Annotated in this window: 106 protein-coding genes and 2 pseudogenes (1 of these 108 running past the window's edge); 52 read left to right on the forward strand and 56 right to left on the reverse strand. The window is 72.8% G+C overall.

Annotated elements, in window-relative coordinates; genetic code table 11:
• Positions 1 to 83: 83 nt before the first annotated feature.
• Both KBX63_RS02715 and KBX63_RS02720 read right to left on the reverse strand, forming a co-directional pair.
• Positions 84 to 1,595 carry a PA14 domain-containing protein gene (locus KBX63_RS02715; RefSeq protein WP_247661610.1) on the reverse strand — a complete coding sequence of 504 codons (1,512 nt, stop codon included), beginning with the start codon at positions 1,593 to 1,595 and terminating at the stop codon, positions 84 to 86.
• A 250-nt stretch (positions 1,596 to 1,845) separates the two neighbouring features.
• On the reverse strand, positions 1,846 to 2,688 hold the full coding sequence (locus tag KBX63_RS02720) for a copper resistance protein CopC (protein ID WP_210907674.1): 843 nt from the start codon (positions 2,686 to 2,688) through the stop codon (positions 1,846 to 1,848).
• Positions 2,689 to 2,790: 102 nt separating this feature from the next.
• On the opposite strand from KBX63_RS02720, the gene KBX63_RS02725 reads away from it, so the two are divergent.
• The 3 genes from KBX63_RS02725 (at position 2,791) to KBX63_RS02735 (ending at position 5,445) form a co-directional block, all read left to right on the forward strand.
• Complete coding sequence (locus KBX63_RS02725; protein ID WP_210907676.1) at positions 2,791 to 3,264, forward strand: hypothetical protein; 474 nt, start codon at positions 2,791 to 2,793, stop codon at positions 3,262 to 3,264.
• A 5-nt stretch (positions 3,265 to 3,269) separates the two neighbouring features.
• Entirely contained in the window at positions 3,270 to 4,610 is a 1,341-nt protein-coding gene (locus KBX63_RS02730) for a hypothetical protein (RefSeq protein WP_210907678.1), read from the forward strand.
• Between the two features lie 61 nt (positions 4,611 to 4,671).
• Positions 4,672 to 5,445 carry a nucleotidyltransferase domain-containing protein gene (locus KBX63_RS02735; protein ID WP_210907680.1) on the forward strand — a complete coding sequence of 258 codons (774 nt, stop codon included), beginning with the start codon at positions 4,672 to 4,674 and terminating at the stop codon, positions 5,443 to 5,445.
• Here the strand turns inward: KBX63_RS02735 and KBX63_RS02740 are convergent.
• From KBX63_RS02740 to KBX63_RS02755, 4 genes are all read right to left on the reverse strand, one after another.
• Positions 5,442 to 5,687 (reverse strand): hypothetical protein, encoded by a 246-nt coding sequence (locus KBX63_RS02740; protein WP_210908510.1) that lies wholly within the window; start codon positions 5,685 to 5,687, stop codon positions 5,442 to 5,444. The two genes, KBX63_RS02735 and KBX63_RS02740, sit on opposite strands and share 4 nt — an antisense overlap.
• Positions 5,662 to 5,928, reverse strand: coding sequence for an FAD-dependent oxidoreductase (locus KBX63_RS02745; RefSeq protein WP_210907682.1), 267 nt, complete (start codon positions 5,926 to 5,928; stop codon positions 5,662 to 5,664). Before KBX63_RS02745 ends, KBX63_RS02740 begins: the two co-directional genes overlap by 26 nt.
• Before the next feature lie 132 nt (positions 5,929 to 6,060).
• A complete protein-coding gene (locus KBX63_RS02750; protein WP_210907683.1) occupies positions 6,061 to 7,635 on the reverse strand; it encodes a hypothetical protein in 1,575 nt (524 codons plus the stop codon).
• A gap of 229 nt (positions 7,636 to 7,864) precedes the next feature.
• Positions 7,865 to 9,475, reverse strand: a complete 1,611-nt coding sequence (locus KBX63_RS02755; RefSeq protein ID WP_247661611.1) for a bifunctional NAD(P)/FAD-dependent oxidoreductase/class I SAM-dependent methyltransferase — start codon at positions 9,473 to 9,475, stop codon at positions 7,865 to 7,867.
• Between the two features lie 38 nt (positions 9,476 to 9,513).
• On the opposite strand from KBX63_RS02755, the gene KBX63_RS02760 reads away from it, so the two are divergent.
• A complete protein-coding gene (locus tag KBX63_RS02760) occupies positions 9,514 to 10,107 on the forward strand; it encodes a helix-turn-helix domain-containing protein (RefSeq protein WP_210907687.1) in 594 nt (197 codons plus the stop codon).
• 675 nt (positions 10,108 to 10,782) lie between these two features.
• Here KBX63_RS02760 and KBX63_RS02765 read toward each other — a convergent pair.
• Positions 10,783 to 12,105: an FAD-dependent oxidoreductase gene (locus tag KBX63_RS02765; RefSeq protein WP_307871584.1), complete on the reverse strand. Its 1,323-nt coding sequence runs from the start codon at positions 12,103 to 12,105 to the stop codon at positions 10,783 to 10,785.
• 717 nt (positions 12,106 to 12,822) lie between these two features.
• Between KBX63_RS02765 and KBX63_RS02770 the strand changes: the two genes are divergently transcribed.
• Together KBX63_RS02770 and KBX63_RS02775 are read left to right on the forward strand one after the other, a co-directional pair.
• Positions 12,823 to 13,764: a transposase gene (locus tag KBX63_RS02770; RefSeq protein WP_210907691.1), complete on the forward strand. Its 942-nt coding sequence runs from the start codon at positions 12,823 to 12,825 to the stop codon at positions 13,762 to 13,764.
• Between the two features lie 86 nt (positions 13,765 to 13,850).
• Positions 13,851 to 14,891 carry an IS110 family transposase gene (locus tag KBX63_RS02775; protein WP_210907693.1) on the forward strand — a complete coding sequence of 347 codons (1,041 nt, stop codon included), beginning with the start codon at positions 13,851 to 13,853 and terminating at the stop codon, positions 14,889 to 14,891.
• 543 nt (positions 14,892 to 15,434) lie between these two features.
• Here KBX63_RS02775 and KBX63_RS02780 read toward each other — a convergent pair.
• The 6 genes from KBX63_RS02780 to KBX63_RS02805 all read right to left on the reverse strand — a co-directional run bounded on the left by KBX63_RS02780 (position 15,435) and on the right by KBX63_RS02805 (position 20,532).
• Positions 15,435 to 15,779 carry a hypothetical protein gene (locus tag KBX63_RS02780; RefSeq protein WP_210907695.1) on the reverse strand — a complete coding sequence of 115 codons (345 nt, stop codon included), beginning with the start codon at positions 15,777 to 15,779 and terminating at the stop codon, positions 15,435 to 15,437.
• 41 nt (positions 15,780 to 15,820) lie between these two features.
• Complete coding sequence (locus tag KBX63_RS02785) at positions 15,821 to 16,417, reverse strand: GNAT family N-acetyltransferase (RefSeq protein ID WP_210907697.1); 597 nt, start codon at positions 16,415 to 16,417, stop codon at positions 15,821 to 15,823.
• A 3-nt stretch (positions 16,418 to 16,420) separates the two neighbouring features.
• Complete coding sequence (locus KBX63_RS02790) at positions 16,421 to 16,798, reverse strand: hypothetical protein (RefSeq protein ID WP_210907698.1); 378 nt, start codon at positions 16,796 to 16,798, stop codon at positions 16,421 to 16,423.
• 89 nt (positions 16,799 to 16,887) lie between these two features.
• The gene (locus KBX63_RS02795; RefSeq protein WP_210907700.1) at positions 16,888 to 17,826 is read right to left on the reverse strand and encodes a phosphotransferase family protein; all 939 of its coding nucleotides are present in this window, start codon (positions 17,824 to 17,826) and stop codon (positions 16,888 to 16,890) included.
• 25 nt (positions 17,827 to 17,851) lie between these two features.
• Complete coding sequence (locus KBX63_RS02800) at positions 17,852 to 19,600, reverse strand: sulfatase-like hydrolase/transferase (RefSeq protein ID WP_210907702.1); 1,749 nt, start codon at positions 19,598 to 19,600, stop codon at positions 17,852 to 17,854.
• Positions 19,600 to 20,532: a CDP-alcohol phosphatidyltransferase family protein gene (locus KBX63_RS02805; RefSeq protein ID WP_210907704.1), complete on the reverse strand. Its 933-nt coding sequence runs from the start codon at positions 20,530 to 20,532 to the stop codon at positions 19,600 to 19,602. The genes KBX63_RS02800 and KBX63_RS02805 overlap by 1 nt, the downstream gene beginning before the upstream one ends.
• Positions 20,533 to 20,649: 117 nt before the next feature.
• Between KBX63_RS02805 and KBX63_RS02810 the strand changes: the two genes are divergently transcribed.
• From KBX63_RS02810 to KBX63_RS02840, 7 genes are all read left to right on the forward strand, one after another.
• The gene (locus KBX63_RS02810; RefSeq protein ID WP_210907706.1) at positions 20,650 to 21,633 is read left to right on the forward strand and encodes a zinc-binding alcohol dehydrogenase; all 984 of its coding nucleotides are present in this window, start codon (positions 20,650 to 20,652) and stop codon (positions 21,631 to 21,633) included.
• A gap of 2 nt (positions 21,634 to 21,635) precedes the next feature.
• Positions 21,636 to 22,034: a 6-carboxytetrahydropterin synthase gene (locus KBX63_RS02815; protein WP_210907708.1), complete on the forward strand. Its 399-nt coding sequence runs from the start codon at positions 21,636 to 21,638 to the stop codon at positions 22,032 to 22,034.
• Positions 22,034 to 23,110: a glycosyltransferase family 4 protein gene (locus tag KBX63_RS02820; RefSeq protein WP_307871613.1), complete on the forward strand. Its 1,077-nt coding sequence runs from the start codon at positions 22,034 to 22,036 to the stop codon at positions 23,108 to 23,110. Before KBX63_RS02815 ends, KBX63_RS02820 begins: the two co-directional genes overlap by 1 nt.
• Complete coding sequence (locus KBX63_RS02825; RefSeq protein ID WP_210907710.1) at positions 23,107 to 23,931, forward strand: class I SAM-dependent methyltransferase; 825 nt, start codon at positions 23,107 to 23,109, stop codon at positions 23,929 to 23,931. Before KBX63_RS02820 ends, KBX63_RS02825 begins: the two co-directional genes overlap by 4 nt.
• A gap of 64 nt (positions 23,932 to 23,995) precedes the next feature.
• Complete coding sequence (locus tag KBX63_RS02830) at positions 23,996 to 24,934, forward strand: lysylphosphatidylglycerol synthase transmembrane domain-containing protein (RefSeq protein WP_210908513.1); 939 nt, start codon at positions 23,996 to 23,998, stop codon at positions 24,932 to 24,934.
• Between the two features lie 58 nt (positions 24,935 to 24,992).
• Positions 24,993 to 25,694: a GTP cyclohydrolase II gene (gene ribA, locus KBX63_RS02835; protein WP_210907718.1), complete on the forward strand. Its 702-nt coding sequence runs from the start codon at positions 24,993 to 24,995 to the stop codon at positions 25,692 to 25,694.
• Positions 25,691 to 26,398 carry a dihydrofolate reductase family protein gene (locus tag KBX63_RS02840; protein ID WP_210907719.1) on the forward strand — a complete coding sequence of 236 codons (708 nt, stop codon included), beginning with the start codon at positions 25,691 to 25,693 and terminating at the stop codon, positions 26,396 to 26,398. Before ribA ends, KBX63_RS02840 begins: the two co-directional genes overlap by 4 nt.
• Here the strand turns inward: KBX63_RS02840 and KBX63_RS02845 are convergent.
• Both KBX63_RS02845 and KBX63_RS02850 read right to left on the reverse strand, forming a co-directional pair.
• Positions 26,365 to 26,859: a hypothetical protein gene (locus KBX63_RS02845; RefSeq protein ID WP_210907721.1), complete on the reverse strand. Its 495-nt coding sequence runs from the start codon at positions 26,857 to 26,859 to the stop codon at positions 26,365 to 26,367. The two genes, KBX63_RS02840 and KBX63_RS02845, sit on opposite strands and share 34 nt — an antisense overlap.
• Entirely contained in the window at positions 26,852 to 28,225 is a 1,374-nt protein-coding gene (locus KBX63_RS02850; protein ID WP_210907723.1) for a molybdopterin-dependent oxidoreductase, read from the reverse strand. The genes KBX63_RS02845 and KBX63_RS02850 overlap by 8 nt, the downstream gene beginning before the upstream one ends.
• A gap of 237 nt (positions 28,226 to 28,462) precedes the next feature.
• Between KBX63_RS02850 and KBX63_RS02855 the strand changes: the two genes are divergently transcribed.
• Positions 28,463 to 29,527, forward strand: coding sequence for an NAD-dependent epimerase/dehydratase family protein (locus KBX63_RS02855; RefSeq protein WP_210907725.1), 1,065 nt, complete (start codon positions 28,463 to 28,465; stop codon positions 29,525 to 29,527).
• Between the two features lie 174 nt (positions 29,528 to 29,701).
• Here the strand turns inward: KBX63_RS02855 and KBX63_RS02860 are convergent, their stop codons facing one another.
• Complete coding sequence (locus KBX63_RS02860; RefSeq protein ID WP_210907727.1) at positions 29,702 to 31,195, reverse strand: hypothetical protein; 1,494 nt, start codon at positions 31,193 to 31,195, stop codon at positions 29,702 to 29,704.
• Between the two features lie 145 nt (positions 31,196 to 31,340).
• Here KBX63_RS02860 and KBX63_RS02865 point away from each other — a divergent pair, with 145 nt between their 5' ends.
• Genes KBX63_RS02865 through KBX63_RS02875 form a run of 3 tightly spaced genes read left to right on the forward strand, consistent with a single transcriptional unit; the run spans position 31,341 to position 33,405 of the window.
• Positions 31,341 to 32,015: a glycosyltransferase family 2 protein gene (locus KBX63_RS02865; RefSeq protein WP_210907729.1), complete on the forward strand. Its 675-nt coding sequence runs from the start codon at positions 31,341 to 31,343 to the stop codon at positions 32,013 to 32,015.
• Complete coding sequence (locus tag KBX63_RS02870; RefSeq protein WP_210907730.1) at positions 32,012 to 32,692, forward strand: DUF2064 domain-containing protein; 681 nt, start codon at positions 32,012 to 32,014, stop codon at positions 32,690 to 32,692. The genes KBX63_RS02865 and KBX63_RS02870 overlap by 4 nt, the downstream gene beginning before the upstream one ends.
• A complete protein-coding gene (locus tag KBX63_RS02875) occupies positions 32,689 to 33,405 on the forward strand; it encodes a class I SAM-dependent methyltransferase (protein WP_374102179.1) in 717 nt (238 codons plus the stop codon). Before KBX63_RS02870 ends, KBX63_RS02875 begins: the two co-directional genes overlap by 4 nt.
• Before the next feature lie 27 nt (positions 33,406 to 33,432).
• Here the strand turns inward: KBX63_RS02875 and KBX63_RS02880 are convergent, their stop codons facing one another.
• The 3 genes from KBX63_RS02880 to KBX63_RS02890 all read right to left on the reverse strand — a co-directional run bounded on the left by KBX63_RS02880 (position 33,433) and on the right by KBX63_RS02890 (position 35,648).
• Complete coding sequence (locus KBX63_RS02880) at positions 33,433 to 34,446, reverse strand: sensor histidine kinase KdpD (protein WP_210907732.1); 1,014 nt, start codon at positions 34,444 to 34,446, stop codon at positions 33,433 to 33,435.
• Positions 34,439 to 35,131 (reverse strand): response regulator transcription factor, encoded by a 693-nt coding sequence (locus tag KBX63_RS02885; protein ID WP_210907734.1) that lies wholly within the window; start codon positions 35,129 to 35,131, stop codon positions 34,439 to 34,441. Before KBX63_RS02885 ends, KBX63_RS02880 begins: the two co-directional genes overlap by 8 nt.
• Positions 35,132 to 35,402: 271 nt before the next feature.
• Entirely contained in the window at positions 35,403 to 35,648 is a 246-nt protein-coding gene (locus KBX63_RS02890) for a hypothetical protein (protein ID WP_210907736.1), read from the reverse strand.
• Positions 35,649 to 35,861: 213 nt separating this feature from the next.
• On the opposite strand from KBX63_RS02890, the gene KBX63_RS02895 reads away from it, so the two are divergent.
• The 3 genes from KBX63_RS02895 to KBX63_RS02905 all read left to right on the forward strand — a co-directional run bounded on the left by KBX63_RS02895 (position 35,862) and on the right by KBX63_RS02905 (position 40,827).
• Positions 35,862 to 37,079: a helix-turn-helix domain-containing protein gene (locus KBX63_RS02895; protein ID WP_210907738.1), complete on the forward strand. Its 1,218-nt coding sequence runs from the start codon at positions 35,862 to 35,864 to the stop codon at positions 37,077 to 37,079.
• A gap of 9 nt (positions 37,080 to 37,088) precedes the next feature.
• Positions 37,089 to 37,622, forward strand: coding sequence for a GNAT family N-acetyltransferase (locus KBX63_RS02900; RefSeq protein ID WP_210907740.1), 534 nt, complete (start codon positions 37,089 to 37,091; stop codon positions 37,620 to 37,622).
• Positions 37,623 to 37,950: 328 nt separating this feature from the next.
• On the forward strand, positions 37,951 to 40,827 hold the full coding sequence (locus KBX63_RS02905; RefSeq protein ID WP_210907742.1) for an Hsp70 family protein: 2,877 nt from the start codon (positions 37,951 to 37,953) through the stop codon (positions 40,825 to 40,827).
• Between the two features lie 27 nt (positions 40,828 to 40,854).
• Here the strand turns inward: KBX63_RS02905 and KBX63_RS02910 are convergent, their stop codons facing one another.
• On the reverse strand, positions 40,855 to 41,286 hold the full coding sequence (locus tag KBX63_RS02910) for a Rieske (2Fe-2S) protein (protein WP_307871585.1): 432 nt from the start codon (positions 41,284 to 41,286) through the stop codon (positions 40,855 to 40,857).
• Between the two features lie 212 nt (positions 41,287 to 41,498).
• Between KBX63_RS02910 and KBX63_RS02915 the strand changes: the two genes are divergently transcribed.
• Positions 41,499 to 42,071 carry a nucleosidase gene (locus KBX63_RS02915; RefSeq protein WP_210907746.1) on the forward strand — a complete coding sequence of 191 codons (573 nt, stop codon included), beginning with the start codon at positions 41,499 to 41,501 and terminating at the stop codon, positions 42,069 to 42,071.
• Positions 42,072 to 42,081: 10 nt separating this feature from the next.
• Here KBX63_RS02915 and KBX63_RS02920 read toward each other — a convergent pair whose 3' ends face one another.
• Positions 42,082 to 43,260, reverse strand: a complete 1,179-nt coding sequence (locus tag KBX63_RS02920; protein WP_210907748.1) for a low temperature requirement protein A — start codon at positions 43,258 to 43,260, stop codon at positions 42,082 to 42,084.
• Positions 43,261 to 43,437: 177 nt separating this feature from the next.
• On the opposite strand from KBX63_RS02920, the gene KBX63_RS02925 reads away from it, so the two are divergent.
• The 3 genes from KBX63_RS02925 to KBX63_RS02935 all read left to right on the forward strand — a co-directional run bounded on the left by KBX63_RS02925 (position 43,438) and on the right by KBX63_RS02935 (position 46,045).
• The gene (locus KBX63_RS02925) at positions 43,438 to 44,307 is read left to right on the forward strand and encodes a S1 family peptidase (protein WP_210907750.1); all 870 of its coding nucleotides are present in this window, start codon (positions 43,438 to 43,440) and stop codon (positions 44,305 to 44,307) included.
• 86 nt (positions 44,308 to 44,393) lie between these two features.
• A complete protein-coding gene (locus KBX63_RS02930; RefSeq protein ID WP_210907752.1) occupies positions 44,394 to 45,431 on the forward strand; it encodes a sugar kinase in 1,038 nt (345 codons plus the stop codon).
• On the forward strand, positions 45,428 to 46,045 hold the full coding sequence (locus KBX63_RS02935) for a bifunctional 4-hydroxy-2-oxoglutarate aldolase/2-dehydro-3-deoxy-phosphogluconate aldolase (protein ID WP_210907754.1): 618 nt from the start codon (positions 45,428 to 45,430) through the stop codon (positions 46,043 to 46,045). The genes KBX63_RS02930 and KBX63_RS02935 overlap by 4 nt, the downstream gene beginning before the upstream one ends.
• 18 nt (positions 46,046 to 46,063) lie before the next feature.
• On the opposite strand, the gene KBX63_RS02940 is transcribed toward KBX63_RS02935, so the two are convergent.
• Genes KBX63_RS02940 through KBX63_RS02960 form a run of 5 tightly spaced genes read right to left on the reverse strand, consistent with a single transcriptional unit; the run spans position 46,064 to position 51,506 of the window.
• Entirely contained in the window at positions 46,064 to 46,636 is a 573-nt protein-coding gene (locus KBX63_RS02940; protein WP_210907756.1) for a GNAT family N-acetyltransferase, read from the reverse strand.
• Positions 46,626 to 48,680 (reverse strand): penicillin acylase family protein, encoded by a 2,055-nt coding sequence (locus KBX63_RS02945; RefSeq protein WP_210907765.1) that lies wholly within the window; start codon positions 48,678 to 48,680, stop codon positions 46,626 to 46,628. The genes KBX63_RS02940 and KBX63_RS02945 overlap by 11 nt, the downstream gene beginning before the upstream one ends.
• On the reverse strand, positions 48,677 to 49,501 hold the full coding sequence (locus tag KBX63_RS02950) for an ABC transporter ATP-binding protein (RefSeq protein ID WP_210907767.1): 825 nt from the start codon (positions 49,499 to 49,501) through the stop codon (positions 48,677 to 48,679). Before KBX63_RS02950 ends, KBX63_RS02945 begins: the two co-directional genes overlap by 4 nt.
• A gap of 29 nt (positions 49,502 to 49,530) precedes the next feature.
• A complete protein-coding gene (locus tag KBX63_RS02955) occupies positions 49,531 to 50,559 on the reverse strand; it encodes an iron chelate uptake ABC transporter family permease subunit (protein WP_210907769.1) in 1,029 nt (342 codons plus the stop codon).
• Positions 50,556 to 51,506: an iron chelate uptake ABC transporter family permease subunit gene (locus KBX63_RS02960; protein WP_210908516.1), complete on the reverse strand. Its 951-nt coding sequence runs from the start codon at positions 51,504 to 51,506 to the stop codon at positions 50,556 to 50,558. Before KBX63_RS02960 ends, KBX63_RS02955 begins: the two co-directional genes overlap by 4 nt.
• 246 nt (positions 51,507 to 51,752) lie before the next feature.
• Here KBX63_RS02960 and KBX63_RS02965 point away from each other — a divergent pair, with 246 nt between their 5' ends.
• From KBX63_RS02965 to KBX63_RS02995, 7 genes are all read left to right on the forward strand, one after another.
• Positions 51,753 to 52,784 (forward strand): ABC transporter substrate-binding protein, encoded by a 1,032-nt coding sequence (locus tag KBX63_RS02965; RefSeq protein WP_210907771.1) that lies wholly within the window; start codon positions 51,753 to 51,755, stop codon positions 52,782 to 52,784.
• 4 nt (positions 52,785 to 52,788) lie between these two features.
• Positions 52,789 to 53,646 carry a siderophore-interacting protein gene (locus tag KBX63_RS02970; RefSeq protein ID WP_210907773.1) on the forward strand — a complete coding sequence of 286 codons (858 nt, stop codon included), beginning with the start codon at positions 52,789 to 52,791 and terminating at the stop codon, positions 53,644 to 53,646.
• A 95-nt stretch (positions 53,647 to 53,741) separates the two neighbouring features.
• Positions 53,742 to 55,280 (forward strand): aspartate aminotransferase family protein, encoded by a 1,539-nt coding sequence (locus tag KBX63_RS02975; protein WP_307871587.1) that lies wholly within the window; start codon positions 53,742 to 53,744, stop codon positions 55,278 to 55,280.
• Positions 55,281 to 55,309: 29 nt separating this feature from the next.
• Positions 55,310 to 56,599 (forward strand): lysine N(6)-hydroxylase/L-ornithine N(5)-oxygenase family protein, encoded by a 1,290-nt coding sequence (locus tag KBX63_RS02980; RefSeq protein WP_210907775.1) that lies wholly within the window; start codon positions 55,310 to 55,312, stop codon positions 56,597 to 56,599.
• Complete coding sequence (locus tag KBX63_RS02985) at positions 56,596 to 57,204, forward strand: GNAT family N-acetyltransferase (RefSeq protein WP_307871588.1); 609 nt, start codon at positions 56,596 to 56,598, stop codon at positions 57,202 to 57,204. Before KBX63_RS02980 ends, KBX63_RS02985 begins: the two co-directional genes overlap by 4 nt.
• Positions 57,201 to 59,048, forward strand: a complete 1,848-nt coding sequence (locus tag KBX63_RS02990) for an IucA/IucC family siderophore biosynthesis protein (protein ID WP_210907784.1) — start codon at positions 57,201 to 57,203, stop codon at positions 59,046 to 59,048. Before KBX63_RS02985 ends, KBX63_RS02990 begins: the two co-directional genes overlap by 4 nt.
• Positions 59,049 to 59,177: 129 nt before the next feature.
• Positions 59,178 to 59,678: a DUF1772 domain-containing protein gene (locus KBX63_RS02995; protein ID WP_210907786.1), complete on the forward strand. Its 501-nt coding sequence runs from the start codon at positions 59,178 to 59,180 to the stop codon at positions 59,676 to 59,678.
• 27 nt (positions 59,679 to 59,705) lie between these two features.
• Here KBX63_RS02995 and KBX63_RS03000 read toward each other — a convergent pair whose 3' ends face one another.
• Positions 59,706 to 60,179, reverse strand: coding sequence for a MarR family winged helix-turn-helix transcriptional regulator (locus tag KBX63_RS03000; RefSeq protein WP_210907788.1), 474 nt, complete (start codon positions 60,177 to 60,179; stop codon positions 59,706 to 59,708).
• 136 nt (positions 60,180 to 60,315) lie between these two features.
• On the opposite strand from KBX63_RS03000, the gene KBX63_RS03005 reads away from it, so the two are divergent.
• Positions 60,316 to 60,876, forward strand: a complete 561-nt coding sequence (locus KBX63_RS03005; protein ID WP_210907790.1) for an NADPH-dependent FMN reductase — start codon at positions 60,316 to 60,318, stop codon at positions 60,874 to 60,876.
• Positions 60,877 to 60,925: 49 nt separating this feature from the next.
• Here KBX63_RS03005 and KBX63_RS03010 read toward each other — a convergent pair whose 3' ends face one another.
• Positions 60,926 to 61,843, reverse strand: coding sequence for an RNA polymerase sigma-70 factor (locus tag KBX63_RS03010; RefSeq protein ID WP_210907792.1), 918 nt, complete (start codon positions 61,841 to 61,843; stop codon positions 60,926 to 60,928).
• Positions 61,840 to 63,045 (reverse strand): NAD(P)/FAD-dependent oxidoreductase, encoded by a 1,206-nt coding sequence (locus KBX63_RS03015; protein ID WP_210907794.1) that lies wholly within the window; start codon positions 63,043 to 63,045, stop codon positions 61,840 to 61,842. Before KBX63_RS03015 ends, KBX63_RS03010 begins: the two co-directional genes overlap by 4 nt.
• A 123-nt stretch (positions 63,046 to 63,168) precedes the next feature.
• Between KBX63_RS03015 and KBX63_RS03020 the strand changes: the two genes are divergently transcribed.
• The gene (locus KBX63_RS03020) at positions 63,169 to 64,455 is read left to right on the forward strand and encodes an MFS transporter (RefSeq protein ID WP_210907796.1); all 1,287 of its coding nucleotides are present in this window, start codon (positions 63,169 to 63,171) and stop codon (positions 64,453 to 64,455) included.
• 114 nt (positions 64,456 to 64,569) lie between these two features.
• Here the strand turns inward: KBX63_RS03020 and KBX63_RS03025 are convergent, their stop codons facing one another.
• Positions 64,570 to 65,055, reverse strand: a complete 486-nt coding sequence (locus tag KBX63_RS03025; RefSeq protein ID WP_210907797.1) for a GNAT family N-acetyltransferase — start codon at positions 65,053 to 65,055, stop codon at positions 64,570 to 64,572.
• A 9-nt stretch (positions 65,056 to 65,064) separates the two neighbouring features.
• Complete coding sequence (locus KBX63_RS35895; RefSeq protein ID WP_256442936.1) at positions 65,065 to 65,199, reverse strand: hypothetical protein; 135 nt, start codon at positions 65,197 to 65,199, stop codon at positions 65,065 to 65,067.
• A gap of 96 nt (positions 65,200 to 65,295) precedes the next feature.
• On the opposite strand from KBX63_RS35895, the gene KBX63_RS03030 reads away from it, so the two are divergent.
• Positions 65,296 to 66,408: an RNA-guided endonuclease TnpB family protein gene (locus tag KBX63_RS03030; protein ID WP_210907799.1), complete on the forward strand. Its 1,113-nt coding sequence runs from the start codon at positions 65,296 to 65,298 to the stop codon at positions 66,406 to 66,408.
• On the opposite strand, the gene KBX63_RS03035 is transcribed toward KBX63_RS03030, so the two are convergent.
• Together KBX63_RS03035 and KBX63_RS03040 are read right to left on the reverse strand one after the other, a co-directional pair.
• Positions 66,362 to 67,429: an aminoglycoside phosphotransferase family protein gene (locus tag KBX63_RS03035; protein ID WP_307871589.1), complete on the reverse strand. Its 1,068-nt coding sequence runs from the start codon at positions 67,427 to 67,429 to the stop codon at positions 66,362 to 66,364. The genes KBX63_RS03030 and KBX63_RS03035 overlap by 47 nt on opposite strands.
• Positions 67,430 to 67,431: 2 nt before the next feature.
• Positions 67,432 to 68,505 (reverse strand): LacI family DNA-binding transcriptional regulator, encoded by a 1,074-nt coding sequence (locus KBX63_RS03040; protein ID WP_247661613.1) that lies wholly within the window; start codon positions 68,503 to 68,505, stop codon positions 67,432 to 67,434.
• A 93-nt stretch (positions 68,506 to 68,598) separates the two neighbouring features.
• Between KBX63_RS03040 and KBX63_RS03045 the strand changes: the two genes are divergently transcribed.
• The 9 genes from KBX63_RS03045 to KBX63_RS03085 all read left to right on the forward strand — a co-directional run bounded on the left by KBX63_RS03045 (position 68,599) and on the right by KBX63_RS03085 (position 76,899).
• Positions 68,599 to 68,943 (forward strand): cupin domain-containing protein, encoded by a 345-nt coding sequence (locus tag KBX63_RS03045; protein ID WP_210907801.1) that lies wholly within the window; start codon positions 68,599 to 68,601, stop codon positions 68,941 to 68,943.
• The gene (locus tag KBX63_RS03050) at positions 68,936 to 69,652 is read left to right on the forward strand and encodes a cupin domain-containing protein (protein ID WP_210907803.1); all 717 of its coding nucleotides are present in this window, start codon (positions 68,936 to 68,938) and stop codon (positions 69,650 to 69,652) included. The genes KBX63_RS03045 and KBX63_RS03050 overlap by 8 nt, the downstream gene beginning before the upstream one ends.
• Before the next feature lie 178 nt (positions 69,653 to 69,830).
• Positions 69,831 to 70,787 (forward strand): ABC transporter permease, encoded by a 957-nt coding sequence (locus KBX63_RS03055; RefSeq protein WP_210907805.1) that lies wholly within the window; start codon positions 69,831 to 69,833, stop codon positions 70,785 to 70,787.
• A gap of 23 nt (positions 70,788 to 70,810) precedes the next feature.
• A complete protein-coding gene (locus tag KBX63_RS03060) occupies positions 70,811 to 71,815 on the forward strand; it encodes an ABC transporter substrate-binding protein (protein WP_210907807.1) in 1,005 nt (334 codons plus the stop codon).
• Positions 71,816 to 71,858: 43 nt separating this feature from the next.
• The gene (locus tag KBX63_RS03065) at positions 71,859 to 72,614 is read left to right on the forward strand and encodes an ABC transporter ATP-binding protein (protein WP_247661659.1); all 756 of its coding nucleotides are present in this window, start codon (positions 71,859 to 71,861) and stop codon (positions 72,612 to 72,614) included.
• A gap of 38 nt (positions 72,615 to 72,652) precedes the next feature.
• Positions 72,653 to 73,804, forward strand: coding sequence for a Gfo/Idh/MocA family protein (locus KBX63_RS03070; protein WP_210907811.1), 1,152 nt, complete (start codon positions 72,653 to 72,655; stop codon positions 73,802 to 73,804).
• Positions 73,801 to 74,952 (forward strand): dihydrodipicolinate synthase family protein, encoded by a 1,152-nt coding sequence (locus tag KBX63_RS03075; protein ID WP_210907818.1) that lies wholly within the window; start codon positions 73,801 to 73,803, stop codon positions 74,950 to 74,952. The genes KBX63_RS03070 and KBX63_RS03075 overlap by 4 nt, the downstream gene beginning before the upstream one ends.
• Positions 74,949 to 75,752, forward strand: a complete 804-nt coding sequence (locus KBX63_RS03080; RefSeq protein ID WP_210907820.1) for a sugar phosphate isomerase/epimerase — start codon at positions 74,949 to 74,951, stop codon at positions 75,750 to 75,752. The genes KBX63_RS03075 and KBX63_RS03080 overlap by 4 nt, the downstream gene beginning before the upstream one ends.
• Complete coding sequence (locus KBX63_RS03085) at positions 75,745 to 76,899, forward strand: hypothetical protein (RefSeq protein WP_210907822.1); 1,155 nt, start codon at positions 75,745 to 75,747, stop codon at positions 76,897 to 76,899. Before KBX63_RS03080 ends, KBX63_RS03085 begins: the two co-directional genes overlap by 8 nt.
• 229 nt (positions 76,900 to 77,128) lie before the next feature.
• Here the strand turns inward: KBX63_RS03085 and KBX63_RS03090 are convergent, their stop codons facing one another.
• Both KBX63_RS03090 and KBX63_RS03095 read right to left on the reverse strand, forming a co-directional pair.
• On the reverse strand, positions 77,129 to 80,593 hold the full coding sequence (locus KBX63_RS03090; RefSeq protein ID WP_210907834.1) for a ThuA domain-containing protein: 3,465 nt from the start codon (positions 80,591 to 80,593) through the stop codon (positions 77,129 to 77,131).
• A gap of 142 nt (positions 80,594 to 80,735) precedes the next feature.
• Complete coding sequence (locus KBX63_RS03095) at positions 80,736 to 82,295, reverse strand: NAD(P)/FAD-dependent oxidoreductase (RefSeq protein WP_210907836.1); 1,560 nt, start codon at positions 82,293 to 82,295, stop codon at positions 80,736 to 80,738.
• A 188-nt stretch (positions 82,296 to 82,483) separates the two neighbouring features.
• On the opposite strand from KBX63_RS03095, the gene KBX63_RS03100 reads away from it, so the two are divergent.
• From KBX63_RS03100 to KBX63_RS03110, 3 genes are all read left to right on the forward strand, one after another.
• Positions 82,484 to 83,719: a hypothetical protein gene (locus KBX63_RS03100; RefSeq protein ID WP_247661614.1), complete on the forward strand. Its 1,236-nt coding sequence runs from the start codon at positions 82,484 to 82,486 to the stop codon at positions 83,717 to 83,719.
• 112 nt (positions 83,720 to 83,831) lie between these two features.
• Positions 83,832 to 84,404: a GNAT family N-acetyltransferase gene (locus KBX63_RS03105; RefSeq protein ID WP_210907838.1), complete on the forward strand. Its 573-nt coding sequence runs from the start codon at positions 83,832 to 83,834 to the stop codon at positions 84,402 to 84,404.
• Between the two features lie 41 nt (positions 84,405 to 84,445).
• Entirely contained in the window at positions 84,446 to 84,859 is a 414-nt protein-coding gene (locus KBX63_RS03110; RefSeq protein WP_210907840.1) for a type II toxin-antitoxin system Phd/YefM family antitoxin, read from the forward strand.
• A 76-nt stretch (positions 84,860 to 84,935) separates the two neighbouring features.
• Here KBX63_RS03110 and KBX63_RS03115 read toward each other — a convergent pair whose 3' ends face one another.
• The 7 genes from KBX63_RS03115 to KBX63_RS03145 form a co-directional block, all read right to left on the reverse strand.
• Entirely contained in the window at positions 84,936 to 86,003 is a 1,068-nt protein-coding gene (locus tag KBX63_RS03115; protein WP_210907842.1) for an ABC transporter ATP-binding protein, read from the reverse strand.
• Positions 86,000 to 86,740, reverse strand: coding sequence for an ABC transporter permease (locus tag KBX63_RS03120; protein ID WP_210908522.1), 741 nt, complete (start codon positions 86,738 to 86,740; stop codon positions 86,000 to 86,002). Before KBX63_RS03120 ends, KBX63_RS03115 begins: the two co-directional genes overlap by 4 nt.
• A gap of 71 nt (positions 86,741 to 86,811) precedes the next feature.
• On the reverse strand, positions 86,812 to 87,606 hold the full coding sequence (gene modA, locus KBX63_RS03125) for a molybdate ABC transporter substrate-binding protein (RefSeq protein WP_210907844.1): 795 nt from the start codon (positions 87,604 to 87,606) through the stop codon (positions 86,812 to 86,814).
• On the reverse strand, positions 87,603 to 88,028 hold the full coding sequence (locus KBX63_RS03130) for a molybdopterin-binding protein (protein WP_210907846.1): 426 nt from the start codon (positions 88,026 to 88,028) through the stop codon (positions 87,603 to 87,605). Before KBX63_RS03130 ends, modA begins: the two co-directional genes overlap by 4 nt.
• A gap of 178 nt (positions 88,029 to 88,206) precedes the next feature.
• Positions 88,207 to 88,599, reverse strand: coding sequence for an SCO5389 family protein (locus KBX63_RS03135; RefSeq protein ID WP_210907848.1), 393 nt, complete (start codon positions 88,597 to 88,599; stop codon positions 88,207 to 88,209).
• A gap of 140 nt (positions 88,600 to 88,739) precedes the next feature.
• Entirely contained in the window at positions 88,740 to 89,231 is a 492-nt protein-coding gene (gene smpB / locus KBX63_RS03140; protein ID WP_210907856.1) for an SsrA-binding protein SmpB, read from the reverse strand.
• Between the two features lie 25 nt (positions 89,232 to 89,256).
• Positions 89,257 to 91,452, reverse strand: a complete 2,196-nt coding sequence (locus tag KBX63_RS03145) for a hypothetical protein (protein WP_307871590.1) — start codon at positions 91,450 to 91,452, stop codon at positions 89,257 to 89,259.
• A gap of 202 nt (positions 91,453 to 91,654) precedes the next feature.
• Here KBX63_RS03145 and KBX63_RS03150 point away from each other — a divergent pair.
• From KBX63_RS03150 to KBX63_RS03165, 4 genes and pseudogenes are all read left to right on the forward strand, one after another.
• A pseudogene (locus KBX63_RS03150) lies at positions 91,655 to 91,996 on the forward strand (response regulator); the annotation flags it as partial.
• A gap of 97 nt (positions 91,997 to 92,093) precedes the next feature.
• Positions 92,094 to 92,639: an ATP-binding protein gene (locus KBX63_RS03155; protein WP_247661615.1), complete on the forward strand. Its 546-nt coding sequence runs from the start codon at positions 92,094 to 92,096 to the stop codon at positions 92,637 to 92,639.
• Between the two features lie 82 nt (positions 92,640 to 92,721).
• A complete protein-coding gene (locus KBX63_RS03160) occupies positions 92,722 to 93,003 on the forward strand; it encodes a hypothetical protein (protein ID WP_210907860.1) in 282 nt (93 codons plus the stop codon).
• A gap of 147 nt (positions 93,004 to 93,150) precedes the next feature.
• Positions 93,151 to 95,085 carry an ABC transporter ATP-binding protein gene (locus tag KBX63_RS03165; RefSeq protein ID WP_210908525.1) on the forward strand — a complete coding sequence of 645 codons (1,935 nt, stop codon included), beginning with the start codon at positions 93,151 to 93,153 and terminating at the stop codon, positions 95,083 to 95,085.
• A 43-nt stretch (positions 95,086 to 95,128) separates the two neighbouring features.
• Here KBX63_RS03165 and KBX63_RS03170 read toward each other — a convergent pair whose 3' ends face one another.
• The 6 genes from KBX63_RS03170 to KBX63_RS03195 form a co-directional block, all read right to left on the reverse strand.
• Entirely contained in the window at positions 95,129 to 95,641 is a 513-nt protein-coding gene (locus KBX63_RS03170) for an NUDIX domain-containing protein (protein WP_210907861.1), read from the reverse strand.
• A 151-nt stretch (positions 95,642 to 95,792) separates the two neighbouring features.
• On the reverse strand, positions 95,793 to 96,434 hold the full coding sequence (locus KBX63_RS03175; RefSeq protein ID WP_210907863.1) for an SRPBCC family protein: 642 nt from the start codon (positions 96,432 to 96,434) through the stop codon (positions 95,793 to 95,795).
• Positions 96,431 to 96,799: a helix-turn-helix transcriptional regulator gene (locus tag KBX63_RS03180; RefSeq protein WP_210907865.1), complete on the reverse strand. Its 369-nt coding sequence runs from the start codon at positions 96,797 to 96,799 to the stop codon at positions 96,431 to 96,433. The genes KBX63_RS03175 and KBX63_RS03180 overlap by 4 nt, the downstream gene beginning before the upstream one ends.
• Before the next feature lie 28 nt (positions 96,800 to 96,827).
• A complete protein-coding gene (locus KBX63_RS03185) occupies positions 96,828 to 98,927 on the reverse strand; it encodes a xanthine dehydrogenase family protein molybdopterin-binding subunit (RefSeq protein WP_210907867.1) in 2,100 nt (699 codons plus the stop codon).
• On the reverse strand, positions 98,924 to 99,919 hold the full coding sequence (locus KBX63_RS03190) for a xanthine dehydrogenase family protein subunit M (RefSeq protein ID WP_210907881.1): 996 nt from the start codon (positions 99,917 to 99,919) through the stop codon (positions 98,924 to 98,926). The genes KBX63_RS03185 and KBX63_RS03190 overlap by 4 nt, the downstream gene beginning before the upstream one ends.
• A complete protein-coding gene (locus KBX63_RS03195; protein WP_374102180.1) occupies positions 99,916 to 100,467 on the reverse strand; it encodes a 2Fe-2S iron-sulfur cluster-binding protein in 552 nt (183 codons plus the stop codon). Before KBX63_RS03195 ends, KBX63_RS03190 begins: the two co-directional genes overlap by 4 nt.
• Before the next feature lie 72 nt (positions 100,468 to 100,539).
• On the opposite strand from KBX63_RS03195, the gene KBX63_RS03200 reads away from it, so the two are divergent.
• Complete coding sequence (locus tag KBX63_RS03200) at positions 100,540 to 101,118, forward strand: nucleotidyltransferase family protein (protein ID WP_307871591.1); 579 nt, start codon at positions 100,540 to 100,542, stop codon at positions 101,116 to 101,118.
• A 29-nt stretch (positions 101,119 to 101,147) separates the two neighbouring features.
• On the opposite strand, the gene KBX63_RS03205 is transcribed toward KBX63_RS03200, so the two are convergent.
• The gene (locus KBX63_RS03205) at positions 101,148 to 101,819 is read right to left on the reverse strand and encodes a TMEM175 family protein (protein ID WP_210907883.1); all 672 of its coding nucleotides are present in this window, start codon (positions 101,817 to 101,819) and stop codon (positions 101,148 to 101,150) included.
• Positions 101,820 to 102,035: 216 nt separating this feature from the next.
• Positions 102,036 to 102,345 (reverse strand): annotated as a pseudogene (locus KBX63_RS03210) (family 1 glycosylhydrolase); the annotation flags it as partial.
• 277 nt (positions 102,346 to 102,622) lie between these two features.
• Between KBX63_RS03210 and KBX63_RS03215 the strand changes: the two are divergent.
• A complete protein-coding gene (locus tag KBX63_RS03215) occupies positions 102,623 to 105,256 on the forward strand; it encodes a discoidin domain-containing protein (RefSeq protein ID WP_210907885.1) in 2,634 nt (877 codons plus the stop codon).
• A 92-nt stretch (positions 105,257 to 105,348) separates the two neighbouring features.
• Here the strand turns inward: KBX63_RS03215 and KBX63_RS03220 are convergent, their stop codons facing one another.
• From KBX63_RS03220 to KBX63_RS03245, 6 genes are all read right to left on the reverse strand, one after another.
• Positions 105,349 to 105,927: a C39 family peptidase gene (locus tag KBX63_RS03220; RefSeq protein ID WP_247661616.1), complete on the reverse strand. Its 579-nt coding sequence runs from the start codon at positions 105,925 to 105,927 to the stop codon at positions 105,349 to 105,351.
• 368 nt (positions 105,928 to 106,295) lie between these two features.
• Entirely contained in the window at positions 106,296 to 107,351 is a 1,056-nt protein-coding gene (locus KBX63_RS03225) for an NlpC/P60 family protein (RefSeq protein WP_210907894.1), read from the reverse strand.
• 36 nt (positions 107,352 to 107,387) lie between these two features.
• The gene (locus KBX63_RS03230) at positions 107,388 to 107,876 is read right to left on the reverse strand and encodes a poly-gamma-glutamate biosynthesis protein PgsC/CapC (protein ID WP_210907895.1); all 489 of its coding nucleotides are present in this window, start codon (positions 107,874 to 107,876) and stop codon (positions 107,388 to 107,390) included.
• Positions 107,873 to 109,114, reverse strand: a complete 1,242-nt coding sequence (gene pgsB, locus KBX63_RS03235; RefSeq protein WP_210907897.1) for a poly-gamma-glutamate synthase PgsB — start codon at positions 109,112 to 109,114, stop codon at positions 107,873 to 107,875. The genes KBX63_RS03230 and pgsB overlap by 4 nt, the downstream gene beginning before the upstream one ends.
• Position 109,115: 1 nt before the next feature.
• A complete protein-coding gene (locus tag KBX63_RS03240) occupies positions 109,116 to 111,413 on the reverse strand; it encodes a HAMP domain-containing protein (protein WP_210907901.1) in 2,298 nt (765 codons plus the stop codon).
• Positions 111,414 to 111,537: 124 nt separating this feature from the next.
• Positions 111,538 to 111,989, reverse strand: the 3' end of a protein-coding gene (locus KBX63_RS03245) for a gamma-glutamyltransferase family protein (protein WP_210907903.1). Its footprint extends 1,792 nt past the window's final position; only the last 452 of its 2,244 coding nucleotides appear in the window; its start codon lies off the right edge, out of view; the stop codon is at positions 111,538 to 111,540.

Here is a 111,989-nt window from a genome sequence, read left to right on the forward strand (position 1 = left end):
TGATCGGCTGCCTTCACCACTGCCTCAGCAACCGCATCACCTTCAACGAAACCGTCGCCTTCCCCAACGCTGCCAACCAGCAACTACCTTCCGCTGCTTGACAGCAGTTCCGCATCGGATGTCTTCTCCACGTTGGCCCGCTGGAGGCCGCCGTAGGTCACGTCGCCGATGACGAACTGGCCGGCATACCGGCCGCTGGTCAGGTACAGCGGGGTGCTGGGTGAGTTGGAGATCTCGTTCTGCGGCATCCAGAGCACCGGCGGGGTGACCGGGTTGGCGTCGAACGGGCCGGCCGGGTTCATGTAGTGGTTGAAGAACCGGCCCTGCTTGACGTGCACCAGCTTGGACGAGGGCAGCCAGCCGCCCTGGTTGTCGGTGACGAAGATGCCGCCCTCCGGGCCCCAGCCGATGCCGTGCGGGGTCCGCAGACCTCCGGCGACGTAGCTGACCGCGCCGGTGTCCTTGTTGACCTTGAGGGTGGTGCCCCGGTTCACGGCCGGTTGCGGGTTGGTGGTCGCGCCACCCGAGTTGATCGAGACCGACAGGTTCAGGTAGAAGAACCCGTCCTGGTAGAGCAGGCCGAACGCGAACTCGTGGAAGTTCCCGCCGTACGGCCAGGTGGCGACCGTCTGGAGCTGGTCGGCCACCTCGTCGCCGGTGGTGTCCACCAGCCGGGTCAGCCGCTGCTTCTCCGAGACGTAGACCACCCCGTCGACGACCTTGAGCCCCATCGGCTCCTTGAGGCCGCCGGCGATCTTCTTGGTGGCCACGTTGCCCGGCCCGGTCGTGCCGCCGGTGTTGTTGAGGATCCACACCTCGCCGTCCTGGGAGGTGCCGGACTGGTCGCTGCCGCCCCAGGTGGAGATGACCAGGCGGCCGTCGGCCAGCCAGTCCATCCCGGTGACCTTCGGCTGGAAGCCGGTGGGTCGCAGGTTGGTCAGCGTGTAGCCGGGGTGCACACCGGTCAGCGGCAGGCCGTCGCCGGGGGAGTCGGTTACCCCCTCGCACTCCTTGCGACCCGGTGCGGTCACCCGGACCACTCCGGCGTCGGTGCTTAACGCCGAGTTCGGCACGACCACGAAGGACGACGAGCCGGGCGTCTTCCACTCCAGGGTGATCTGCTGGCCGCCCTCGCGCTCGAAGTGGTCGATGCGCAGCGGGTGCAGCCCGGCGGTGAGGGTGACCGTGCCCTCCTTGGGCGGGGTCGCGCCGTGCAGGCCGTCGTGGTTGATGACCACGGAGTTGTCGATCGACAGCTTGGACCCGTCGTCGCTGCTCAGCCGGAACGTGTAGCTGCCGGCCTGGGTGGTGGTGATGTTGCCGAGCACCTGCGAGACGAAGTAGTTGTCGAAGCCGAAGTCTGCGGTCGACGACCAGTTGATCGTGGACATCAGCTTGTCCACGTTCGGGGTCTGCGCGGGCTTGAGCGTGCAGATCTCGGAGAGCGGCACCTGCACGTCGAAGACGCGCAACGTGACGCCCGGTTCCTGCTCGGGGGCGGCGCCGGCCGGGTCGGCCCAGAAGCCGGCGGCGAGGACGAGTGCGAGCGCACCCAGGACAGGACTGCGGAATCGGCGCAGCAGCCGTGTGCCCATCGTTCCTCCAAAGGGATAGGAGTGCCGACGGCCGGCGCGGAGCAGTGGTGGGGTGGTGGCCGCCGGCCCGGTTCCGAAACGTCCTCGACGCCGACGAGTGATGATTCGGAAACACGGGGTTGATGGGCGAGACATTAAGTTGCTCGATTGACCTGTCCATGCCTTCGCGTCGATACATCAAACGTTCCCGATGTCCGTACGAAAGTTCGTGACAGTACGCCCGGGAATGCCCGCTGCCAAGGTGTCCGGCCTACCGCCGCCCGCGCCGGGCGGGACCACCGGCCCGGTTGCCGGGCTTGCGGGCCGGGGTACCCGATCTGCGGGGCGGCCCGGCGGCCCGGCGGGTCGGGGCGGCCGTGCCACGTGCGGCGGGCCGGCGGCGCGCCGCCACCAGCACGACGGCGGCCACCACCACGACGATCAGGGCCGGTACCAGCCAGGGCGGCAATCCGCGGCCTCGCTGGTCCTCTGCGGCGCCGGCCGGCTCGCTCGCCAGGGCGCCGGACGCGCCCGCGTCGGCGCTCGCGCCGGGACTCGCCGACGGCGTGCCCTCGATCAGGGCGAGCAGAGTGGGCGTCGGCCCGTCCGTGGGCGGCGACCAACCGGCCGGCGCCGCCGTGCTGCGCCCCTGATAGTCGAAGGTGACGGTGCCCCGCACCGCCTCACCGTCGGAGGCGACGGAGAGATAACTGGCCGTGTACCGGCCCTTCGCCGGCCAGTGCGCGACGGACACCATAGCCGGGAAGCCGGTGTGGTACAGCCGCGGCTCGAAGACGCCGTTGACCATGAAGTACTCCTGGACCGGCTTGTCCAGCCGCTTCGGCTCGCCGTACGACCAGCCGCTGTCCACCCGGGACCCGGTCGGCCCGGTGACGGTGAAGTGGGCGTTGGAGGCCGGCTTCTCGGTGAAGTACAACCCGAGCTGTGTCAGCGGCTCGCGGACCACGGTGCCGGTCAGCGGGGTGGAGGTCGCCAACTGGCCGTGCGCGGACGCCGGAGCGGCGGGCAGCAGCAGTGACACGACCAGGGTCACGGCCAGCGCCGCCGCTACTCGGCTCAGGAGGTGACGGGCAGTGACGAACCTCGATCGCATCCGTTCATCATGGTCATTTCCCCGCCACCGAACAAGACGTAGAGTTCTCCTCCCCGACGATCAGTTCGACACCCGTCCCCCCGCGTCGTTCGGAGTCCGCCCGTGTTCGTCCGTGCCCCCGGTTCCCGCGTTCCCGCCGTCCTCGCCACCGGCCTCGTCACCGCCCTGCTCGCCACCGCTTGCGGGCAGGACAGCGACCCGTCCGTGGCCACCCCCTCGACGCCGCCGACGGCCGCCGCGCCGCCGAGCGCCACCACGGCACCGACCCCGTCGGGCAGTGCCACACCCAGCGCCAGCGCCAGCACGCCTGCGGTGGACCGGCAGATCACCGTGACAATCGCGAAGCGGCGGGTCGACCCGCCCACCGCACGGGTCACCGTGGGTAAGGGCGAGCTGGTCCGGATCACGGTCACCTCCGACGTCTCCGACGAGTTGCACGTGCACGGCTACGACCTGGGCGCCCGGCTGCCCGCCGGCACGCCCGGGTCGGTGGAGTTCCGCGCCGACAAGACCGGGCTGTTCGAGGTGGAGACGCACGAGTCCGAGCTGGTGCTGTTCCAGCTCGTCGTCCGCTGAGCACCATGACCGGCGCCCCGGCGCTGCTGGCGCACGGCGTCGGCGGTCGCCAGGACCTGCCGATCACGCTGCCGCAGCTCGTCCTCGCCGCGGCCCTCACCCTGGTCGTCACGTTCCTCGCTCTGGGCCTGCTCTGGCGCGAGCCGCGGCTCGACCGGGACGCGACCGGCGGACGGCCGGTGCCCGAGCCGCTGGCCCGGCTCGTCGACGCGCCCGCGTTCCGGTGGGGACTGCGCGGGCTGGGCCTGCTCGCCGCCGGCTGGTTCTGCCTGGGCCTGCTGGGCGGGCCGGACACCCCGGACAACCCGACGGCTGGGACGTTCTACGTGCTGCTCTGGGTCGGGCTGGTGCCCGTGTCGTTGCTGCTCGGCCCCGTCTGGCGGGCGGTCAACCCGTTGCGTACCGTGCATCTGCTCGCCGTGCTGGTGGTGCGCCGGGACCCGGAGCGCGGCCTCCGCGAGCTGCCGGCCGGCCTGGGGCTCTGGCCGGCGGCCGTGGCCCTGTTCGGGTTCGTCTGGCTGGAGCTGGTCGCACCCGACCGGGCCACGCTGCCGGTCATCACCGCCTGGCTCGCCGGGTACGCCGTGGTCATGCTGGCCGGGGCGGCGCTGTTCGGCGCGGGCTGGTTCGACCGGGCCGACCCGTTCGAGGTGTACAGCGCGCTGGTCGGCCACCTCGCCCCGGTCGGCCGCGCAGCGGACGGCGTGCTGGTGTGGCGCAACCCGCTCGACGGGATCGCCGGGCTGCGGCCCCGCCCCGGGCTGGTCGCCGTGGTGATCGTGCTGCTCGGCTCCACCATGTTCGACAGCCTCTCCAACGCGCCGGCCTGGCTGCGCTTTATTCAGGAGAACGGCCTGCCCCCGGTGGTCACCGGCAGCGCCGGGCTGACCCTGGTCATCGCCGCCGTCGCCGCGGCGTACCTCGCCGCCACCGGTGCGGCGACCCGGATCGGCCGCGCCGGACCCGGCGACGCCCGCGGGCTGCCCGGCGAACTCGCCCACTCGATCGTGCCGATCGCGGCGGGCTACCTGGTGGCCCACTACTACTCGCTGCTGATCCTGGAGGGTCAGCGGACCGTCGCGCTGCTCTCCGATCCCCTGGACACCGGCGCGAACCGGCTCGGCACCGCCGGCTGGGAACCGCACACCGGCCTGGTCACCCCGTCCGGGGTGGCCACCCTCCAGATCACCGTCATCATCCTGGGGCACCTGCTTGGCACGCTGCTCGCCCACGACCGCGCCCTGTACCTGTTCCCCCGGGCCCGGGCCGTGGCCGGCCAGCTTCCCCTGCTGGCGCTGATGGTCGCCTACACCGTCGCCGGCCTGCTGCTGCTCTACGCCGGGTAGGGCCGCCGCCGACCGGGCGACCCCGTTCCGGGCCGGTGCGACCCGGGGGCGAGGATGAGGCGTGGATTCGGATCTTCGGCGCTACCTCGACGAGCTGGTCGACGCCGCGCGCGACGTGCTCGGCGACGACCTGGTGGGCGCGTACGCGGCCGGCTCGGTGGGGCTCGGCGCGTACCAGGCAGGCCGCAGCGATGTGGACGTGGCGCTGCTCTGCGCCGGGCCGCTGACCGAAGCGGACAAGCGGGCGCTGGTGGCGCGGCTGCGGCACGAGGCGCTGCCCTGCCCGGCGCGCGGGCTGGAGCTGGTGGCCTACCGGCGGGAGGTCGCCGCCGCCGGCAGCCCCGAGCCCGGCTTCGAGGTGGAGCTGAACACCGGGTCCGGGATGCCGTTCCGCTGCACCCTCGACCCGGACGACCGGCCGACGGCCGACGGCCGGTTCTGGTACGGGCTGGATCGCAGCATCCTGCACCAGAGCGGCCTGCCGCTGCTCGGGCCGCCAGCGGGGGAGGCCTTCGCCGACCTGACGTCGGCCGACTTGCGCCGCCTGCTGATCGAGGCGCTGTCCTGGTGGCTGGCCCTGCCGACGCCGCCGGACGACCGACCCGCCCCCGGCGCGGAGGACGCGGTGCTCGGTGCCTGCCGGTCCCTGGTGCGTCACCGCGACGGCGTCTGGTTGTCCAAGGTCGCCGCCGGGCAGCGCCTGATCGACGCCGGCGACCCGGCCGAGGTGATCGGCCGGGCGGTCGCCGCGCGGCGCGGTGGGTCCCCGCCCACCGGCACGCAGGCGCGCGCCTTCCAGCACCGGGTCCGCGCCGAGATCGCCGGCCGGCCCTAGCGGACCGGGCGGGACTGGAGCGACGCGACCACCGCCTTCCACGTCCCCTCGGTCTGGCGCAGGGTGCGGGCCCGGGGAATCGCGGCGACCGGCAGGTGGACCACCTGAACGTCGTACCCCGCGTGGCGCGCCTCGGTTTCGGTGACACCGACCCGGCCCAGCTCCGGGGTGGTGAAGACGGTGTACGGGACGAGTCGACCGGCGATGCTGCTCCTCTCACCCGCCAGGTTCGCCCGGATGATCCGGTAGTCGTCGAGCGAGGCGGCCGAGCGCGGCCGCCCCGCGTACCTGGCGTGCCGCCCGCGCGCTCGTCACCAGCGCCTTGGTCGGGATGCAGGCGACGTTGATGCAGCTGCCGCCGATCATGCCGCGTTCGACCATCGCCACCCGCCGGCCGGACCGGGCGACGTCCATGCTCAACGTCTTGCCGGCCTTGCCGCCGCCCACGACGAGCAGGTCGAACTCCTCCGGTTGGTCGGTCACCGGGTGCTCCTCTCGGCCGCCGGGCCGGGTGCCGCCGCCCGTGCGCGGCGGCCAGACCAGCTGTCAGCTTCGACGAACCATCGGCCCCGTTCCGAGCAGAACCGCCAACTCCGCGCCGGGCCCGCCTCGAGCTCAGGTCCGGGCGGCGCCGTTCTCGCTGACCGGCTGCCCGAAGGGCAGGAACGGCACGGGCGTCGGTTCGCCGGTGCCGCCGGGTCGCGGCAAGGTCGGGTCGGCCTCGCCGGTGTGCCCCTCCGCGGCGGCCGTACGGTCGGCAGTCGCCGACGGTTCGTCCGCGCGGGTGCCGGGCTGGTCGTTGCCGGGCTGGTCGTTGCCGGGCTGGTCGTTGCCGGGCCGGTCGACGCCCGGCCGCTCGGCGCTCGGTCGCTCCACACTGGCCCGCTCCGTGCCGGGCCGCTCGGCGCTGGAGCGGGTGCCCACCATCGGGTACTCGGCGGTCTCCGTGCCACCCGCGGCGGCGGCCATGACGGCGGCGGCGGCCAGGTCGGCCACCCGCTTCGCCTCCCGCTGCACCCGGGCGCGGACGTCCTTGGCGTGCCGCTCGGCGGAGTCTCCGGCCCGTCGGGCCTCGTCCAGCCGAGCGCTCTCGGCCGTGAGGTCCCGACGGACCTCGCCCAGCCGCTGCTGCACCCGGGACAGCTCGTTCTCCAGCGTCTCGCCCTCCTGGCGCACCTCGGCGAGCTGCTGCTGGGCGGTCTCCAGCTCGGCGTGCAGCTGGGCCGACTCCTGCCGGTGCTCCTCGATCTCCTGCTGGAGGGCGGCGAGCTGGTCCTGGTGGGTGGCGGCCTGCTCGTCGGCCCGGTTGCGCAGCTCGGTCACGTGCTGCTGCGCCTCGGCCAGCAGCGCGGCGATCTGCTGCTCGGTGGCGCTGCGCTGCTCGGCCAGCTCCCGCTCCGCGGCCGCCTGCTGCTCGGCGATCTCCTGTTCGGCGGCGCTCCGCCGGTCGTTGACGTCGCGCTCGATCCCGGCCTGCCACTGGGCCAGCTCCTGCTGGCTCTTGGCCCGGGCCGCCTGGAGCTCCTGCTGGATCTGGCTACGGGCCGACTTCATCAGCGCGTCGGCGGCGACCCGGGTCTGGTTGAGCTGCTGCGCGCTCTGTTCGGTGATCCGCTTCGCCTCGTTCTGCGCGCGCTCGTGCGCGGCCTCACCGTCGGCGCGCAGCTGCTCGGCGTGCTCCCGGATCGCGGTCAGCTCGGCCTCGGCCGCGCTGCGCCGCTCCTCGTGCGCCTGCTCCTGCTCGGCGCGCCGGGCCGCCAGCTCCTCCGCCAGGTCCTGGCGCGCCTGCGCGGCCCGCTCGCGGCTGTCGGCGAGGATCCGCTCGGCCTCGGCGCGCAGCTCGTTGGCCAGATCGGTGGCGGAATCGCTGATCATGGCGGCCTGCTTCTCCGCGAGGGCCAGGATCTCGCCGACCATCGGGCCCAGATCCTGGAACGAGGCGCGGTCCACGTGCACCGGCTGCTCGTGCAGCTCGGCCAGCTCGGCGCGCAGCCGCTGCACCTCGGCGGTCAGCTCACGGACCCGGACGGCGGAGCGTCCGTGCTCCCCACTCAGCATCGCGACCTGACCGTCGAGCTGCTCCAGGTGCCGGTCGACCTGGCGTTTGTCGTAGCCGCGCAGCGTGAGCTCGAAGCTCGGCCGCGAGGCCGCGTCGTCGCGTACCGCGAGCGGCTCAGCGCCGATGGACATGCACCATCCTCCGTACGATCGGGGCGCCAGGGCCGGCGGTCTACCGCCCCGCGGGCCGTGAGTGTGGCGCAACGCTACCGCCGAGGCGGCGCCATGCGAAGGCCCGCCCCACCACCGCTTTCCCCGCCCACCCTTCGTCGGTCAATCATGGAGTCGTGGTGCCCGAAAGACCCCGATCCGCCACTCTTGTGACCCACCACGACTCCATGATCGACCCGGTTGGGTGGGTTCAGCGCCGGCGGGCGACCAGCACCGCGTCGTGCAGGGTGATCTCGCGGCCGTCGGGGTCGGTGCCCGTGCGGGGGCGGGCCTCGGCGGTGAGCACCTCCCAGTCGGCCGGGTCCAGCGAGGCGGCCACGTCCTCGGCGGTGTACATCATGTCCGGTAGGTGCATCCGGTGCGCCGACGTCCACAGGTCCGACGGGTGGTGCCCGACGATCAGCAGGGTGCCGCCCGGCGCCACCGCGGCGGCCAGCCGGGCGAACAGCTCCTGCCGCTGTGCCGGTGGCAGGTGCATGAACTGCGCGGACACCAGGTCGTACGCGTCCTCGGCGGGCGGCTTCTCGCGCAGGTCGGCGTGCGTCCACTCGATGCGGTCGCCGACGCCGGCGGTCTCGGCGTGCCCCGCGGCCCGGCTCAGAGCGGTGGTGGAGATGTCCACCGCCGTCACCCGCCAGCCCCGTTCGGCCAGCCACACCGCGTCGGCGCCCTCGCCGCTGCCCACGTCCAGCGCCCGGCCCGGAGCCAGATCGGCGGCCTCGGTGACGAGCTGCGGGTTCGGCCGGCCGCTCCACACCGCCGGCCGGGACCGGTAGCGCTCCTCCCATGCCGGCTGCTCGAAGGCCGTGGCCCGCAACTGCCGATACGCGGTCACCGCGTCGCGGGTCTCCTCGGCGATCAGGTCGGCGTTGATCGCCGCCCCGGCGGTGAGGCCGGCCGCGGCGGCCGCGATCACCTGGCCGCGGACGTCGGCCACGTTGCCGGCCACCCACACACCCGGGACGCTCGTCGCCCCGGTGGCATCGGCGGGGATCTGAGTGCCGATCACGTACCCGCCCATCGTCACCTCCTCCGGAGCCAGACCCAGCCCCACCAGCATGCCGGCGCGGGGGGCGGTCCGAGTGGCGACCACCACCGCGTCGAGCGCCACCACCCGGCCGGAGGCGAGCCGTACGCCGGTCAGCGCGTCTCCGGTGACCTCCAGCCCGGCCACCGGGCCGGGCACCACGGCGATGCTCCGGGCGGCGAGCCGCTCGGCCGTCTCCTCGTCCGGGGCCGGCGCGTCGTGAAGCAGGAGCAGCACGTCCGAGCTCCACTGCCGCCACATCTCGGCCTGGTGCACGGCCAGCGGGCCGGTGGCCAGCACCCCGATCCGCCGGTCCTGGACCTCCCAGCCGTGGCAGTACGGGCAGTGCAGCACGTCGCGGCCCCACCGCTGCGCCACCCCGGGCACGTCGGGCAGCTCGTCGGTGAGGCCGGTGGCCACCAGCAGCCGACGGGCCCGCACCTCGCGCCCGTCGTCGAGGCTGAGGCGGAACCCGTCGTCGTCCCGGATCGCCGCCTCTACCCGCCCGGCCAGGAACCGCCCGCCGTACCCGGCGACCTCGGCGCGCCCGGCCGCGACCAGCTCGGCCGGCGGCGTCCCCTCCCGCGCCAGGTAGTTGTGCACGTGGTCGGCCGGTGCGTTGCGCGGCTCACCGGAGTCGATCACCAGCACCGACCGTCGGGTCCGGCTCAGCGCCAGCGCTCCGCTGAGCCCCGCCGCGCCACCGCCCACCACCACCACGTCATATGTCTCGTCCACCGGAATCTCCCCTTGGTTGTCGGCTGAGCCCACCATCCGTCGCCGCCGGCCAGGTGGCAACTATCCTTGCCGTTATGGCAAACGACGACAGCACGGCGTTGGCCGCCGTCGGCCCACGGCTGCGCGCCCTGCGCCACCAGCGCGGGACCACGCTGGCCCAGCTCGCCGACCTGACCGGCATCTCGGTGAGCACCCTGTCCCGGCTGGAATCCGGTAGCCGCCGGCCTACCCTGGAGCTGCTGCTCCCGCTGGCCCGGGCCTACCAGGTGCCGCTCGACGAACTGGTGGACGCCCCGGCCACCGGCGACCCACGGGTACGCCCCAAGCCGATCGTCCAGCACGGCGTGACGTTCCTGCCGCTGACCCGCCGACCGGGCGGCGTGCAGGCGTTCAAGCAGATACTCCCGCCCAACACGCCCACCGGGGAGCACACCCAGCAAACCCACGAGGGGTACGAGTGGATCTACGTGCTCTCCGGCCAGCTGCGCCTGCTGCTCGGCGAGCACGACCTGACGCTGACCGCGGGCGAGGTGGCCGAGTTCGACACGCGCACGCCACACCGGGTGATCAACCCCGGTCCCGGCACCACCGAGGTCCTCAACCTCTTCGGGCCGCAGGGGGAGCGGCTGCACGTCCGCGCCCGGCCCGCCGGATCCGACAAGGGGTAGTCGTCGCTCTACTGCCGGTCGTACGTCGCCAGCCGGTTCTGTGCCCAGGTGACGGAGTCGCATCGACGGTCACGGCAGTGCGGGCACGTGCCGTGGTCCCGGTGCTGAGCGACGATCCACTCGGCCGCGCGGGGTATCCAGACCTTCCGGTTGACCTCCACCGGGCCGGTCACCATCGCTGCGGTCCGTTCGTGCGGTGCGCCTTGAGTGCGTCGCGCGCCCTTGGTCTGAGCACGAGCCCGTCGAGACCCCGAGTATGTCGTGCCCACCGTGTTCTGCTGGCCTCGACGCTTCGGCCCTGAGCGGTCACGACGGCGCGGCGCTAGAGACGATGCCGGGTCCCGGCGACCGCGTTGTGCACCTGGGCCGGTCCGAACGGTCGCGCACTGCTGGCCAACGTCGGCGACGACGCTTGCCCTTGTATTTGTACAGCAAGGTAGGCATCCATCCGTGGATACACAGCTGCTTATGCATCGACTCTGCTGAATCTCATCAGCATGATCGAACGCACGCACATCGGCACGACCGGGTGCCGACTTGATCCGTTGTGGTGACAGTGCGTAGCGGTCGGTCGACGGCAGATGAGGGGAGCTGACCTTGCACGCCGCAGAGGCACTATGTCGGGGTCTGACCGCAGCCAGCGGTCAGACAGCTGCACCGGTTTTGGGACGGTGGTCAGTACTCGGTATCTGAGTGGAACCGGGTCAGCCGTAAGCCGGCGAGCTGCTCGGCCTCGACGGTGTCCACGATCTCCGAGGCGACAAGCCGCCCGACGGTCGGGGCCAGCGTGATGCCGGAATGCATCACCGCGACGTAGGCCCCATCCACGCCCGGGACGGGACCCACAATCGGCAGCTCGTCGGTTGGCATGGGTCGCGTTCCGAGCCGCACACTGACCAGGTGGACGTCCTCGGCGTCGAAGGTGGCGATGAGGCGGTGCAGCATTTGCTCGCCTGCTCGCTGCAGGTCCTCGTGGCTGATTTCACCGTTGTAGCCGGCGGCGACCAACAGATGACCGTCGGTTGCCTCGCGAACCTCCAGATGCGGGGTGGTGACCAGCGTACGAACCAGGCCGGGCGGTCCGGTGAAGCGCATCAGGAGGGCCGGGGAGGGCGCGATGGGGAGGTCGAACCCGAGCGGCGCACACAGCATGGGCGCGTCGACACCGGCGGTTACGACGACGGTGTCGGCGGCCAGAGGACCGGTGGACGCCTGCACCCCCACGACCCGGCCGTCGCGCACGGTCAGCGCGGTGACGGCGGAGTTGGCTATCAGCTTCGCACCATGGTCCTTTGACGCGCTCACCAGCGCCTGCGTCACGGCGACCGGGTCAACGGCTCCGTGGCCCCTGAGGTGCAGGGCGCGCATCGGCGGTTCCCGCAGACGCGGCTCCAACTGCCTGACCTCCGTGGCGTCGAGGAGGCGCTCGTCCGGTCCGAGAGGTGCGTCATCGGCAGGCAGGTTCTCACCCCACATCAAGGAACCTCGCCAACGCACCCGAACACCCGGTACCTCTTCCTCCAGGCGCCGGTAGTCCTGCAGAACTCGGCGTCGCAGGGGCGTACTGGGGTCTGGTACGTCTCCAATGCGCGGACCGCCGATCCAGGCGAAAGAGTCCGCAGTCACTCCCGAAGCAGGCACTGACTTGTCCAGCAGGACGACCTCGGCTCCAGCCCGTGCCGCCTCGAACGCCACTGCTGCGCCGACGATCCCGGCTCCCACAACCACCACTCGTGTCAACGCCCTCGAGCCCCTCGCTTCGTAGCAAGTCAAATATCGGATCTCGTGCGCCGGCTGACAGAACACCGGCTCACGCTGCGACCGTACCCAGACGCGCGGCATCCGCTCATCGGCCACGAACCGGGTGCCGACTTGATCCGTTGTGGTGACAGTGCGTAGCGGTCGGTCGGCGGCATGTCCGTGCGCCGGAGTGCCGCTAAGCTCTTGCCCTCCTCGCCCAAGGTGCGGTGGCTCCGGATGACCGCGCCCTTGCCGCATCGGGAGAGGGTGGCAGCCCGTTCGAGCCGGGCCGAGTCCGGGGACGCCCTGCAACTTTCCGGGCGTCCCAAGCTCTATCCGAGCGGACAGCGGCAAAAGAGGATGCCGACTGCAACGGTGCGAGATTCGGCCACGAGCTTGTTGCACGTTGCCACGGTGGGCATGCTGTTGCGGTGTTTCGTCGTCTGGATAAGGAAGCTCTGCTGGTCACGCCGGGGCCGGACGCAGACGTGTTCCGGGTGCCTTTGCAACCGTTCTCGTTCGTGTCCGCGATTCGGTGGTGCGGCCACCGGCAGGAACTCATCCTGATGGGTGCTCCAACTGGTCGTCGTGTGCCCGACGTGGGGGCCAATGAGCGGGGTGATCTACGCCTGTTCCGGTGCGACCCGCGTCACGGGGTCTGGCAGCAGGTCCACCAGGGCTACGCGCACGATCCGGTGTGCCTGCCTGGCGGCGGTTACGTGGTTCATCGTGGCGCCGGTCTGACCCTGCTTGACGGGCAGGGTGCGGTGGTGCGCGAGGTGAAGGTCGGGCGGTTCGGGTGGGGTCCGCCGTCGCTCTCGGTCAGCCCTGCCGGGGACGTGGTGGCGTGGGTGCGGTGGAGAGGCGATGACAGGAGGCTGTGCGTCGAGGGCGTGGAACCGGGACGGTCGACTCAGTTCCGCACGAGCGTGTCCCGGTACGCCTGGCTCGACTCGCAGACTCTGATCTACGTCCATGGTGCCCGCCCTCGCCTGCTCGATGTCGCGTCCGGTACCACTCGCAGGTTCGGCCCCGGGTTGCGGGACCACCGACGCCCACTCCATCGCGCTGGTCGGCACCCGCATGGCCGGACTGCGCCCTGTCGTCAACGATGAGCAGCTCGCCATGCTGCGGATCCTGGTCGACCGCCGCCGTTCGCTCGGCGAGGACCACACCCGGATGGTGTCCCAGCTGCACCAATTGTTGCTGGAGCTCATTCCGGGTGGGGCAAAGAAGAGTCTGTCCGCCGCCCAGGCCAAAGCACTGCTGGCCACGGTTCGGCCCCGTGACGTGGTCGGCAAGGCCCGACGTCGGGTCGCCGCGGAGCTGATCGGTGACCTCGAACGGATCTACCGGCGTTCCAAGGAAGCCGACAAGGAACTGAAAGAACTCGTAGCTTCCACCGGGACCACGTTGATGGACCTGCACGGCATCGGACCCTCCGGCGCCGCCCGGCTGCTGGTCGAAGTCGGTGACATCACCCGGTTTCCGAACCGGGCCCACTTCGCCTCCTGGAACGGCACCGCCCCCATCGACGCGTCCTCCGGCGAGCAGGTACGACACCGCCTCTCCCGCGCCGGGAACCGGCAGATCAACCGGGTACTGCACATCATGGCCACCGTCCAGCTACGCAACCCCACCGAAGGACGCGCCTACTTCGACCGCAAGAAAGCCGACGGCAAGACATCGATGGAAGCGATGCGCGCGCTGAAACGGCGCCTGTCCGACATCGTCTACCGACAGATGGTCGACGACGCCACGACGGCCACGGTGACGGCGACGGGCCCGGGAGGACAACGGGAGACGACTACTGACTCCAGCGTGACCAGCTCACATCCCCATGCCGGCTCTTCGGAGAAGTCACTTCCCGGACCCGCCGCCACCCAGCTTAGAACCCCACTCCCGACGATGGCTTGATGGCATGAAGGAGCGGGGCCTCGCTCCTCGTGGGTCCCGGGCGGGATGCTCGGGGTGCTCACGTCTCACGACGAAGGAGGCCCCTCATGCAGGCAGAGTACGACGGCCGGCAGATCGTGGGTATCGATCTGCACCGGCGCCGTTCGGTGATCGTGCGGATGATCAAGAGCGGCGAGAAGCTCGAGACAGTGCGCATTGACAATGACCCGGTCGCGCTGGGGTTGGAGATCGCCAAGGCCGGTCCCGACCCGGAGGTGGTCCTGGAGGCCACCTATGGCTGGTACTGGGCGGTGGATGTGCTGACCGCGGCCGGTGCCCGGGTGCATTTGGCGCATCCGTTGGGGGTGAAGGGGTTTGCCTACCGGCGGGTGAAGAACGACGCCCGGGACGCCGCCGACCTGGCGGATCTGCTGCGGATGGGCAGGTTGCCGGAGGCGTATGTGGCCCCGCCGGCGGTGCGCGAGTTGCGGGAGCTGGTGCGGTATCGGGCCAAGCTGGTCGCCTGGCGCGGCGGCCTGAAGGCATCGGTGCATGCGGTGTTGGCCAAACAGGGCGTGCACATCGCTGTCTCGGATCTGTTCGGGGTTGGTGGGCGGGAACTGCTAGCCCGGGCACCGCTGGACGGCGCCTACCGCGGGCGGGTGTCCTCGCTGTGCCGGCTGATCGAGGCGGTCGATTTCGAGATCGACGCGGTCGCCGGGCCGATCCGGGCCAGGCTAGCCGGGCACCGTGGTTATACCGCGATCCAGGCCATCCCCGGTGTCGGCCCGGTGCTGGGGGCGGTGTTCGTCGCCGAGATTGGCGAGGTCGACCGGTTCCCCGGCCCGGCGCAGTTGACCTCGTGGGCCGGGCTGACCCCGCGGCACCGCGAGTCCGACCTTGTCGTGCACCGGGGACGGATCACCAAACAAGGCTCCACGCTGGTGCGGTGGGCCGCGGTCGAGGCAGCCCACAGTGTCCCGCACCGCGCCGGCTGGCTGGTCTCCCGACGGGCGGCCATCGCCGAGCGCCGTGGACGCAACATCGCCACCGTCGCGGTGGCCCGCAAGCTGCTCACCCTCGTCTACTACGGCCTGCGTGACGGGCACATCCGCGCCCTCGCACCGGCCACCAGGGCGGCGGCGTGAGCAGGTTCGGACGTGACCGGACGCGTGGTCGTTCTGTGTCTGGCCCCCGTCGGCCGACGGCGAGGCCGCCCGCTTGATTGACCCCGTCCGGTCACGGTCGCACACCACCATGCCCCCGAACCCTCGCGGGGCGAATGGATGACCGGCAGCCGAACCCCTCGGCCCGCCTTCCGACATCCGTCGGAACCTGGTGACGCGACCACCCACAACGCCTTCCGGCATCACCAGCATGGCGCGCACGGCGCCGGCGTCAAGGCCAAGCCCCTGCGGGGTGGGCCTACGGCCCAGCCGTTGACCCCGGCACCGCACACACGCCTGCCCGAAGCCCATTGCCGGAACCGGAAAAATCAACGTCAGAGGGTCAAAACCCGAGCCTTGACCGGCCCCGCTCCTTCATGGATGACACAGAGGGGAGCCACGACCGAGGATTAGACCCCACCATGCCTCGTCACGGAGCATGGCGCGCGGTCAGCGGCATGACAGTGCGTCGGTCCGCCGACGAACTGTCATAAGGGCAATACCTGCTTGGGCCGCAGCTTCGCATCAATCTCCGGACGCCGCCTCTATGCGATCGGCCTCTGCTTGGAGACCGCGCGCCACGTCGTTCCAGTCCGGACCGAATGCAATCAGGTCGGCGGCCGCCACCCGCAGCAACTCCGCATCATCCGGACGCTGAAGACAGGCCAACCGGAATGCCAGGTTCCGCGCCCATGGCGGCAGCCCCATCCAATCTTGCTGGAGCATCGTCCGCAACATATTGACGATGTCTTCGGCGGAAGAGAATGTCAGTTCCTCGACGAATTCCTGCTGGAGATTTTCCAGCAAATCGCCACGCTCTTCAGCCGTAGGAGCCGCCAGGCGTCGAGCCAGGCCGAGTAGTTCACTCATCGAAGCCCCCTTTTCCGTTGGACTGCTGAGGCAAGCCGACATCAGGCGAGTTGCTCGTCGCCTCGGATGCGGGCGTGCAGGTGCATGTCGTGCCGGCCGTCGGAGTGGACGGCGTCGCTGCGCTTGGTGCCCTCCAGGAGGAAACCGGCTTTGGCGGCGACCCGGCAGGAGGCATTGTTGCGGGTCGAGTGATCCAAATGCAGACGGTGGAAACCGGCCTCGCCCAGTGCCCAGACGCTCAAGGCCGTCAGCGCGCGGGAGGCCACACCTGCTCCACGGGCGGCCGGGAGCACCCAGTATGCGCACCCCGCGACACCGTCATCGAGGTTCATTCCGCCCATGGCGATGCGCCCCAGCACCTCACTGCCGCCGCGGGTCACCGCCCAACTCGCGCCCGTCTCCTGCGCCCAGGCCTGGCGATACTGATCGAACCACTCACGGACCTGGTCTTCAGATGCAGGTTGGCGAGTGTGCCAGTGCTGGATCTCGGGGTCCTGGTAAGCAGCGAGGAAAACTGCTGCGTCGAAAGGCTCCCAGGGTCGCAAGAGCAGGCCACCCGGGGCGGAAAACATCGGTTGCGGGCCGGCGGCGAGGGTTCCGGCGGGGATGGCAGGCGGCGTCGAAAGGGTTGCCCTCACGCCTTATCCTCTCCCGGCGGTGATGACCTGTGTCAAGTTCCCAGCCAACTGCGCATCGGCATCTCGCTGCATGGCAACCTCAACGCCATCCGTCATGATCGGTGTACTCATCTCGGCCAGATCCGCGCGTCCACGCTCAACCGAGAACGCCGCACGAGCAGTGCGCGCCGCGCGATCGCCTCCCGCAAACCGCGCCTGCTGGGCCGCCACCCCTGAGCGTCTCTTCGACCATGGCGCGGCAGCTTCGCATCGGCCTTTGTGCACATCCCCCAGTCGAACAGCTCCAGCCTGGTAGCTGTCGAAGGTGAGGTCGCCGCCGGCCGCGAGGTTGCCTTCATTCTTGTCGTTGATGATGGTTGCGTCGCCCTCGATCATCACCACTTCGAAACTCTGGCCTGGAGCGACCGGATCGATCGGGCAGATGAATGGGGAGGGGCGTTTGTCCGGATGGTTGTATCGGAATCGAGGTGTCAGCCGAGTAGGGCCGCGGTAACGTCGGCCCGGTTGAGCGCCGCCACACACCAGGCGAAGTGGCCGTCCTGGCCGGTGGGGTCATAGGCGTTGGCCGAAATCAGGGAGTACGCGGCCCGATAGACGAGCATGGTGGCATGGTCGTAGCCCATCCGCTCCTCCATCCGGTCGAGGAGTTCCTGTTCGACCTGCGGAGCCTCGTGCCCATACATGTCGAAGATCGCTGCGGCCACCGCTGCGTCGAAAGCCGGATCACCCTCGGTCGTCAGGAAGCCCCAGTCCAGCACCGCGCACGGCTCGCCCGGAGCGTCGACGAGGATGTTCGCCGGAACCAGGTCGCCGTGGATCACGGCTCGCCGGCCGCTGTCGATCTCGAGTAGACGGTCCCGAAATGCAGCTGCCTTGGCCTCGAAGCCGTCGACAGCCTGACTCAACACAGGCCGGAAACGGTCGACCTGGCGTCCCACGAGCCGCGCGAGTGCCAGCGGAAAGTCGTCCCCGGCTGCCAACAGAGGAGTGGGCTCACCGAGCACCGCCAGCTCACGGGCCGCCGGGAGCTCACCGCTGGCGGCAAGCTCGGCGACAACATCGACAACCACTCTGTACGCGTCCTCGCGCCGCACCGCGCCAGCCGCGAGGGCGTCCGACAACGTGGCGCCGGTCAACCGCCGCTCGATCGTGACCACCCGCCCCTCGACGGCTTCCACCTGCAGGATCCTTGGTACGCGGAACGCAAGCGACTTCGAGTTCAGGGCGTTGTAGAACGTCGCCATCCGGCGCGAGAACTCGACAGAACCGGAAAACCAGAGCTTCGCCACGTGGGACGCGTCGATCTCGTAGACCGCGCCCTCCATCCCCTCACCCAGCAGCTGAGGATCGGCCGTACCGATCCACCGCTTGAGTGTCCGGGCTGCCTCGATGTCCGGCGTACCGCTCACGGGATCCTCCTCCGCATGCTCTGCGTCAGCGGGGCGCGGCGATCGGCGGTGTCGACGGCCCGAAGGTGGTCAGGAACCGGTCCCGGAAGGTGTCCATCGGCCACACCGGGCCCCGCGGACCGGGCCGTAGGCCGTCCTGCCAACCCCAGTCCGCCACCCGGTCCAGCACCGCAGGGTCGTGGGCGACGATGCTGATCGGCACGTCCCGGCTGGCGCCCTCGCCGGTGACCACCGGGGAGGGCTGGTGGTCGCCGAGGAAGACCAGCACCAGGTCGTCGTCCCCGTAGGTCTGCACGTAGGAGATCAGGGTCTCCAGCGAGTACGCGATGGCCTGCCGGTACCCGCCGCGGATCTGGCCGGCGTCCCGGTCGTCGGCGTCGCCGCTGTCCTCGCCGACTGCGGAGCCGTGGTAGATCGAGCCGTCGCCCACCTCGTTCCACCCGATCATTCGGGGCACCGCCGTCCACGGTGAATGGCTCGAGATCAGCGGGATCTCCGCCATCACCGGTCGGTCGGCGCTGGCGCGCACCTGCTGCTGGAAGAACGACAACGTGTACTGGTCGGGCATCGGGGCGTAGCTGAACTTCGGTCCCCGGTAGCCGAGCGCCTCCGCGTCGTAGTAGCGGTCGTAGTCGAAGAATCCCTGCTCCGGCCACGGTTGGGTGGCCGCCGGCAGCACCCCGACGGTCTGCCAGCCGGCCCGGCGGAACGCGCCGTTGAGGGTGAGCCGGTCGCTGGCCAGCAGGCTGCGGTGCCGCTGCTCGTTGTCCGTCCACAGGCCGGACAGCAGCGTGTCGTGCGCCAACCAACTGCCGCCGCCGAAGGTGGGGGAGGTGAGGAAGCCGCTGCGAGCCTGGTACCCGGCCGCGCGCAGCCGCTCGGTGCCGGCGTCCAGCACCGCGTTGACCTGCGGCGCCAGCTCCGGGTCCTCCACCGCGTCGCGGCCGTAGCTCTCCACGAACGCGAGGATGACGTCCTTGCCCCGCAGCCCGGTCAGCAGTTGGTCGCCCGGGGTGTCGTGGAACGGGTCGGCGTTGATCTGGGCATCGAACCTCTCGCGGTCGTGCAGCCGGGCGTCCACCTGGGTGGCGTGCGCGCCGACCAGCGCGGTGGTGCCGGCGTCGGCCACCGGCACGCCCGGTACGACCCGCACGCCGACGACGGCGCAGGCCACCCACGCGACGGTCAGCGCGGCCACCGCCCGGGTCGCCACCCGTTCGTGCCGGACCAGCAGCGACGCCAGCCGGCGCAGCGCCAGCGTGAGCACCAGCAGCAGCGCGCCGACCAGCAGCAGGATGCCGACCGCCGCGCCGAACGCGCCGACCCGACCGGCCGAATCGCGGACGAAACCGAACGCGTCGTCCAGCAGCAGCCAGTCCAGCACCAGGTCGAACGGCCGGTCGAGGGCCGTCCGGAAGCCCAGGTCGGCGAGCTTCACGATGGCGAGCACGCCGAGCAGCGGCCCGACCACGGCCACCACCACCCGCCGGGGCCGCGCCGGCAGGGCCAGCAGCAGCGCGGCGACGAGCAGCCCCTCCAGCGGGATGCGCAGGAAGGCGCCCGGCGTGAGGAGGCCGAGCCGGTCCGGGCCGACCAGCACGGCGAACACCAGCAGCACGGCCAACGCGCTGCCCACCCCGCCCGCCACCCGCCGCGCCGGGCCGCGCCCGGTCGCGGCCGACACCACGGGAGTACGCGCCGACGCCTCGTCCGCAACCGCCCGGCGCGAGCCGAACCGGTTGACCAGCCGGCGTACCCGGGCGGGAAGGGTCATCACATCCTCCAGTCGGAGTGGACCGTAGAGCCCGAGCCCGCGGCCATCGCCGGCGTCGGAGCGGGCACCGGCAGCAGGGGCGGGAGCGCCACCGTCGACCGGACGACCACCGGCAGCAGGGGCGGCAGAGCCACCGGTCCGGCCACCGGGGCGGGCACCGGCGGCACGGTCCGCGCCGGCACGGCAGACGGTACCGACGCGGTCCGCGTCGGCATGACAGGCGCCGCCGGCGTTGGCGTGGCAGCCGGCACGTGGGCCGGCCGGGTCGCCGGCCGGCGTCGCCACAACCACGTCACGTCCCGGCCGAACGACTCGACCAGCAGAGCCAACGCCACCACCAGCACCAGCGTGGTCCACGGCTGGGGCAGCACCCCCGCCGCGGCCACCGCCAGCAGCACCCCCTGCGCGGCGGCCACCACCTTGCGCCAGTAGCGCGGCGGCAGCGACCCGCCCAGCCAGGGCAGCACCGCGCTCGCCGCGACGAACGCGTACCGCATCACGCCGATGGCCAGCACCCACCCGCCGGCGGCCGGCGCGACGTGCACGCTCAGTACCAGGATCAGGAACGCGTCGACCTCCATGTCGAAGCGGGCGCCCAGCGCGCTCACCGTGCCGGTACGCCGCGCCACCTGCCCGTCCACCGCGTCCAGCAGCAACGCCACCGCGCTCACGGTGACCAGCAAGCCCACCGGCGCCGGCCGGCCGAACGAGTTGGCCACCAGCGCGGTGACCGCGCCGACCAGGACGGCCCGGGCCAGCGTCACCCGGTCGGCGGGACCGAGGCGGATCGCACCGGCCTGGTGCAGGCCCCGGCTCAACGCGAGGCAGGTGACCACCGCGTAGCCGGTCCCGACCAGCCAGCCCGCGCCGCCCAGCCCCACCGTGGCGGCCAGCGCCGCCAACACGACCAGTTGCGCGCTCAGCCCGATCATCGGACCACTTCGAACCGTGGGCACCGTACCTCCGTGTTTATGATCGACGACCCCGACAGGGAACACGGAAAACGAGGCCGTTCGGTTCGGCCGGGAGCAAAGGTGAGGTGCGCGACGGTGATCCGCGAGGCGTACGCCTGCTGGGTGCGCGAGCCCGGCGCGGCGGAGATCCGGCCGGTGTCGTTGCCCGTACCGGGCCCCGACGAGGTGCTGGTCCGGGCACGCTACTCCGGGGTCAGCCGGGGTACCGAGACGCTGGTCTTCGCTGGCCGGGTGCCCGCCGACCAGCACGCCGCGATGCGCGCGCCCTTTCAGGAGGGCGACTTCCCGGGCCCGGTGAAGTACGGCTACCTCAGCGTCGGCGTCGTCGAGCAGGGCCCACCGGAGCTGCTCGGGCGCACGGTCTTCTGCCTGCACCCGCACCAGAGCGCGTACGTCGTGCCGGCCACCGCCGTGGTGCCGGTGCCGGACGACGTGCCGCCCGCCCGCGCGGTGCTCGCCGGCACGGTGGAGACCGCCGTGAACGCGCTCTGGGACGCCGCGCCGCTGGTCGGCGACCGGGTCAGCGTGGTCGGTGCGGGGATGGTGGGCTGCTGCGTCGCCGCGCTGCTCGCCCGGTTCCCCGGCGTGCAGGTCGAGCTGGTCGACACCGACGCCCGCCGGGCCGGGATCGCCGGCGCGCTCGGTGTCGGGTTCGCCCAACCGGCCGACGCGGCCGGCGACCGAGACCTGGTCGTACACGCCAGCGCCACCGCCGACGGTCTGCAACGCTCGCTGGACCTGCTCGCGCCGGAGGGCACGGTGATCGAGCTGAGCTGGTACGGCGACCGCCCGGTGCAGGTGTCGCTCGGTGGGGCGTTCCACTCCGGACGGCTGACCGTGCGCAGCAGCCAGGTCGGCATGGTGGCGCCCGCACGGCGGGGGCGGCGCAGCTACACCGACCGGCTGGCGCTCGCCCTGGACCTGCTCGACGACCCGGCCTTCGACGCGCTGATCACCGGCGCGTCCCGGTTCGCGGAGCTGCCCGACGTTCTCGCTCGACTGAGCACGGGTGACCTTGCCGCGCTCTGCCATCTCATCACCTACGACGACGGGGAGTGACCGTGTTCAGCGTGACCGTTCGGGATCACATGATGATCGCCCACAGTTTCCGGGGCGAGGTGTTCGGCCCGGCCCAGCGCCTGCACGGGGCGACCTTCGTGGTGGACGCGACGTTCCGCCGGCCGGACCTGGACGCCGACGGCATCGTGGTCGACATCGGTCTGGCCACCGAGCAGCTGCGGGCCGTGCTCGGCGAGCTGACCTACCGCAATCTCGACGACGAGGCCGCGTTCGCCGGGGTGAACACCACCACCGAGGTGCTGGCCCGTACCGTCGCCGACCGGCTGGCCGAGCGGGCGCACGCCGGTGAGCTGGGCGCCGGGGCGCGTGAACTGGCCGGCATCACCGTCACCCTGCACGAGTCGCACATCGCCTGGGCCAGCTACGAGCGGTCGCTGTGATCGGGGCGGGCCGGGCGACACCGGTCGACCGGCCCGCTTCTCCCGGCCGTGCCGTGCACGTCGTCCTGCCCGGCGACATCGACGACCCGGCCACACCCAGCGGCGGCAACTCCTACGACCGGCGGATCTGCCGGGGGCTCGGCGAGCTGGGCTGGTCGGTGCGCGAACATCCGGTGCCCGGCGCCTGGCCGTACCCCGACGCGGCCGACCGGGTGGAGCTTGCCCGGCTGCTGGCCGCCGCGCCGGACGACGCCGTGGTGCTGCTCGACGGCCTGATCGCCTCGACCGTTCCGGACCTGCTCGCCCCGCACGCCCGGAGGCTGCGCCTGGTCGTCCTGGTGCACCTGCCGCTGGACGACGAGGCCGAGGCCCACGCGCTGGCCACGGCCCGGGCCGTCGTCACCACCAGCAAGTGGACGCGCGGACGGCTGCTGGCCCGCCACCCGCTGCCGGTCGACCGGGTCCGGGCCGCGCCGCCGGGGGTGACGCCCGCCGCGCCGGTGCCCGGCTCGGTCGCCGGCGACCGGCTGCTATGCGTGGCGGCCGTCACCCGCCACAAGGGGCACGACGTGCTGGTGGACGCGCTGTCCACGCTCGCCGGGCTGCCGTGGACGCTGGTCTGCGCCGGCACGCTGGCCCGGGAGCCGGAGCTGGTGCACCGGCTCCGTGAGCGGCTCGCCGCAGCGGGCATCGCCGACCGGGTCCGGCTGGCCGGCCCGTTGACCGGCGCCGCGCTGGACGCCGCCTACGCCGCCGCCGACCTGCTGGTGCTGCCGTCGCGGGGCGAGACGTACGGGATGGTCGTCACCGAGGCGCTGGCCCGGGGTCTGCCGGTGCTGGGGACCGAGGTGGGCGGCCTGCCGGAGGCGCTCGGCCGGGCGCCCGGCGGTGAGCGGCCCGGGCTGTTGGTCCCGCCGGACGACCCGGCCGCGCTGGCCGGCGCGCTGACGCGCTGGCTGGGCGACGACGCCCTGCGTACCCGGCTGCGGCGTGCCGCCCTGGCCCGGCGGGACACCCTGACCGACTGGCCGGTGACGACCGCGCTGCTGGCCGCCGTGCTTGAGGAGGTGGCATGACCGTCGAGGAGACCCTGCCGTTCGCCGACTGGCTGCGGCTGCGCGAGCCCGCCGACGCGGCGGCCCGCGCCGCGGACCTGGTGGACGTGGTCCGCCCCCGGCTGGCCGGCGAGGCGCCGATCCTGATCCACGACCTGGGCAGCGGCACCGGCTCGATGAGCCGTTGGCTGGCGGCCCGGCTGCCCGGCCCGCAGCACTGGGTGCTGCACGACCGGGACGCCGACCTGTTGACCCGGGCTGCCGAGGGCATGGCCGGTGTCACCGCCGCCGACGGCGCAGCGGTCACGGTCAGCACCCGGTGTGGCGACCTCACCCGGCTCACCGCCGCCGACCTGGCCGACGGTGCCCTGGTCACCGCGTCCGCGTTGCTGGACATGCTGACCGCCGAGGAGGTCGAGCGGGTGGTCGCCGCCTGCGCCGACGCCGGCCGGCCCACGCTCTTCGCGATCTCGGTCACCGGGCGGGTCCGGCTCACCCCGGCCGACCCGCTGGACCCGACGGTCGAGGCCGCGTTCAACGACCACCAGCGGCGCACCGTCGACGGCCGGCGGATGCTCGGCCCGGACGCCGTCGCCGCGACCGTCGCCGCGTTCGCCCGCCGGGGCGTCCCGGTCCGGGAGCGGCCCAGCCCGTGGCGACTCGGCCCGGACCAGGCCGACCTGACCGCCGAGTGGTTCCGGGGCTGGCTGGGCGCGGCGTGTGAGGAGCGCCCGGACCTGGCCGGCCCGGCCCAGGCGTACGCCCAGCGCCGGCTGGTCGACGCCGCCGCCGGCCGGCTCACCGTGCATGTCGAGCACCGGGACCTCCTGGCCGGCGAATGAACCGCTCGCGCCCTGGATACGTGCACTAGGTCAAGTGGACGATCTTCAGGGAGGACCGGTGCCGATGTTCTGGGCCTGGGCACGAGTGGCCGGCGGGGTGGGCCTGCTCGCCGTCCTCCTGTGGCAGGTGGGCGGCGGCCCGTTCCTCGCCGGGGTGCGGCTGATCGACGCGCCGGCGTTGGCCGCTGCGCTGCTCATCGGTGTGCTCACGACGGTCTGCGCGGCCTGGCGGTGGAGCCTGGTCGCCGGCGGCCTGGGCGTGCGGCTGCCCCTGGCGACCGCGGTGGCGCACTGCTACCGGGCGGTGTTCCTCAACGCCACCCTGCCCGGCGGGGTGCTCGGCGACGTGCACCGGGCGGTACGCCACGGCCGGGACGCCGGAGACGTCAGCCGGGGGATCCGCGCGGTGGTCTGGGAGCGTACCGCCGGCCAGGTGGTCCTGGTGGGCGTCGCGCTGGTGGTGCTCGCCGCGTTCCCGTCCCCGGTGCGGCCGTACCTGCCGGCCGCCGCGGGGTTGCTGGTCGCGGGTGGGCTGGCCGCCGTGCTGCTGGCGCGGGTCCTGCCGCAGACCGGCCGGTCGCGCTGGGCGCGGGCCCTGCGCACCGCCGTGGCGGACGTCCGGGCCGGGTTGCTGGCCCGGCGGACCTGGTTCGGCGTGCTGGTCGCCTCCGCCGTGATGGTCGCCGGTCACCTGACCACCTTCCTGGTGGCGGCGCGTACTGCCGGCTCAGATGCCCCGCTGTCCCGGCTGCTGCCGCTCACCCTGCTCGCCCTGCTAGCCATGGGCCTGCCGTTGAACATCGCCGGCTTCGGCCCGCGCGAGGGCGTGGCCGCGTGGGCGTTCGGCGCGGCCGGGCTCAGCGCCGCCGAGGGCGTCGCCACCGCTACCGTCTACGGTGCACTGGTGCTGGTTGCCAGTCTGCCCGGCGCCGCCGTGCTGCTCGCCCGGCGGGCCCGGATTCCCGCCGTCGCCCGGGAAGCCGCCTCCGGCGGCGGCTGTTGAGCCGGTTGTGAGACGGTACGCGTCGCCGGACGGCGGTGGCGCCGGACAAAGGAGTCCCATGCCCGAAGCATTGCCGGTCGCCACGGTCCGTACGCAGGTCACGGTGCCGCTGACGTTTCCCGACGGCTACGCCACGAGCACCCGGGTGTTCACGTTCAAGGGCCTGGTGGACGGCCGGGAACATCTCGCCCTCGGCCTCGGCGACTGGGCCGGCGCGCTGGACCGGCTCGCCGCCGGCGGTGAGCCGCCACTGGTCCGCCCGCACAGCGAGTGCCTGACCGGCGACGTGTTCGGCAGCCAGCGCTGCGACTGCGGGCCGCAGTTGCGCGAGGCCGTGCAGCGGATCGCCGAGACCGGCGGCTTCCTGCTCTACCTGCGCCAGGAGGGCCGGGGCATCGGCCTGTACGCCAAGCTCGACGCGTACGCCCTCCAGGACGCCGGGCTGGACACGTACCAGGCCAACGTCGCGCTCGGCCGGGGCGAGGACGAGCGGGACTACACCGCCGCCGCGCAGATGCTGACCACCCTGGGCGTGCCCCGGATCCGGCTGCTCAGCAACAATCCGGACAAGGCCGAGCAGCTGACCCGCCTGGGTGTGGCGGTCGTCGAGCGGGTGCCCACGGGCATCTACCTGTCCCCGGCCAACGCCGACTACCTCGCGGCGAAGGCGGCCAAGGCTGCGGAGACCGAGGCAGCGGAGGCGGTGCCGTCGCCGCCCGTGCCGGCTCGCCGTACCCCCGATCGGCCCGTCTCCCGGTGAGCCGCCGGCCGGCGCTGGCGCGGCCGTACGTGCTGCTGAGCTGCGCCACCTCGATCGACGGGTACATCGACGACGCCTCCGACCAGCGGCTGCTGCTGTCCAACGCGGACGATCTGGACCGGGTCGACGCGGTCCGGGCCAGCTGCGACGCGATCCTGGTCGGCGCCGGCACCGTCCGCCGCGATGATCCCCGGCTGCTGGTGCGTTCGGCCCGACGACGGGCCGAACGGGTGGCGCGCGGGCGTCCCGCCTCGCCCATCAAGGTCACCCTGACCGCCCGGGGTGACCTCGACCCGACGGCCCGGTTCTTCACCGCCGGCGACGCGGCCCGGCTCGTCTACTGCGCCACGGACGTGCTGGAGAAGACCGAGGAACGGCTCGGCCGGCTGGCCACCGTGGTGGACGCGGGTGAGCCGGTCGACCCGGGCTGGCTGCTGGCCGACCTGGCTGCCCGCGACGTGCGGCGGTTGATGGTGGAGGGTGGTGGGACGGTGCACGCCCAGTTCCTCAGCGCCGGCCTCGCCGACGAACTGCACCTGGTGGTCGCACCGTTCTTCGTCGGCGACGGCCGGGCGCCCCGGTTCGTCGGCGAGGGTCACTTCCCCTGGCACCCCGGCCGCCGGGCCCGACTGGCCGAGACCCGCCAGATCGGCGACGTGGTCCTGCTCCGCTACGCCCTCTCCGACCGCTTCCCGGACGACTGACGCCCGCGCGGGAGGGCGCGCAGGGCGTAGGTGAGGGCGCTGAGGAGGAACAGGGCCGCGCTGAGCAGGAGCCACCGCACCAGGTACGGCCGCTGGTCCTGGCCGGTGGCGGCGAGGTGGGTGGTTTCGCCCAGACGCAGGATGCCGGGGGAGTAGACGACGAACAGCAGTGCCGCGCCGAGCGTCGGCACCCGCAGGTGGTTGAGCAGGGCGACCCGGTTGCCCGCCCGGGGCCGCACCAGCGCGCGCAGCACGCGGTCGGCGGTCGCGTACGCCGGGAAGAGCACCAGGTCGTGGGCGATGACCGCGCCGAGGAACCAGAGCAGCATCCGGCCGGCGGTCGCCTCCCCGGCCACCCGCAGCGCCACCCAGCCGGCGAGCACGATGGCGGCCGTCACCACGATCAGGTGCCGAGGTCCGGCGCCATAGCCGGCGCGTAGCCGGGCCATCAGGTCAGTCATCGGCGCGGCCCTGGAAGGCGATCTCGGCGACCCATTTCGTGCAGTGCACCCCGGGCAGGGCCGGCACGATGACCCGTGCCGGATAGCCGTGGTCGGGGGAGAGGTCGACGCCGTTGACCCGCAGCGCGAGCAGCGAGTCCGGGTCGAGGACCTGGTTGGGCGCGAGCACCGCCGTCCGGAACAGCCCCGCCTGCTCCAACGACGACACCCGTGCGGCGGCCGGGTCGGCGACCCCGGCCAGGGCGGCGAGGTCACGCAGCCGTACGCCGGTCCAGGTCTGCCGGGTCGACCAGCCCTCCACACAGGAGATGGGCAGCGCGGCGGTGTGCTGCGCCATGGCCAGCAGCCCGGGCCGGTCCAGGGTCACCGTCCGGCCGCCGCCGCGCAGCATCAGTCGCCAGCCGGGGCCGGTCTGCTCGGGGCGTACGCCAGCGGCGGCGATCGTGCGGTTGACCGGGAATCCGTTCGGCCCGGGACCGGGCTGGCGGCCCCGGGGCAGCAGCAGCGCGGTGCGGCGCAGCGGGCCGTCCAGGCTCTGCCCGACGGTCAGCGCGGCCAGTAGCAGCGCGCCACCGCCGACCAGCCCGACCGCGCCGCGCCGGCTGACCGTCGCCGGCCCGGGCCGCGCGGCGACCAGGTCGTCCGGGTCGGGCGGTTCCGGCCGGGTCTCGGCGCGCGGGGTACGCAGCTCGGCGCCGAGCGGGCGGGACCGCAGCGCGCTGATCAGCCGGGGCAGCTTGAGCACGACGTGCGCCACGAACGCGCCGGTGAAGATCCAGGCGCCGAAGTAGTGGGCGGTGTAGAAGTCGAAGCCGAAAAGGTAGGAGTACTGGATGTTCAGCAGGCCGGTGGCGATCTGAAACAGGATCCCGCCGACCAGCAGCAGCAGGGTGACCCGTTCCAGCACCTGGGCCAACGAGCGGGCGGGCGGCCAGTTGAACAGCTTCGGGATCACCGACCAGAGCTTGCCCAGCACCACCGGGATGAGCACGATCCCGAGCGTCACGTGCAGGCCCTGGGTGACCCGGAACAGCCAGGAGGGCCGGGTCGGCCAGTCGAAGGTGGGCAGCCGCAACCAGCCCACGTCGCTCGGGAACGCCTGGTCGAACCGGGGGCCGTAGGCGGCGTAGTCGAGCAGCCCGGTGACGATCACCAGGGGGAGCGCGACCAGCAGCACCGACCCGTACACGGCGGTGAGCCAGGGGCCGCGCAGCGGGCTGCGCCAGCTCCGGTCGGCCGCGTCCACACCGGGTGGCCGGTGCCGGTCCAGGGCCCGCCAGAACCGGCGGGGCGCGCCGTAGCCCTCCGCGTCCGGCGCGGGCGCATCGGTCCCACCGGTGCTCGGACCGGGCCTGTTGGTCGACACCGCCGCTCCTCCTCGCCGTCGTGCGCCGCCCGCGCCACCGACCGGCGGGCGCCGGGCCGCCGCGGGTCGGCAGCGGGTGCACTGCGGGCAGGCTAGACCGCGCGGGTACGCCCCGGCCGGGTTTGCCGCATTACCGAACGCTTACCGGGGCGTCCGCGCCCGCCGAGCTGTTGCGAACTCCTTACGGGTCGCCCGAACCGACCCGCCCGGCACCGGTCCGCCCTAGCGTGACCGGGTATGCGGGTACTGGTCACCGGCGCGGCCGGGTTCATCGGGTCGCAGGTCGTCGACCTGCTCATCGAGCAGGGGCACGAGGTGGTGGCGCTGGACGCGCTGCTGCCGCAGGCGCACGGCGGAGAGTTGCCCGCCTGGTCGCGTCGGCACGACGTGGTGCGCGGCGACGTCCGCGACGGCCCGCTGCTGGACCGGCTGCTGGTCGGGGTGGACGCGGTCTGCCACCAGGCGGCGATGGTCGGGCACGGCCTGGACCCGTCCGATGCCCCCGACTACGTCACGCACAACGACTACGGCACGGCGGTGCTGCTGGCGGCGCTGCACCGGGCCGGGATCGGCCGGCTGGTGCTGGCCAGTTCGATGGTGGTCTACGGAGAGGGGCGCTACACCTGCCCCGGCCACGGCACGGTGCGTCCGGCGCCCCGGCGGGCCGAGGACGTCGCGGCGGGCCGGTACGACCCGACCTGCCCGCACTGCGTCCTCGGGCTCGACCCGGTGCTGGTGCCCGAGGACGCTCCGCTGGAGCCGCGCAGCACGTACGCGGCGAGCAAGCTCGCCCAGGAGCACCTGGCCGCGGCGTGGGCCCGGCAGACCGACGGCACGGTCTGGGCGCTGCGCTACCACAACGTCTACGGTCCCCGGATGCCCCGCGACACCCCGTACGCCGGGGTGGCGTCGATCTTCCGGTCCGCACTGGCCGCCGGCGAGGCCCCCCGCGTCCTGGAGGATGGCCGGCAGCGGCGCGACTTCGTGCACGTGACCGACATGGCACGGGCCAACCTGCTGGCCCTGACCAGCACCGTGCCGCCGGCCACGCTGGTTCCGGTGAACGTCTGCTCGGGCGAGCCGCACACCGTCGGAGAGTTGGCGGCCACCCTGGCCGAGGCGATGGGCGGACCGGCCCCGCAGGTGGTCGGGGGCGCCCGCGTGGCCGACGTGCGACACGTGGTGGCCGATCCGCGCCGGGCCGCCGAACTGCTCGGCTACACCGCCCGGGTCGGCTTCGCCGAGGGGGTCGCCGGCTTCGCCACGGACCCGCTGCGCGAACCTGCCGCGCTGGTGGGCTGACCGGCCGTCGCCGACGCCGCCCGCTCTGACCGGCCCGGGCGGCGGTATCGGCAGTGAGCGTTATGACTCTGAGGTATATGTATGACTGAGAGTCATAACGCTCAACCGAGACAGGTCGTCGGCGGCCGTGCGCAGCACCACCCGCTGACGGCGGCCGGGCCGCGCCGCTTGGGGCTAGGAAACCGTCCAGACCAGGTGGTTCACCGCCAGCGCGGTGACCGCCTGCCCGGCCAGCCACCAGCGCCGTGAGCCGGCCGGCAGTCGGGCGGTGGCGACCAGCAGCCAGACGATGAACGGCAGCCAGATCCGCTCCACCTCGGCCTTGCTCAGCCCGGACAGGTCCGCGCCGACCACCGCCGCCACGGCGGCCAGCGGCAGCACCACGGTCGGCCCGGCCGCACGTACCGCCGCTGCCGCCGGCGTGGCCAGCCGGCCGGCGGCCCGCCAGCAGTTCGCCGCCGCGCCCGGACCGAAGCGCGGGCCACCCGGCGCCGGCCCGGCCAGCGGCGCGGGCGCACGAGCCGGCAGTACCCCGCGCAGCACCGGCCACTGCGACCGGGCGGCCAGCAGCACCCGGTGCAGCGCCGGCCCGAGCGCCGGCCCGGCGCTGAGCAGCAGGGCGGCCAGGTTGGCCCACACCCAGTAGCCGTACGGGCGGTCGGCGGCCCAGCCCTGGTAGTACCGCTCGACCACCAGCCGATACCCCTCCCACCACTCGAAACCCGCCGCCACGAAGATCGCCGTCACGGCTGTCACCCCGGCGCAGGCGGCGAGCAGCGCTCCCCAACGGTGGGTGCGGCGCAGTGCCAGCACGGCCAGTGCGAGCACCCCGACCAGCAGGAACCCGTACGACAGGTGCAGCGCGAAGCCGAGCAGCGCGCCGCCGGCCGCGGCCGTGGCCCGGCCGCGGACCGCCAGCAGGGCCAGGCCGGCCGCCACCACGGCGGCGAAGATGCCGTCGGCGGAGGCGCCCACCCAGACCGCTCCCGGCAGCAGCACCAGGAACGGGATCACCGCGCGGGCCGCGTCGGCGGCGCCCAGCGCCCGCAGGGTCACCGGCACCGACACCGCCACCGTGGCCCCGACCAGCACGCAGGCCAGCGCGGCGGCGGTGCCGCCACCCAGGCCGACCCGGTCCAGCAAGACGAAGATCAGCAGTGCGCCGGGGGGATGCCCGGCGGTGTGGGTGGACCAGGAGTCCGGCTGGAAGTCCAGGATCCGGCCGGTGAACCCGGCCAGCATCGCCGGGATGTCGGTGACTCGCGGGACCTCGTGCAGGTACTCCGCCTGCGGGGTGAGTCGCCGGGTCAGCCCCGCCGACCAGCCGTCCACCAGGGCCAACGACAGCGTCCACGCGACCGCCGCCAGCCACGCGGAGACCAGCAGGACGGACCACCGCGCGGTGCGGGCCCATCGCGTCCCCCAGCCCACCACCGCGACCGCGACCAGCAGCGCGGCCGGGCTGCCCCAGCCGAGGTGCGGCCGCCAGGTCGCGTAGAGCGGGGCGGCGTCGGCGTGCAGGCCGGCGCCGCGCGCGTTGAGCAGCGCTCCCACCACCACCGCCACGGCGAGCAGCGCCAACTCCACACCCAGCACCAGCGCGTCCGCCCGACAGCGGCGGGTCGGGGTCCGGCCGGGGGTGGCGGCGGGAGCGGTGGTCGAGGTCATGACCACCGGACGGTACGGCGACAGTCGGCCTTCCGTCGGCGGAACCGCCGCCCCGTCACCGGACGGTAAGAAATGCCCAGGTGGTAAGCGTTCGGTAAGCACATTCCGGCCTCCGCTGGCCGCGTGCCGCCCTAGCGTCGGCGGTATGCCGACTCAGATCGACGTGGTGCTGCCCTGCCTGGACGAGGCGGCCGCCCTGCCCGGCGTGCTCACCGCGCTGCCGCCCGGCTACCGGGCCATCGTGGTGGACAACGGCTCCCGGGACGGCTCGCCCGAGGTGGCCGCCCGGCACGGTGCCCGGGTGGTCCACGAGCCCCGGCGCGGCTACGGCGCTGCGGTGCACGCGGGCCTGGAGGCCGCCGACAGCGAGCTGGTCTGCGTCCTCGATGCCGACGGCTCCTTCGACCCGGGTGAGCTGCCGGCCATGGTCGCGCCGGTGGCGGCCGGGACGGCGGATCTCAGTGTGGGCCGGCGGCGACCGGTCGGCGCCGGGGTGTGGCCGTGGCACGCCCGTGCCGGTACCGCGCTGGTCGCGGCGCTGCTGCGCCGTCGGGGCGTACCCCTGCGGGACCTCAGCCCGATCCGGGTGGCCCGCCGCGACGCGCTGCTCGCCCTCGGCGTCGCCGACCGGGCCTTCGGCTATCCCCTCGAACTGCTGATCCGGGCGGCCGCCGCCGGCTGGCGGATCCAGGAGCTGGACGTGACCTACGCGCCCCGGGCCGCCGGCACCCGGTCCAAGGTGTCCGGCTCGGTGCGGGGCACCCTGCGCGCCACCCGCGACTTCGCCGGCGTGCTGCGCACCATGGACGGCCCCCGGTGACCGTCCTGCTGGTCGTCGCCAAGGCGCCGGTGCCCGGGGCGGTGAAGACCCGGCTCTGCCCTCCGGCCACCGCCGTGCAGGCTGCCCGGATCGCCGCCGCCGCGCTGCGCGACACCCTCGACGCCGTCCGCGCCACCCCCGGGGTGACTCCGGTGCTGGCCTGCGCGGGCCGGCTGACCGAGGCGGACGACGCTGCCGCGCTGACCGCCGCGCTGGCCGGCTGGCTGGTGCTGGACCAGCGCGGCGCCGGGCTCGGCGAACGGCTCGCCAACGCGTACGCCGAGGTGGCGGCGGCGTACCCGGGCCGGCCGGTGCTCCAGATCGGGATGGACACTCCGCAGCTGACTCCGGCTCGGCTGACCGACGCGGTACGCCGGCTGCGCGCCGCCGACGCGGTGCTCGGGCGGGCGCGCGACGGCGGCTGGTGGTCGCTGGGGCTGCGCGATCCCCGGTACGCGGACGTGCTGCACGAAGTCCCGATGTCGACACCCGACACCGGCCACGACACCTGGGCGGCGCTGACCGGGCGGGGGCTGCGCGTCGCGCCGCTGCCGGTGCTGCGCGACGTCGACGAGTGGCCCGACGCCCTCGCGGTGGCGATGGAGGTGCCCGAGGGTCGGTTCGCGCGGCAGGTCGCGGCGGTCCGGCTCGCCCTGGTGCCGGGGGACCGGCGGTGAACCCGGTCGACACGGCAGTCCAGGTCAGCGGGCCCGGGGGAGCGCTGCTCCACGATGCCTTCGGCGCCGCACTCGCCGACCGGTCGGCCGGCGGTCGGTGGCTGGTGCAGGGTGACGGTGTCCGTAGCCGGCTGCCGGTGGACCGCTGGCACGGCCCGGCCGAGCCGGCGGTGGCCGGGGTGGTCGCCCGGTGTGCCGGGCCGACGCTCGACCTCGGCTGCGGGCCGGGTCGGCTCACCGTGGCGCTGGCCCGGGCCGGGCTGACGGCGGTCGGTGTGGACGTCTCCCCGACGGCGGTGCGGCTGACCCGCGCCCGGGGTGCGGTCGCCCTGCTCGGCAACCTGTTCGATCCGCTGCCCGGTGAGGGCCGGTGGGAGCACGCGGTGCTGCTCGACGGCAACATCGGCATCGGCGGTGATCCGATCGCGCTGCTACGTCGGTGCGGTGCGCTGCTCGCGCCCGGCGGCACGGTGCTGGTCGAGCTGGAGCCGCCCGGCGCCGGGCTGTGGCAGGGCCAGGCCCGGGTGGCCGCCGCGCACCGGGCCGGCCGGCTGCTGCTCGGCCCGGCGTTCCGCTGGGCACGGCTCGACACACACGCCGTCCACCCGGTCGCCCGAGCCGCCGGCCTGACCGTGCGGGAGCTGTTCCGCCGGAGCCGACGCTGGTTCGGCGAGCTGACCGCCGACCACCCGCTGGTATCCGACCGCACCTGACCGCCCGGGCCGGCCGGTCGACGCAGGTCAGGCCGCCGGGAGGCGGACCACGAAGCGGCAGCCGCCGACGACGTTCTGCACGTCCACCCGGCCGCCGTGCGCCTCGACCAGCCCTCGGACGATCGCCAGCCCCAGCCCGCCGGAGCCCTCCCCGCCCGAGCGGGGCGTACGGGCCGGCTCGCCCCGGAACGCCACGTCGAACAGTCGGGGCAGGTCACCCTCGGGGATGCCGCCGCAGGTGTCGGCGACCGCCAGCCAGGCGGCGTCGCGCTCGCTCCCGGCGTCCACCCGGACGGTGCCGTCGCTCGGCGTGTAGTGCACCGCGTTGAGCAGCAGATTGCCCACCACCCGGGCCAGCTCAGGCTCGCTGGCCAGCACGGTCGGCCAGCCTGACTCGGCGGCCACCAGCTTGATCCGGCGGGCCTCGGCCAGGGGCGCGGTGCCGGCCAGCGCGTCGGAGACCACCTCGCCGAGCGGCACCGCGGACAGTGTCAGCCGCAGCGCCCCGGCGTTGATCCGGGACAGCTCGAAGAGGTCGTCGACGAGGCGGGTCATCCGGTCGGTCTGCGCACGGATCCTCCGGTGGTACTCGGCCACCGTCGCCGGGTCGTCGACCACCCGGTCCTCCAGCGCCTCGGCCATCGCCCGCAGCCCGGCCAGCGGCGTCCGCAGGTCGTGCGACACCCAGGCGACCAGGTCCCGGCGACCCTTCTCGACCCGGCGCTCCCGCTCCCGGGCCTGGTCCGCCCATACCGCGGCCACGGCCAGCCGGCGACCGAAGTACCAGCCCACGCCGAGGCTCACCACCGCGGCCGCGGCCACCGTGAGCAGCACGACCTGGAGGTCGTGCGGGGACAGGAACATCGCCTGGGCGACCACCACCACTCCGGCCACCACGGCGGCCACGGTGATCGTGAGCAGGACGCACACGTGCACCGTGATCGACCGGTCGCGCAGCAGCCGCAGGGTCAGCGCGCCGACCAGGCCGACGCCGAGCGCCGCGGCGAGCGCCGCGCCGAAGATCAGCGCCAGGTCACGCATCGGCCGGCTCGTACCGGTAGCCGACGCCCCAGACCGTGACGATCCGCCGGGGCTCGGCCGGGTCGTCCTCGATCTTCTCCCGCAGCCGCCGCACGTGCACGGTCACCGTGGACTGGTCGCCGAAGTTCCAGCCCCACACCCGCTCCAGCAGCTCGGTGCGGCGGAACGCCCGCCTCGGCTGGCGCATCAGGTGCGCCAGCAGGTCGAACTCGCGCAGCGTCAGCGCCAGTTCGCGGCCGTGCAGGCGGGCGACCCGGGGCCCGGTGGCCACCTCCAGCCCCGCGTCGACCAGCAGCTCCGCCGCAGGCCCGGCCGGCTCCCCGGCCCGGCGCAGCACCGAACCGACGCGCAGCACCAGCTCGCGCGGCGAGAACGGCTTGCCCAGGTAGTCGTCGGCGCCCAGTTGCAGGCCGAGCACCCGATCCGCCTCGTCGCCGCGCGCGGTCAGCATGATGATCGGTACGCCGTCCGGCCGCTCCCGCAGCCGCCGGCACACCTGCAACCCGTCCAAACCGGGCAGCATCAGATCCAGCACCACCAGGTGCGGCGCGTGGTCCCGCACGGCGTGCAGGGCGGCCAGCCCGTCGCCGACGTGGCTCACGTCGTACCCGGCGTGCTCCAGGTAGCGGCAGACCACGTCGCTGACGGTCCGATCGTCGTCGACCACGAGCACCCGCTGCGCCACCGGCCACCTCCCCGGCCAGCCTAGCCAGTGCCACCGGCGGGCCGAACCAGCAGATCTTGCGGTTCCCTTACGTCCAGTCGACCATCATGCGGCGCGGAATCCTGGCCGAGGCGACTCAGGTGGTACACGTCGTGCGCGATCAGCTCGGCCAGAGCCGATGCCCGGGGCCAACACCGGGCACGAGTCCCGCAGCGCGGGCATCGACCGTAACTCTGCTGGTGGTCGGCGAGGGTTTGCCACCATCCGGCGACCTGCGTCGGCTTGGGCACGCTCACCGGGCACCGTCCAGGTTTGCGCGGATCGCCGCCACGAGCACCTTCGCCTCGAAGCACCAACCCCGGGCGCACTCACCCTCAGCGCCGCACACGTGGCCATGCACCAGCACCATCCCGTCGGTGGCGTCGCGGTATACGGCCACCGCCCACACGAGTTCGTCACGTGCGGTCGGGTTGGGCTGAATCTCGATGTCCAGGAGGAGGAGGCGGGTGCCGCGGGGCACATCCAGTTCCACGATCATGTTTGACGCCTCGGAGGTAGTGGCGGCCCCGGTTGCCGGCGATTCGATTTCCCGGAGGTTTCGGCGGATCCGCATGCGAACAGGTGCGTGACGGCCGGCATGGAGGGGGTCCTGCCAGCAACGTCGGCCAACATGTTCAGAGTTGCCGATACCCTGGGCAAACGGCAGCCGTGAGCAGTGGGCCCACACAGCAGCGCACACGCTGGGAGTGAAGTGGACGGTTTCGGTGACATACTCAGGCGGCACCGCAAGACCGGCAAGTTGTCACTGCGCGCCATGGCCGACCGGGTTGCCTACGACTTTGGCTATCTCGGGCAGATCGAGCGCGGCGACCGGCCAGTTACCGGTGCCGTGGTCGCCGCCTACGACGGTGCCCTGGACGCTGGTGGTGCGTTGGTTCAGGCGTACCAGCAGGAGCGGACAGGCGACGTCGATGTGCGCAGACGCACAGTCATTCAAGCCATGGGGGCCCTCGCCGCAGCCCCAGCAGTCTCCCCGCTGATCGCTCTGGAGGCGCTGCGCCACGGCTTGGGTGCGGCAGTGGACGTCGACCATGACGAGTGGGAGCACATCGTCGCGGGCTATGGGCTCGGCTACTACCAGCAGCCCACTGACGCGCTGATGGACAAGCTCGGCACGGATCTGACCATCCTGCAACATCAGATCGCCGCCGACACGGGTGCCCGCCGACCCCACCTACTTCGCGCCGCGGGCTGCCTGTCCGTGATCGTCGCCCTCGGCCTGGTCGCGTCCGGGCAGACACTGATGTCCCGCCGCTGGTGGTTGACCGCGCAGCAGGCGGCCGACGAGTCTGGTGATCCGGACGTGCGGGTGCTGGTGCGGGCGTGGGATGTCGTCAATGGCTGCTACGACGGCCGCCCTCCGGCCGAGGTGGTGGCGTTGTCGGATCAGGTGCTGCCGCTGTTGCACGGGCAGGCCACCTCAGCGTCGTGTGGGTTGCTGGCTGGGCGGGCGCAGGCCCTGTCCCTCGCCGGGCTCCACGCCGAGGCCATGGCGACGGTGCGGCAACTCTCCGACCTCGCCGAGCAGCTGCCCGGGGCGGTGGTCGGTGACGTGGAGTCCCTGTGGGGGTGGCCGGAGCATCGGCTGCGGCACACCGAGTCGTGGGTTTACACGCACGCCGGCCGGCTCGCCGACGCGGAGGCTGCGCAGGAGCGGGCGTTGGAGCTGTATCCGCTGTCGCAGGTTCGGCTGCGGGCGCAGGTGCAGCTACACCAGGCGGCGTGCCTCGTCCGGGGCGGACATATACCCGACGGGCTCAGACTGGCAGCGGACCTGCTGGACGACCTGCCGGTGGAACAGCAGAACGCGCTGCTGCGATCCGTGGCGCGGCAGGTTGCGGACGTGGTTCCCACAGCGGAACGGCGCCGTCCTGTGTACGGGGAGCTCGTGGAGCGGGTGACCGCCTAGCATCCGGGGATGCCCGTCACCTACACCGTTCGCACCGGGTCCTCAGCCGCACCCCTGTTCCCTCCGCTGGTCGAGCTGTACGCGGTCGTTTACGCAGAACCCCCGTACGAGGAGGGGCCGGAGCAGGTGAGCCGGTTCGCGAATGGACTGCCCACTGAGGCGGCCCGGCCCGGGTTCACCCTCGTTGCCGCAGAGGACGACGGCGCGCTGATCGGGGCGGCGTACGGGTGGACGATGCTCGCCGGCAGGTGGTGGTCACAGGCCGACCAGGATCCACCCGCCGACGTGCTGGTCGCGGACAAACTCGCCGTGATGGAGTGGATCGTCGCTCCCGACCGCCGCCGCGAAGGCGTCGGCTCCGGGCTGATGGCCCGGCTGCTCGACGGGCGACACGAGCGGTACGCCACCCTGGCATCCGATCCACGGGCCGCCGCGCGCCGAATGTACGCGCGGGCCGGGTGGCGCCAGGTCGCTCGCTCCACGATGCCGGACGGGACACCCATGGACCTGCTGCTATTCGACTGGCCAGCCGCGCGAGTTTAGGTCAAATGACCGCTGACCGTCCTGCACAGAGTGCTGATCGACGCGACCGCCTTCCTGGCCGTACGGACGGTCGGATGCCAGTGATTGCGGTCATCAAATGATTGGAGAAAGGTTTCCTTGATGCGCAAGCGGCGACGGTTCGTGGATTCGGACGCGTTCTCGGTGCGCGGCGGTTATCCGGGTCGTGCAGGATGTCCGCTGTACGGCCCTCTGAGCGCTCGCGAGGACGTCGGTTCGGCCCGAGCCTGACCGAGTGATCAGCGGGGCGGCAGCGGCTGCGTACGATGCGGGGCTGAGTTCCCCTCGTCGTGGCGGAGGTATCGGGCAGATGGCAGGCCAGCACGAGGGCTTCGCCCTCGGCGTCGACCTCGGTACGTCCAACACGGTCGCGGTGCTGCGCTGGCCGGACGGGCGGACCCGTCCGCTGCTGATGGACGGTCAGCCGGTCAGCCCGTCCGCCGTGTACGCCGACCCGGACGGCACGCTGCACGCCGGTTGGGACGCCCGGCGGTTGGCGCAGGCCGACCCGGCCCGATTCGAGGCGAACCCGAAGCGTCGGGTGGACGAGCCGGGCGTGCTGCTCGGCGACCACTCGTACCCCCCGGCCGAGCTGCTCGCCGCGGTGCTGGCGGCGGTCGCGCGGGCCGCGGTGGGCACCGTCGGCTTTCTACCCCCGGCCGTGGTCACCTGTCCGGCGGCCTGGGATGCGACGCGGCGGCAGGTGCTCGCCGACGCGCTGGTGCGGGCCGGCTGGCCGCAGGCGGCCGAGCACACCCTCGCCGGGCCGACGCCGCCGGGCACCCGGCTGCTGCGTGAGCCGGTGGCCGCCGCCCGCTACTACACGCAGGTGCTGCACCGGCCGGTGCCGGTCGGCGGCGCGATCGCGGTGTTCGACTTCGGTGGCGGGACGCTCGACGTCGCGGTGCTGCGCAACGAGGGTGCCGACCCGTGGGGTGATTCCGGCTTCAGCGTGGTCGCCGACGGTGGTCTGCCCGACCTCGGTGGCCTGGACCTCGACGCGGCGCTGGTGCAGCGGGTCGGTGAGCTGGTCGGCGACCCCGCGCGGTGGGCCCGGCTGATTCACCCGGCGGATGCGGCGCAGCGCCGCGACCAGGTCCGGCTGTGGGACGAGGTCCGGGGCGCGAAGGAGACGCTGTCCCGGTCCACCGTGGCGCCGGTCGCCGTGCCCGGGGTGGCCGACGCGGTGCGGCTGACCCGGGCCGATGTCGAGCGGGTGGCAACGCCGCTGCTGCGCCGCGCGGTCGACCGGGCCCGGGAGGTGATCGCCGCCGCCGGGCTCAGCCCCGACCAGCTCGCCGGGTTGTTCCTGGTCGGTGGCTCGTCGCGGATCCCCTTGGTGGCCCGGATGCTGCACGCCGAGCTGGGCGTGGCCCCGACGGTGCTGGACCAGCCGGAGTTGCCGGTGGCTGAAGGGGCGCTGACCGACCTGCCGTTGCGCCGACAGCTGTCCGTGCCGGCGTACGCCGGGCCACCGCTCGCCCCGCCCGAGGCACCTGCGCCGCCGGCACCAGCCTCGCCGGCAGGACCGGCGTTCGCGCCAGCCGAACCGGCGCACGCGCCTGCGTCGCCGGCAGGACCGGCGTTCGCGCTGACCTCGTCCGCCGCGGCCAGTTCGACTGCGCCGACCATCCCGGCCGGGGCCGGTTCGACCGCGCCGACCGTGCCGTCGCAACACGGGCCGGTGTCGACCCTGCCGGCGGGGCCGTCCGGGCCGGCCTGGCCGGGCACGCCGACGCCGACCATGCCGGAGCCGGCGGGCGTACCGGCCACCCTGGTCGGCGGCTCCGGTGCAACCCCGCCGCCGACCCCCACCGCCGCCCTCGGGACGCGCTGGCGGCGGGCCCGGTGGGTGGTGCTCGGCGCGGTGCTCGCCCTGGCCGGGGTGGCCACCGCGTCGACGCTCTATTTCACCCGCGACCAATACCCGGACCTGGAGTTCCGACCACTGCATGAGCTGTCCCGGCCGCATGCCGGCGCCGAGCGGCCGAGCGGTATGTGGACGGCGGTGCTCGAGGACCGGGCCTACCTCGGGTACCCGCTGCCGGACGACCGGCTGGAGGTGGTCGCCGTCGACACCGACACCGGCGACCAGCTGTGGCGCGAGCCGACCGACATCACCGCCGACGACTGGACGGGGCTGGTGGCCGTCCCGGGGGCGGTCGCGGTCATCGCCGACGCGCCGGGCGACAGCACCCCCCGCCAGCTGGCCGTCCTCGATGGTAGCTCGGGCGCGCAGAGCTGGAACCGCGCCATCCGTGGCGACGACAGCGTGTACTTCGCCGACGGCGTTGCGGTGCTCGTGGACCGGGCCGGCGGCCGACTGGTTGGCCTGCGCCTGAGCGACGGCCACCAGACGTGGACCCAAGCCAACCCCTCCGACCAGTACGGCGGCGGCCGCACCGTCGTCCGGCCGGTGGGCACCGATGAGGCGGCCGGTGGGCCGGCCTTCCTCGACGGCACGCCCCGCAACCCGTGGACGAGCAAGGGGCGGCGACTCGTGCAGATCGGTGCGGACCGGTCGGCACGGTTGCTCGACATGGCCGACGGCTCGGTACTGCGCCAGTGGGGCAACGTCGCCGATCTCGACGACCTGGTGGTGGCGCACGAGGACCGGCTCTACGTGGCGGCCAACGAGGGTGGGTACCAGCTGTTGGCGTACGACCTGAACTCCGACGCCACGCCCGTGGTCCTCTACCGGGCCGGGAACGATCAGCGCCGACCGGAGGAGCTGGTGGCCTGCGGTGAGCGGCGGGCGTGCCTGCTGGAGGTGCCGAACAGCGAGGCCGAGCGCACCGAGGTCGTGGCGGCGACCGAGGGTGAGGGCCCGGTTCGGTGGCCGGCGCCGGGCGCGACCGGCCTGGTCCCGCTCGGCACCCAGCTGCTCGCCGAGCGGGAGAGCCCGGAGTCGACGGTCACCCTCTTCGACGCCGACGGCAAGCAGGTGCTGCGGGACCGCCGCGGCGTGGCGGTCCGCCTCGACGAGGGCAACCTGCTGGTCTTCGCCAAGGCGCCCAGCACTGTGGCGGACAACCGCGTCCTGGCCGGCGTGTGGGCCGAGTCGGGCGAGGTCGACCCGCTGGGCGAGCTCCAGGACGTCCGCAGCGCGTCCTGCTCGTGGAACACCCGGGTGATCGCCTGCGGCGCGGACAAGGACTTCGTCCTGTACCGCTTCGCCGACGACTGACCGCGCCAGCCGGCCGGCCTCGCGCCGTCAGGCGCGGATGATGTTCGTGCCGTCGACCCGGACGGGGATCTCGGTGAGCCCACGGGTGGCGGGGCCACCGAGGCGGGCGCCGTCGCTGGCCGCGAAGGTGGAGTTGTGCGCCGGGCAGGTGATCACCCCGTCGCGGGGTGCGCCGACCCGCACGCCCTGGTGCGGGCAGGTCGCGTCGTACGCGGTGAAGGTGCCGGACTCGGGCTGGACGATCAGCACACCGTCGATGACCGTGCCTCCGCCGACCGGCACGTCGCCGGTGCGGGCCAGTACGGTGCCGGGTGCGGCAGCCGCCTGACCGGTGGGGGAGTCGCCGGCGCCGCAGGCGCTCAGCAGTCCGGCCGCGCCGAGCGCACCGGCCCCGGTCAGCAGCGCTCGCCTGCTCAGGCACCAGCGGTTGTCGCGGAGGAACTCCTGCCCGTCGTACACCGTCGTCACCTCTCCGTCGGCGGGCCGGACCGCTGTCGTCCGGGCGCGGTCGCCGGCGATGGGCGACGGCGCACCCGGGTGCGTCCGGTGGCTCGCCGGACCAGCCTGCCGCACCGGGCTGAACACGCGGTGCGAGCCGGCTGAATGATGGCTGGGCGCACGTCCGCCGACGTCGCCGCTCCGGCTGTCGGGACGGCCCGTACGATGCTGCGGTGATTCTTCGGGGTACGGTCCGGGCCGATCGTCCGCTTGTGGTGCTCGCTGTCGAGGAGGAGGCCCGGTACCTCCCGCCGGAGCTGCCGGTGCTGCTCACCGGGATGGGCAAGGTGAACGCCGCCAGCGCGGTGGCGGCGGTGCTGGCCGCCGGCCCGCGTCCCGCCCTGCTGCTGAACCTGGGCACGGCGGGAGCGTTGCGCCCCGGCTGGGCCGGCATCCACGAGGTCGCCACGGTGCTCCAGCACGACCTGGACACCGCCCTGCTGCGCACGCTGACCGGCCAGACGTACGGCGCGCCGCTGCCGTTGGCCATCGAGGGCGCGGTGCTGGCCACCGGCGACACGTTCGTGGCCGACGACGACGCGCGGGACCGGTTGGCGCAGCGCGCCGACCTGGTCGACATGGAGGGGTACGCGATCGCCTGGGCCGCCAACCAGGCCGGCGTATCGTGCCGGCTGGTCAAGCGGGTCAGCGATGAGGCGGGGGAGGGTGCGGCGCGGACCTGGCGGGAGTCGGTGGACGCCTGCGCCCGGGACCTCGCCGAGTGGGCCGGCCGACACCTCGCCTGACGGTCGCGGGTCAATCGTCGGTTCGTCGCCGCTCCAGCCCCGGCTTGGTCTCCCGGCCCGCGCCGGGGGTCAGGATGTGACCGGCCAGGCCGACCGCCACGACCACGGTGACCAACAGCGGCGGCCAGCCGCCGGCCCACGGCAGCACCAGCAGCGCCGGAAGCTGCCAGGCCAACCGCCGCCACGGCACGTTGTTGGTCACCAACCAGGTGAACAGGGTGCGCCCGAGCACGAACAGCAGCGGACCGCCGACGATCAGCATGAGCCACCGCACCGGCGTCGCTCCGGTCGGCTGAGCGACGACCAGGTCGAACGACGTCGCCGTGCCGATCACGCCGGCCAGCATCACCAGATGGGTGTACGGAGCCAGTCGGGACGCCTGCCTCGCTTCGGTCCCGGCCAACCGGAACTGGTTGGCCCGGAAGACGTAGACCTGCCAGAGCAGCAGCATGATGGCGAAGGCGCAGAAGAGGGCGGTGAGCCGGAAGCGGTCGAACTGGTTCCGGCTGACCTCCAGGGTGGGCACCAGGATGATGTCGCCGAGGGCCAGGATGATGAACTGCTGGTACCGCTCGGCCAGGTGCCCGGTGGTCCGGTCGTACTGCTCGATGGGCACCTGACCCAGCCAGGGCGTCGGGTACCGGACCGCCGCGGCGATCAGGTCGATCGCTATCGCGACGGACCAGAGCCTCCAGTCCGGTGCGCCGGTCAGCGCTCCGGTGACCCAGAAGACGCCGGAGACGACGAACCAGAACAGGAACCGCGCGGCGCGCTCCATGGCCTCCTGGTGCCGCTGTCGGTGCAACGAGGTGGTCAGGACGATGCCGCGCACCACGTGCGTGGTGACATACGCGATCGCGAACACCAGCGCGTGCCCGGCCGAGAGCATCGGCAGCGCCGCCGCCATCCCCACCGACCCCACCATGGCCACCATCAGGATGACCTGGATCGGGCGCTGATCCGGGTCGTAGAACTCCGTCGTGGTCGAGGTGATCGACCAGGTCCACCAGATGGCCGTCAGCGTCAGCAGCACCTCCGCGGCGCCGGTCCAGGATTCACGTTCGGCGATCAGCGTCGAGACCATGGCGAGGGCGGCCACGAAGACCACGTCGAAGAGCAGCTCCAGCAGGGTGGCCCGGGCCGATCCCTCCGGGCGGCGTACCAGCGCCGCAGTGCCTCCGGTGGTCATGCCCGGCCTCCCGCCGCATCCTTCGAGGATTATCGGCGGCACCGGCGCAGCCCGTCCCCGGATCGACGATTCCCGCCCACCCCTGGTCACCCGAACGACCGGACGTGGTTGCCATGGCGACAGCCGCCGGGCGATGCTTGACGGTATCCATATATCTCGATCTATTCGGAGGTTCGGATGCGCCGCAGCCCGCTCGTCGCCCTTGTCCTGACCGCACTCCTGCTCGTCGCGCCCGGCGCGGCGCAGGCCGCCGTCCCCGACCGGGCCGCCTCCGCCGCACCCGCCGCCGACCCGGCGGCCGCGCTGGCCGGCGTACGCACTCCCGGCACCGCCTGGGGCCACGACCCGGCCACCGGCCGGATGACCCTCACCGTCGGCGACACCGTGACCCCCGCCCAGATGGCGCAGCTGCGGACGGTGGCCGAGCGGGCCGGCGCGCTGCTGCGCCGGGAACCCGGAACGCTGCGCACCCTGATCGCCGCCGGACAGGCCATCTACGGCGGGGGCGGCCGCTGCTCGCTCGGCGCGAACGTGCGCGGCGGCAGCACCTATTACGTGATCACCGCCGGGCACTGCACCGCCGTCGCCAGCACCTGGTACGCGGACAGCGCGCAGACCACCGTGCTCGGCACCCGCACCGCCACCAGCTTTCCCAGCAACGACTACGGCCTGATCCGCTACACCGGCCGGATCGCCCACCCCAGCGCGGTCTACACCTACCCCGGCCTGTTGACGATCCACGGCGCCGGCAGCGCGTACGTCGGTCAGGCGGTGTGCCGCAGTGGCGCCACCACCGGGGTGCGCTGCGGCACCGTCACCGGCCTCAACCAGACCGTCAACTACGCCGGCGGCGACGTGGTCTACGGCCTGATCCGCACCAACATCTGCGCGGAGCCGGGGGACAGCGGCGGGCCGCTCTACGTGGCGGCCACCGGCACCATCATCGGCATCCTCTCCGGCGGCAGCGGCAACTGCACCTCCGGCGGCACCACCTACTACCAGCCGATCGGGGAGGTGCTGGCCGCGTACGGGCTGACCCTGCCCTGACCCTCGTCGCGCGGGGCGGGACGGGTTGCTCGTGCTGCGCGACGCGCCTAGGCTCGGCGCACCCCGAACCCTCGCCCGGAGGACGTGTGCCGACCCCCGACGCCCGACCCGACCCCGCGACCATCCCGGCCGGTTTCCCGTCGGTCGAGGTGGCCACGGTGGGGGAGACCATGGTGGTGCTCTGTCCCGCGCCGGGCGAGCCGCTGGAGCACGCCGAACGGGTCGCCGTCTCGGTCGGCGGCGCGGAGTCCAACGTGGCCGGCTACCTCGCCCGGCTCGGGCACCGGGCGACCTGGGTCAGCCGGGTCGGCGACGACCCCTTCGGTCGGACCGTCGTGCGACATGTCGCCGCCGCCGGCGTCCGGGTCGATCTGGTGACCGTGGATCCGGCGGCCCCGACGGGGCTGTACGTCAAGGACCCGGGCGCGGTGGCGACCGAGGTGCACTACTACCGGGCCGGCTCGGCCGCCTCCCGAATGGACCCCGGCGCGTTGGCCGACCAGCGGCTGGCCGGCGCCCGGGTGCTGCACCTGTCCGGGATCACCCCCGCGCTCTCCGCCCCCTGCCGAGCGCTGGCCGAGCACGCGGTGACCGACCGGCCGCTGCCGGGCGCGCTGGTCAGCTTCGACGTCAACCACCGGGCCCGGCTCTGGCCGGCCGACCGGGCCGCGCCGGTGCTGCGTGACCTCGCCGACCGCAGCGACCTGGTCTTCGTCGGCCAGGACGAGGCGGACGCCCTGTGGGGCACCGCCGACCCGGTGGCGGTGCGCCGGCTGCTGCCAGGGCCGGAGACGGTGGTGGTCAAGGACGGCGCGGTGGGGGCCACCGCCCTGTGCCGCGATGCCGAGCCGGTCTTCGTCCCGGCGCCCAGGGTGGCGGTGGTGGAGCCGGTCGGCGCCGGAGACGCGTTCGCCGCTGGCTATCTCGTCGGACTGCTGCGCGACCTCGACACGGTACGGCGGCTGCGTCTGGGGCACCTGGTCGCGGCCCAGGCGCTGGCCAGCAGCGGCGACAACGCCCCGTTGCCGCCGTGGGCCTGGTTCGATGTGCTGCTCGACGCCCCCGTCGAGACCTGGTCGCCGCTGGACCTGACCGCCCGCGATCCCGGATGGAGTGGACCATGACCACAGCGGACTTCGACCAGGTCTTCGGCACGGCCCGGGTGATGGCGATCCTGCGCGGCCTGCCGGTGGCGGAGACCGTCCGGCTCGCCGGCCGGGCCTGGGACCTCGGCATCGACGTGGTGGAGGTGCCGGTGGCGACCGCCGACGCGGTGCCGGCGCTGCGCGCGGCCGTCGAGGCGGGCGGTGAGCGCGGCCGGATCGTCGGCGCCGGCACCGTGCTCGACATGGAGCAGGTCGCGGCGGCGGCCGACGCCGGGGCCGCATTCACCGTCGCACCCGGCCTGGATCTCGCGGTCGCCGACACCGCCGCCGCGCGCGGCCTGCCACACCTGCCCGGCGTGGCCACCCCGACCGAGGCACAGCAGGCGTTGCGCCACGGCCTCACCTGGCTCAAGGCGTTCCCCGCGATCTCCCTCGGGCCGGCCTGGTTCCAGGCGGTCGCCGGCCCGCTGCCGCAGTTGCGCTTCGTCGCCACCGGCGGCCTCGACGCGGGTAACGCCGGTGCGTTCCTCGACGCCGGCGTGCGGGTGGTGGCGGTCGGCTCGGCGCTGGCCGACCCCGACCAGCTGGACCGGCTGTCCGAGCTGGTCACCCGCGCAGTGCCCGCCCGCTGACCGGGTCGCTGCCCGGCGTCAGCCGGTCGGCGCCGGCCGGTCGAGGAAGAGCAGCCGGGCCCGCTTCTCCGGCAGGTCGATCAGCGGGCCGGGCCGGAACCCGGTGCGCAGCAGCCGGTCGACGGCCTTGTCGTTGCGGGCGTCCGGCTCCATCACGACCCGCAGCCGGCCCGGGTCAGCGAGAACGAATTCGAGGATGGCGCCGAACAGCGTGCCGGTGAAGCCGCGCTCGACCGTCACCGGTGGCCCGATCAGCAGGTGTACGCCGACGTCGCCGGGGCGCACGTCGTAGCGCTCGCCGACCGGGTCGGCCTCGGGCTGGTAGGTCTGCGCCAGCGCCACCGGCACGCCGTCGCGGTGCACCAGGTACGCGTGGTGGGTGGCCAGCGAGTCCAGGTACGCATAGATCTCGTGCACCCGCTCACGACTCGCGTCGCGCATCCCCCAGAACCGAGCCCGCTCCTGGCTGACCCAGGCGTGCAGCAGGTCGACGTCCTCGTCCGGTAACACCGGCCGGATGGTCACCAACCCGAAACCAGGAACGTCCCGCCGGTAGTGATGCGGGTCGGCGGCCGTCGCGTCAGTGCCCATCTCGCTCCTCGGTGAGCTGCTCCCAGTCCGTGGTCACCGGCAACAGCTCCCCGGCCAGCCAGGCTGGGCTCTGGTCGTCGTGGTGCGGGTCGCCGGGCGGCCCGCAGGCGCCCAGCGGGACCACCCAGCGGCTGTCCTCCCGCCGGGCCAGGTCCCAGACGAAACGCGCCGCCGGCCCCCGGAAGCACCGGTGGGTCACCCCGGGCACGCTGGAGGTGGACAGCACGCAGTCGTGGTCGCCCGCCAGCCGGGGGCCGGGGCCGGCGTCCGGGTCGGGCAGCGCCCGCCACGGCGCCAGCCGGTGCAGGTCGCCCCAACGCACCTGCCCGTCCGCCGCGCCGGTGACCTCCTCGGCCGCCGCGCGGACCAGCGCCGCCACGTCCAGGCCGGGCAACCGGGCGGTGCCCAGCAGGTGCTCCAGCGCGTAGCCGACCCGCGACGCCAGCGCCAACCAGGGCGCGAACACGTCCGGGTACGCCGGCGGCTCGGCCAGCTCGGCCAGCGCCGGGTGGGCGGCCAGCCGGCGTACGACGGCCGCCCGCAGCGTGGCGAAGTCCGCGGCGTCGGTGCTGTCGGCGGCCATCCGCCGATCCCAGCGCAGCAGGCGTTCACGCAGCGCGCCGGCATCCGGACCGAGCCCGGTCACCCCGGCCAGGATCCCCAGCAGCGGACCGGCCGACGCCAGGTACGTGTCGGTGTGCACGGCGGCCAGCCGCTCGGCCGTCCAGTCGTGGCCGGCGTCGAGCAGCTCGGCGATCCGGCGCGCCCGGTGCGGCGGGGCGAACTCGACACCGAGCGATGCCGCCAGCCCCCGCTCGTTGGCCATCACCGCGCGGCCGGCCACCTCGGCCCGGGGCAGCGGCGCGTACCAGCCGCGCCAGGCGTGCTCGGCCCGCCAGGCCGGGACCACCCCCCGGCCGTTCTCCGGATCCCGCACCGGCACCGCGCCGGCGACCCGGTGCAGCAGCCCGCCCGCGGTGTCCGCCGCCTGCACCACGTTGACCGGCTCCACCCAGTGCCGCAGCGCCCGGTCCACGTCCGCCACGCTCCGGGCTCGCAGCAGCTCCGGCAGCGCCGCGAAGCCGAGCTCGGCGCGGACGCGGGGTGGGTAGCGGAGGCTGATGGCGGTGGACCCGTCCGGCCCTGCGGCGATCACCGGGCCCCGCTCGGTCTCCACCACCTCGACCTCGACCGGGTCCGCCCCGGCCACCTCGATCGTCTCGACGTGGGTGTGTACCGGTCGCCAGCCGTCCGGGCCGAGCGCCTCGACCACCGGGCCCTGCCGGCGCAGCCGCTCCGCGTACAGGTCCTGGTAGTCGGCCATCGCGTTGGTGATCGCCCAGGCCACCGCGCCGGTGTGCGCGAAGTGCGCGATGCCCGGCACGCCCGGCATCGCCAGCCCGACCACGTCGTACTCCGGGCAGGCCAGCCGGATCTGCTGGTAGACGCCCGGATCCTCGATGAACCGGTGCGGGTCGCCGGCGAGCAGCGCGGCCCCGGTGCCGGTCCGTTCGGCCGCGAGCAGCCATCCGTTGCTGCCGGCGACGGACGGCCCATCGGTGGCGAACAGGTCGATCGCGGCCGGGCCGAGCCGGCTCGCCACGTGCTCGCGCCAGAGTTTGGTGGGGAACCCGGCGAACAGGATGTGGTGGCCCAGCCAGACCGCCAGCGGCGTCCACGGCTGCCACCGGCCCGGGGCCAACCCGGTGGCGGCGAACTCGGGCGTCCGGGCCGCCCCGGCGGCGAGGCCCTCGTTCACCCCGGTCACGTAGGCGCCCACCCAGGCGGCGGTCTCCGGGTCGAGCGCGGCGTGGCAGCGGCGGGCGGTGTCGTCGAGCCGGACCTGCCGGGCGAACCGGTCCCAGCCGAGCGCGTCAGCGCCGAGGAAGGCGGCGCTGGTGCCCTGCCCCCGGTGCCGTTCCACCTCGATCTGCCAGGCCCGGTCGTACGCGGTCACCCGGCCCTGCGCCGTTGCCAGGGCGAGCGGGTCGCCGGCCCGCAGGTGCGGCACGCCCCACCGGTCGCGGAACCGCCGGGCGGTCACGCCGGCTCCGGGGCCGGCACGGTGGCCCGGCGCCGGGCGGCGGGGATGACCAGAGGGGTGCCGGTCTCCGGGTCGTCGATCACCCGGCAGGGCAGCCCGAACACCTCGGCCACGAGGTCGGCGGTGACCACCGAGGCCGGCTCGCCGGCGGCCACCACCCGCCCGTCGCGCATGGCGATCAGGTGGGTGGCGTAGCGGGCGGCGTGGTTCAGGTCGTGCAGCACCGCGACCAGCGTCCGCCCCTGCTCCTCGTGCAGCCGGGCACAGAGGTCCAGGATTTCGATCTGGTGGGCGATGTCGAGGTAGGTGGTCGGCTCGTCGAGCAGCAGCAGTGGGGTCTGCTGGGCCAGCGCCATGGCGATCCAGACCCGTTGCCGCTGGCCGCCGGAGAGCTCGTCCACCGACCGGTCGGCGAGGTCGGCGACCCCGGTCGCGGCCATCGACTCCTCGACCACCCGTTCGTCCTCCCGTGACCACTGCCGCAGCAGTCCCTGGTGCGGGTACCGGCCCCGGGCGACCAGCTCGGCGACGCTGATCCCGTCCGGCGCGATCGACGTCTGCGGCAGCAGGCCGAGGGTGCGGGCCACCTTCCGGGCGGGCACGTCGTGGATGTCCCGCCCGTCCAGCAGCACCGCGCCAGCGGTCGGGCGCAGCATCCGGGACAGGGCGCGCAGCAGGGTCGACTTGCCGCACGCGTTCGGGCCGATGATGACCGTGAACGACCGGTCGGGCACCGCCACGGTCAGGTCCTCGGTGATGGCGCGCCGGTCGTAGGCGAGGGTCAGCGCGGTGCCGCCGAGCCGGGAACTGCCGGGGTGCATGGGTGCTCCTTCGAGGGCGTCGCGGGTGTTCACAGCCGACCCGCCCGGCGTTCCATGGCCAGCAGCCAGACCAGGTAGCCGCCGCCGATCACCCCGGTCACCACACCGACCGGGAGCTGGTGCCCGGTGAAGGCCCGCTGGGCCAGCAGGTCGGCACCGACCAGCAGCGCCGCGCCGACCGTCATCGACGGCACCAGGTTCGGGCCGGGTGCGCGGGTCAGCCGCTTCGCCACGTGCGGTGCGACGAGCGCCACGAAGGACACCGGCCCGGCGGCGGCCGCCGCGAACGAGACCAGCAGCACCGCGGCGGCGAGCAGCATCAGGCGCAGCCGGCGCACCGGCACGCCGAGGGCGCTGGCCGTGTCGTCGCCCAACTCCATCATTCGCAGCGCCGGAGCGCACCCGATGAGCAGCAGCGGCGCCAGCACCGCGCTGACGGCGAGCAGTGGCCCGGCGTTGGCCCAACCCCGCCCGTCCAGGCTGCCGGTGAGCCAGAGCACCGCGCGGGCGGCGTCCATCAGTGGCGCCCGGGTCAGCAGGTAGCCGTTGACCCCGGTGAGGATCGCGGCGACGCCGATGCCGACCAGGATCAGCCGGTAGCCGTGCACCCCGCGCCGCCAGGCGAGCGCGTAGATCAGCAGGCCGGTGCCGAGCCCGCCGGCCAGGGCCGCGCCGGCCAGCGCCAGGCTGCCGCCGCCGAGGACGACCACCACCAGCGCGCCGGTCGACGCGCCCTGGGTGAAGCCGAGCACGTCGGGGCTGCCCAGCGGGTTGCGCACCAGCGACTGGAACACGGTGCCGGCCAGCGCCAGAGCGGCGCCGACCAGCAGGGCGGTGACCAGCCGGGGTAGCCGCAGCTCGCCGACGATGAACTGCTCGGCGGGGTTGCCGCCGCCGGTCAGCGTGCGCAGCACGTCGGCGGCGCTCATCGGGTAGTCGCCACTGCCCACGGCGACCAGACCCAGCCCGGCGGCGAGCAGCGCGGCACCGGCGCCGACGACGAGCGCGCGGGGGCGGAAGCGCAGCGAGAGCCCGCCGGGGGTACGGATGACGGTCATGGGTGGGCCACCCGTCCGCGGGTGACCAGCCAGAGGAAGAGCGGGCCGCCCAGCACCGCGGTGACCATGCCGACCTGGAGCTCACCCGGTCGGCCCAGCACCCGGCCCAGCACGTCGGCGCCGAGCAGTAGCACCGGCGCGAGCACCGCGCAGTACGGCAGCAGCCAGCGCAGGTCGGGGCCGGTCAGGGCGCGGACCAGGTGCGGCACCAGCAGCCCGACGAAGACGATCGGACCGCAGGCGGCGGTCGCCGCGCCGCAGAGCAGGGTGACCGCGACGATCACGGCGGCCCGGATCAGCGCGGGTCGGGCGCCCAGGGCGCGCGCCGCGTCGTCGCCGAGCGCGAGGGCGTTCAGCGGGCGGGCGGCGCCGAGCGCGACCAGCAGGCCGACCAGGATGAACGGCAGCACCCGGGTGACGGTCGCGGAGTCCGCGCTGGCCAGTGAGCCGACCGTCCAGAACCGCAGCCGCTCCAGCGAGGCGGTGTCCAGCAGCATCACCGCGCTGACGTACGAGTAGAGGGTGGCGTTCAGCGCCGCGCCGGCCAGCGCGAGGCGGGCCGGGGTGGCGCCGCGCCCGCCACCCACGGCGTAGACCAGCGCGGTGACCACCGCCGCGCCGAGCAGCGCGAACCAGACGTACCCGCCGATGGCCGTGACGCCCAGGAAGGCGGCGGCGGTGGCGACGGCCGCGGAGGCGCCGGCGTTGATGCCGAGCAGGCCGGGGTCGGCGAGCGGGTTGCGGGTGAGGGCCTGCATCACCGCGCCGGCCACCCCGAGGGCCGCGCCGGCGATCAGCCCGAGCAGGGTGCGCGGCAGGCGCATCCGGTGCACCACGGCGTACTCGGCGGCGTCGCGGTGCAGCAACCCCGACCAGACGTCGCCGAGTGGCATGGCCTTCGCGCCGACCGCGATGCTGAGCAGCAGGACCACGCCGAGCAGCGCCACGGCGCCGATCAGGCCGGCGGCGCGGGCCGCCTGGCGACCGCGCCGCACCGGCGGTGGTCCGGGGGGTGGTGCCGCCAAACCGACCGGAACGATTCGTGCCGGTCTGGTGACGGAGGGTGTGGCGTCCAGTGTGGGCTCCGGGGTGTGGCGACACGACGTACCGCTGTTGACAACGAACGAGGTTAGGCTAACCTAACCCCGCTGTCTTGGTCGACCCCGGCCATCCCCTGATCGAAAGACAACACCATGCCCGATGCTCTGTCCGCTCGTCGCCTCTCCCGTCGCGGCCTGCTGGCCGCCGGTGGCGCCGCCACGTTGGCCACCCTGCTCGCCGGCTGCGGCAAGGACGACACCGCGAAGCCCGCTGCCAGCAACGGAAGTGGCCCGTGGTCGTTCACCGACGACCGCAACCAGAAGATCGAGGCGGCGGCTCGTCCGACCCGCGTGGTGGCCTTCACGGGGGTGGCTGCCGCCCTGATCGATTTCGGTCTCGACAAGCAGCTCGTCGGCGTGTTCGGTGAGACCAAGCGCGCCGACGGCACGGCCGAACCGCAGGCCGGCGACCTGAACATTGAAGCCGTGGAGATCCTCGGCAACGTGTGGGGCGAGTTCAGCCTGGAGAAGTACGCGGCCCTGCGCCCCGAGCTGCTGGTCACCCACATGTACGACCCCGACGCGCTCTGGTACGTGCCGGACGAGAGCAAGGCCAAGATCCTGCCGCTGGCGCCGAGTGTGGCGATCACCACCGCCCGGGTGCCGATGACCAAGCCGATCGAGCGGTACGCCGCGCTGGCCGAGTCTCTCGGCGCGGACCTGTCCGCGAAGAAGGTCACCGACGCGAAGGCTCGCTTCGAGGCCGGCGCCGAGGCGGTCCGCCAGGCGGTCAAGGCCAACCCGGGGATCAAGGTCATGGCCTGCTCCGGCAGCCCCGACCTGTTCTACGTCTCCAACCCCAAGGTGAGCACCGACCTGATGTACTTCGCCGAGCTGGGCGTGGACATCGTCGTCCCCACCAAGCTCGAAGCCGGCGACTACTTCGAGGCGCTGAGCTGGGAGAACGCCGGTAAGTTCCCGGCCGACCTGATCCTGCTGGACAACCGCAGCACCGCGTTGCAGCCCAAGGACCTCACCGCCAAGCCCACCTGGCAGCAGTTGCCGGCGGTCAAGGCCAACCAGGTGACCCCGTGGGACACGGTGCCCCGCTTCTCGTACGCCGGCTCCGCGCCGCTGCTGGAGAACCTCGCCACCGCCATCCGGAACGCGAAGAAGGTCAGCTGACGCCATGACCGCGAGCACCGTCGAACCCGTCGCCCTGCAGTACCGCTTCTACGCCGCGCACGTCGTCCGGGCCCGCCGGGTCGGGGCCTCGCTGATCCGGGTCACCCTCGGCGGCGCGGAGCTGGTCGACTTCGCCGGTGGCGGCCGGGACCAGAGCGTGTCGCTCTTCCTGCCGCACCCGGGGCAGGACGCCCCGGTGGTCCCGGTCGAGCTGGGCGAGGACTGGTTCGGCGCCTGGCGGGCTCTCCCGCCGGACGTGCGCGCGGTGATGCGCTCGTACACCATCCGGGAGCACCGCCCGGCCGCCGTCGAGGTGGACGTCGACTTCGTCAGCCACGGCGACACCGGCCCCGCCTCGCGCTGGGCCGACCGGGCGGCCCCCGGCGACCGGGTGCTGCTGCTCGGCCCCTCGGTGGAGGACAACCGCAGCGTCTGCTTCCGTCCCCCGGACGGCACCGACCTCGTGGTGCTGGCCGCCGACGAGACCGCGCTGCCGGCCGCCGCCGGCATCCTGGCCTGGCTGCCCGCCGGCACCCGGGTCCGGGCCTGGATCGAGGTGCCGGCCGCGGCCGACATCACCGAGCTGCCCACCGCCGCGGAAGCGGAGATCCGCTGGATCGTGCGCGGCAGCACCCCACCCGGCAGTGACCTGCTGGTCAGCGCGGTCAGCGCCGCCCGTCTGCCCACCGGCACCCCGTACGCCTGGATCGCCGGCGAGTCCGGGGCGGTGCGGGCGCTGCGCCGGCACCTGGTCGGCGAGCGGGGCATCGACCGCCGGCGGGTGACCTTCGCCGGCTACTGGCGGCGCGGGCTCTCGGAGGAGGACCTGCGCGCCGAGGCGCTGGCCGGCGCCACCGCCTGAGCGGCGAACCATCCGAAGGCAGCACGGCCCCCGGCGCCCGACCGCGCCGGGGGAGGGTTCCGGCTGCCCATCGTCGAGAACGTGGAGGACATCCCGTGACCGTGCCGACGTACCCCGTCGAGACCACCGTGCCGCCACCGGCTCCCGCCGCCGCGCGGGCCCACCTGCTGCACGGCGACTCGGTCGAGCAGTACCGGCGGACACTCGCCGACGGCGTCGACCGGGTCGCCCGCCGGGTGGCCACCGTGGACCGGCCCGGCACCGGGATCACCCCGGCCGAGCTGGCCCCCGTGGTCGACCGCGTCGACCTGGACCGCCCCCTGGGCGACGCCGACGCCGCCCTGAACGAGCTGGAGGACGTCTACCTGCGCGACGCCGTCTGGTTCCACCACCCCCGCTACCTCGCCCACCTCAACTGCCCGGTGGCCATCCCGGCGCTGCTCGGCGAGGCGGTGCTCACCGCGGTGAACTCCTCCCTGGACACCTGGGACCAGAGTGCCGGGGCCACCCTCATCGAACGGCGTCTGATCGACTGGACCGCCGAGCGGATCGGCCTCGGCCCCAACGCCGACGGCGTCTTCACCAGCGGCGGCAGCCAGTCGAACCTCCAGGCGCTGCTGCTGGCCCGGGAGGAGGCGTGCCTCGCCGCGACCACCCCGGCGGCCCGCGCCGACCTGCTGCCCCGACTGCGCGTGCTCACCTCCGCGGCCGGTCACTTCAGCGTGCAGAAGTCGGCCAAGCTGCTCGGCCTGGCCCCGGACGCGGTGATCGCGGTGCCCACCGACCCGCAGCGACGGATCCGGCCCGCCGCCGTCCGCGACGAGATCGCCCGGTGCCGGCAGGCCGGGCTGGTGGTCATGGCGGTCGTCGGCACCGCCGGCACCACCGACTTCGGCTCCATCGACCCGATCGCCGAGCTGGCCGGCGTCTGCGCGGCGGCCGGCGTCTGGCTGCACGTGGACGCCGCGTACGGCTGTGGGCTGCTGGTCTCGCCGACCCGCCGGCACCTGCTCGACGGCATCGAGCGGGCCGACTCGGTGACCGTCGACTACCACAAGTCGTTCTTCCAGCCGGTCAGCTCCAGCGCGCTGCTGGTCCGCGACCGGCGGGTGCTGCGGCACGCCACCTACCACGCCGACTACCTCAACCCGGCGCGGATGGTGGAGCAGCGAATCCCCAACCAGGTCGACAAGAGCCTCCAGACCACCCGCCGCTTCGACGCACTGAAGCTCTGGCTGACCCTGCGGGTGATGGGTCCGGACGCGCTCGGCGCGCTCTTCGACGAGGTGATCGACCGGGCCGCCGACGCCTGGCAACTGGTCAGCGAGGATCCCCGCTTCGAGGTGGTGACCCGCTCCGAGCTGAGCACGGTGGTCTTCCGTTACCTGCCCACCGGCCCGGGCCGGGAGCTGGCCGACGCGGCCAACCTGCACGCCCGGGAGGTGCTGGCCGCCTCCGGTGCCGCGGTGGTCGCCGGGACCCGGGTGGACGGCCGGCACTTTCTGAAGTTCACCCTGCTGAACCCGGCCACGACCGTCGACGACGTCGACCACGTGCTCGAACTGATCGCCGCCCACGCCGGCCGGTACGTGCTCGAGCACACCGCCGCCGACCTGACCTGCCACGTCGGCTGATGCTGGCGACCCCGCGCCTGGAGGGCCGGATGTCCACTCACGACTTCATCGCCATCGGGCTGGGCCCGTACAACCTGGGCCTGGCCTGCCTCACCGCGCCGATCGACGAGCTGGACGGGGTGTTCCTGGAGGCCCGGCCGAGCCTGGCCTGGCACCCCGGCATGCTGCTGGAGTCGGCCCGGTTGCAGACCCCGTTCATCGCCGACCTGGTCAGCCTCGCCGACCCCACCTCGCCGTACTCCTTCCTCAACTACCTGAAGGAGATCGGCCGGCTCTACCCTTTCTACATCCGGGAGAGCTTCTACCCGCTGCGCAGCGAGTACGACGCCTACTGTCGGTGGGCGGCGGCGAAGCTGCCGAACCTGCGCTTCGGCCAGACCGTCACCGCTGTGGAGTACGACCCCGCCGACGAGCGGTACGTGGTGCGGGCCAGCACCGCCGCGGGGGAGACGGCGGAGTACCGCGCCCGGCACCTGGTGCTCGGCACCGGCACCCCGCCGCACCTGCCACCCGCCGTCGCCGGGCTGCCCGGGGACGCGGTGCACAACTCGCGCTACCTGGAGCACCGGGACGCGCTGCGCGCCAAGCGCAGCATCACCGTGGTGGGCAGCGGGCAGAGCGCCGCCGAGATCTACCACGACCTGCTCGGCGACCTCGACCGGTACGGCTACCAGCTGAACTGGGTCACCCGCTCGCCGCGGTTCTTCCCGCTCGAATACACCAAGCTCACCCTGGAGATGACCTCGCCGGACTACGTGGACTACTTCCACGCGCTGCCCGAAGCGACCCGCTACCGGCTGGAGTCCGAGCAGAAGGGGCTGTTCAAGGGGATCAACGCCGACCTGATCAACGACATCTTCGACCTGCTCTACGCGCACAGCGTCGACGGGCCGGTGAACACCCGGCTGCTCACCAACACCGAGCTGACCAGCGCCGACCACCACGACGGGGCGTACACGCTGGGGTTGCGCCAGGTGGAGCAGGAGCGCGACTTCACCCTGCGGACCGAGGGCCTGGTGCTGGCGACCGGCTACCACTACCAGGTGCCGGAGTTCCTCACGCCGGTGCGCGACCGGATCCGCTGGGACGCGCACGGCCGGTTCGACGTGGCCCGCAACTACAGCATCGACCACACCGGCCGGGGCATCTTCCTGCAGAACGCGGGCACCCACACGCACAGCATCACCTCACCGGACCTGGGCATGGGCGCGTACCGCAACTCATGGATCATCCAGGAGCTGCTCGGCCGGGAGCACTACCCGATCGAGAAGAGCATCACCTTCCAGGAGTTCGGCGCGCCCGCCGGGGTGGCGTCGTGACCGTCGTCTTCACCCGCGTCGACGATCGGCTCGGCGAGTTCGCGCTGCGTACCCTCGACCCGGACACCGACGCCCCGCTGCTGCACTCCTGGGTCACCCACCCGAAGGCGGCGTTCTGGCTGATGCAGGACGCCGACCAGGACGGGGTGGCCGAGGAGTACCGGCGGATCGACGCCCACCCGCACCACGACGCGTATCTGGGCCTGCGCGACGGGCGACCCGCCTTCCTGGCCGAACGCTACGACCCGGCCCACGTCGAGCTGGTCGGCCTGTACGACGCTCAGCCCGGCGACGTGGGCATGCACTTCCTGTGCGCACCCACCGACGCCCCGGTGCACGGGTTCACCCGAGCGGTCATCACCACCGTCATGGCCTGGCTCTTCGCCGACCCGGCGACCCGCCGGGTCGTGGTCGAGCCGGACGTGCGCAACACCGCCGTGCACGCGCTGAACGCCGCCGTCGGCTTCGAGGTCGTCGGCGCCGTCGCCAAGCCCGAGAAGGAGGCGCTGCTCAGCGTCTGCACCCGGGCCCAGTTCCGCGCCGCCATCGACCGCGCCGCCGCCGACCGTGGCGCCGCCACCCGAACCGAAGGAGCCCCGGCGTGACCGCCACCGTCGTCCCCACCCAGCCTTCCTCCGCTGCCGCGTCCGCCCCCGTCGATCCGGTCGGGCACCTCACCCCGCAGCTCTGGGCACGGGCCAACCGGCTGCTGGTCCGCAAGGCGCTCGCCGAGTTCACCCACGAACGGCTGATCACTCCGGAGCCCGTGCCGGTCACCGGCGACGACCGACAGTGGTACGAGGTGCGCAGCGACGACGACTCGGTCACCTACCGGTTCGCCGCGCGGGTGCTCGCGTTGGCGCACTGGCAGATCGACGCGGACAGCATCACCCGGCACCGCGACGGCACGCCGGTCCCGCCCGACGCGGTGGACCTGATCGTCGAGCTGCGCGACTCCCTCGGGCTCTCCGCACGGGTGCTACCGGTGTACCTGGAGGAGATCACCTCCACGCTGGCCGGCACCGCGTACAAGCTGGCCCGGCCCGCCCCGAGCGCCGCCGAGCTGGCCGAGGCAGACTTCCAGACCATCGAGACGTCGATGACCGAGGGCCACCCCTGCTTCGTGGCCAACAACGGCCGGCTCGGCTTCGGCGTCGACGAGTACCACCGGTACGCCCCGGAGGCCGCCGCCCCGGTCCGGCTGGAGTGGCTGGCCGCGCACCGGGACCACTCGACGTTCAGCAGCGCCGCCGACCTCGACTACGACACCCTGATCGAGGGCGAGCTGGACCCGGACACCCGGGCCCGGTTCGCGGCCACGATGGCCGGCCTCGAGCTGGACCTCGCCGACTACCACCTGATCCCGGCGCACCCGTGGCAGTGGTGGAACAAGCTGGCGGTCACCTTCGCCGGCGAGCTGGCCGAGCGCCGGCTGGTGCACCTGGGCCCCGGGTCCGACGAGCACCTCGCCCAGCAGTCCATCCGCACATTCTTCAACGTCACCGAGCCGGGCCGACACTACGTCAAGACCGCGCTCTCGGTGCTGAACATGGGCTTCATGCGCGGGCTGTCGGCCGCGTACATGGCGGCCACCCCAGCCATCAACGACTGGCTGGCCGACCTGATCGCGGGCGACGAGGTGCTGACCGGCACCGGGCTGACGATCATCCGGGAGCGGGCCGCGGTGGGCTACCGGCACCGGCAGTACGAGGCGACCACCGACCGCACCTCGCCGTACCGGAAGATGCTGGCCGCGCTGTGGCGGGAGAGCCCGGTACCCGGCCTCGCGCCGGGCCGACGACTGACCACCATGGCCGCTCTGTTGCACGTGGACAGTGCCGGCGGTTCGCTGGCGGCGGAGCTGATCGCCCGGTCCGGGCTGGCGCCCGAGGTGTGGCTGCGCCGCTACCTGGACGCCTACCTGACCCCGCTGCTGCACAGCTTCTACGCCCACGACCTGGCCTTCATGCCGCACGGCGAGAACGTCATCCTGGTCCTCGACGAGCGGGCCACCGTCGAACGAGTGATCTTCAAGGACATCGCCGAGGAGATCGCGGTGATGAGCACCGAGGTCGAGCTGCCGGCGGCGGTGGAGCGGATCCGGGTCGAGGTGCCCGACGACACCAAGCTGCTGAGCATCTTCACCGACGTGGTCGACTGCTTCCTGCGCCACCTCAACGCGGTGCTGGTCGAGGCCGGCGTGCTGGCCGAGGATGCCTTCTGGCGCACGGTCGCGGCCTGCGCGGCCGACTACCTGGACCGGGTGCCGCACCTGGCCGAGCGGGCCCGCCGCTACGACATGTTCGCCCCGGAGTTCGCGCTGTCCTGTCTCAACCGCCTGCAACTGCGCGACAACCAGCAGATGATCGACCTGGCCGACCCGTCGGCCGCTCTCCAGTTCGTCGGCACGCTGACCAATCCGCTGGCCCGCTACGCGCCGGCCCGGTGACACCGGTCGCGCTCCGGCCGGTTCGGCGAGGCTGACACGCGGTCGGGGCGCGACCGCGCGAGACGACCACGTATGCACCCGACGCTGTGACGCATGGCCAGGGCGCTCCCCAGCGGGTGCAATGGAGACATGGGATTCCTGCGCACCGCGAGCCTGCTCGCCGCCACCGTGACCACCGGCCTGACCGCCGGGCTGTTCACCGCGTTCGCCTACGCGGTCATGCCGGGCCTGGGCCGTACCGACGACCGGACGCTGGTGCTCGCCATGCAGCGGATCAACGAGTCCATCCTCAACGGATGGTTCGCCGTCTGCTTCGGCGGCGCGCTGGTGTTCACGCTGCTGGCGGCGGTGTCGCACCTGGGCGCCGGGCACCGCGCGGTGCTGCCGTGGATCGTCGCGGCGCTGCTGCTGTACCTGGTGGTGCTCGGCGTCACGGCCGTCGTCAACGTGCCGCTCAACAACGTGCTGGCCCGAGCCGGCGACGTCGACCGGGTCGGCGACCTCGCCGCCCTGCGGGAGCGCTTCGAGGCGGCGTGGGTGCGCGGCAACCTGGTGCGGGCCGTCGCCTCGACCGGCGCGTTCGGGCTGCTCGCCTGGGCCCTGCTCGGGCTCGGCCGGCTGTCCGGTTGAGCGCCCGGACGCTTCAGGTGACCGCCGTCACGCGGCTCGGTCGGCCGTGCCGATCCGCCGGAACGCGCGGGCCAGCTGAACGAGATCGATGTCCTCGAGGTGGTCCAGGAAGCGCCGCCGCACGGCGGCCAGGTGGCTCGGCCAGGACTCTTCCAGCCGGGCGAAGCCGGCGGCGGTGAGAACGGCGTTCCAGCCGCGGGCGTCCTGCTCGCTGCGGACCCGCTCGACCAGGCCCTGGGTCTCCAGCCGGGTGATGGTGCGGGTCATCCCGCTGAGCGAGAGCTGACACTCCGCGGCGAGCTCGTTCATCCGCATCAGCCGGCCCGGCGCCTCGGAGAGGACGCGGAGGGCGGTGTACTCGGTCAGCGGCAGCTGACGGTCGCCGGTCATGTCGGCGTCGATGGCCCGAGGCAGGACGAACATCAGCTGGCCCAGGGAGCGGACCAGCGCCTCCTCGTCGGGGTTGAGGGGGCGGAGGGGTTCTGTGGAATCGCCGGACATACCCTCATCCTAGTTGCTTGACCGAGCAACTGCTCGCCTTCACTGTGATGCTCGACATGGATCACGAATTTGCTTGACCAAGCAACAAGTGGTTAGCGTTCACGTCGCCAGGCAAGGACTTCTGAAAGGCGCAACCATGACCAGGATCGGGATCATCCTCGGGAGCACCCGCCCGGGCCGAAACGGCGAAGCCGTCGCCCGCTGGGTCCTCGAGGTCGCCAAGCAGCGCTCCGACGCGGAGTTCGAGCTGATCGACCTGCTCGACTACAAGCTGCCGCACCTCGACGAGGCGTACCCGCCGGCGATGGGCCAGTACACCCAGCCGCACACCCTGCGCTGGGCCGAGACCATCGCGTCGTTCGACGGGTTCGTGATGGTGACGCCCGAGTACAACCACTCCACCTCGGGCGCCCTGAAGAACGCCATCGACTTCCTCTACGCCGAGTGGAACAACAAGGCCGTCGGCTTCGTCAGCTACGGCTCGGTCGGCGGCGCACGGGCCGTCGAGCACCTGCGGCTGATCGCCGGTGAGCTCCAGATGGCCGACGTGCGGTCCCAGGTCGCGCTGTCGCTCTTCACCGACTTCGAGAACTTCAGCGTCTTCAAGCCCAACGAGCACCAGCGCGACGCGCTCGGCGTCACCCTCGACCAGGTCGTGGCCTGGAGCACCGCGCTGGCACCGCTGCGCCAGCGCTGACCACTTTCGTACCGACCTGCGCCGGCCGCGGATCCCTCCCGCGGCCGGCTCAGCTCGTCGTGAGGTCGCGGGTGGCGCCGTCGCCCACGGCTCGGAGCTTGTCGGGGTTGGCGACGTTGTGGATGGTGGTGATGCGGCCGTCGACGTCGACGTCGAAGGTGACGGTGGCGATCACCCGGCCCGCACCGCTGAACACCAGGCCCGGCCCGTTGTTGATCTCGACCAGGGTGGCGCGCATGTCGTCGGGCCGAACGCCCTGGTAGGTGACGGTGCCGATGGCCGCGAACCAGGCGGCGACCGTCTCCGCACCCACGATCGGGCGCAGGGCCTGGCGGACCTTGCCGCCGCCGTCGGTCCACAACGTGACGTCCGGCGACAGCAACTCCAGCAGGGTGTTGATGTCGCCGCCGGTCGCGGCGGCGAGGAATCGCTCGGTGACCCCGCGCTGCTGCGACCGGTCCGCCGTGAAGCGTGGTCGCCGGGCGCGCACGTGCTCCCGGGCGCGGTGCGCGGCCTGGCGCACGGCGGCCTCGGAGCGTTCCACCGCCGCCGCGATCTCGGCATGGCTGAAGCCGAAGACCTCCTTCAGGACGAACACCGCGCGCTCGAGCGGACTGAGCGTTTCCAGCACCACCAGCATCGCCATCGACACCGACTCGGCGTCGGTGATGGCGTCCGCGGTGTCGCCATCGGTCAGGACGGGCTCGGGAAGCCACGGCCCCACATAGGTCTCGCGTTGATGCTGGCTGGAGCGCAGACGCTGCAGCGCGAGATTCGAGACGATGCGCGCCAGGTACGCCTTGGGGTCGGCCACCTGGGAGCGATCTGCACCGGACCATCTGATCCACGCGTCCTGGACGGCGTCCTCGGCGTCGGCCGCGGAGCCGAGGATACGGTAGGCCACCGAGAACAGCAGGTTGCGATGACGGTGGAAGATCTCCTGGTCGGCGTCCGACCGCGGGGTCACCGCGCGTCCCGGAGCCGGGTGAACCGGCCACCGTGCGGCCAGAACGCGCCGGAGGCGGGCATCTTCACCATGCGGAGGTAGGTCGGCCAGGGGGACGCGCCCACCGTCTCCTTGTACCAGACCGCCGCGCGGCCGGTCAGACACACTCGGCGCGGGCTGTCGTCGGGGTGGGTGAACTGCACGACCGCATCATGCCGGCCCAGGCTCACCGGGGTGTGGTAGTAGCCGAAGCGGAACGGCCTGGGCTGCCTGCCGTCCAGCACGCGGGTGATCGACACCGCCGCGTGCACACCGGTCGGCATGCCGCTCTGGCAGGTGCCGTGCATGACGCCGTAGCCCTGACGGATCGCCGCCGCGTCGCCGATCGCGTACACGTCGGGATGCGACACCGACCGCAGTGTGGCGTCGGTGACGACACGACCGCGTTGGTCGACGGTCAGGCCCGCGGCGGCCGCCAGCGGTGACACGCGCGTACCGCCCGTCCACAGGACGACGTCCGCCGCGATGGTCGTCTCGCCCGCCAGTTCGACCGAGTCGGGCAGCACCTTCGTCACCGCCGTCCCGCTGCGCACCTGGACACCGAGACGATCGAGCGCGGCCCGCACATACGCCCGGGCCCTGGGGTTCATGGTGGCGCCCGGCTCCTGCCGGCCCGCCAGTACGACGTTCAGCCGCGGGTACCGCTCGGCGATCTCCGCGGCCGACTCGACCCCGGTCAGGCCACTGCCGACGACCACCACCGTGCCCTCGGCGAGCCGCGCCAGCCGGTCGGCCAGCGACACCGCGTCCTGGGCGTTGTCCAGGGTGTACGCGTGGTCCTCGACCCCCGGCACCAGCGTCGTGTCGGCCACGCTGCCCAACCCGTACACCAGCGTGTCGTAGTGCAGCACCCGGCTGTCGTCGATCCGGACGGTCTTCGCGTGCGCGTCCACCGCCGTGACCCAGCCGCGGACGAACTGTGCGCCCGCGTCGGCCAGGAGCGCCGGGATGTCCCTCTCGTGCAGCTGCTGACCGGTCGCCACCATGTGCAGCCGCAACCGTTCAGTAAACCGCTCCTGCGCGTTCACCAGGGTCACCTGCACGTCGGCACGCCGCTTCGTTCGCGCCGCGAGCTGGATCGCCGCGGCCATGCCCGCGTAACCCGCGCCCAGGATCAGCACGCGGTGCGTGGTGGCCGTTCCGCCTTCGTGTGATGTGCTCATCGTCGGGCCTCTCTCGTTGTGTGACGACCACGAGATGCGCGTCGCCCGGCGATTCGTGACATGGGTCCGTGTGACGCCCGGCACAGCCGATGCCTGGCGGTCACGCCCACTACCCTCGTCGCCATGAGCCGACCTGTCGGTGCGGTCCGGTCTCCGCTCTGGCGGGACCGCACGTTCGGCACGTACTGGATCGCGCAGTCGCTCTCCGCGGCCGGCGACTCGTTCGCGTACCTCGCGGTGCCGCTGCTGGTGCTCCAGGCGACCGGGTCGGTGGCCCGGATGGGCCTGCTCACCGCCGTCGCGGGCGCGGCGTCCGTCGTCGCCGGGATCTTCGGCGGTGTGCTGGTCGACCGGTACGACCGGCGGACCCTGATGATCGTGGCGGACCTGGCCCGGCTGGTGCTCTACGGCCTGGTGCCACTGGCCTGGCTCGCCGGGCCGCAGGTCTGGCTTCTCTTCGTCGTGCTGCCGATCTGCGAGGCGGCCGGGATGGTGTTCCAGGTCGCGGCGGTGACCGCGGTCCGCAACCTGGTCGACCGGGATCGGATCACCGAGGCCAACGGCCGGTTGCAGGCGACGTACGCGGCGGCGGCCGTGGTCGGGCCACTGCTCGCCGGCGTGGTGTCGGCCCGGTTCGGCCCGGCGGTGGCGATCGCCGTCAACGCGGCGAGCTTCGCGTTCTCCGCGGTCGGCCTGTGGCTGATCCGATTGCGACCCGTCCAGGCCGACGACGTCGCCCCGGTGCCCCGGCAGCGACCGCTGGTCGAGTTCCTGGCCGGGGCGCGGTTCCTGTGGCGTCAGCCCGTGCTCCGCGCGCTGACCGTGCTGCTGTCGGTCTTCATCTTCCTGACCTACGGCTTCATCGACGTGCTGATCTACCACGTCACGCACGACCTCGGCGGCTCCGAGGGCACCGTCGGCACGGTGCTCGGCCTGGCGGCGGTGGGCACGATCGCCGGAGCGCTCCTGGTGGCCCCGCTGCGCCGCCGGCGCGGCTTCGGCGTCACCTGGATCGGCGCCCACGCGATCTGTGGCCTCGCAGTGGCCGGCATCGGCCTCGCGACGACGGTGCCGGCGGTCACCGTGCTGACCGCGGTGTACCTGTGCTGCCTGAGCGTGGGCGGGATCTGCTCCATGTCCCTGCGGCAGGAGATCACCCCCGATCATCTGCTCGGCCGGGTCACCTCGGCGTTCTGGAGCACGCACTACGCCCTCGGGCCGGCCGGTGCCGTGGCGCTGACCTGGGCCGCCGCTCGCTACGGCGTCGCGGCGGTCGCCCTCGTGGCGGGGGCGGGATGTCTGCTGGTCGCGGTCGGTGGCCTGTTCACCCCGATCCGCCGGGCCGGCGCGGAGCCGGCCGTCCGGCCGCCGGGACTCCAGCCGGCCCCGGTCGGCAGCGCCGGGCCGTGACGGAGGCAGGCTTCGCGGTCGCCGCACCATCAGTAGTTGAGTCCCTGTGGAGCTGACCACCACGTCGGCCGGCACGTCGAGCCGGCCGGCCGTCTCAGGGGAGGCCCGGCGCGGTCAGAACTCCTGGTACATGACGTGCAGGCCGACCCGGCCGAGGGTGGGATGACGGAACGCCCTCGGCACCGTGCCGACCACCTCGAAGCCCTCCCGGCGGTACAGCTCCACCGCCGACCGGTTGCACTCCACCACGACGTTGAATTGCATGCCGGCGTACCCCCGCTGGCGGGCCCAGGCCAGAGCGTCACGGCACAGCGCGGTGCCCACGCCCCGGCCCCGCACATCGGCGGCGACCATGAAGCTCGCGGTGGACACGTGCGCGCCGGGCCCGGGCCGGTTGGTGCCCATCTTCGCGGTGCCGAGCACCCGCTCGCCATCCACCGCGACGACCGTGCGGCCCGGCGGGGCCTCCGCCCAGATGCCGTACGCCACGTCGGCGGTCATCGCCGGGTCGAAGGGGAAGGTCTCCCCAGCCAGGATCACTTCCTCGACGATCGGCCAGACCTGCGACCAGTCCTCCGCCACGAACTCTCGAATCAGCACCGGCGCAGGCTACGGGCGGTGATCCGGCCGGACAACCGGTTTGTCGAGCGCGGCGAGTTCCGCGCCCAGCAGCGTCGCGAGCCGGGCGTGCCGCCGCGGATGGCTGCCCGCCGTCATGCCACGGCTGGGCATCTCCACCGTCATCGGTGTCGCGGCGTGGATACCCCTGCCTTCACGCGGGGGAGAAACGCCGCTCCCCTCAGGGATGGTCTTACGTGAACTACTGGTAAAATGTGAGGCATGGGTGAGGTGGCGAAGCGGGCATACAAGTACCGCTTCTATCCGACCCCAGGGCAGGCCGATCAGCTCAACCGCACCTTCGGATGCGTCCGCAAGGTGTACAACCTGGCGCTGGATGTGCGCACCCGCGCGTGGGCGGTCGACCGGCAGCGCAGCACCTATGTGCAGTCCTCGGCGTGGCTGACCGAGTGGAAGCGCACCGAGGAGCTGGTGTTCCTCAATGAGGTCAGTTCCGTGCCGTTGCAGCAGGCGCTGCGGCACCTGCAAGCCGGGTTCGCGGCGTTCTGGGGCAAGCGGTCGCGCTACCCGCGGTTCAAGTCCAAGCGCAAGTCCCGGGCGTCGGCGGAGTACACCCGCTCGGCATTCCGCTGGCGCGACGGGCAGCTCACCCTGGCCAAGATGGACGCCCCGCTGACCATCGTGTGGTCCCGGCCCCTGCCTGACGGCGGCGAGCCGTCCACGGTCACGGTGTCCCGCGACCCGGCCGGTCGGTGGTTCGTGTCCCTGCTGGTCGAGGATCCCACCGTGATGCCGCTCCCGCCGGTCGACACGGCGGTAGGGGTGGACGCGGGCATCACCAGTCTGCTCACCTTGTCCACCGGTGAAAAAGTCACCAACCCGCGCCACGAGCGCGCCGACCGACGCAAACTGGCCAAGGCGCAACGCACTATGGCCCGCAAGGCCAAGGACTCCGCCAACCAGGCCAAAGCCCGCCTTGCGGTGGCCCGCATCCATGCCCGCATCGCCGACCGGCGGCGGGATCACCTGCACAAGCTGTCGACTCGACTCGTCCGCGAGAACCAAACGGTCGTGATCGAAGACCTCAGCGTGCGCAATATGCTGCGCAACCACAGTCTGGCCCGCGCCATCTCCGACGCGGCGTGGACACAACTGCGCAGCATGATCGAGTACAAGGCCGCCTGGTACGGGCGGCAGGTTATCGCCGTCGACCGCTGGCATCCGAGCACGAAGACCTGCTCGGCGTGCGGGCGGATCAACACCGCCATGACCCTCGGCGTTCGCGCCTGGACGTGTCCCGGCTGTGATGCCGTGCACGACCGGGACGTCAACGCCGCCAGGAACATTCTCGCCGCCGGGCTGGCGGAGAGGTGAAACGCCTGTGGAGGGCCGATAAGACCCGACCCGCGAAAGCGGTGAAGGCACGGCCCGGTGAAACAGGAACCCCATCGGGCGACCGAGGGAATCCCCGCCCTTCAGGGCGGTGGAGGATGTCAACAGCAGGTACAGGTGCAGCAGCCGGTAGAGACCGAGTCGGCGGCGGGCCGCGGCGTCCAGCACCAGCGGCTCGGCGGCGGTAGCCGCGCAGCAGCGGATGCTCGGGCTCGTCCTCGATCCGCCGGAAGAGCAGTGGCGAGACCAGGTCCAGCAGCGGATCGCCGTGCAGGAACCGTTCGCCGTCCACCAGCCCGCACAGTCGTAGCCGGCCGTCGGGACCGGGCGCGGTCAGCACGTTGCCGTCCCAGCAGTCGAAGTGCAGCAGCGCCGGGCGGCGCACCTCGTCCAGCACGCCGGCGTGCCGCCCCACCAGCGCGCGCAACCGGTCCGCGGTGACCGGAAGCCGAACGTCCCAGTCGACCGCGTCGGCGAGCATCGCGTCGAGCATCGCGGTGAACGCCGCCCGCCAGGTCGACCCGCTGGCCCGGTCGCCGTCGTAGCCGAACCTGTCGCCGGTGATCTGATGAAGCGCGGCGAGAGCCGCACCGAGGTCGTACCGCGCCGGGCCGTCGTCGACCGTCGCGCCGGCCTCGGCCAGCTCGTGCAGCGACCTGCCGGGCAGCATCCCGGTGACCAGCCACTCGCCGTACGCCGGGTCGGTGCCGTGGTGCAGCACCGGGGGTACGGGCACCTGCGGGGCCTGTTCGGCGACCAGCCGGAAGTAGCGCGCCTCGGCCGCGCAGAGCCCGCGCTCGTAGCGCAGCAGCCGCGTACCGGCCGGCGGGGCCAGCTTCAGCACCACCCGACGGTCGTCGTCGAGCAGCGCCCACCAGACCGTGGCGTACCCGCCGCCGGCCAGTGGCCCGCTCTCGCGTACCCGCGTGCCCGGTCCGAACGACGCGCGGACCAGGTACGCCACGTCGTCCGTCGTGAGTGGACGCTGCGTCGGGCTGGTCACGGTCACGAGCCGGCGGCGCCCCGCCGCGGGCTCGGTGCCGCGCCGGCGGTGCCCTGCACGGCCTGCGGGGCGGGGCCGGCGGTGTCGCGGCGGACCAGTTCGGCGGGGAGCACCTCGACCCGGGGCGCCGGCGCCTCCACCCCGAGCACCAGGGACATCGCGCGGACCCCCATGTCGACCAGGGGCAGCCGTATGGTGGTCAGCGCCGGGGTCACGTCCCGGGCGATGGGCATGTCGTCGAAGCCCAGCACGGAGACCCGCTGCGGCACGGCTAGCGAACGGGCCCGCAGGGTGGCGAGGGCGCCGATGGCCATCGAGTCGTTGAGTGCGGCGATCGCGGTCAGCTCCGGGTCGGCGTCGAGCAGTCGGGCGGTGGCCTCTGCGCCGCCGTCGCGGTCGAACTCGGCGTACCGGATTCGCCGCTCGGGCAGGTCGAGACCCTGCTCGGCGAGGGCTTGCCGGAGCCCGGCCAGCCGGTCGGTGGTGGTGGTGAGGATGCGCGGGCCGGCGACCACGCCGATCGCCCGGTGCCCCAGCTCGCACAGCTCCTGACCGGCCAGGTAGCCGCCGGCGCGGTTGTCCGGCATCACGGCGTCACCCGAGTGCTCGTGTCGGCCGATCACCGCGACCCGCCCACCGGTCGCCTCGTAGGCGGCGAGCTTCTCGTTGAGCTGTCGGGTGAACGTGTCGTCGTGGTAGCCGGAGCCGGCCAGGATCAGCGCCGCCACCTGGTGGCCGCGCAGCAGTTCCACGTACTCCAACTCGCGGTCCGGGTCGCGGTAGCTGTTGCAGATCATCAGCAGCCGGCCCTGGTCGGTGGCGACGCGTTGCAGCCCGCGGGTGATCTCGGCGAAGTACGGGTCGGAGACGTCGTGCACGATCACGCCGACCGCGCTGCGGTGCGAGCGGGCCAGCAATTGGGCGTGCGCGTTCGGCACGTACTGCAACTCGGCGACGGCCGCGAGCACCCGCTCGCGCAGCTCGTCGGTGACGGGCTTGCTGCTGCCGTTTATCACGCGGGAGGCGGTGGCGGGCGAGACGCCCGCGCGCCGCGCCACGTCGGACAGGGTCGCCATGGCCCGCCCCCTCGGTCTGTTGACGGCGTTTCGCCGTGCCGGCTAGCGTCACGGTACCGCAGAGAAAGCCCTTTCCCGCAGGGAGGCCCGGCCATGTCCGAACGCTTCGCGGTGCTTCAACTCGACGACCTTCCCACCAGACGCTGCTCCTGCGGCACCACCCGCCGGGGCTTCATCGCCGAGAGCGACGGCCAGGCCAGCGTGCACCTGCTTGAGGTGCAGGACGCGGTCACCCACCACCACCGGATCGCCACCGAGTACTACATCGTGCTGGCCGGTGAGGGCGAGGTCGAGCTGGACGGGGTACGCCACCCGGCCCGGCCGATGTCCGCGTTCCTGATCAAGCCGGGTTGCCGGCACCGGGCCATCGGCGACCTCACCGTGCTGCTGGTCTCGCTGCCGGCGGCGGACGACACCGACGAGTACTTCGATGCCTGACCGTTCGGCCCCGCTACCCGGCGGTATCGGGGTCTCCCGGCTGCGCGTCTACGACACCGTCGCGCCCGACGGCGTGGTCGGCGGCACCCCGCACGTGCACCTGTGCTGCACCGAGGGGTACGTGGTGACCGGCGGCGAGGGCGCGGTACAGACCCTCAGCGCGGCCGGCTACCGGGAGACCCCGCTGCGGCCGGGCGCGGTGGTCTGGTTCGAGCCGGGCACCGTGCACCGCTTGGTCAACGGTGGCGGACTGACCATCGTGGTGCTGATGCAGAACAGCGGCCTGCCCGAGGCCGGCGACGCGGTGCTCACCTTCCCGCCCGAGGTGCTGGCCGACCCGGCCGCGTACGTCGCCGCCGCGGCGCTGCCCGGCGGGGGAGCGCCGGGCTCCGACGTGACCGCCGCGTACCGCCGGCGGGATCTGGCGGTGACCGGCTTCCAGGCGCTGCGGGCCGGCGGGCCGACGGCGCTGGCCGCGTTCCACTCCGCCGCGCTGGCGCTGCGCCGGCCGCTGCTGGCGCGCTGGCGAGAGCGGTGGGCGGCCGGCGCGGGACGGGCCGCCGCCGGCACCGGTGAGCAGCTCGACGCCCTGGACCGGGGCGATCCCGGGCACCTGGGCGAGGCCGGGGTGTACGCGGTGGACGAGCCGGTCGAGCGGGGCCGGCTGGGCATGTGCGGCCTGCTCGACACCTATCCGGCCACCGTCTGACCATCCATTCGGGACGGTCCCGGGGCCGAGGCTGAGCTGGTCGCCCAGGCGGGGCAAACAGATCGAGGAAAGGCCTTGCCTGGCGCCGAGGGGCCGCCTACGCTCCAGGAAAGCGTTTGCCTGATACGCCGACCGGCCCGGTCCGCGGGTGTCGTGCCGGGCCCCGAGGAGGTTCCGCGTGACCGAGAACGCTCTGGACACGGCGGGCCAGCAGGCCGCCGCCGCGATGGCGGCCGGTGCACCCGCCGCATCGGCGGCGACCCCGTCGACCGAGGGCCCCGGACGGTCCACGGTGGCCGGTCCACCACCGGGCACCGGTGGCCACCCGCCACGACCGACGCTCGGCCGACGGGCGCTGGCCCTCGCCGACTCGCTCTGGCGTCCGGCACTGGTGCTGGCGGCGTTCTTCGCCGCCTGGTGGTTCGTCGCCGCCCGGGAATACGTGCCCAACTACCTGGTGCCCACGCCCGGCCAGGTCTGGACCACCATGACCGACCAGTGGTCCGAGCTGGCTCGGCACACCATGGTCACCCTCTACGAGACGGTCCTCGGCTTCGTGCTGGCCGCCGCGTTGGGGCTGGCCACCGCGGTCGCCATCGCCTACTCGCGCACCCTGGACAAGGCGCTCTACCCGATCGTCCTGTTCGCACAGGTCATCCCGAAGATCGCCATCGCCCCGCTGCTGGTGGTCTGGTTCGGTCTCGGCCTCACCCCGAAGATCATTCTGGCGGTGCTCATCGCGTTCTTCCCGGTGGTCATCTCCGGCGTGGCCGGGCTGCGCTCCACCGATCCGGAGCTGCTCGACCTCGCCGCCACGATGGGCGCCGGGCCGTGGCGCACCTTCCGCAAGATCCGTTTTCCGAACGCGCTGCCACACCTGATGGCCGGCCTCAAGGTGGCGGTCACCCTCGCGGTGGTCGGCGCCGTGGTCGGCGAGTTCGTCGGCGCCAGTGAAGGGCTCGGCTACGTCCTGTTGCTGGCCAACGGCAACCTCGACGCCCCGCTGCTGTTCGCCGACCTGATCCTGATGTCCGCCATCGGCATCGTCCTGTTCGTCCTGGTCGAGATCGCCGAGGCACTGCTCATTCCGTGGCACGCCAGCCGCCGGGCCGGCGTGTCCCTCACCACCTCCTGACCGACCCCATCACGGAGGCACCGATGAAACGCACCGCCACCACCATCCTGACCACCGCCGCCCTACTCCTCGCCGCGACCGGCTGCGGTGGGGACGACCCCGCCGGCAGCACCAACGCCGACGGCAGCAAGCAGGTCACCCTCACCCTGAACTGGGTGCCATACGGCGAGCACGCGCCCTTCTACTACGGTCTGCAGAAGGGTTACTACTCCGCCGAGGGCATCGACCTGAAGATCCTGCCCGGCAACGGCTCGGGCAACACCGTCAAGCAGGTCGCCCAGAAGCAGACCGACTTCGGCTGGGCGGACAGCCCGGTACTGCTCAAGTCCGTGGCCACCGGGATGCCGGTGCGCAGCCTCGGCGCGTACCTGGAGAAGGGACCCTCCTCGGTGGAGTTCTTCACCGAGGAGAACATCAAGACGCCGGCCGACCTCAAGGGCAAGACCGTCGGCGGCACCCCCGGCGACGCCCTCTACGCGACCTTCCCGGCCTGGCTGGAGAAGAACGGCCTCAAGAAGGACGACGTCAAGGTGGTCAACGTCGACGCCGCCGGCAAGATCGCCGCCCTGGCCGAGGGCAGGGTCGACGCCATCATGGGCTTCTTCCACGATCAGGCGCCCACCATCGAGAGCAAGACCGGCAAGAAGGTCGACGTGCTGCTCTTCGCCGACTACGGGATGAATCTGCTAGGCACGGGTCTGATCGCCAACACCCAGACCCTGGAGAAGGACCCGGAGCTGGCCCGCAAGTTCGTCCGGGCCACCCAGAAGTCCTGGGCCGAGGCCGCGCGTGATCCGGCCGGCGCGGTGAGCGCGATGGCAGCCCTGGCCGAGAACGAGCCGGCGCCCGAGGTGCTCACCAAGCAGCTCACCCTCAACCTGCCGCTGATCGGCCCGGAAGGCCCGCCCGGGGTGAACACCGAGGCCCAGTGGACCGAGACCATCGACCTGATGTCCCGCTACGCGGAGCTGAAGAACCCGGGCGCGCCCAACGCGTACTGGGACGCCTCGTACGCGGCCCAGGGGTGACCCGGTGACCGCCGCGCCGGCACAGGCCGGCACCGCCATCGGGATGTCCGGGCTGACCGTCCGGTTCAGCTCCCGGCGGTCGCAGACCACCGCGCTGGACGACGTGTCGCTGGACATCCAGCCGGGCGAGTTCGTCACCATCGTCGGTCCGTCCGGCTGCGGCAAGTCCACGCTGCTGAAGATCGTCGCCGGGCTGGTCCGGCCGACCAGCGGCGAGGTGTCGCTGCTGGGCCGCCCGGTCCGCGGCCCGCAGAAGGAGATCGGCTTCGTCTTCCAGAAGGCCGCGCTGCTGGAGTGGCGCGGCGCCCGGGCCAACATCCTGCTCCAAGCCGAGATGCGCGGCATGGACCGGGCGCAGGCGGCCCGCCGGGCGGACGAGCTGATCGAGATGACCGGCCTGACCGGCTTCGAGAAGGCGCTGCCGCACGAGCTCTCCGGCGGAATGCAGCAGCGGGTGGCGCTCTGCCGCGCGCTGCTGCACTCCCCGCCGGTGCTGCTCATGGACGAGCCGTTCGGTGCCCTGGACGCGCTGACCCGGGAGCAGATGAACGCCGAGCTGCACCGGATCTGGCGGGAGACCGGCACCACGGTGGTGCTGGTGACCCACTCCATCGCCGAGGCGGTCTTCCTCGGCACCCGGGTCGTGGTGATGAGTCCCCGGCCCGGCCGGATCATCCGCACCTTCCCGGTCGAGCTGCCGGCGCACCGCGACTACGCGCAGGTGATGTCGGATCCCCGCTTCGACCGGCTCGCCACCGACCTGCGCGGGTTGCTCGGCAGCGCGGCCGCCAACCACTGAGCCTGCATCGGCACGACCAGCACGACGGAAGGAACATCATGACCCGCAGGTCGATCGGCATCATCGTCAACGGCGTGACCGGAAGGATGGGCTACCGGCAGCACCTCGTCCGCTCGCTGCTGGCCATCCGCGAGTCCGGCGGCGTGACGTTGGCCGACGGCACGACCATCTGGCCGGAACCGGTCCTGGTTGGGCGCAACGAGACGAAGCTCCGCGAACTCGCCGAGCGACACGGGCTGACCGACTGGACCACCGACCTGACCTCGGCGCTGGCCCGTGACGACGTCGAGATCTACTTCGACGCCCAGGTCACTCAGCAGCGGGAGAAGGCGATCCGGCAGGCGATCGAGGCCGGCAAGCACATCTACACCGAGAAGCCGCTGGCCGAGGACACCGCCGGCGCGCTCGACCTGGCCCGGGCCGCCGACGCCGCCGGGGTACGCACCGGCGTGGTGCAGGACAAGCTCTTCCTGCCCGGGCTGCGCAAGCTCAAGCGGCTCATCGACGGCGGCTTCTTCGGCCGGATCCTCTCGGTGCGCGGCGAGTTCGGCTACTGGGTCTTCGAGGGCGACTGGCAGCCGGCCCAGCGTCCGTCCTGGAACTACCGGGCCGAGGACGGCGGCGGCATCGTGGTCGACATGTTCCCGCACTGGCACTACGTGCTGGAGGAGCTGTTCGGCCGGGTGGCCGCCGTCTCCTGCGTGACCGCCACCCATGTTCCCGAGCGGATCGACGAGGACGGTCGCACCTACCCCGCCACCGCCGACGACGCCGCGTACGGCATCTTCGAGCTCGACGGCGGGGTGATCGCCCAGCTCAACTCGTCCTGGTGCGTGCGGGTGTTCCGCGACGAGCTGGTGGAGTTCCAGGTCGACGGCACGGAGGGCAGCGCCGTGGCGGGGCTGCGCCGCTGCCGGGCGCAGCACCGGGCGGTCACCCCGAAGCCCGTGTGGAACCCGGACCTGCCGGTCACCGAGGACTTCCGGGCACAGTGGACCGAGGTGCCCGACAACGAGGAGTTCGACAACGGCTTCAAGGTGCAGTGGGAGGCGTTCCTGCGGCACGCGGTGGCCGGTGAGCCGTTCCGCTGGAACTTCCTGGCCGGCGCACGCGGCGTACAGCTCGCCGAACTGGGACTGCGCTCGGCCCGCGAGGGCGTCCGCGTCGAGGTGCCGGAGCTGAACTCATGACTGCGGAGGTGGTGCTGCCCGGCAGGCGGCGGCACCGGCTGGCCGGGGGGAGCGGGTTCCCCCGCCCGGCCGCCCCGGCCACCAGCCGGATCGCGTACGCGGCCGCGCACGTGGTGGCCGATCCCGGCGCGGAGAACGTGCCGGGCGCGCCGGCGGCGGTGGACTGGGACACCACGCTGGCCTTCCGGCAGCACCTCTGGTCGTACGGGTTGGGGGTCGCCGAGGCGATGGACACCGCCCAGCGGGGGATGGGGCTGGACTACCCGGCCACCCGGGAACTCATCCGACGCAGCGCCGCCGAGGCCCGCGCGGTGGGCGGACGGATCGTCGCCGGGGTGGGCACCGACCAGCTGCCGACCGGCCCGGCCACCCTGGCCGAGGTCAGCGCGGCGTACCGGGAGCAGCTCGACGACGTGCGGGCGGCCGGCGCCCGGCCGGTGCTGATGTGCAGCCGGCACCTGGCCGCCGCGGCCCGCGGCCCGGAGGACTACCTGCGGGTGTACGACGACCTGCTGACCGCCGCCGAGGAGCCGGTGGTGCTGCACTGGTTGGGCCCGATGTTCGACCCGGCGCTGACCGGTTACTGGGGTGCGGTCGACCTGGACCTGGCCGCCGACACGGTGGTTGAGCTGATCAAGGCGCACCAGTCCAGGGTGGACGGGATCAAGGTGTCTCTGCTGGACGCCGACCGGGAGGTCGCGTTGCGCCGCCGCCTGCCGGCCGGGGTACGCCTCTACACCGGTGACGACTTCCACTACCCCGAGCTAATCCGCGGTGACGAGGTGGGTCACTCCGACGCGCTGCTCGGGGTGTTCGCGGCCATTGCGCCGGCCGCCGCCGCCGCGCTGGCCGCCCTGGACCGGGGGGACCTGACGGCGTACGACGAGATCTTCGGGCCCACCGTGCCGCTGGCCCGGCACCTGTTCGCGGCGCCGACCTGGCACTACAAGACGGGGATCGTGTTCCTGGCCTGGCTGGCCGGGCACCAGGACCACTTCACGATGGTCGCTGGCGCGCAGTCCGGCCGGTCCCCGGCGCACCTGGCCACCCTGCTCACCCTGGCCGACGCCGCCGGGCTGCTGCCCGACGCCGACCTGGCCGCCGCCCGCGCCCGAGCCTTCTTCACGGTGGCGGGGGTGGAGCAGTGAGCCTCGCGCGGTTCTCGTTCAACCAGGCCACCGCCCAGCGCTGGCCGCTGCCCGAGGTGGTGGTCGGGTGCGTGGCGGCCGGTGTGCCGGGCATCGGCCTGTGGCGGGAACCGGTGGCCGAGTACGGGCTGGCCCGCTCGGCGAAACTGGTCCGCGACGCCGGCCTCGCCGTCACATCGCTGTGCCGGGGCGGGTTCTTCTCCGCCGACGACTGGCGCGCGGAGAACCTGCGGGCCATCGAGGAGGCCGCCGTCCTCGGCGCCCCGGAGCTGGTGCTGGTCTCCGGTGGGCTGCCGGCCGGCAGCCGGGACATCGACGGTGCACGGCGTCGGGTCGCCGACGCCATCGGCGAGCTGGCCCCGCACGCCGAGGCCGCCGGGGTACGGCTGGCCATCGAGCCGCTGCACCCGATGTTCGCCGCCGACCGGTGCGTGATCGCCACCCTCGGCCAGGCGCTGGACATCGCCGAGCGGTTCGACCCGGCGGTGGTCGGCGTGGTCGTCGACGCGTACCACGTCTGGTGGGACGACACGGTGTACGCGCAGATCGCGCGGGCCGCCGCCCGGATCGCCGCGTTCCAGGTTTGCGACTGGGTGACCCCGCTGCCCGAAGGGGTGCTGCTCGGCCGGGCGTTGCCCGGGGACGGCTGCATCGAGCTGCGTCGGCTGCGCGAGGCGGTGGACGCGGCCGGCTACGTCGGCCCGATCGAGGTGGAGGTCTTCTCCGCCGAGGTGTGGGCGCGTCCGGGCGCGGAGGTGCTCGACGCGGCGATCGCCGGCTACCTGCGCCACGTTGCCTGACGTCCCCGAACGGCGGTGGCCGGCGGCGGTCGGCGCCTGGCTGGGCATCGGCACCGCACCCGCCACCCTGGTGCTCGGCGCGGCGATGGCGGCCCGACACGGTGGCGCGGTGCCGGTGGCCGGGCTGCTGGTCGGCGGGGTGCTGATGGCGGCTCTGCTCTGGGGGCAGGGCCGGATCGGGCTGCGCCGACCGCTCGGCGACGGCGGGACGTTGACGGCGGTGCTGCCCGCGTACCTGGGGGACACCTCGCGGCTGCTGCTGGCGGCGGTGCTGGCCGTGTCGATGGTCGGTTGGAACGGGTTCAACGTCGGGCTCGGCGGGGCCTCGCTGGCCGCGCTGACCCACCTGCCGGGCTGGGCCGGGCCGGTGCTGCTGGAGGTGGCGGTCCTCGCCGTCTCCTGGGCGCCGGCCCGGCTCGGCAACCGTGTCGCGGTGCTCACCACGCTCAGCGCGGTGGTGCTGGTCGGATGGTGCCTGACCGCTCTGCCGCCGCCGGGCGCTCCCGTCCGCGTCGCCGCCGGTGGGCTCGCCGACGCCGCCGCGTTGATCGGCTACGCGGCGGTCTTCGCGCTGCGCGCGCCGGACTTCAGTGTCGGCCTGGCCCGGCGGCGGGACCTGGTCTGGTGCGTGGGACTGCTGATCGGGCCGGCGCTGCTCGGGGTGCTCGCCGGTGCCGGCCTGTGGCTGCGGACCGGTTCGGCTGACGTGGTCGCGCTGCTCGCCACCGGATCAGGGCTGGCCGGGTACGCGAATCTGTTTGTCGCCGTGGCGGTGTTCGCCGCCGCGCTGACCACCACGTACTCCGGGGCGCTGGCGATGCGCGGCCTGGCGCCGCGGGTGCCGGCCCGCGCGGCCATGCTCGCGATCGCGGTGCTCGGCGGGGTGCTGGCGGTGGCGCGCTTCGACCGCCTCGTGCTGCCCTGGCTGACCCTGCTGGCCGCTGCGCTGCCGGTGCTGGTGGTGCCGATGGCCGCGGAAGCCGCCGCTCGTCGGCGCGGTCGTGCGCCGCGAACCGTGCCGGCCTGGTGCTGGGTGCCGCCGGCGCTGCTCGCGGTCGCCTGCACCCTCGCCGGCGTGGGCGTCGCCCCGCTGCTCGGGCTGGTCCTCGCCGGGATGCTCACCCTGCTCTGGTGGCGTCGGCGCTGACGCAGAACCCTTCGTGTGTCGGGGTTGCCGGCTGATCCGGTCCAGTCGTGCGCCCTTTGCTCTGCTTCAACGGGCGCAACGAAAAGGTGCTGTCACTGTTGCGCCGAGTGAAGCAAAGCAAAGGGCGCGCACGGCACGGACGCGCGAGCACTGCGGTTTGTGCGGGCCGGGCCACGGTCCGCCGTGCCGGTGGCGGGCGGGATCAATCCCGCCCGCCACCGGCAGGCGGTCAGCTGACCGTGATGGTCAGGTTGGCCGAGCGGGTCTCCCCACTGGTGTAGGTGACCGTCACCCGGGCGGTGAAGGTCCCCCTGCGGGGGTAGCTGTGGCCGGTCGACCGCAGCGTCGCGCCGTGCGTGACGGCGGTGTTGTCGCCGAAGTCCCACGCGTAGTCGGTGATGCTCTGCCCGGATGGCGCCGTCGCGGTGGCGGTCAGGGTGCTGGTCAGCGGCGCGGTGCCGCTGCGGGGGCTGGCCGCGAGGGAGAGCGTACCGCCGGGCTCCTGCTTGACGCCGGCCCCGTTGAACCGCAGCCAGTCCAGGGCGAGCAGGTCCGGGGTGCCGTTGACCTGGGCGGCGTTGACGAACTTCGCGTAGAGGGTGGTGGTGCCGGCGGGCTTGTTGGTCAGCGTGACGGTGGGGGAGACCAGGTTGTCCCAGCCGCCGGTCGAGCCGATGGTGGCCCTGCCGATCAGCGTGCCGGTGGGTGAGCCGGTCCGCAGCTCGATGTCACCGCCGACCCCACCGTTGGTCATCCCGAGCGTCACCGAGCCGATGTTGCGCAGGTCCACCGGCCCGTACGCCGCCCAGTCGTTGTGGTCGACGTCGCCGAGCCGCTTGCCGGCGCGGGCGGTTGGCCGGTCGTTCACCGTGATGCCGGACTGGGCGGTGAGGTGCTCGGCCTCCTTGCTCTTGGGCTGCAACTGCGCCCGGGTCGAGCCGGTCAGAGTCGGTACGCCGCCGGCCGCGCCGCCGTCGGTGTACTGCGCGGTGACCACCGTGTAGAGGTTCTGTCCGGGTCCGTGCCCGTCACCGGCGTCCGCCTCGGTGGCCAGCAGCCCCGAGCAGCCGGTGTACACGTCCAGAGGGTGGGCGTGCGAGTCGTGGCCGAGTTGGGTCTGCACGGTCACCTTCGCGCAGTCGATGGTGGCGTCCTCCGGATCGGTGACCGTCACCGTGTACGGGATCTTGTCGCCGAAGTCGAAGAAGCCTCCGTCGGGGACCGTGATGGTCACCGTGGGCCGGGTGTTGCCGACCACCACGTCGGTGACCGCGCTGGCGGTCAATCCGTTGCCGCTGTTGCGCACGGTCAGCCGGGCGGTGAACTTCCCGGCCGACGGGTAGGTGTGGCTCGGGTTGGCGGCGGTGGAGTCGGTGCTGCCGTCGTTGGTGAAGTCCCACGCGTAGCTGAGCGCGGAGCCGTCGCCGGCGGCCGATCCGGCCGAGGAGAACGCCACCGTCAGCGGCGGTCGTCCACTGTCCGGATTGGAGGCGATCTTGGCGGTCGGCGGCCGACCGTTCGCCACGTAGTCGATCCGGTAGATGCCGGCGCCGGCGTTGCTGCCGCCCCGACCGCTGCCGGTGCCCTCGCCGAAGTCGATGACGTAGAGCGAGCCGTCCGGGCCGAACTCCGCCTCGAAGGGCTGGGTCCAGCTCATGTTGCCGAAGATCCCGTTGATCGACTGGAGGTGGCCCACGGCGGTGGGGCCGAAGCGCGCGTTGGTGAACGTCTGTGCCGTCCTGTGGATCGACAGCGTCTTGAACCACTTGCGGGTGAACTCGTAGGTGATCCACTTGCCGTCGAAGTACTCCGGGAACTTCGTGGTGCGGGTGTTGGCCGGGTCGTGGTCGTAGACCGGGCCGCTCATCGGCCCGCCACCGCCGGTGCCCACCTCCGGGAACTGGCTGGAGGCGGAGTACGCGTACCAGACCAGCGCCGACTTCGCCGCCGGCAGGGTCGTCAGGCCGGTGTTGTTGGGGGAGTTGTTCACCGGCGCGGCGCAGTTGAACTTCGCCCCGGGGGTGCTGGTGGCGAAGTTGTAGTCGTTGAACGGGATGTTGTTGCCCACGCAGTACGGCCAGCCGTAGTTGCCGGCGGCGGTGATCCGGTTGAACTCGACCGTCCCCTCCGGGCCGCGGTTGGGATCGGTGGCGCGGGCGTCCGGCCCGTAGTCGCCGACCAGCAGCGCGTTGGTGTGCGGGTCGATGGTGACCCGGAACGGGTTGCGCATGCCCATCGCGTAGATCTCCGGGCGGGTCCGCGCGGTGCCGGCGGGGAACAGGTTGCCGCTCGGGACGGTGTACGTGCCGTCGGCCTGCGGGGTGATCCGCAGGATCTTGCCGCGCAGGTCGTTGGTGTTGCCGGCGGTGCCCTGGGCGTCCCAGGCGGCCCGGCCGGCCTGCTCGTCGATCGGCGTGTACCCGCTGGAGGCGAACGGGTCGGTGTTGTCGCCGATGGCGGCGTAGAGCCGCCCGGCGGCGTCCATGGTCAGCGAGCCGCCCATGTGCGAGTTGGCCCGGCCCACCCCGCGGAAGGTGGGGATGGCCAGCAGCCGCTTCTCCGACGAGAGCGCGACGCTGTTGTTGGCGACCGTGAAGCGGGACAGGTTGAGCTGTTTGAGGGTCTTGTCCGACCAGAGCAGGTAGATCCAGCCGTTGCTGGCGAAGTTGCGGTCCAGGGTCATTCCGAGCAGCCCGTCGGACTGGTCGGTCATCGCCGAGGTGTAGGCGAGGTCCAGCAGCGTGGTGACCTGGAGGGTGTCCTGGTTGACGACCTTTAGCGCGCCGGTGCGCTGGATGTAGTAGACCTTGCGGTCGGGGGCGACGGCCAGCTCGAACGGGTCGGCGAGGTTCTCGGTGACCAGCCCCACCCGCTCGAAGTTGCCGGTCTCGGTGGCCGAGCAGTCGCCGGCGACCGCGCCGGCCGCCCACTCGATGCCGTAGCGCAGGTGCTCCAGGAAGGCCGGCTCGCTGAACCGGGAGCTGGCGTGCCCGCCGGCGGTGAACCAGGACCGGCCGCCGTCGTAGCGCTGACACCAGGAGTACGCGTGGTCGACGCCCTCGTCCAGCCCGCTGATCCCGTCGCGCACCTTGATCTGCGCGAGCGTGTGCACGTTGCCGGTCGGGTTGGTCCGCCAGTTGTACCACTCCTCGCTCTGCTCCCACAGCTCCGGCAGGTTCCGCGTCGAGGGGTGCGCCCGGTCGAGCACCTTCACCCGGCCGGGATAGGTACCGCCGGTGGCGGAGAAGTCGGGGTGGAAGTCGAAGATCGTGCCGACCAGGCCCTCGTACCAAGGCCAGTCGCGTTCGCTGGCTGAGGCGGCGTGCAGGCCGGCCCAGCCACCGCCGTTGCGGATGAAGGTCTGCAACGCCGCCCGGTGGCTGGCGTTGAGCAGGTCACCGGAGGCCGGGGTGGAGTTGGTGTTGTTGAACACCAGGGCGTCGAAGGTGGCGAGGTTGGCGTCGGTGAAGGCCGCCGCGTCGGTGGTGGCCACGACCTCGAAGTTGTGGGCGGTGCCGAGCTGCTGGATCGCGGCGATGCCGGCCGGGATCGAGTCGTGGTAGAAGTTCGTGATCTTGGAGAAGACCAGCACCCGGAAGCGGGGGGCGGCCTCGGCGGGCAGGGCGGTGGTCGTGCTCAGGACGGTGGCGACGGCGAGCAGGGCGAGGCAGAACGCGCGCAGGATTTTGGGCATAGGGGCGCTCCCTGTCGGACGGCGAGGGTCGGAAAGCGCTTTCTTCGCTGCCCGCGTCACGGTACTGACAGCCAGTGATGACCGTCAATAGGCGCAAGGTAAGCGTTTTCCTGTCCCGTCCGTCCGGATCCCTCCAGCGCCGTCAGCCCAGCGGCACCTGCGCCGGCCGGTCGCCGTCCCCGGTGGAGCCGGCACCCCCGGGTGCGGTGATCGGGGCCGTGGTGATCCGGCTGGGCAGCACCGGCGCGTCCCGGCCCGTGCCCCGGTGCCCGTCGCCGCCGGTGGACTGCTCGTGGTAGTCCTGCTCCACGTTGACCGACCAGACGTCGTGCGTGCTGCCGGTGGCGATGTTCTCCGCGGTGAGCATGGCGGTCAGCATCGAGTGGTCCTGGTTGTTGTAGCGGTGCATGCCGTTGCGCCCCACCGGGTGCACGTTCGGCACCTCCTCGGCCAGCCAGGCCCGGATCACGTCGACGTTGTGCTGGTAGCGCTCGTCGTACACCGGGTACGCCTTCGGCATCCGCACCACGTAGCCGGCCTCCACCACGCCGGGCCGGGCCAACCCCAGCCGCTCCAGCTCGGCGGTGGCCAGCGCCACCAGGTCGGCGTCGGGGGTACGCCACATCTCGTCGTCCTCGAAGACGAAGTACTCCAGGCCCAGACAGGTGCGACCGTCCTTGACCAGGTACGGCGACCAGGAACCGAAGTTCTGGATCCGGCCCACCCGCACTCCCGGGTCGTGCACGTAGATCCAGTTGTCCGGGAAGGAGAACTCGGCCGGCACCACCAGCGCGACGGTCAGGAAGTCCCGGTAGCGCAGGTCGGCGGCGCAGGCCAGCACCTCCGGCGGCGGCGCCGGGCGCAGCGCGGCCACCAGCTCCGAGATCGGCATCGACGAGACCACGTGGTCGGCCGGTTCGGTGCGCTGCCCGCCCACCCCGTTGACGGTCACGCTGATCGCCCGCCGCCGCGCCGGGTCCCGGTGCACCGCGGTGACCCAGGTGCCGGTCGACAGGTCTCCGCCACGGTGGCGCACCTGCTCGGCGCACCGCTCCCACATCATCCCCGGCCCGTACTTCGGGTACTGGAACTGCTCGATCAGGCTGGTCACGTCCGTGCGGTACCGCCGGGGCAGCACCGCGTTGCGGATCGCCTTCGCCAGCGACAGGTTCTTGATCCGCTGCGCCGCCCAGTCGGCCTGCAGCCGATCGGCCGGCATCCCCCAGACCTTCTCGGTGTACGTCTTGAAGAAGATCGAGTACAGCCGCCAGCCGAACCGGGCCGACACCCAGCCCTCGAAGTGCGACTGGTCCCGGGGCGGACGCAACCGGGCCCGGGCGTACGAGCCCAGGCAGCGGGTCGCCTCCGGCAGCCCCAGGTTGCGCAGCGCGTTCGCCGCGCTGAGCGGGTAGTTGAACAGCGCCCCCCGGTAGAAGATCCGGCTCATCCGGGGCCGGGTCAGGAAGTCCTCGTCCGGCAGGATCTCGTGCCAGAACGCCTCCACCCGGGGCACCTTGGTGAAGAACCGGTGCCCGCCGATGTCGAACCGCCACCCGTCGCGCTCCACGGTCCGGCTGATCCCGCCGACCACCTCGTCGGCCTCGAAGACCGTGACCGGCAGGCCGTGCCGGAGCAGCTCGTACGCCGCCGTGAGACCTGCCGGTCCCGCACCGATGACCACCGTGCTGTGCTGCTCGCTCATGCCGCCGCGCTCCCTGCTCACCGCTGTGGTTGAGGCGCGGCGCGTACCCGTTCTGCGGCGGACTTCACCCCCGCGGCGGTGCCGGTATGTGACGGTTTCGGCTCCGGCGGGGCGCGCGGCGGCGTACAACGGGAAGGGCGGCGCCCCCGCGCGGAGGGTGGGCCGGGGCGGACCGGGGGAGCGGGCGGATGCGCCGGTGGCGGAGCGGCCGGGGGCGCGCGACGGCGCTCGCCGCCCGGCTGGCCGCTGCGGCCCGGTCCGGCGCAGGGCTGGCCCGCCGGGTGCCGGCGCCCTGGCCGTACCTGCTCGGCCTGTTCCTCGGCGCGAAGCTGCTGCTCACCCTGGTCGGGCTCCTGGTCCTGCACGCCTGGGACGGCATCCCCGGCGCGCCGCCGGCCGACGAGACGTTGATGTGGACGCAGCAGCGGGAGGTCTCCGGGCACCGGTGGGTCTCCTTCTGGTTCGCCTGGGACGCGCTGCTCTACCTGCGGCTGAGCGAACTGCCGCTGACCGGGCCGTGGCGGGACTTCGGCTTCCCGCTGCTCTACCCGTTCCTGGCCCGGCCGGTCGGCGCGCTGCTCGGCGGCGACAACGCGCTGGCCCTGCTGCTGATCAGCAACGTCGCCTTCCTGCTGGCCCTCTGGTACGGCTGTCGACTGGCCGAGCTGCTGCTCGGCGACCCGGACGCGGCCCGCCGGTTCACCCGCTACCTGGTGCTGCTGCCGACCGCGTTCCTGTTCCAGGCCGCGCTGACCGAGTCGCTCTTCGTCTGCCTCGCGCTGGCCGCGTTCTACCACGCGGAGCGCCGCCAGTGGCTGCTGGTCGGCGTGCTCGGCTACTTCCTGGCGATGAGCCGCTCGGTCGGCTTCGTCGTCGCGCTGCCACTGGCGCTGGTGCTGCTGCGCCAGCACGACTGGCGGCTCGGCCCACGCGCTCTGCTCGGGTACCTGCGGATCGGCTGGCCGTTGCTGCTGCTGCCCGCCGGCTGGTTCACCTTCATGGCGTTCTGCCGGTGGCGGGGCGGGGACTGGTTCGCCTACCAGCACGCCCAGCAGACTGGGTGGGGGATCAGGGTGCAGAACCCGGTGCCGGTGCTGCTGGGCGGACTGGCCGGAGAGCCACGCGACGCCGCCCGGGTCTGGTTCGCCGTGGCCGTGCTGGCCGTGCTCGTCGCCGGGTTCCGCCGCCGCGAGCTGGCCTACCTGGTATACGGCGTGCTCATGGTGCTGGTGCCGCTGTCGATGGGCCCGCCGGTCTACAAGAGCCTGCTGCGCTACCTGCTCGCCGCCTTCCCGGTCGCCCTGGTGCTGGCCCGCTGGGCACGCCGCGCCACCGTCGACGTGTGGCTGACCGCGGCTCTCGCCCTGGTCCAGGGTGCGCTGTTCGTGCTCTGGCTCAGCTACTGGACCCACATGATCATTTGAGCGCGCCCCGGGCGGCCTGAGCGCCGGCGTGACCCGCCCCGCGCTGGGTCCGGCCGGCGGGCCTGTGCGAACCTGCTACCCGACGTCCCGACCCGCACCCCGTGGAGGCCCGGTGTTCGCCCTGCCGTTGACCGAGGAGGTCGAGCTGCGCCCGCTGGACCCGTGGCGGGCCGAGGAGTTCCTCGCCAATCTGGACCGGGCCCGGGAGCACATCCAGCCCTGGGTGTCGCCGTCCTTCGTCGCCACCGACCTGCCCTCGGCCCGGGCGGTGCTCCAGCGGTACGCGGAGCGCTGGGCCCGTGACGCCGGCGGCATCTGGGGCCTGTGGTGGCGCGGCACGCTGGTCGGTGGGGTCATGTTCGTGTCGTTCGACGCCGCGCTGGGTGTCTGCGAGGTGGGCTGCTGGGTGGAGCCCGCGGCGCAGGGGCGCGGCATGGTCGCGCCGGCGGTCCGCCGGATCGTCGACTGGGCGGTACGCGAGCGCGGCATCCAGCGGGTGGAGTGGCGCACCAACGCCGACAACGCCCGCAGCATCGCGCTCGCCCGCCGTCTCGGCCTGCGTCACGACGGCACGCTCCGCCAGGTCTACCCGGGTCCGCACGGGCGGATCGACCTCGAGGTCTGGTCGGTGCTGGCCGACGAGTGGCTGGCCGGGCGGGCCGCCCCGCGGCCCACCGTCCACTGACGAAGGCGGGTTCTGTCGTACCCGGGCGGCACCATGCATCCATGGCCGTCCCCGCGCTCACCCCGCACCCCGACCCGCCGCGCTCCGTGCCGCTGCGCGAGGCGCGCACCCGGTTCAGCCAGCTCGTGGCGCTGGCCGAGCTGACCGACGTGGTCACCGTCGTCACCCGCGACGGCGACCACCGCCCGGTCGCCGCGATCGTCCCGGCCGCCGCTGCCCGCAGTGGCGCACAGGCCCGCGCCGACGCCGACCGGCTCGCCGCGGTCACCGCCGGTTGGGCCCGTCGCCTCGACGAGCAGCACCGGCGCAGCAGTCACCGGCACGCCGCCGAGCTGGGTGCCGTGCGCGCGGCGCTGGCCGAGGTGTGGGCCGAGCTGGACCGACGCGTCGTTCCGGGCAGCGACCCGGCGCTGGCTCGGCTACGGGCCGCGCACGCAGACCTGCTCGCCGGCTGACCCGGTGCTGGCCGGCGGCCCACCGCGCATACCGACCTGCGTCGTCGGCTGATCGCGGCCGGGCCGAGGGTCGGGGTCAGCCGGTGGCCGGGTAGGCGTGCGTCTCGGTCGCCTTGACCGCCACCCAGACCCGCTGGCCGGGGATCAGCCGCAGCTGGGCGGCGGCGGCCGGGGTGACGTCCGCGGCCACCCCGATCGGCCCGTCCAGCTGCACCCGCACGTTGTCGCCGTGCCGCTGGACGCCGGCCACGGTGCCCGCCCAGGTGTTGCGCGGGCTGCCTTCCGGCCGGGCGGGGTGCAGGGCCACGGCCGCCGGGCGGAACGCGACGAACGCCTCGCCGTTCAGCCGGTCGGCGACGGTGAGGGTCAGCTCCGGCGCGACCCGCACGCCGTGCCCCTCCGCCCGCCCCCGATAGAGGTTCAGCCCGACCAGCCGGGCCACGTAGTCGGTGCGCGGCCGGGCCGTGACACTCGGGCCGTCGCCCTCCTGGACCACCCGCCCACCCTCCACGATGACGAGTCGGTCGGCCAGCGCCAGCGCGTCCAGCGGGTCGTGGGTGACCAGCACCGTCGCGCCCTGGTGCGCGGACAGGTGGCGGTGCAGCTCCGCGCGGGTGTCCAACCGGGTGCGGGCGTCCAGCGCGGCGAGTGGCTCGTCCAGGAGCAGCAGCGACGGCTCGACGGCCAGTGCCCGGGCCAGCGCCACCCGCTGCGCCTGCCCGCCGGAGAGCTGCCGGGGCCGGCGGTGCGCCTGCCCGGCCAGCCCCACCCGGCCGAGCCAGTCCCGGGCCGTGGCCCGCGCCGCCCGCCGGTCGATGCCGTGCCGGCGCGGGCCGAAGGCCACGTTGTCCAGGGCACTCAGGTGCGGAAAGAGCAGGTAGTCCTGGAAGACCACGCCGATGGGCCGGCGTTCGGTGGGCACCCAGCCCCGGCTCGCCGGCCGGTCCAGGTCGACGCCGTCGAGGGTGACGTGCCCTGCGGTGAGCGGGTGCAGCCCGGCCAGCGCGCGCAGCGCGGTGGTCTTGCCGGCACCGTTGGGCCCGAGGAGCGCGACCACCTCGCCGGGCGCGACCCGCAACGGCACCTCGAGCCGGAAGGCGTCCCGGTCGACGACGAGCCGGGCGTCGAGCAGCGGCGCGGTCATGGGCCGGTGATCCAGCGGTCACGCAGCGCGGCCAGGATGCCCACCGAGACGGTGAGCAGCACCAGGCTGAGCACGATCGCGGACTCCAGGTCGGTCTCCAACGCCAGGTAGACGGCGAGCGGCATGGTCTGCGTCCGGCCCGGATAGTTGCCGGCGAAGGTGATGGTGGCGCCGAACTCGCCGAGCGCCCGGGCCCAGCAGAGCACCGCGCCGGCGGCCAAACCCGGCGCCACCAGCGGCAGCGTGACGTGGGTGAAGGTGGTCCACCGGCCGGCGCCCAGCGTCGCGGCGGCCTCCTCGTAGCGGTGGTCGGCGGCCCGCAGCGCACCCTCCACGGCGATGACCAGGAACGGCATGGCGACGAACGACTCGGCCAGCACCACGCCCGCGGTGGTGAACGGCAGGGTGACGCCGAACGTGGCGTCGAGCCACCCGCCGATCAGACCGCGCCGGCCGAAGACCAGCAGCAGCGCCACCCCGCCGACCACCGGCGGCAGCACCAGCGGCACGGTGACCAGGGCGCGGACCAGCCGTCGGCCGGGGAACTCGACCCGGGCCAGCAGCCAGGCCAGTGGCACCCCGAGCAGCAGGCAGAGCACGGTGGCCAGGGTCGCGGTCTGCACCGACAGTCGCAGCGCGGTCAGCGCCCCCGGCTCGGTGAGCCGCTGCGGCAACGTCGTCCACGGTGCCCGGACGACCAGCCCGGCCAGCGGCAGGACGAGGAAGAGCAGCCCCATCCCGGCCGGGATCAGCAGCGCTGCCGGCACCCGGCCGCGCCGCCGGGGCGCGGCGGCGTCGAGGACCCGGCTCACAGGCCCTGGAACCCGGCCTCGGCGAGGACCGCCTGCGCCGGCGCCGAGCGGACGTACGCGACGAAGGCCGGCGCGCCCGCCCGGTTCGGTGCGTCCTTGAGCGCCACGATCGGGTAGTCGTTGACCGCCCGCGCCGACTCGGGGAACTCGACGCCGGTCACGTCGGCGGTCGCCGCGCGCGCGTCCGTGCGGTAGACCAGAGACGCGTCGACCTCGCCCAGCTTCACCTTGGCCAGCGCGCCCTTGACGTCCTGCTCCAGGGTGACCGGCGTCAACGCGACCCCGGCCGCGTCCAGCGCGGACCGGGCAGCCGTGCCGCAGGGCACCTGGTCGGCGCAGAGCGCCACCTTCACGCCCGGCCGGGTCAGGTCGGCCAGCCCGGTCACCCCCGCCGGGTTGCCCCGGGGCACCGCGATCACCAGCTGATTGCGGGCGAAGGTTGCCGGCGTGCCGTCGGCGTCGCCGGCCTCGGTCACCGTGGTCATGTTCCGCGCAGCGGCGGAGGCGAACACGTCCGCCGGCGCGCCCTGGTTGATCTGGTTGGCCAGGGCCGAGCTGCCCGCGAAGTTGAACGTCACGGTGCTGCCCGGGTACGCGGCCTCGAAGTCCCTGCCGATACGGGTGAACGACTCGGTCAGTGAGGCGGCGGCGAACACGGTCACCGTGCCGTTGACCCGGCCGTCCCCGCTGCCGCCCGGCGCCGGGTCGTCGCCCCCGCCGCAGCCGGCCACCGCCAGCCCGGCCAACGCCACCAGCGCGGCCAGCGCCGTGCGCCTCGCCCGCGCGCTCATCCGCCCGACCTTCCCCTGGCCGGCGCGGCGGGAGCGGCCCGCTCCACGACGACCGTGGTCGACTTGATCACCGCCACGGCCACCGAGCCGACCCGCAGGTCCAGCTCGTCGACCGCCTCCCGGCTCATCAGCGACACGATCCGGAACGGGCCCGCCTGGATGTCGACCTGGGCCATCACGGCGTCCTTGCGCACGTCGACGACGATGCCGCGCAGCCGGTTACGGGCGGAGGAGCGCTCGGCGCCCGCGGCCGGGTCGGCGGCCTGGGCGCGGGCGAAACCCGCCAGGTCGGCGCCGTCGATGACCCGATGGCCGTGCTCGTCGCGCCCGGCGGCCAGGCGCCCGGCGTCCACCCAGCGGCGCATCGTGTCGGCGCTCACCCCGAGGAGGTCGGCCGCCTCGCCGATCCGGAACATCGTCACCGGCTCACCTTAGCGGGCGCATCTGCGAGTGCGAAAGCCCGCAAGAGCCAGGTTCTGCGTACCCCTCGGGGTTGTTCAGACCGCAATTGCGGGACATCTGGTGGCGCTGCGCCCCGGCCGTCACGCCCCGCAGTGCCGGTGGACCCGCCGGCGCGGCCGACGGGTCCACCGGGCGCGCTCAGCAGTTGCGCAGCTCGGGCGACTGGTTGAGCAACTGACCACGCGGCGAGACGAAGCGGCGGTAGGCCGGCCCGTCCACCGCCGCCGGGCGGAAGGCCGCCACCCGGTGGCAGTTCTGGAATGCGAGCCGAACCCCGAAGTGCCGCTCCAGGCCGGCGCGGATCGCGTCGCTGGCCAGTGCCCGGAGCAGTTGCCCCCGGTCGGCGTCGGTCGGCGGGGGCACGACGTTGTCGGCGCGGTCGGATCCGCTGGATTCCAGTTCGGCGACCACCCGGCTGACGGTGGCCCAGGCGTACGGCAGTGAGTCGCGGACGCAGGCGACGAAGGCGTCGTCGTCGACGGGGCCGCGTTCGGCGGCATCGAGCAGGGCGGGCGGGACGGTGAGCGACATGGTTCTCCTCCACTTCAAGCCAATGAACACCGTTTCCATTAACGGTGCCGACTGAGCACACCACGTCCTCTGGACGACGTCAACGATGTCCGGGCGCGCCGCCCCGCATACCGCGCCACCGGGAGGGCGGCCAGATGGGGTCAGACCCGGCGGGGGTGGCCCTTGAGGTGGCGGCCCAGCTCGCGGGCCATCTCCCGGTTGGCGTCCCGCTCGGCCAGCGCCTGCCGCTTGTCGTACGAGCGCTTGCCCCGGGCCAGGGCCAGCTCGACCTTGGCCCAGCCGTTGTCGAAGTACATCGACAGCGGCACCAGGGTCACCCCACCCTCGCGGACCTTCTCCAGGATCCGGTCGATCTCGGCCCGGCGCAGCAGCAGCTTGCGGGTGCGCCGGGGGGTGTGGTTGGTCCAGCTGCCGTAGCCGTACTCGGCGATGTGCAGGCCGTACAGCATCAGCTCGCCGTCGCGCTCGTGGGCGAACGCGTCCGCCAGCGACGCCCGCCCCTCGCGCAACGACTTCACCTCGGTGCCGACCAGCACGATGCCCGCCTCGTACGTGCGGAGCACGGTGTACTCGTGCCGGGCCTTCTTGTTCGAGGCGATGAGCCGGCGCTCGGGCTGCCTGGACGCGGTCACCCGACGACGATATCCGGCCGCCCGCTCAGCCGGCCCGCCGCCGGCCCGCGCGCAGCCGCTCGGTCAGGTCCCGTTCCGCGGCCGCGAACGCCTCGTCCGACTCGCACGGCCAGTGCCCGATGATCGGCGGCGGCACGCTGTCGTACGGCGGCGGCACCACGTCGTGCGGGTCGATCAACCGGCGGTCCACCGCCGCCTCCGGCCCGGTGCGCGTCCGGCGGTCCCCGGGACGGTGCGAAGCGAAGATCCAACCGCCGATGGGGTCGGTTTCCCGCCACAGGTTCAGCCAGCGCCAGCCGACCCGCTCGCCGATCTCGCGCAGCACGTCGTCGTCGACGTACGCGGGAAACAGCTGCGAGTACATCCGCTGCAGCGGCGTCCCGTAGGTCAGCAGAGCGACCCGGTCGGTGACCCGGGGCGGCAGTTGCAGCACCGTGGCGGCGAGCAGCACGGAGCCGTGGCTGTGCCCGGCCAGCAGCACCGACTCGCCCTCGTCGACCAGATAGGTGATCCGCCGGGTCAACTCCGGTACGGCCCGCTCGGCGTAACACGGCGGGGCGAAGGGGTGCGCGGCCCGGGGCCAGAAGGTTCCCAGGTCCCAGAGCACGCCGACGTACCGGCGGAACTGCGCCGTCCGGTAGGCGAAGATGCCGCCGATCACCAGCCCGAGCAGGATCGCGGCGATCGCGTAGCTGCCCATCCCGATCAGGAAGTTGACCATGTCGGCGGGCACCCCGACGTAGCGCTGGATCACGTCACCGGGATAGAGCTGGAGCAGGCCGAGCACGCTGGCGGCCAGGCCGAGCGCGGCCAGCCCGGCGTAGACCACGGTGAGCGGGGGCAGCCGCTCGGTGAACCGGGCCCGGGCCACCGCCTGTTCGACCTGGCGCAGCCGCTCCGCCGCCTCGGGCGGTGCGTGCGGGAAGTCGGCGGCCACGATCGCCTCCGCGGCCCGCCTCCGCTCGCGCCGGGTCAGCACCGTGACCACGCCGCCGACCAGCAGGGCGGTCAGCACCGCGATGAAGAACCCGAAGATCGCCCACTTGTACGCCAGTGGCGGGCTGGTGGCCAGTCGCTCAGCGGTCTCCCCGTCGCGGTCCAGCAGATCCGACACGCGGTACACCAGCTCGGCGGAGAACGCCACGGCGAGGCCGGCGGCCATCGTGACGAAGGCCGGCGCGCCCAGCGCGCGCAGCGGCGAACCCCCCGGCGGGCCGCCCCGTCGCCAGATCACCAACACGGCGAGTACGACCAGCAGCGCGGTCTGGCTGGCGAACAGCCAGGCCACGATGGCGCCGTACCCGGGCAGCTCGCGGCCCTGCGGCCACGGCTCCGGACTGCTGATCGTGTGCACGATCACCAGGATGGTCAGGCCGCAGGCGATCGTACGGAGCCCGCGTGTGAGGTTGTCGATTCGGGCCGACGGGCCGGGCCGGTCGATGCTCTGCACCGTGGAGAGCAGGACGAGGCAGGCGAGCAGCACCGCCCCGGTGGCCACGACCAGCACCGCCATCTCCCATGAGGCACCCTCGCTGTCCCGGGCGGCCAGCAGGCTGCCGTCCAGGGTGGCGAACGCGGCGGCGACGTGCACCGAGCGCAGCCGGCTCACCAGTGGGGTGCCGTCCCACTGGCCGACCGCGCTCAACTGGGGGTGCGCGGAGGCTGCCGGCTCCCGGGTCCGGAACGCGTCGAACGAGTGGCCGGGGCGGGCGCCCAGCCACCAGACCACTCCGACGGCGGCGACCGGCACCAGCGCCAGCAGGCCGAGGCGCAACCCGGGCGAGCGCCCGCCGAGCCAGGACAGCCAGCTCCGCCCGGCCATGCAGGACGGGGTGCCCATGCAGCGCCAGGCGATCAGGTCCAGCGCCACCCCGACGATGGAGAGCACGTAGAGCATGGTGAGGGTGAGCGCGAGCACCCGGCACAGCGCGACGATGCCGTGCTTCGAGGCGTGGCTCGCCGGGCGCATCCAGAGCGCCACGTTGCAGAGCATGAACGGCAACAGGAACACCAGCGACAGCGTCCGCACGGCCGTGCCGGACGGCAGGTCGCTCCAGCGGTACGCCTCCAGCGTCATCCCGCCGGTGCCCTTGGAGTCCGGATAGCCCTCACGTGGGCGGTAGAACCCGCCGCTGCGGTCCCCGGCGACCTGATTGACGTGCGGCCGGTCCAGCACCTGGTCGGCCCCCGCCCCGGAGACGCCGTGCACCCGCAGCTCCACGACCCGATCCGATGTCGGTCCGGTCGTCGACGCGTCCGCCATGGGCCCCCCGGAAGGTGTGCGCGGCTGCCGGCGGGTCGTCGGTGTGCGGCCACCCGCGCGGCGACCCGGCTTACCCGCCCGATGCCTGGCCAACCCTGTATCGGCGCCCCGGCCCGCGCCCCGCGCGGTGGACCCCCGGCAGGGTGGTTTCATGGGCGCCATGGCGAACCCGGTGATCCTGACCGTCGACGACGACCCGGTGGTGTCCCGGGCGGTGGCCCGGGACATCCGTCGCCGTTACGGCGACCGTTACCGGGTGCTGCGGGCCGCCTCGGGTCCGGAGGCGCTGGACGCGCTGCGGGAGGTCAAGCTTCGCGGCGAGCAGGTGGCGCTGCTGCTGGCGGACCACCGGATGCCGGAGATGACCGGCGTCGAGTTCCTGGAGGCCGCGGTGGACATCTTCCCGGCCGCTCGCCGGGTGCTGCTCACCGCGTGCGCGGACACCGACGCCGCGATCGAGGCGATCAACGTGGTCGACCTGGACCACTACCTGCTCAAGCCCTGGCACCCGCCGGAGGAGAAGCTGTATCCGGTGGTGGACGGCCTGCTGGAGACCTGGGCGGCGCTGGCTCACCTACACCGTCGACACCGAGCTGCTGATGCGCGAGATCGGCGACGCGGTGACCCGGATCTCCGGCCTGGTCGGTGCCGCCAGGCAGTACTCCCAGCTGGACCGCGCGCCGCACCGGGTGGTGGACGTGCACGACCTGCTCGACGCCACGCTGGTGATGGTCAAGGGCAAGATCCCCGCCCAGGTCAAGCTGGTCCGCGAGTACGACCGCAGCCTCCCGCCGGTCCCGGCGTACGCCGCCGAGCTGAACCAGGTGTGGACCAACCTGATCGACAACGCGCTGGGCGCGATGGGGGAGAAGGGCGTGCTGACCGTCCGCACCGGACGCGTCGGTGACCTGCTGGCGGTGGAGATCACCGACACGGGGCCCGGCATCCCGCCCGACGTGCGCCCCCGCATCTTCGAGCCGTTCTTCACCACCAAGCCGGTGGGGGCGGGCACCGGGCTGGGGCTGGACATCTCGTACCGGATCGTGGTGCACAAGCACCACGGCGACATCCGGGTGGAGACCGAGCCCGGGCGGACCACCTTCCGGGTGCTGCTGCCGGTCACCGAGGGCCCGCCACCAGCCTGACCCGCTGACCTGGCTGGCGGGGCGGACCCGGAACGGTCGTTTCGGCGGGGGCCGAAGGATGGCGGCCGTACGGCCGGCGACCATGACGATCAGCCACACACCAACGGTCACCGAGCACCTGACGATCACCCCGAGCATCCTGTACTTCGGTACCCCGGTGGCGCTGCTGAGCACCGAGAACGACGACGGCAGCGCGAACCTGGCCCCGATCTCCTCGGCGTGGGCCCTCGGCCAGGTCGTCGTGCCCGGCACCAACCATGTCGACCCGGCGGCCTGGCATCCGTTGATCTACAACTTCCGCCACTACTTCGGACTCGGCGCCGAACTGGGTCACAGCTTCCGCTCGGAGACGCCGACCGGCTGACCTGGCCGTCTCGGGATCATCCGGTTGGCGCCAACACGCCATTGGCACACCCGTGCGACGCGCCGATCACCTGAAGACATCGGACGGTTGCGCGCAGTAGTGTCGAGCGGCATTCTGATCCCGTCCCGAGGAGGGTCCGTGGAGTCGATGACCCGCCAGCGCACCGCTCCCCAGGACGACGATCAGCCGGGCGACCCTTCGATGCTGCCGGAGCTGGAGGACGCCGTCTGGATGCACCACGCTAGGGAGTTCGCTCACACCAGCTTCTGGACGGTGGCCCGTCGGCTGCCCCGCCTGGTCCGCGAGGCGGTCGCGCTGGCCTGGGCCACCAGCCGGCGGGACGCGGTCGCCTCGATCGGCCTGAACGTCGCCGCCGGGGTGATGACCACGTTCGGCCTGCTCGCCACGACCAGCGTGCTGCGCGAGCTGTTCGCCTCCGGTCCCACGCCCGACCGGGTCCGCTCGGCCCTGCCGGCGCTGATCGTGGCCGCGGTTGCGGTGTCGGCGCGCGGTGGCCTGACGATCGCCGCCGGTTGGGCTCAGGCCCGGTTGACCCCGCAGATCAACTACCAGGTGGAGCTGCGACTGTTCGAGGCGACCACGGCGGTGGACCTGGCCGCGTTCGACGACGCGGGGTTCGCCGAGGAGATGGACCGTGTGCGGGACCGGGGGATGGGCGAGGCGGCGTACATCGTCGACCACACGGTCAATCTGGTCACCGGCGTGGTCGGAATGCTCGCCACCGCGGTCGCGGTGACCGTCATCCAGCCGCTGCTGCTGCCGTTCCTGCTCCTCGCCGCGGTGCCGCAGGCGGTCACAGCGGTGCGGATGGCCCGCCGTGAGTACCTGGCGATGCTGGCCCGGATCACCCGGCGACGTCGGATGTGGATGCTCGCCCATCTGATGGCCAACCGACGCACCGCCGCGGAGGTCCGCGCCTACCAGATGCGCGACTTCCTGCTGGCCGAGTACCGGGCTGTGATGGCCGTCGAGACCCGGGCCCAGTTGCGGCTGGTCCGCTCGCAGACCGGCACCCGCGTGGTCGGCGCCACGGTGGCGGGGCTGGCCACCTTCGGGGTGTACGCGGTCCTCGGCGGCCTGCTGCTGAACGGAATGGTCGCCCTCGCCGCCGCGGCGACCGCCATGCTCGCCCTGCAGTCGGCGCGGACCAGCCTGGGCGTGGCGGTCGTGGCCACCAACTCGCTCTACGAGGACGCCCTCTACTACCAGGACTACCGCGACTTCCTCGACCGTGCTCACACCCGCGTGCCGGTCGGCGGCGACCGGGTGGCCGACGGTGTCGATGCGATCGAGGTGGACGAGGTGAGCCTGCGCTACCCGGACACCGACGCGCCCGCGGTCGACCGGGTCAGCCTGACCGTTCGTCGCGGCGAGGTGATCGCGTTGGTCGGCGAGAACGGTTCTGGCAAGACCACCCTGGCCAAGCTGATCGCGGGGCTCTACCGGCCGACCGGCGGGGTGATCCGCTGGGACGGCGTCGATGCCGTCGAGCTCGACCCACGCGCGCTCGGCGCGCAGGTGGCCGTGATGACGCAGGAGTGGTGGAAGTTCCCGTTCACCGCCGGGCAGAACATCCGCGTCGGCCGGCACGACCGCCCGTCGGATCGACCCGGCCCCAGCGTGCAGGAGGCGGCCGCGTCGGCTGCCGCGCATGACATGATCGTCGGCCTGCCGCACGGCTACGACACCCTGCTCGACCGGGAGTTCAAGAATGGCCACGAGCTGTCCGGCGGGCAGTGGCAGCGCCTGGTCGCCGCCCGGGGCCTCTACCGGGACGCCGCCCTGCTGATCTGCGACGAGCCGTCAGCAGCCCTGGACGCCCGCGCCGAACACGCCCTGTTCCAGCATCTGCGTCGCCGACCGGACCGGGCGGTCGTCCTGCTCACCCACCGGCTGGCCAACGTCCGGCACGCCGACCGGATCTTCGTCATGGACCGCGGTCGACTCGTCCAGCACGGCAGTCACGACGAGCTGATGGCGGCCGGTGGTCTCTACCGCGAGTTGTTCGACCTCCAGGCCAGCGGCTACCTCGCCGGCACCGACGACGCGCTGCCCCGCTGACCACCGGACAGGTCGCGCGGCGCCGGGGCGGGGGAGTGGGAGGTCAGGCGCGGCCGCCCGGGGTGAGGAAGTCGGCGAGCACCCGGGTGTGGGTCGAGAATGCCAGCTCGACCGGCTCGGTGAGCACCAGCCACTCGGTCGCCTCCTCGGTCGGCGCCGACGGCGGCAGCTCCTCCGCTCGACGCTCGGGCAGCACCCCGAAGACCATCATCGTGCCGCCCGCCGGGGCACCGTGCACCGCGAACAACCGGGCGTCCTCGGCTGCCGCCACCAGCCCGGTCTCCTCCCGCAGCTCACGGACCAGCGCGTCGGACCACTCCTCGCCGTACTCGATGAAGCCACCCGGCAGCGCGAGCAGCCCGCGGGCCGGCTCGATGTCCCGGCGGACCACCACCACACCCAGGCCCCCGGCGGTGCGGACCGGCAGCACCGCCACCGCGACGGGCAGCGGGTTGCGCCAGACGGTCTCCCCGCAGGCCGGGCAGGCCCGCGGCCAGCCCGCCGCCGCGTAGACGGCGCCGCAGTATGAGCAGTGCGAGTACGCCGTACCGGTCATGCCCCAGCACCTTACGCGTCGATCTAGGGAGAATCACTGCCAGGTGATCTCTGATCACCACGATTCTCCCTAGATCGACGCGGCCGGGGGCGGCGCGGCGGCGACGGCGGCGCGGCGGCCCGGCGGCGACGGGGGGGCGGGGGCGCGGGGGTCAGGTGGCTGGGGTGCCGGTGTAGAAGGCGGTGGTGCGGTCGGCGGCGGCCTTTGCCTCGTCGGCGTCGGTGCCGGCGGCGATGCTCGCCTGCCCCCACAGCTCGCTGCTCAGCTCCGTGAACCGCCGGCCCTCCTCGGAGGCGCTCCACTCGACGCTCTGCTCCGGCGAGACCCCGCTGCCGTCCCCGGCGAGGTACGAGGCGAGACCGAGCAGGCCCAGGTCCCAGCCGACGCCGACGGCGCCCGGCCCGAACTGGGTCCACCGGTCCTGGTCGACGTGCGCGATGTGGTCCAGCTCGAAGCGGGTCCGCTCGTCGTCGACGGGGGTGAGCCGCACCTCGATCCAGCTCACCTCGCCGCCGAACTCCCAGGTGGCGGTGAAGCGGTGCGGCGGGTCGCAGCTCTCGATGGTGCCGCTGGCGTTGCCCTCGAGCTGGTACCGGCCGTGCAGCCGCAGGTCTCCGGAGACCGGCAGGAACCAGCGTGGGATGCGCTCGGCGTTGGTGCAGGCGTCCCAGAGATCCTCGACCGTCGCGTGGTACGTCTGGCTGAGCGTGCTCACCCGGGCCTCCCCGGCCTCCAGGGTGCGGCTGCCGACGTGGCGCTGGACGGCGTTGATCTGCTCGATCGCGTCGATCATTGTGGGTTCCTCTCCTCGGGTGGGTCGGCGGGCCCGCGCAGCCGACGTTCGCGTCGGCCCCGGGCCAGCTCGGTGGCGAGTGCCGCCAGGGGCGGGGCCCAGAACCGGCGGAAGTGCTCCAGCCAGCCGTCCACCTCGCGCAGGGGGCGCGGGTCGACCGCGTAGAGCCGCCGGGCGCCCTCCGGTCGCACGGTGGCGAAGCCGTTGTCCCGCAACACCTTGAGATGCTGGGACACGGCGGGCTGAGAGATGCCGAACTCCTCGCGGATCACCGCGCTGACCGCGCCGGCGGTCTGCTCGCCGTCGGCGAGCAGCTCCAGGATGCGGCGCCGGACCGGATCGCCCAGCACGTCGAAGGCGTGCACGACGACCTTTATATCAGCACGAGCTTATTTAAGCCAAACCTGATAGCCCGATCAGCTTGTCGAGCCGGACCGGCAGGTCCCGGATCCGTACGCCGGTGGCGTGGTGCACCGCGTTGGTGATCGCCGCCGCGGTGCCGACGATGCCGATCTCGCCGATGCCCTTCACCCCGGCCGGATTCAGCTCGCCGTCCCGCTCGTCCAGCCAGTGCGCCTCGATCCGCTCCACGTCCGCGCAACCCGTGATGTGGTAGGTGGCCAGGTCATGGTTGACCCAGTCGCCGTACCGCTCGTCGAGCACGCCCTCCTCGTGCAGCGCCATCGACAGGCCCATCGTCATGCCGCCGATGAGCTGGCTGCGCGCGGTCGTCGGGTTCACCACCCGCCCGGCGGCGAACACCCCGAGCAGCCGGTTCACCCGCACCTCGCCGGTGTCCGCGTCCACCCGCACCTCGGCGAAGTGCGCCCCGTACGCGTACCGGGGCAGCGCGGGCTGGTCGCGTACCTCGTCGGCGGTGCTCACCTCGGCGGTCACCTCGCCGTCGGACGGCCCCCCTCCGGGGGTGTCCCGGAGCTTCGCCCGCAACGCCTCACACGCCCGGATCACCGCCCAGCTCCACGAGGCGGTGCCCATCGAGCCGCCAGCCACCCCGGCCGGCGGCAGGTCGCTGTCGCCGATCTGGACCTCCACCCGCTCCGGAGGCACCCCCAGCGCGTCGGCCGCCACCTGCCAGAGCGCGGTCCGGGCACCGGTGCCGATGTCGGTGGCGTCGATCCGGACCAGGAAACCGCCGTCGCGGCGCGCGGTGGCCGTCGCGGCGGCGGCGCGCGACCGGGCCGGGTAGCTCGCGCCGGCCACGCCGGTGCCGACCAGCCAGCGCCCGTCGCGCCGGGCCCGGGGGGTGGGATCCCGCTCGGCCCAGCCGAAGCGGCGGGCGCCGTCGCGCAGGCAGGCGACCAGGTTGCGGCTGGTGAACGGCCGCCCCAGCTCGGGGTCGACCGCCGGGTCGTTGCGGATCCGCAGCTCCACCGGGTCGATGCCGACCACGGTGGCCAGCTCGTCCATGGCCGACTCGAGCGCGTACGCGCCAGGGCACTCGCCCGGCGCACGCATCCAGAACGGCGTGGGCACGTCGAGGCGGACCAGCCGGTGCGTGGTGCGTCGGTGGGGCGCGGCGTACATGCTGCGGGTGTAGACCGCCGTCTGCTCGGCGAACTCCCGGAGCGTCGACGTCTGGCTGATCGCGTCGTGGCAGATCGCGGTGAGCCGCCCGTCGGTGTCGGCGGCCAGCCGGACCCGCTGGATGGTGGGGGTGCGGTAGCCGACCGGCCCGAACACCTGCTGCCGGGTCAGTGCCAGCCGGACCGGCCGGTCCACCTGCCGGGCCGCCAGCGCGGCCAGCACCACGGCGGCTTTCGCGTACCCCTTGCCGCCGAACCCGCCGCCGACGTGCTTCGTGATCACCCGGACCGACTCCCGGGGCAGCTCGAACAGCTCGGCGAGGGTGGCCTGCACCGGCGCGGCTCCCTGGTTGGAGTCGTGCACCAGCAGCCGCCCGTCCCGCCACTGCGCGGTGGTGGCATGCGGCTCCATCGGGTTGTTGTGGTAGGCCGGCGTCCGGTACGTGGCGTCCATCCGTACCGGCGCGGCCGCGTACCCGGCGTCGAAGTCGCCCTCGGCGGTGTCCGTCGGGTAGCTGGGGTTGACCTGGTCCGGCCGGTACAGGCCGGGGTGGTCGGCGGTGAGGACGGTGCTGTGCGGCCCGGCGTCGTAGTCGATCCGGACCAGCCGGGCACCCTCCCGGGCCGCCTCCAGGCTGGTGGCCACCACCACCGCGATGAGCTGCCCCCGGTAGTGCACCGCGGGCTCCTGCAACAGCCACAGGTCCGGCTCCGGCCCGGGTGCGAGTCGGGGCGCGTTGCCGTGGTGCACCACGGAGAGCACGCCGGGCAGCGCGAGCGCCGGCGCCGCGTCGACCCGGGTGATCCGTCCCCGGACCACCGCCGCCGGCACCGCCCAGCCGTAGGTGACCCCGTCCACCGGGTACTCCACCGCGTACCGTGCCGCGCCGGTGACCTTCTCCCGACCCTCCAACCGGGGGTACGCCTGCCCAACCGCGCCGGTGGTCATGGTGCGGGGGTTCCCTCGGCCAGTTCGGTCAGGGCCCGCACCGTGATCGCCCGGGTCAGCGGCAGCTTGAAGCCGTTGTGCCGTAACGGTCGGGCCTCGGCCAACTCGGCGTCGGCGGCCCGCGCGGCCAGCTGCGGGCTGAACGGCCGCCCGCGCAGCTCCTCCTCGGCCCGGTACGCCCGCCACGGCCGGTGCGCCACCGCTCCGTACGCCAGCCGGACGTCGCGGACCACGTCGCCGTCGAGGTCCAGCACCGCGGCCACCGAGCCGACGGCGAAGGCGAACGACGCCCGGTCGCGCACCTTGAGGTACGCCGAGCGGCGCGCCGCCGGCAGGTGCGGCAGCCGGACGGCGGTGATCAGTGCTCCCCGGGCCAGGGTGGTCTCCCGTTCCGGGTGCTCGCCGGGTGAGCGGTGCAGCGCCGCCAGCGGGACGTCCCGGGGACCGTCGGGCTCGTGCACCTCCACCACGGCGTCCAGCGCGGCGAGCGCGACCGCCAGGTCCGACGGGTGGGTCGCCACGCAGAGGTCGGACCAGTCCAGCACGGCCAGGTCGCGGTTCTGGCCGTGCCGGGCGGCGCAGCCGCTGCCCGGCTCGCGCTTGTTGCAGGCCTTGCCGGTGTCCTGGAAGTAGACGCAGCGGGTGCGCTGCAACAGGTTGCCGCCGGTGGTGGCCAGGTTGCGCAGCTGCCCGGAGGCGGCGGCGAGCAGCGCGCGGGCCAGCACCGGGTAGTCGCGCCGGACCACGGGGTGGGCGGCCAGGTCGCTGTTGCGGACCGTCGCGCCGATCCGCAGCCCGCCGCCGGGCAGCTCCTCGACGGCGTCCAGCGGCAGCCGGGTCACGTCCACCAGCAGGTCGGGCCGCTGCACCCCGAGCTTCATCAGGTCGACCAGGTTGGTCCCGCCGGCCAGGTACGCCGCCTGCGGCTCGGCGGCCAGCACGGCGACCGCCTCGGCCACGCCGGCCGGCCGGTGGTAGCGGAACGGTCTCACCGCGCCGTCGCCGTCTCGCGAATGGCCGCGACGATGTGCGGGTACGCGGCGCAGCGGCACAGGTTGCCGGCCATCCGCTCGCGGATCTCCGCGTCGGTCAGCTCGGCCGGGGTGGTGAGGTCGTCGGTGACCGCGCTGGGCCAGCCCCGGGTGACCTCGTCGAGCATCCCGCGGGCGGAGCAGAGCTGTCCGGGGGTGCAGTAGCCGCACTGGAACGCGTCGTGCGCGACGAAGGCGGCCTGGAGCGGGGACAGCTCGTCCGGCCCGGCCAGCCCCTCGACGGTGACCACCGACCGGCCGTCCAGGGTGACCGCGAAGACCAGGCAGCTCTTCACCCGGCTGCCGTCCAGCAGCACCGTGCACGAGCCGCACTGACCGTGGTCGCAGCCCTTCTTCGCCCCGGTGAGGCCGAGCCGTTCGCGCAGCGCGTCCAGCAGGGTGGTGCGGTTGTCCAGGGTCAGCTCGCGCCGCGCGTCGTTGACGTCGAACGCCACCTGGGACGAGTGCCGCTCGTCGGTGGTTGTCTCGCTCTCCGGTCCGCCCCGCACCGGCTCAGACTAGCTTTACTGGTATATACACGGCCGAACAACGCATACACCCTCGCACGGAAGGTGGGATCGGTGCCGGACCTGCCGGTGATCGCCGGGCTGCTGCTGGCCGCCGGCGCCGGCCGGCGCTACGGCCGGCCCAAGGCGCTGGTCGAGCTGGCCGGCGAGCCGCTGGTGCGGCGCGGGATCCGGCTGCTGCGGGACGGGGGCTGCGCGCCGGTGCACGTGGTGCTCGGAGCGGGCGCGGACGAGGTGCCGGAGCTGCCCGGCGCGGTGCCGGTGCGCCACGACCGCTGGCCGGAGGGGCTGGGATCGTCGCTGCGCCGGGGCCTCGCCTCGCTGCCGGTCGACGCGCCGGCGGCCGTGGTGATTCTCGTCGACCAGCCGCTGATCAGCCCGGTCGCGGTCGGCCGGGTGCGGCGGGCGCACGCCGCCGGCGCCGCCGTGGCGGTCGCCACCTACGCCGGCCGGCCGGGGCATCCGGTGCTGCTGGGCCGGGCGACCTGGCCGCTGCTGGACGGGTACGCGGTCGGCGACCGGGGGGCCCGCGACCTGCTGCGGGCCCGCCCGGACCTGGTGGTCGAGGTGCCCTGCGACGACGCCGGCTCACCGGTCGACGTGGACACCCCGGCCGATCTGCCCGGGGCGTGACCGGCCGCGGGGATGCCTCATCCAGGGGGTCAGCGACCCACGGCCCGCCGGCGGCGCAGTCCTTCGCTGGTGAACGCGTGATACATGATCATGACGATGACGCCGATCAGGCCCAGCATGGGATTGACGAACCAGCCGAGCAGACCGCTGAGCCCGTAGAGAACCAGGCCGGTCACCGGTCGCAGCCGCTGCGTCCGCACGTACTCGGGACTGACCTCACGCTGGAGCAGCGCCGGGTGGCGGCGCAGGTAACCGAAGAACACCAGCCAGGGGGCCGACATCAGGGCGGCAGCCAGCGCGTACAGGGCGACGGCGGCGCGGCGGTCGGCGGTGTCGCCGTGGGTGAACGCGGACGCCAGCACGGCGGTGGGGAATGGAATGATCACCGCGCCGAAGAGGATGCCGAGGTTGATCCAGCTCAGTGCGAGGGTGGTGCCCCGGATCAGCCGGACCAGCGCGTGGTGGTTGAGCCAGAGGACCCCGACGTAGACGAAGGACACCACGAAGGCCAGGTAGGACGCTCCCTCGTCGAGCAGCCCGGCCAGCAACTCACCCTTGTGGTACTCCGGAACCCGCAGCTCAATGACCAGCAGCGTGATGACGATGGCGAAGACGCCGTCGCTGAACGCGGTCAACCGGTCCGTCTCGGACATTCGCGGCCCGGTGTCGGGCTGCTCGATCTCGTCGGCTGCTGCGGCCATTGCCGCAGGCTAATCGCCAGGGCGAGCGCGGGTGGCGCTTTGTCCCGAACCGGCGGGACATGCCGACACCCTGGGCGCCGATCGGCGCGGCGCCCAGGGTGCCCCGGTCTCGCCCACCCCCGTTCAGGCCACCGGCGCGGTCCCGGTCGTGTGGGCGAGGCGCTGGTGGGCGCGGATCAGCTCGGCGTAGCGCAGGCCGCTCGCCTTCACCGCCCGGGCGCTGGGTGGCGTAGTCCACGTGCACCAACCCCAAGCGCTTGTCATGCAGAGCGGTTCGTTGACGGTGTTCCAGTCGGTCACCCGGTCACCGAGGTGGGCGGCGACCACAGCCGCGTAGTCGGCGAGCGCCTCGGCGGTGGCGCGCTCCGGCCAACCGCCCCCGTCCTGCAACGCCTGCGGCAGGTCCCAGTGGTAGAGCGTGACGAACGGCCGGATGCCGTCGGCGAGCAGCGTGTCCACCAGCCGGTCGTAGAAGTGCGGCGTTGACCCGGCCGACGCCGTCGGGCATCACCCGGGGCCAGGCCACGTGGTGGGGGTCCGCCGGCCTCCGTCGTCGATAGGGGTGTGGGCGACGGACGGCCGGCTGCGGACGGGGTTTCGGGGTGCGCCGCCGGGCGGTCCGTCGGCGTTTCCCGACAGTGTTATAGATCGATGTCTTGACGCCGTCGCAATGTCGCCGCAACACTCCTATGAGAGCGCTCTCCGACCCGCGTCGCCGCATCGGCGGCACCACCCACGGCACCGCGGGGCGAGCCCGATCCCAACCGCGTGGCGTCCGTAACCCCCTATCGACAGGCGATGTCATGACATCTCGCGCTACATCCGCACGTCCGCGCCCCCGGCGTGGCGTCCGGCACCTGCTCCTCGGGCTGGCCGTGGCCCTGGTCGCGGCGCTCACGCCGGCCGGCGCCACGACACCCGCGCAGGCCGCACCCACCCTGCTCTCTCAGAACCGCCCGGCCACCGCCTCGTCCACCGAGAACGCCGGCACCCCCGCGTCCGCCGCGGTCGACGGCAACACCGGCACCCGGTGGGCCAGCGCGTTCAGCGACCCCCAGTGGCTCCAGGTCGACCTGGGCGCCCGGGCCACCATCAGCCAGGTGAACCTGCTCTGGGAGGGGGCCTACGGTCGCGCCTTCCAGCTCCAGACCTCCGAAGACGGGGCCGCCTGGACCACCATCTACTCGACCACCACCGGCGCCGGCGGCACGCAGACCCTCGCCGTCACCGGCGCCGGCCGGTACGTGCGGATGTACGGCACCGCGCGGGGCACCGGCTACGGCTACTCGCTCTGGGAGTTCCAGGTCTACGGCGAGACCGGGGGTACCACGCCCACCTGCGGCGGCATCAACGCCGCACAGGGCCGCCCGGCCACCGCCTCCTCCACTCAGGACGCCGGCCTCGCGGCGTCCGCCGCCGTTGACGGCAACGCCGGCACCCGCTGGGCCAGCGCCGCCAGCGATCCCCAGTGGCTGCGCGTCGACCTCGGCAGCACCCGGTCGATCTGCCGGGTGGTGCTCAGCTGGGAGGCCGCGTACGCCCGGGCCTTCCAACTCCAGAGCTCGGCCGACGGCAACACGTGGACCACCATCTACTCGACCACCACCGGCACCGGCGGCACGCAGACCCTCGCCGTCACCGGCAGCGGCCGCTACCTGCGGATGTACGGCACCGCCCGGGGGACCGGCTACGGCTACTCGCTGTGGGAGCTGGCGGTGAACACCACCGGCGGCACCAGCGAGCCGCCGGTCGACACCACCGACCCGCGCAACCCCAACCTCGGGCCGAACACGTTCGTCTTCGACCCGAGCACCCCCACCGCCACCATCCAGAGTCGACTCAGCACCCTCTTCACCCAGCAGGAGACCAACCAGTTCGGCCCGCAGCGTTACGCGGTGCTCTTCAAGCCCGGCACCTACACGGCCGACGTCAACCTCGGCTTCTTCACCCAGGTCGCCGGCCTCGGCATGAGCCCGGACGACGTCAACCTCAACGGCCATGTCCGCGCCGAGGCGTTCTGGATGGGCGGCAACGCCACCCAGAACTTCTGGCGGGCCGCGGAGAACCTCTCCGTCACCCTGCCGGCCGGGCAGACCGTGGAGCGCTGGGCGGTGTCGCAGGCCGCGCCGTACCGACGGATGCACCTGCGCGGCGCCCAGAACCAGATCCAGCTCTGGAACGGCGGCGACGGCTGGTCCAGCGGCGGCCTGCTGGCCGACACCCGCATCGACGGACTGGTCGTCTCCGGCTCGCAGCAGCAGTGGTACTCGCGCAACAGCGAGTTCGGCAACGGCTGGACCGGCTCGGTCTGGAACATGGTCTTCCAGGGCGTCACGGGCGCACCGCCGCCGCACTTCCCCAACCCGTCGCACACCGTCATTCCGCAGACCCCGCAGGTACGGGAGAAGCCGTTCGTCTACGTCGACGGCACCGGCGAGTACCGTGTGTTCGTGCCGGCGCTGCGCAACAACTCCACCGGCACCAGCTGGTACAACAAGACCCCCGCTGGCTCGTCCATCTCGCTGTCGCAGTTCTTCATCGTCCAGCAGGGCACCAGCGCGGCAACCATCAACGCCGCCCTGGCCCAGGGGAAGCACCTGCTCTTCACCCCGGGCGTCCACCGTGTCACCGAACCGATCCAGGTCAACCGGGCCGACACGGTGGTCCTCGGCCTCGGCCTGGCCACCATCCAGGCCGACAACGGCACCGTCGCGATGCGGGTCGCCGACGTGGACGGTGTAAAGGTGGCCGGCATCATGTTCGAGGCCGGCACGACGAACTCGCCGGTCCTCATGGAGGTCGGGCCGGCCGGCTCGGCGGCGAGCCACGCCGCCAACCCCACGTCGCTGCACGACGTCTTCTTCCGCATCGGCGGGCCGCACGTCGGCAAGGCAACCAACACGCTGACCGTCAACAGCGACAACGTGATCGGCGATCATATGTGGCTGTGGCGGGCCGACCACGCCGCCAGCGGCGTACCCACGGGATGGACGCTGAACACCGCCGACACCGGACTCACTGTCAACGGCGACAACGTCACCGCGTACGGCCTCTTCGTCGAGCACTACCAGAAGTACCAGACGGTCTGGAACGGCAACGGCGGGCGGACGTACTTCTACCAGAACGAGATGCCCTACGACCCGCCCAACCAGGGCGCCTGGATGAACGGCGCGACCCGCGGGTACCCCGCGTACAAGGTGGCCGACTCGGTCACCAGTCACCAGGCGTGGGGGATGGGCAGCTACTGCTACTTCAACGTGAACCCGGCCGTCATCGCCGACCGGGCCATCGAGGCGCCCACCAACCCGAACGTGCGGTTCACCAACATGGTCACCGTCTCGCTGGGCGGCGTGGGCACCATCAACCGGGTGATCAACAACACCGGTGGCACCGCGAACGCGGCCAACCAGCAGGTGTACCTGACCACCTATCCCTGACCGGGCGCACCGCGCCCGACCAGACCGACCGAAACAGCCGCGGGCCGGGCTTCCGCTTGGAAACCCGGCCCGCCGCCGTGCAACGCTCGACGTCAGCTGGAGTAGCCGCGCTTGGCGACCCAGTCGGCGACGTCCTCGTCGTCCATCCAGTAGTCCTTGCTCCGGTCATACGGGTCGGCGATCTTCAGCGTGTCACCGCCGTCCTCGTAACCGACGATGCTCAGGTAGTGCCCACCCGTGTACGAGTACTGCTTGCCGTTGGTGTCCTCCGCGATACCGGTGATGTTGGCGACCACGGCACGGTTGTCGTCAACCGCCTCCACCACGTCCGTACGCAGCTCCTGGACCTGTTGCGGCTGGGCCTCGACACCGTCGATCTCCGTGGTCTCGTACCCGCCACCGGTCATCTCGTTGAGCACCCGGGTCGTATCGTCGACCGATTCGGTGCCATCCGTGGTGGTGCCGAGCTTGTTGGCAACCTCGCGCTGGCTGACGGACTTGCCCTGGGTGGACAAGGCGATGGCGGTTGCCGCCGGCGCACAGTAGTACTCGGTCTTCTGCCGCTGGTAGTCGTAGTGGAGCAGTTGCTTGTCATCACCCTCCGCTGGCGGCGGGGGCGGCGGCTGCGCCGTGGCGACCGGGGGGTCTCCCGTGGCCGGCGGCCGTTCCATCGCGACCGCGGGACCTGCGGCAAAACCGCTCGCGATCATGAAACCAGCAATCGACAGCGCGCTCCTGCGGATAATCGGGTTCATCGTGAAGCTCCCATCGAATCGGCTTCCCGGCCTTGCGCCTACCGATTACCCGAGCCAGTTTTCGGATAACGCTGCTGGCGGGCCCGCATAGGAGGAGGATGAGCCGCACTTCGGGTTCCGGCATCGCCGGCGCCGGTGAAATCGGCCCCGATGTCCCTCCATGGCACGCACGCGGGCCGTCCACCTGTGATACACACGCATACCAGGTGGACGGCCACCCTGGGGCCCACATCGACCCGCGGTCTGCCCGCCGTGCGGACCCTACCGACACTCGGCGGGTGGGATCAGAGCCGGCGGGCGGTGAGCCACCGGTCCGGCCAGTAGCCGATCCCGTCGAGCAGTGGAGCACCGGAGAGGTCGCCCATCGTCGGACCGTCCGTCTGGGACCGGCTGGAGACGAACCGGTGGTGTCCGCCGTCGTCGACACCCAGGTAGATGCCCGAGTGGTCGATCTGGGCGTTGGGCACCGGCTGGGCGTTGAAGAACAGCAGGTCACCGGGGAGCAGGCGCTCCATCCCCCGGGCACGCTGGCCGGAATTGGGCATCAACTGGACCCCCGGGCCGAACTGTGCCATCGCGTACGCCCGGCGGGGCAGGCCCTCACCGGGTGTGTTGGTGCCTCGAAGGGGATAGTTGAGTCGATGGCCGTACACCATCCGCAGGTAGCCGGAGCAGTCCAGGGCCAGGACGCGGCTCGGGTCGGGCACTACGGCCTTGCCGTCCGGAAAGGACCACGGCAGGCCCAGATAGTCGTAGAAGTCGGAGCGCTCCGCGCGGCCATCGGGATCTTCCGGGTCGGGCGGCCCGAACGAGGCGTCACCGGAATACTGCTGTCCCTGGTTGTCCCTCTTCACCGGCGCTCCGGTGACGTACTCGAACGCGATCGCCAGCACGTCCGGTGAGCGGTCCGCCCGGGCCGCGGCGAGCCATTCGGTGAACCACAGCTCCCGCTCGGCGCCCGCGCGCCAGCTCTGCGGTGCGAGCCGGACCCACACGTCGGTCTCGATCTTCGCATCGGTGTATTGCGGTTCCTCGAACGTCCGGGACGGACCGTAGAGGTGCACGGTGCGCGCGCCGTCGGTCATGACGGCCACGGGCTGGCCGGAGGAGTCGGTGATCTCGGTGCGATCCGGTTTCGACAGGCGCTGGTAGATGTAGCCGGAGGCGCCGCGGGGCTGCTCGTCACCGGACGCCTTCGCCCCGCCCAGGGTCAGCACCGGCTGGTCGGCCGGCGACGGTCGTACCACCACGTAGGTCAACGTGCTCGCGGCGATCAGCAGCACGAATCCGGCGATGGTCAGCAGTACGGTCGGCCTGGGGAGGTGTTTCCGGAACTTCATGCCCGCTTCTCCCTTCACGACGGGGCTTCTGAGCGCTCACGTCACCGGCACGAAGCCGGCGACGACACCGCTGAAGGCGATACCGAACGTGATCGCGGTCACCACGACGGTCGCCAGGATGGTGGCCCGTGGCGGTTGACGCACGAGCTGGTACGCGATGAGCCCCGGGATGACGAATCCCAGTGTCTGATGGGCGAACAGCAGCGGCAGGTCACGCTGGACGATGAGGAACAGGGTCAGCTGCAGGAGAACGCTGACCAGCACGATCGCCGCGAAGAGCCGCTTTCCGTAGAGGATGACCACCCGCTGTATCAGTTTGGCGATGAGGTAGGTGAGGATCGTCGCCCCCACCACGACCACGGCTTGCAACTGGTCCTCGATCAGTGTCAACGCGACCCAGCCCGGCGTGATCATTCCGCCGGGCGAGAGGTTGGTGGTCAGGTAGCACAGCAACGCGAACACCAGTCCGATGCCCAGGCTGGCGGTGGCGAGCTGTGCGCTGAATTCTCCGCCGAAGGTGGTCATCGTTGGATCCTTTCTCCGCTCGGCGCACGCAGCGTGGCAGCCGACGGTGAACCGTCGTCGCAGGACCAGCCCGGCAGGCTCGCCAGTTGATGGACCAGCACCTCGCCCTGGCCGTGGATGTTCCCCACCGCGACGATCGACGAGTCGTTCGGCGTCGCCGCCGTCACGCTCTCCAGCAGGCCGGCCGGGTCGGGTTTGCCGCCGAGATCGATGATCCGGTCCTGGAGTTCCGCCGGGACGGACGTGCGCGCGCTCTTCGTCACCTCGCCGATGAGGATGATGTTCTCCGGGCGTACCCGACCGCTCAACTCGCCCATCTGACCGTTGCGTTCGATCCGGTCCGGTCGGCAGTTGATCACCATCGTCAGCGGACGGGTGATGAGCTGCTGGCTTTCCAGTTGCTCGATGTTCATGAAGGTGGACTCGGGATCGTTCGCGGCGAAGATGTTGGCGAACCGGAACCGCTTCGTCCCGTGCATGACCCGCGCCACGGAGAGCACACCCGGGTCCGCGGGCGCCTCCCACATGCCCTTCAGCGCACTCCGCCGGTCGACGCCCAGCAGCTCGGCGACGGCCAGCGCGATGGCGACGTTCTCCTTGAAGGTGATCCAGCCGAAGCCCTCCATCTCCCGGTCGGTCACCGACTCCGGGTCGACCGAGATGAGGCGGCAGTCGCGACGTTCCGCCTCCTCCTGAATGATCGCCAGCCGTTCCCGTTCGGCGGTGACGCAGACGCCCCCCTCCGGCATCGACCTGCTCAGCGACCGCGCGACGTCGTCCAGGGTCGGCCCCATCTCCATGAGGTGGTCCTCACGTACGTTGCACAGAACTCCGATGTTGGAGCGGATCAGCTTGCTCTGGTTGATCTCCTGCAAAGCCGGCATCACCGCCATGCACTCCATCACCAGGACGTCCGGGTGGTACATGGCGGCGCGGCGGACGATGCCGATCTGCTCGGCCACGTTCGCGATGCCGAACTTGCGGTGCACCGGCTCCTCGCTGGCGTCCGGGAAGATGAACCGAGCGGCGGTCCCGGTGGTCTTTCCCACCACCAACCGGCCGCCGCCGCGCAGGGCACCGGCGCAGAGCCGGGTGATCGAACTCTTGCCCCGGATGCCGTTGACCAGCACCCGGTTCGGGATCCTGTCCAGGTTCCGGTAGTGGTTGCGCTGCTCGACAACCCCGGCGATGAGCAGGGCCGAACAGCAGAGAACGAGAACGAGATACAGATATGTCACGTCAACCTCTACCTTCCCGATCATCGGTCTGATCGTCGGCTCGGCCGGTGGCTGGCGGCGCCGGCGCGTCGGCGTCGGACTGCGGGACCTCGGGAAGCACGACGGTGCGGTCATCCTCCGTGCCGCGCAGCCGACTGGCACCGCCCAGCCGGTCGGAGCCGGTGTGCCGAACCTGGCGGCAGACCTCCAGACACATGGCCAACGCCCCGATGTCGTCGTGCCGTTGCGGCGAGATCGGCTCCTCGACCGAACCGTCGCTGATCCGGTCCGCCGCGGTGGCGAGTCGACGCAGCGGCCGGGCGAACACGTAGTACTGCCACATCTGGGTGAGCAGCACGATGCCCGTCACGGCACCGGCGACCAGCAGGGTCCACCGCCGCCCGTCGCTCTCGGGCAGCCGCAATCCGGCCAGATCCTGCTCCACGACGATCGACCATTTCAGCGGAGCCACCGTGTTGGGCTTGTTCAGACCGGCGGCGGCGACGAGCGCAGGCTCCCCGTCGGGTGTCTCCGCCATCCCCACCGTGCCGCCCTTCAGCGCCTCGCTGGCGGCGACCCGGGCATTGCCCTGCAACGCCTCGAAGGCGCGGAATCCCTCCGAGTCGAACACCGTGCGCAGATCCTCGTCGACGATCCGGGCCTGCCCGTCCACCGAGCGCAGGACGTCCAACAGGTAGTCGATGTCGAACTCGCCGACGGTCGCGACACCGTTGTCCGCCACCCGGAACGCGTAGACCACCGGGACGCGGGACGTCTCGCCGTCCAGGTCGATCCCGGTCTCGCCGCGCAGCGGCTCCTTGCGTAGCGGTTCGCGACCCGCCGAACTGAGCACGGACCCGCCGGGATCCATCAGGTAGAAGGCGCGGAACCGGTTCTTGTCGGCCAGCTCCTGCTTCAGAGCCGGGGTCATCTGGCTCGGATCCGTGGCTTCGGCGGCCTGGGAGGTACGGGTGACCGTCTGCAGACCGTTGTTCAGGATCTTCCCCAGCACGGTGCTCGCCCCCTCGGCCTTGCTCTCCTCATCACTGACGAGCTGGTCGGGCAGTGCCGCCTCGGGCTCACGCAGCGTGTACGCAACGGCTGCCGCCGGCCAGAGCAGAGCCACCACGGTCGCCGCGGCCATACCTTGGACCACGGTCGGCCGCCAACGCCATCGCCACCTGCGCGCGGCGGGAGGCGAGCGATCCCCGGACGTGAGAGCCAACGCCCGAGCGATGCGGTGCGCCTCCGCGACCCGCAGCGGATACCGCTTGGTCGGAACGGCGCCGCAGGCGTTGTCCTTGGCCTGCTTTAACAGCGACCGCACCGGGCCGACGAGCGACATCCGCATCAGCAGGAAGCTGGGTACGGCCAGTGCCAGCAGGGTCAGGCCCAGCACGATGCCCTGGACCGTGGACGTGCCGCCTGTCTCGTCGGCGACGATCAGGGTGGCGACGGTCGCGCCGGTCTCGCCGACCGGGGCGGAGGAGACCACCAACTGCCTGTTGACCCACTCGGTCACCCTGATCGGGTGACCCTCGTTCGACGTGGACCCGGCCAGTCCCTGGAAGGCCACGGGCAGGTGAACCTCGGGTACGGCGCTGACGCCCTGCATCAGGGTGCTCTTGCCATCCGGCGTGATGACGAAGACACCCTGCCGGGCCTTGGGGTTGAGCCGCAGCTCGTCCATGTCGAGCGGTTGCGTCGCGAGCAGGGTCTTTGAGCCGTCCAGGGCGAGGCTGCGGACCAGGGCCGGGCCGTTGGGCGTGGTGATCGGGAAGGTGTCCTTGGCGGGCAACGCCGGCGGCAGCAGCTCCAGGGGCACGCCCGAGCCGGCGGTCGCCAGCGGCCGACGGGTGGCTGTCTCCACGATCGTGGCCCCGGTCCATTCCGTCCCGTTGGCCACCACCTGTTTCAGGAGTTCAGGATCGGGCGTCGTCGGTGACCGGCCGGCGATCCGCTGGTCGAGGTCCTCGACCGAGTGGTTGATGGTCAGCCGCATGCTCGAGGCGACCTTTGCCACGTTGTCCCGCTGCGACTCGACGACGGCCGGGGGCACACCCCGTTGGCTGTTCACGGCGAACCCGAGCACGATGGCGGCAGCCAGCACCATGGTCGCCCAGATGTAGACCAGTGACGGCTTGTTGGAGCCCGCCGGAAACCCGGCGGCCGGCAGCTGCTGGTCGAGCGCCCGCCGCCGCCATGGGACGACCTGTTCCGGAGGTGGGGTGGGGCCCGCTACCCGAGCGCGTCCGTGGAACCGCCTCCGCCCCGTGCTCTGGTCCGGCGCGGACTCATCGCCTCTGTTCTCACTCGTCATGGCCACCCCTTTCTTCCGAGGAGATGTGGCGTGGCAGGACCGATCCTCATGGTCCGACCGGGTGGGATGAGTCGCCCTCACCCCACCGGGATGAACCGAGCGCGAGGTCGGCCGCGGGCGGACGTCAGCCCCCTGCCGCGGTACCGTCTCTGCGGCGGTCCGCCGCGCCGAGGAGCTGGTCGCCGTGGACCTGGATAGCGGTGGAGCCGCTGTCCAGTGCCACGAGCCTCGGGCAGGGATGCTGGAGTGTCACGAAGTCGGCGAGGCGGGTGGCCACCCCCCGGTCCGCCTCGAGTTCGGAGGGGGCGCCGACCTTCCGGCCGCACTTGCGGGTGATGTCCTGCCCGCTGAAGTGCCCCTGATCGAGTGCCTTAACCGGGCTCATCTTGTCCACCACCACGCCGACCAGTGCCTGGACGACGTAGTCGGGGATGTGGGAGCCGCCGGCGGCGCCCACCACCAGCCGCAGCTTCCGCCCGTCCTTGTCCAGCACGATGGTGGGTGCCATCGAGGCGGTGGGCCGCTTCTGTGACTCCTGGACGTTCACCGGCTTGCCCGGCGAGACGGACGACGTGT

This window comes from Micromonospora sp. U21, from assembly GCF_018070045.1.
Taxonomy (GTDB): Bacteria; Actinomycetota; Actinomycetes; order Mycobacteriales; family Micromonosporaceae; genus Micromonospora.

What these genes read in the sequence shown, in the direction of transcription:
- KBX63_RS02715 (WP_247661610.1), bottom strand. Translation starts at nt 1,595, where the DNA reads ATGGGCACACGGCTGCTGCGCCGATTCCGCAGTCCTGTCCTGGGTGCG.
- KBX63_RS02720 (WP_210907674.1), bottom strand. Translation starts at nt 2,688, where the DNA reads ATGCGATCGAGGTTCGTCACTGCCCGTCACCTCCTGAGCCGAGTAGCG.
- KBX63_RS02730 (WP_210907678.1), top strand. Translation starts at nt 3,270, where the DNA reads ATGACCGGCGCCCCGGCGCTGCTGGCGCACGGCGTCGGCGGTCGCCAG.
- KBX63_RS02750 (WP_210907683.1), bottom strand. Translation starts at nt 7,635, where the DNA reads ATGTCCATCGGCGCTGAGCCGCTCGCGGTACGCGACGACGCGGCCTCG.
- KBX63_RS02755 (WP_247661611.1), bottom strand. Translation starts at nt 9,475, where the DNA reads ATGGTGGGCTCAGCCGACAACCAAGGGGAGATTCCGGTGGACGAGACA.
- KBX63_RS02760 (WP_210907687.1), top strand. Translation starts at nt 9,514, where the DNA reads ATGGCAAACGACGACAGCACGGCGTTGGCCGCCGTCGGCCCACGGCTG.
- KBX63_RS02765 (WP_307871584.1), bottom strand. Translation starts at nt 12,105, where the DNA reads ATGCGGCAAGGGCGCGGTCATCCGGAGCCACCGCACCTTGGGCGAGGA.
- KBX63_RS02770 (WP_210907691.1), top strand. Translation starts at nt 12,823, where the DNA reads ATGGTGCCCGCCCTCGCCTGCTCGATGTCGCGTCCGGTACCACTCGCA.
- KBX63_RS02775 (WP_210907693.1), top strand. Translation starts at nt 13,851, where the DNA reads ATGCAGGCAGAGTACGACGGCCGGCAGATCGTGGGTATCGATCTGCAC.
- KBX63_RS02780 (WP_210907695.1), bottom strand. Translation starts at nt 15,779, where the DNA reads ATGAGTGAACTACTCGGCCTGGCTCGACGCCTGGCGGCTCCTACGGCT.
- KBX63_RS02800 (WP_210907702.1), bottom strand. Translation starts at nt 19,600, where the DNA reads ATGACCCTTCCCGCCCGGGTACGCCGGCTGGTCAACCGGTTCGGCTCG.
- KBX63_RS02805 (WP_210907704.1), bottom strand. Translation starts at nt 20,532, where the DNA reads ATGATCGGGCTGAGCGCGCAACTGGTCGTGTTGGCGGCGCTGGCCGCC.
- KBX63_RS02825 (WP_210907710.1), top strand. Translation starts at nt 23,107, where the DNA reads ATGACCGTCGAGGAGACCCTGCCGTTCGCCGACTGGCTGCGGCTGCGC.
- KBX63_RS02830 (WP_210908513.1), top strand. Translation starts at nt 23,996, where the DNA reads ATGTTCTGGGCCTGGGCACGAGTGGCCGGCGGGGTGGGCCTGCTCGCC.
- ribA (WP_210907718.1), top strand. Translation starts at nt 24,993, where the DNA reads ATGCCCGAAGCATTGCCGGTCGCCACGGTCCGTACGCAGGTCACGGTG.
- KBX63_RS02845 (WP_210907721.1), bottom strand. Translation starts at nt 26,859, where the DNA reads ATGACTGACCTGATGGCCCGGCTACGCGCCGGCTATGGCGCCGGACCT.
- KBX63_RS02855 (WP_210907725.1), top strand. Translation starts at nt 28,463, where the DNA reads ATGCGGGTACTGGTCACCGGCGCGGCCGGGTTCATCGGGTCGCAGGTC.
- KBX63_RS02860 (WP_210907727.1), bottom strand. Translation starts at nt 31,195, where the DNA reads ATGACCTCGACCACCGCTCCCGCCGCCACCCCCGGCCGGACCCCGACC.
- KBX63_RS02865 (WP_210907729.1), top strand. Translation starts at nt 31,341, where the DNA reads ATGCCGACTCAGATCGACGTGGTGCTGCCCTGCCTGGACGAGGCGGCC.
- KBX63_RS02880 (WP_210907732.1), bottom strand. Translation starts at nt 34,446, where the DNA reads ATGCGTGACCTGGCGCTGATCTTCGGCGCGGCGCTCGCCGCGGCGCTC.
- KBX63_RS02890 (WP_210907736.1), bottom strand. Translation starts at nt 35,648, where the DNA reads ATGATCGTGGAACTGGATGTGCCCCGCGGCACCCGCCTCCTCCTCCTG.
- KBX63_RS02900 (WP_210907740.1), top strand. Translation starts at nt 37,089, where the DNA reads ATGCCCGTCACCTACACCGTTCGCACCGGGTCCTCAGCCGCACCCCTG.
- KBX63_RS02905 (WP_210907742.1), top strand. Translation starts at nt 37,951, where the DNA reads ATGGCAGGCCAGCACGAGGGCTTCGCCCTCGGCGTCGACCTCGGTACG.
- KBX63_RS02920 (WP_210907748.1), bottom strand. Translation starts at nt 43,260, where the DNA reads ATGACCACCGGAGGCACTGCGGCGCTGGTACGCCGCCCGGAGGGATCG.
- KBX63_RS02925 (WP_210907750.1), top strand. Translation starts at nt 43,438, where the DNA reads ATGCGCCGCAGCCCGCTCGTCGCCCTTGTCCTGACCGCACTCCTGCTC.
- KBX63_RS02935 (WP_210907754.1), top strand. Translation starts at nt 45,428, where the DNA reads ATGACCACAGCGGACTTCGACCAGGTCTTCGGCACGGCCCGGGTGATG.
- KBX63_RS02940 (WP_210907756.1), bottom strand. Translation starts at nt 46,636, where the DNA reads ATGGGCACTGACGCGACGGCCGCCGACCCGCATCACTACCGGCGGGAC.
- KBX63_RS02950 (WP_210907767.1), bottom strand. Translation starts at nt 49,501, where the DNA reads ATGCACCCCGGCAGTTCCCGGCTCGGCGGCACCGCGCTGACCCTCGCC.
- KBX63_RS02955 (WP_210907769.1), bottom strand. Translation starts at nt 50,559, where the DNA reads ATGACCGTCATCCGTACCCCCGGCGGGCTCTCGCTGCGCTTCCGCCCC.
- KBX63_RS02965 (WP_210907771.1), top strand. Translation starts at nt 51,753, where the DNA reads ATGCCCGATGCTCTGTCCGCTCGTCGCCTCTCCCGTCGCGGCCTGCTG.
- KBX63_RS02970 (WP_210907773.1), top strand. Translation starts at nt 52,789, where the DNA reads ATGACCGCGAGCACCGTCGAACCCGTCGCCCTGCAGTACCGCTTCTAC.
- KBX63_RS02980 (WP_210907775.1), top strand. Translation starts at nt 55,310, where the DNA reads ATGTCCACTCACGACTTCATCGCCATCGGGCTGGGCCCGTACAACCTG.
- KBX63_RS02995 (WP_210907786.1), top strand. Translation starts at nt 59,178, where the DNA reads ATGGGATTCCTGCGCACCGCGAGCCTGCTCGCCGCCACCGTGACCACC.
- KBX63_RS03000 (WP_210907788.1), bottom strand. Translation starts at nt 60,179, where the DNA reads ATGTCCGGCGATTCCACAGAACCCCTCCGCCCCCTCAACCCCGACGAG.
- KBX63_RS03005 (WP_210907790.1), top strand. Translation starts at nt 60,316, where the DNA reads ATGACCAGGATCGGGATCATCCTCGGGAGCACCCGCCCGGGCCGAAAC.
- KBX63_RS03015 (WP_210907794.1), bottom strand. Translation starts at nt 63,045, where the DNA reads ATGAGCACATCACACGAAGGCGGAACGGCCACCACGCACCGCGTGCTG.
- KBX63_RS03020 (WP_210907796.1), top strand. Translation starts at nt 63,169, where the DNA reads ATGAGCCGACCTGTCGGTGCGGTCCGGTCTCCGCTCTGGCGGGACCGC.
- KBX63_RS35895 (WP_256442936.1), bottom strand. Translation starts at nt 65,199, where the DNA reads ATGACGGTGGAGATGCCCAGCCGTGGCATGACGGCGGGCAGCCATCCG.
- KBX63_RS03030 (WP_210907799.1), top strand. Translation starts at nt 65,296, where the DNA reads ATGGGTGAGGTGGCGAAGCGGGCATACAAGTACCGCTTCTATCCGACC.
- KBX63_RS03040 (WP_247661613.1), bottom strand. Translation starts at nt 68,505, where the DNA reads ATGGCGACCCTGTCCGACGTGGCGCGGCGCGCGGGCGTCTCGCCCGCC.
- KBX63_RS03045 (WP_210907801.1), top strand. Translation starts at nt 68,599, where the DNA reads ATGTCCGAACGCTTCGCGGTGCTTCAACTCGACGACCTTCCCACCAGA.
- KBX63_RS03050 (WP_210907803.1), top strand. Translation starts at nt 68,936, where the DNA reads ATGCCTGACCGTTCGGCCCCGCTACCCGGCGGTATCGGGGTCTCCCGG.
- KBX63_RS03060 (WP_210907807.1), top strand. Translation starts at nt 70,811, where the DNA reads ATGAAACGCACCGCCACCACCATCCTGACCACCGCCGCCCTACTCCTC.
- KBX63_RS03065 (WP_247661659.1), top strand. Translation starts at nt 71,859, where the DNA reads ATGTCCGGGCTGACCGTCCGGTTCAGCTCCCGGCGGTCGCAGACCACC.
- KBX63_RS03070 (WP_210907811.1), top strand. Translation starts at nt 72,653, where the DNA reads ATGACCCGCAGGTCGATCGGCATCATCGTCAACGGCGTGACCGGAAGG.
- KBX63_RS03075 (WP_210907818.1), top strand. Translation starts at nt 73,801, where the DNA reads ATGACTGCGGAGGTGGTGCTGCCCGGCAGGCGGCGGCACCGGCTGGCC.
- KBX63_RS03090 (WP_210907834.1), bottom strand. Translation starts at nt 80,593, where the DNA reads ATGCCCAAAATCCTGCGCGCGTTCTGCCTCGCCCTGCTCGCCGTCGCC.
- KBX63_RS03095 (WP_210907836.1), bottom strand. Translation starts at nt 82,295, where the DNA reads ATGAGCGAGCAGCACAGCACGGTGGTCATCGGTGCGGGACCGGCAGGT.
- KBX63_RS03100 (WP_247661614.1), top strand. Translation starts at nt 82,484, where the DNA reads ATGCGCCGGTGGCGGAGCGGCCGGGGGCGCGCGACGGCGCTCGCCGCC.
- KBX63_RS03110 (WP_210907840.1), top strand. Translation starts at nt 84,446, where the DNA reads ATGGCCGTCCCCGCGCTCACCCCGCACCCCGACCCGCCGCGCTCCGTG.
- KBX63_RS03115 (WP_210907842.1), bottom strand. Translation starts at nt 86,003, where the DNA reads ATGACCGCGCCGCTGCTCGACGCCCGGCTCGTCGTCGACCGGGACGCC.
- KBX63_RS03120 (WP_210908522.1), bottom strand. Translation starts at nt 86,740, where the DNA reads ATGGGGCTGCTCTTCCTCGTCCTGCCGCTGGCCGGGCTGGTCGTCCGG.
- modA (WP_210907844.1), bottom strand. Translation starts at nt 87,606, where the DNA reads ATGAGCGCGCGGGCGAGGCGCACGGCGCTGGCCGCGCTGGTGGCGTTG.
- KBX63_RS03135 (WP_210907848.1), bottom strand. Translation starts at nt 88,599, where the DNA reads ATGTCGCTCACCGTCCCGCCCGCCCTGCTCGATGCCGCCGAACGCGGC.
- KBX63_RS03155 (WP_247661615.1), top strand. Translation starts at nt 92,094, where the DNA reads ATGCGCGAGATCGGCGACGCGGTGACCCGGATCTCCGGCCTGGTCGGT.
- KBX63_RS03160 (WP_210907860.1), top strand. Translation starts at nt 92,722, where the DNA reads ATGACGATCAGCCACACACCAACGGTCACCGAGCACCTGACGATCACC.
- KBX63_RS03165 (WP_210908525.1), top strand. Translation starts at nt 93,151, where the DNA reads ATGACCCGCCAGCGCACCGCTCCCCAGGACGACGATCAGCCGGGCGAC.
- KBX63_RS03170 (WP_210907861.1), bottom strand. Translation starts at nt 95,641, where the DNA reads ATGACCGGTACGGCGTACTCGCACTGCTCATACTGCGGCGCCGTCTAC.
- KBX63_RS03175 (WP_210907863.1), bottom strand. Translation starts at nt 96,434, where the DNA reads ATGATCGACGCGATCGAGCAGATCAACGCCGTCCAGCGCCACGTCGGC.
- KBX63_RS03185 (WP_210907867.1), bottom strand. Translation starts at nt 98,927, where the DNA reads ATGACCACCGGCGCGGTTGGGCAGGCGTACCCCCGGTTGGAGGGTCGG.
- KBX63_RS03205 (WP_210907883.1), bottom strand. Translation starts at nt 101,819, where the DNA reads ATGGCCGCAGCAGCCGACGAGATCGAGCAGCCCGACACCGGGCCGCGA.
- KBX63_RS03215 (WP_210907885.1), top strand. Translation starts at nt 102,623, where the DNA reads ATGACATCTCGCGCTACATCCGCACGTCCGCGCCCCCGGCGTGGCGTC.
- KBX63_RS03220 (WP_247661616.1), bottom strand. Translation starts at nt 105,927, where the DNA reads ATGGAACGGCCGCCGGCCACGGGAGACCCCCCGGTCGCCACGGCGCAG.
- KBX63_RS03225 (WP_210907894.1), bottom strand. Translation starts at nt 107,351, where the DNA reads ATGAAGTTCCGGAAACACCTCCCCAGGCCGACCGTACTGCTGACCATC.
- KBX63_RS03230 (WP_210907895.1), bottom strand. Translation starts at nt 107,876, where the DNA reads ATGACCACCTTCGGCGGAGAATTCAGCGCACAGCTCGCCACCGCCAGC.
- KBX63_RS03240 (WP_210907901.1), bottom strand. Translation starts at nt 111,413, where the DNA reads ATGACGAGTGAGAACAGAGGCGATGAGTCCGCGCCGGACCAGAGCACG.